The sequence below is a fragment of the Mycobacterium sp. C31M genome, assembly GCF_053345865.1.
In genome coordinates, this window is the sequence record NZ_JBKFAX010000026.1 from 1 (window position 1) to 83,393 (window position 83,393).

The 83,393-nt window shown below is 67.4% G+C and carries 70 protein-coding genes, 1 other RNA gene and 3 pseudogenes; 36 read left to right on the plus strand and 38 right to left on the minus strand.

Annotated elements, in window-relative coordinates:
• Positions 1-95: 95 nt before the first annotated feature.
• From ACLBYA_RS28880 to ACLBYA_RS28890, 3 genes are read right to left on the minus strand one after another with little or no spacing between them, the layout of a single operon-like run.
• A complete protein-coding gene (locus ACLBYA_RS28880) occupies positions 96-1,505 on the minus strand; it encodes a class II 3-deoxy-7-phosphoheptulonate synthase (RefSeq protein WP_447712914.1) in 1,410 nt (469 codons plus the stop codon).
• Between the two features lie 60 nt (positions 1,506-1,565).
• The gene (locus ACLBYA_RS28885; RefSeq protein ID WP_447712915.1) at positions 1,566-2,066 is read right to left on the minus strand and encodes a polyadenylate-specific 3'-exoribonuclease AS; all 501 of its coding nucleotides are present in this window, start codon (positions 2,064-2,066) and stop codon (positions 1,566-1,568) included.
• Position 2,067: 1 nt separating this feature from the next.
• Positions 2,068-2,925 (minus strand): hypothetical protein, encoded by an 858-nt coding sequence (locus ACLBYA_RS28890; RefSeq protein ID WP_447712916.1) that lies wholly within the window; start codon positions 2,923-2,925, stop codon positions 2,068-2,070.
• Positions 2,926-3,008: 83 nt separating this feature from the next.
• Here ACLBYA_RS28890 and ACLBYA_RS28895 point away from each other — a divergent pair, with 83 nt between their 5' ends.
• Entirely contained in the window at positions 3,009-4,259 is a 1,251-nt protein-coding gene (locus ACLBYA_RS28895) for a glycosyltransferase 87 family protein (RefSeq protein WP_447712917.1), read from the plus strand.
• Here the strand turns inward: ACLBYA_RS28895 and ACLBYA_RS28900 are convergent.
• From ACLBYA_RS28900 to ACLBYA_RS28920, 5 genes are all read right to left on the minus strand, one after another.
• Positions 4,256-4,969, minus strand: a complete 714-nt coding sequence (locus ACLBYA_RS28900; protein ID WP_447712918.1) for a lysophospholipid acyltransferase family protein — start codon at positions 4,967-4,969, stop codon at positions 4,256-4,258. The two genes, ACLBYA_RS28895 and ACLBYA_RS28900, sit on opposite strands and share 4 nt — an antisense overlap.
• An 87-nt stretch (positions 4,970-5,056) precedes the next feature.
• Entirely contained in the window at positions 5,057-5,404 is a 348-nt protein-coding gene (locus ACLBYA_RS28905; protein ID WP_447712919.1) for a hypothetical protein, read from the minus strand.
• Positions 5,401-6,672, minus strand: a complete 1,272-nt coding sequence (locus ACLBYA_RS28910; RefSeq protein WP_447712982.1) for an ArsA family ATPase — start codon at positions 6,670-6,672, stop codon at positions 5,401-5,403. The genes ACLBYA_RS28905 and ACLBYA_RS28910 overlap by 4 nt, the downstream gene beginning before the upstream one ends.
• Before the next feature lies 1 nt (position 6,673).
• Complete coding sequence (locus ACLBYA_RS28915) at positions 6,674-7,111, minus strand: SRPBCC family protein (RefSeq protein WP_447712920.1); 438 nt, start codon at positions 7,109-7,111, stop codon at positions 6,674-6,676.
• A 38-nt stretch (positions 7,112-7,149) separates the two neighbouring features.
• Positions 7,150-7,530, minus strand: coding sequence for a polyketide cyclase / dehydrase and lipid transport (locus tag ACLBYA_RS28920; RefSeq protein WP_447712921.1), 381 nt, complete (start codon positions 7,528-7,530; stop codon positions 7,150-7,152).
• Between the two features lie 98 nt (positions 7,531-7,628).
• Between ACLBYA_RS28920 and ACLBYA_RS28925 the strand changes: the two genes are divergently transcribed.
• Positions 7,629-9,425, plus strand: coding sequence for an AMP-dependent synthetase/ligase (locus ACLBYA_RS28925; RefSeq protein ID WP_447712922.1), 1,797 nt, complete (start codon positions 7,629-7,631; stop codon positions 9,423-9,425).
• Here the strand turns inward: ACLBYA_RS28925 and ACLBYA_RS28930 are convergent, their stop codons facing one another.
• The 4 genes from ACLBYA_RS28930 to ACLBYA_RS28945 form a co-directional block, all read right to left on the minus strand.
• Positions 9,426-10,562 carry a glycosyltransferase family 4 protein gene (locus ACLBYA_RS28930; RefSeq protein ID WP_447712923.1) on the minus strand — a complete coding sequence of 379 codons (1,137 nt, stop codon included), beginning with the start codon at positions 10,560-10,562 and terminating at the stop codon, positions 9,426-9,428.
• A 10-nt stretch (positions 10,563-10,572) separates the two neighbouring features.
• The gene (locus tag ACLBYA_RS28935) at positions 10,573-11,340 is read right to left on the minus strand and encodes a peptidase (RefSeq protein WP_447712983.1); all 768 of its coding nucleotides are present in this window, start codon (positions 11,338-11,340) and stop codon (positions 10,573-10,575) included.
• A 19-nt stretch (positions 11,341-11,359) separates the two neighbouring features.
• Positions 11,360-12,499, minus strand: coding sequence for a peptidoglycan hydrolase RipC (gene ripC / locus ACLBYA_RS28940; protein ID WP_447712924.1), 1,140 nt, complete (start codon positions 12,497-12,499; stop codon positions 11,360-11,362).
• 154 nt (positions 12,500-12,653) lie between these two features.
• Positions 12,654-12,920, minus strand: coding sequence for a hypothetical protein (locus ACLBYA_RS28945; protein WP_447712925.1), 267 nt, complete (start codon positions 12,918-12,920; stop codon positions 12,654-12,656).
• Between the two features lie 196 nt (positions 12,921-13,116).
• Between ACLBYA_RS28945 and ACLBYA_RS28950 the strand changes: the two are divergent.
• Positions 13,117-14,811: pseudogene (locus ACLBYA_RS28950) on the plus strand (DEDD exonuclease domain-containing protein); the annotation flags it as partial.
• Between the two features lie 55 nt (positions 14,812-14,866).
• Here ACLBYA_RS28950 and trpD read toward each other — a convergent pair.
• Positions 14,867-15,943, minus strand: a complete 1,077-nt coding sequence (gene trpD, locus ACLBYA_RS28955; RefSeq protein WP_447712926.1) for an anthranilate phosphoribosyltransferase — start codon at positions 15,941-15,943, stop codon at positions 14,867-14,869.
• A 127-nt stretch (positions 15,944-16,070) separates the two neighbouring features.
• On the opposite strand from trpD, the gene ctaE reads away from it, so the two are divergent.
• From ctaE to ACLBYA_RS28980, 5 genes are all read left to right on the plus strand, one after another.
• Entirely contained in the window at positions 16,071-16,682 is a 612-nt protein-coding gene (gene ctaE, locus ACLBYA_RS28960; RefSeq protein ID WP_447712927.1) for an aa3-type cytochrome oxidase subunit III, read from the plus strand.
• Between the two features lie 35 nt (positions 16,683-16,717).
• Positions 16,718-17,533: a cytochrome bc1 complex diheme cytochrome c subunit gene (gene qcrC, locus ACLBYA_RS28965; RefSeq protein WP_447712928.1), complete on the plus strand. Its 816-nt coding sequence runs from the start codon at positions 16,718-16,720 to the stop codon at positions 17,531-17,533.
• A complete protein-coding gene (qcrA, locus tag ACLBYA_RS28970) occupies positions 17,530-18,696 on the plus strand; it encodes a cytochrome bc1 complex Rieske iron-sulfur subunit (RefSeq protein WP_447712929.1) in 1,167 nt (388 codons plus the stop codon). The genes qcrC and qcrA overlap by 4 nt, the downstream gene beginning before the upstream one ends.
• A complete protein-coding gene (qcrB, locus tag ACLBYA_RS28975; RefSeq protein WP_447712930.1) occupies positions 18,693-20,339 on the plus strand; it encodes a cytochrome bc1 complex cytochrome b subunit in 1,647 nt (548 codons plus the stop codon). Before qcrA ends, qcrB begins: the two co-directional genes overlap by 4 nt.
• 127 nt (positions 20,340-20,466) lie before the next feature.
• On the plus strand, positions 20,467-21,084 hold the full coding sequence (locus ACLBYA_RS28980; protein WP_447712931.1) for a mycothiol transferase: 618 nt from the start codon (positions 20,467-20,469) through the stop codon (positions 21,082-21,084).
• On the opposite strand, the gene ACLBYA_RS28985 is transcribed toward ACLBYA_RS28980, so the two are convergent.
• The 4 genes from ACLBYA_RS28985 to ctaC all read right to left on the minus strand — a co-directional run bounded on the left by ACLBYA_RS28985 (position 21,039) and on the right by ctaC (position 24,149).
• Entirely contained in the window at positions 21,039-21,695 is a 657-nt protein-coding gene (locus ACLBYA_RS28985) for a DUF2561 family protein (protein ID WP_447712932.1), read from the minus strand. The genes ACLBYA_RS28980 and ACLBYA_RS28985 overlap by 46 nt on opposite strands.
• Entirely contained in the window at positions 21,695-22,534 is an 840-nt protein-coding gene (locus ACLBYA_RS28990) for an MmpS family transport accessory protein (protein WP_447712933.1), read from the minus strand. The genes ACLBYA_RS28985 and ACLBYA_RS28990 overlap by 1 nt, the downstream gene beginning before the upstream one ends.
• Before the next feature lie 145 nt (positions 22,535-22,679).
• A complete protein-coding gene (locus ACLBYA_RS28995) occupies positions 22,680-23,099 on the minus strand; it encodes a cytochrome c oxidase subunit 4 (protein ID WP_447712934.1) in 420 nt (139 codons plus the stop codon).
• Between the two features lie 9 nt (positions 23,100-23,108).
• Positions 23,109-24,149, minus strand: a complete 1,041-nt coding sequence (gene ctaC, locus ACLBYA_RS29000) for an aa3-type cytochrome oxidase subunit II (protein ID WP_447712935.1) — start codon at positions 24,147-24,149, stop codon at positions 23,109-23,111.
• A gap of 126 nt (positions 24,150-24,275) precedes the next feature.
• Between ctaC and asnB the strand changes: the two genes are divergently transcribed.
• Positions 24,276-26,207, plus strand: a complete 1,932-nt coding sequence (gene asnB, locus ACLBYA_RS29005; protein ID WP_447712936.1) for an asparagine synthase (glutamine-hydrolyzing) — start codon at positions 24,276-24,278, stop codon at positions 26,205-26,207.
• Position 26,208: 1 nt separating this feature from the next.
• On the opposite strand, the gene ACLBYA_RS29010 is transcribed toward asnB, so the two are convergent.
• Positions 26,209-27,180 (minus strand): carbohydrate kinase family protein, encoded by a 972-nt coding sequence (locus tag ACLBYA_RS29010; protein ID WP_447712937.1) that lies wholly within the window; start codon positions 27,178-27,180, stop codon positions 26,209-26,211.
• A gap of 145 nt (positions 27,181-27,325) precedes the next feature.
• On the opposite strand from ACLBYA_RS29010, the gene ACLBYA_RS29015 reads away from it, so the two are divergent.
• The gene (locus tag ACLBYA_RS29015) at positions 27,326-27,943 is read left to right on the plus strand and encodes an Rv0361 family membrane protein (RefSeq protein WP_447712938.1); all 618 of its coding nucleotides are present in this window, start codon (positions 27,326-27,328) and stop codon (positions 27,941-27,943) included.
• Between the two features lie 27 nt (positions 27,944-27,970).
• Here ACLBYA_RS29015 and ACLBYA_RS29020 read toward each other — a convergent pair whose 3' ends face one another.
• Positions 27,971-28,327 carry a HesB/IscA family protein gene (locus tag ACLBYA_RS29020; protein ID WP_447712939.1) on the minus strand — a complete coding sequence of 119 codons (357 nt, stop codon included), beginning with the start codon at positions 28,325-28,327 and terminating at the stop codon, positions 27,971-27,973.
• A 62-nt stretch (positions 28,328-28,389) separates the two neighbouring features.
• A complete protein-coding gene (locus ACLBYA_RS29025; protein WP_447712940.1) occupies positions 28,390-29,451 on the minus strand; it encodes a glycerate kinase family protein in 1,062 nt (353 codons plus the stop codon).
• Between the two features lie 71 nt (positions 29,452-29,522).
• Between ACLBYA_RS29025 and ACLBYA_RS29030 the strand changes: the two genes are divergently transcribed.
• The 6 genes from ACLBYA_RS29030 (at position 29,523) to ACLBYA_RS29055 (ending at position 36,058) form a co-directional block, all read left to right on the plus strand.
• Positions 29,523-30,194, plus strand: coding sequence for a DUF3043 domain-containing protein (locus ACLBYA_RS29030; protein WP_447712941.1), 672 nt, complete (start codon positions 29,523-29,525; stop codon positions 30,192-30,194).
• A gap of 10 nt (positions 30,195-30,204) precedes the next feature.
• Positions 30,205-30,726 carry a bifunctional adenosylcobinamide kinase/adenosylcobinamide-phosphate guanylyltransferase gene (locus ACLBYA_RS29035; protein ID WP_447712942.1) on the plus strand — a complete coding sequence of 174 codons (522 nt, stop codon included), beginning with the start codon at positions 30,205-30,207 and terminating at the stop codon, positions 30,724-30,726.
• Complete coding sequence (gene cobT, locus ACLBYA_RS29040) at positions 30,723-31,766, plus strand: nicotinate-nucleotide--dimethylbenzimidazole phosphoribosyltransferase (protein WP_447712943.1); 1,044 nt, start codon at positions 30,723-30,725, stop codon at positions 31,764-31,766. Before ACLBYA_RS29035 ends, cobT begins: the two co-directional genes overlap by 4 nt.
• Positions 31,763-32,485, plus strand: coding sequence for an adenosylcobinamide-GDP ribazoletransferase (locus tag ACLBYA_RS29045; protein WP_447712944.1), 723 nt, complete (start codon positions 31,763-31,765; stop codon positions 32,483-32,485). Before cobT ends, ACLBYA_RS29045 begins: the two co-directional genes overlap by 4 nt.
• Positions 32,486-32,495: 10 nt before the next feature.
• Positions 32,496-33,896 carry a protein adenylyltransferase SelO gene (locus tag ACLBYA_RS29050; RefSeq protein WP_447712945.1) on the plus strand — a complete coding sequence of 467 codons (1,401 nt, stop codon included), beginning with the start codon at positions 32,496-32,498 and terminating at the stop codon, positions 33,894-33,896.
• 365 nt (positions 33,897-34,261) lie between these two features.
• Positions 34,262-36,058, plus strand: coding sequence for a hypothetical protein (locus ACLBYA_RS29055; RefSeq protein ID WP_447712946.1), 1,797 nt, complete (start codon positions 34,262-34,264; stop codon positions 36,056-36,058).
• Between the two features lie 60 nt (positions 36,059-36,118).
• Here the strand turns inward: ACLBYA_RS29055 and ACLBYA_RS29060 are convergent, their stop codons facing one another.
• Positions 36,119-37,354: an FAD-dependent monooxygenase gene (locus tag ACLBYA_RS29060; RefSeq protein ID WP_447712947.1), complete on the minus strand. Its 1,236-nt coding sequence runs from the start codon at positions 37,352-37,354 to the stop codon at positions 36,119-36,121.
• Positions 37,355-37,445: 91 nt separating this feature from the next.
• Here ACLBYA_RS29060 and ACLBYA_RS29065 point away from each other — a divergent pair, with 91 nt between their 5' ends.
• A complete protein-coding gene (locus tag ACLBYA_RS29065) occupies positions 37,446-38,030 on the plus strand; it encodes a TetR/AcrR family transcriptional regulator (protein WP_447712948.1) in 585 nt (194 codons plus the stop codon).
• On the opposite strand, the gene ACLBYA_RS29070 is transcribed toward ACLBYA_RS29065, so the two are convergent.
• Both ACLBYA_RS29070 and gcvT read right to left on the minus strand, forming a co-directional pair.
• Positions 38,027-39,133: a branched-chain amino acid aminotransferase gene (locus ACLBYA_RS29070; protein ID WP_447712949.1), complete on the minus strand. Its 1,107-nt coding sequence runs from the start codon at positions 39,131-39,133 to the stop codon at positions 38,027-38,029. The genes ACLBYA_RS29065 and ACLBYA_RS29070 overlap by 4 nt on opposite strands.
• 53 nt (positions 39,134-39,186) lie before the next feature.
• Positions 39,187-40,314, minus strand: coding sequence for a glycine cleavage system aminomethyltransferase GcvT (gcvT, locus tag ACLBYA_RS29075; RefSeq protein ID WP_447712950.1), 1,128 nt, complete (start codon positions 40,312-40,314; stop codon positions 39,187-39,189).
• Between the two features lie 13 nt (positions 40,315-40,327).
• On the opposite strand from gcvT, the pseudogene ACLBYA_RS29080 reads away from it, so the two are divergent.
• Both ACLBYA_RS29080 and ACLBYA_RS29085 read left to right on the plus strand, forming a co-directional pair.
• Positions 40,328-41,438 (plus strand): annotated as a pseudogene (locus ACLBYA_RS29080) (adenylate/guanylate cyclase domain-containing protein).
• Between the two features lie 10 nt (positions 41,439-41,448).
• A complete protein-coding gene (locus ACLBYA_RS29085) occupies positions 41,449-42,963 on the plus strand; it encodes a leucyl aminopeptidase (RefSeq protein WP_447712951.1) in 1,515 nt (504 codons plus the stop codon).
• 23 nt (positions 42,964-42,986) lie between these two features.
• Here the strand turns inward: ACLBYA_RS29085 and ACLBYA_RS29090 are convergent, their stop codons facing one another.
• Complete coding sequence (locus tag ACLBYA_RS29090; RefSeq protein ID WP_447712952.1) at positions 42,987-44,756, minus strand: SDR family oxidoreductase; 1,770 nt, start codon at positions 44,754-44,756, stop codon at positions 42,987-42,989.
• A 2-nt stretch (positions 44,757-44,758) separates the two neighbouring features.
• Positions 44,759-45,115, minus strand: coding sequence for an oxidoreductase (locus ACLBYA_RS29095; RefSeq protein WP_447712953.1), 357 nt, complete (start codon positions 45,113-45,115; stop codon positions 44,759-44,761).
• A gap of 144 nt (positions 45,116-45,259) precedes the next feature.
• Here ACLBYA_RS29095 and sucB point away from each other — a divergent pair, with 144 nt between their 5' ends.
• The 6 genes from sucB to ACLBYA_RS29125 are packed head-to-tail and all read left to right on the plus strand — an operon-like array spanning position 45,260 to position 52,130.
• The gene (gene sucB / locus ACLBYA_RS29100) at positions 45,260-46,999 is read left to right on the plus strand and encodes a 2-oxoglutarate dehydrogenase, E2 component, dihydrolipoamide succinyltransferase (RefSeq protein WP_447712954.1); all 1,740 of its coding nucleotides are present in this window, start codon (positions 45,260-45,262) and stop codon (positions 46,997-46,999) included.
• 3 nt (positions 47,000-47,002) lie between these two features.
• Positions 47,003-47,914, plus strand: coding sequence for a TIGR01777 family oxidoreductase (locus ACLBYA_RS29105; RefSeq protein ID WP_447712955.1), 912 nt, complete (start codon positions 47,003-47,005; stop codon positions 47,912-47,914).
• A 10-nt stretch (positions 47,915-47,924) separates the two neighbouring features.
• The gene (gene lipB, locus ACLBYA_RS29110) at positions 47,925-48,596 is read left to right on the plus strand and encodes a lipoyl(octanoyl) transferase LipB (RefSeq protein WP_447712956.1); all 672 of its coding nucleotides are present in this window, start codon (positions 47,925-47,927) and stop codon (positions 48,594-48,596) included.
• Positions 48,593-49,531 (plus strand): lipoyl synthase, encoded by a 939-nt coding sequence (gene lipA / locus ACLBYA_RS29115; protein ID WP_447712957.1) that lies wholly within the window; start codon positions 48,593-48,595, stop codon positions 49,529-49,531. Before lipB ends, lipA begins: the two co-directional genes overlap by 4 nt.
• 9 nt (positions 49,532-49,540) lie before the next feature.
• On the plus strand, positions 49,541-50,293 hold the full coding sequence (locus ACLBYA_RS29120) for a DUF4191 domain-containing protein (RefSeq protein WP_447712958.1): 753 nt from the start codon (positions 49,541-49,543) through the stop codon (positions 50,291-50,293).
• Positions 50,294-50,327: 34 nt separating this feature from the next.
• Positions 50,328-52,130 (plus strand): amidohydrolase, encoded by a 1,803-nt coding sequence (locus ACLBYA_RS29125; RefSeq protein WP_447712959.1) that lies wholly within the window; start codon positions 50,328-50,330, stop codon positions 52,128-52,130.
• A gap of 3 nt (positions 52,131-52,133) precedes the next feature.
• Here the strand turns inward: ACLBYA_RS29125 and ACLBYA_RS29130 are convergent, their stop codons facing one another.
• Complete coding sequence (locus ACLBYA_RS29130) at positions 52,134-52,601, minus strand: RDD family protein (RefSeq protein WP_447712960.1); 468 nt, start codon at positions 52,599-52,601, stop codon at positions 52,134-52,136.
• 117 nt (positions 52,602-52,718) lie between these two features.
• Between ACLBYA_RS29130 and glnA the strand changes: the two genes are divergently transcribed.
• The 3 genes from glnA to ACLBYA_RS29145 all read left to right on the plus strand — a co-directional run bounded on the left by glnA (position 52,719) and on the right by ACLBYA_RS29145 (position 55,141).
• On the plus strand, positions 52,719-54,155 hold the full coding sequence (gene glnA / locus ACLBYA_RS29135) for a type I glutamate--ammonia ligase (protein WP_447712961.1): 1,437 nt from the start codon (positions 52,719-52,721) through the stop codon (positions 54,153-54,155).
• Between the two features lie 109 nt (positions 54,156-54,264).
• The gene (locus tag ACLBYA_RS29140) at positions 54,265-54,690 is read left to right on the plus strand and encodes a DoxX family protein (RefSeq protein WP_447712962.1); all 426 of its coding nucleotides are present in this window, start codon (positions 54,265-54,267) and stop codon (positions 54,688-54,690) included.
• A gap of 34 nt (positions 54,691-54,724) precedes the next feature.
• The gene (locus ACLBYA_RS29145) at positions 54,725-55,141 is read left to right on the plus strand and encodes a DoxX family protein (protein WP_447712963.1); all 417 of its coding nucleotides are present in this window, start codon (positions 54,725-54,727) and stop codon (positions 55,139-55,141) included.
• Here ACLBYA_RS29145 and ACLBYA_RS29150 read toward each other — a convergent pair.
• Positions 55,138-55,764: a PaaI family thioesterase gene (locus ACLBYA_RS29150; RefSeq protein WP_447712964.1), complete on the minus strand. Its 627-nt coding sequence runs from the start codon at positions 55,762-55,764 to the stop codon at positions 55,138-55,140. The genes ACLBYA_RS29145 and ACLBYA_RS29150 overlap by 4 nt on opposite strands.
• Positions 55,765-55,912: 148 nt before the next feature.
• Between ACLBYA_RS29150 and ACLBYA_RS29155 the strand changes: the two genes are divergently transcribed.
• Positions 55,913-60,589 carry a M4 family metallopeptidase gene (locus ACLBYA_RS29155; RefSeq protein WP_447712965.1) on the plus strand — a complete coding sequence of 1,559 codons (4,677 nt, stop codon included), beginning with the start codon at positions 55,913-55,915 and terminating at the stop codon, positions 60,587-60,589.
• Positions 60,590-60,592: 3 nt separating this feature from the next.
• Here ACLBYA_RS29155 and ACLBYA_RS29160 read toward each other — a convergent pair whose 3' ends face one another.
• Both ACLBYA_RS29160 and ACLBYA_RS29165 read right to left on the minus strand, forming a co-directional pair.
• Positions 60,593-63,553: a bifunctional [glutamine synthetase] adenylyltransferase/[glutamine synthetase]-adenylyl-L-tyrosine phosphorylase gene (locus tag ACLBYA_RS29160; protein WP_447712966.1), complete on the minus strand. Its 2,961-nt coding sequence runs from the start codon at positions 63,551-63,553 to the stop codon at positions 60,593-60,595.
• A gap of 9 nt (positions 63,554-63,562) precedes the next feature.
• Positions 63,563-64,900 (minus strand): glutamine synthetase family protein, encoded by a 1,338-nt coding sequence (locus tag ACLBYA_RS29165; protein ID WP_447712967.1) that lies wholly within the window; start codon positions 64,898-64,900, stop codon positions 63,563-63,565.
• 84 nt (positions 64,901-64,984) lie between these two features.
• Here ACLBYA_RS29165 and ACLBYA_RS29170 point away from each other — a divergent pair, with 84 nt between their 5' ends.
• On the plus strand, positions 64,985-66,151 hold the full coding sequence (locus ACLBYA_RS29170; RefSeq protein WP_447712968.1) for an ABC transporter permease: 1,167 nt from the start codon (positions 64,985-64,987) through the stop codon (positions 66,149-66,151).
• 1 nt (position 66,152) lies between these two features.
• On the opposite strand, the gene ACLBYA_RS29175 is transcribed toward ACLBYA_RS29170, so the two are convergent.
• The 3 genes from ACLBYA_RS29175 to ACLBYA_RS29185 all read right to left on the minus strand — a co-directional run bounded on the left by ACLBYA_RS29175 (position 66,153) and on the right by ACLBYA_RS29185 (position 70,721).
• On the minus strand, positions 66,153-67,670 hold the full coding sequence (locus tag ACLBYA_RS29175) for an alpha/beta hydrolase (protein WP_447712969.1): 1,518 nt from the start codon (positions 67,668-67,670) through the stop codon (positions 66,153-66,155).
• A gap of 85 nt (positions 67,671-67,755) precedes the next feature.
• On the minus strand, positions 67,756-69,267 hold the full coding sequence (locus tag ACLBYA_RS29180; protein ID WP_447712970.1) for an alpha/beta hydrolase: 1,512 nt from the start codon (positions 69,265-69,267) through the stop codon (positions 67,756-67,758).
• A gap of 59 nt (positions 69,268-69,326) precedes the next feature.
• On the minus strand, positions 69,327-70,721 hold the full coding sequence (locus tag ACLBYA_RS29185; RefSeq protein WP_447712971.1) for a WS/DGAT/MGAT family O-acyltransferase: 1,395 nt from the start codon (positions 70,719-70,721) through the stop codon (positions 69,327-69,329).
• A 160-nt stretch (positions 70,722-70,881) separates the two neighbouring features.
• On the opposite strand from ACLBYA_RS29185, the gene panB reads away from it, so the two are divergent.
• Positions 70,882-71,712: a 3-methyl-2-oxobutanoate hydroxymethyltransferase gene (gene panB / locus ACLBYA_RS29190; RefSeq protein WP_447712972.1), complete on the plus strand. Its 831-nt coding sequence runs from the start codon at positions 70,882-70,884 to the stop codon at positions 71,710-71,712.
• A gap of 9 nt (positions 71,713-71,721) precedes the next feature.
• On the opposite strand, the gene ACLBYA_RS29195 is transcribed toward panB, so the two are convergent.
• The gene (locus ACLBYA_RS29195) at positions 71,722-72,519 is read right to left on the minus strand and encodes an enoyl-CoA hydratase/isomerase family protein (protein ID WP_447712973.1); all 798 of its coding nucleotides are present in this window, start codon (positions 72,517-72,519) and stop codon (positions 71,722-71,724) included.
• Between the two features lie 142 nt (positions 72,520-72,661).
• On the opposite strand from ACLBYA_RS29195, the gene ACLBYA_RS29200 reads away from it, so the two are divergent.
• From ACLBYA_RS29200 to ACLBYA_RS29210, 3 genes are all read left to right on the plus strand, one after another.
• Positions 72,662-74,122: a CYTH and CHAD domain-containing protein gene (locus ACLBYA_RS29200; protein ID WP_447712974.1), complete on the plus strand. Its 1,461-nt coding sequence runs from the start codon at positions 72,662-72,664 to the stop codon at positions 74,120-74,122.
• Between the two features lie 371 nt (positions 74,123-74,493).
• On the plus strand, positions 74,494-77,598 hold the full coding sequence (locus ACLBYA_RS29205; protein ID WP_447712975.1) for an NACHT domain-containing protein: 3,105 nt from the start codon (positions 74,494-74,496) through the stop codon (positions 77,596-77,598).
• Positions 77,599-77,819: 221 nt separating this feature from the next.
• A complete protein-coding gene (locus ACLBYA_RS29210) occupies positions 77,820-78,422 on the plus strand; it encodes a recombinase family protein (RefSeq protein WP_447712976.1) in 603 nt (200 codons plus the stop codon).
• 46 nt (positions 78,423-78,468) lie between these two features.
• On the opposite strand, the gene ACLBYA_RS29215 is transcribed toward ACLBYA_RS29210, so the two are convergent.
• The 4 genes from ACLBYA_RS29215 to rnpB form a co-directional block, all read right to left on the minus strand.
• Complete coding sequence (locus ACLBYA_RS29215) at positions 78,469-80,031, minus strand: hypothetical protein (protein ID WP_447712977.1); 1,563 nt, start codon at positions 80,029-80,031, stop codon at positions 78,469-78,471.
• A 64-nt stretch (positions 80,032-80,095) separates the two neighbouring features.
• The gene (locus ACLBYA_RS29220; protein ID WP_447712978.1) at positions 80,096-80,281 is read right to left on the minus strand and encodes a helix-turn-helix transcriptional regulator; all 186 of its coding nucleotides are present in this window, start codon (positions 80,279-80,281) and stop codon (positions 80,096-80,098) included.
• A 202-nt stretch (positions 80,282-80,483) separates the two neighbouring features.
• A complete protein-coding gene (locus ACLBYA_RS29225; RefSeq protein ID WP_447712979.1) occupies positions 80,484-81,629 on the minus strand; it encodes a tyrosine-type recombinase/integrase in 1,146 nt (381 codons plus the stop codon).
• A gap of 165 nt (positions 81,630-81,794) precedes the next feature.
• Positions 81,795-82,190: RNase P RNA component class A (rnpB, locus tag ACLBYA_RS29230), an RNA gene on the minus strand.
• A gap of 23 nt (positions 82,191-82,213) precedes the next feature.
• On the opposite strand from rnpB, the gene ACLBYA_RS29235 reads away from it, so the two are divergent.
• Positions 82,214-82,543, plus strand: a complete 330-nt coding sequence (locus tag ACLBYA_RS29235; RefSeq protein ID WP_447712980.1) for a helix-turn-helix domain-containing protein — start codon at positions 82,214-82,216, stop codon at positions 82,541-82,543.
• 10 nt (positions 82,544-82,553) lie between these two features.
• Positions 82,554-82,988: a VOC family protein gene (locus tag ACLBYA_RS29240; RefSeq protein WP_447712981.1), complete on the plus strand. Its 435-nt coding sequence runs from the start codon at positions 82,554-82,556 to the stop codon at positions 82,986-82,988.
• Between the two features lie 57 nt (positions 82,989-83,045).
• On the opposite strand, the pseudogene ACLBYA_RS29245 reads toward ACLBYA_RS29240, so the two are convergent.
• Positions 83,046-83,393: pseudogene (locus ACLBYA_RS29245) on the minus strand (HNH endonuclease); the annotation flags it as partial.

The following is an 83,393-nucleotide window of genomic DNA, read 5'->3' on the forward strand; positions in this document are numbered from 1 at the left end:
CGCTGGCTACACACCTACAATCATCACCGCGGCCACACTGCACTCAAGGGTCAACCACCCGCCAGCCGCGTACCTAACCTCTCAGGTCAGTACAGCTAGTCGCGCAGCATCTCCGCGACCAGGAATGCGAGCTCCAGGCTCTGCTGGGTGTTCAGCCGCGGATCGCATGCCGTCTCGTACCGGCCGGCCAGGTCGGAATCCGAGATGTCCTGTGCCCCACCGAGACATTCGGTGACGTTCTCACCGGTGATCTCGACATGGATGCCACCCGGGTGGGTGCCCAACGCGCGGTGCACCTCGAAGAAGCCCTGCACCTCGTCGACGATGCGGTCGAAGTGCCGGGTCTTGTAACCGGTGGAGGACTCGTGGGTGTTGCCGTGCATCGGGTCGCATTGCCAGATCACCTGATGGCCGGAGGCCTGCACCTTCTCGATGATGGCGGGCAGCACGTCGCGCACCTTGTTGTTGCCCATCCGGCTGATCAGCGTCAGCCGGCCGGGCTCGTTGCGCGGGTCCAACCGCTCGACGTACTCGACGGCGAGTTCCGGCGAGGTGGTCGGGCCGATCTTGATACCGATCGGGTTCGCGATCACCTCGGCCAGCGCGACATGCGCGCCGTCGATCTGACGGGTGCGCTCGCCGATCCACACGTAGTGCGCGGACAGGTCGTAGAGCTTGGGCTCGGCGGGATGGCCGGAATGATCGACTGAATCTCCAATGTCCATCCGCAGCATGGCCCGCTCGTAGTCGAGCACCAGCGCCTCGTGGCTGGCGTAGATCTCGGCGGTGTCCAGGTTGCGATCGTTGACACCACAGGCGCCCATGAAGCGCAGACCGCGGTCGATCTCACCGGCCAGCGCCTCGTACCGGGCACCGGCCGGCGAGGTCCGGACGAACTCACGGTTCCAGTCGTGCACCGCCTGCAGTGAGGCCATCCCCGACGACGTCAGCGCGCGCACCAGGTTCATCGCGGCGCTGGCGTTCGCATACGCCCGGACCAGCCGGGACGGATCGTGCTGGCGGACGGCATCGTCGGGGGCGAACCCGTTGATCATGTCGCCGCGGTAGGACTTCAAGCCCAGTGCATCGGTGTCCGAGGAGCGCGGCTTGGCGTACTGCCCGGCGATGCGGGCCACCTTGACCACCGGCATGCTGGCGCCATAGGTCAGCACGACAGCCATCTGCAGCAGCGTGCGGATATTGGCCCGGATATGCGGTTCGGTGTTGTCGACGAAGGTCTCGGCGCAGTCGCCACCCTGCAGCAGGAACGCCTCCCCGCGGGCGACGGCGGCCAACTGGGTCTTGAGCTTCTCGACCTCGGAAGCCACCGTCACCGGCGGGACGCTCTCCAGCACCGTGCGCATCGCCTTGGCCTGCCCGGCATCCCAGCTCGGCTGCTGCAGAGCCGGCTTGGCCAGCGCGGTATCGAGGCGCTGGCGCAGGTCCTCGGGCAGCGGCGGCAGCGCGGGCAGCTGGTCGATGGGTACGTCGACGGTCCAGTTCACCGCTCCATGGTAACCGCGCCGGAATCTCAGACTGACCGGCCATACCTGCAGATCAGCGGCTCAGCCGCGGGCAGCCCACGCCCCGTCGTCGTTCATCAGCTGGTAGCGGCGCAGGTTGTGCCGGGCGTCGACGAGGGCGTCATGCGTGTCGCGGGGGCGCGGTGGCATCCGCGGCGACCCGCGTTCCTCCCAGTACTGGCGCAGTTCCCTGGTGAAGCGGGGAATCGCCGGTGGCAGGTCGGTCATCGGGCCCCACAGCTGGCACAGCACCACGTGGTCGTAGGCGGCCACCCAGGCCCACAGCTCGATCGGCTCGTCGCCGTCGATATCGAAGAAATCCTCCAGCTCGCTGCGGATCTGTCGACGCGAACGCCACAGTTTCGACGCTGGTGACGGCAGCTTGGGCAGCACGTTCTTGCGCACCCAGCTGCCGGCCCGGTCGGGATCGAATTCCGTTGAGATGGCGTAGTATTCGCGGCCGTCCTCGGCAGCCACCCCGATCGAGATCAGCTCGATGGTGCGACCGTTGTCGATGAACTCCGTGTCGTAGAAGTAGCGCATGTCAAGCGGCCCCCTGGCTCGGTGCTGGCGCGGCGTGGATCTCGCGGTCCAGTTCCTCGTTTACCTTCGCGTCGTCGGGGAAGTGCGGTTCACCGGCCACCACGTGCTGTACCCATAACTTCGCCTGCACCACCGGCCTGCGCAGTCGTCGTTCCCGTTCGAGCGCCGTGTGCATCTTGCGGGGCCTGCTCGTATAGCGCCAACGCGCCCACGGTGCGTGCGGCCGCGACAGCCGGATCGCGCCGATGAACAGCAGTGGCGTGATGAACATGCCGATCAGGCCGGTCCACACCTTGCCCTTGAGCAGCACCACCACCGCCAGCGCCAGCGTCAGCACCGCGACGCCGATCACCGCGGCCCGGGCCGCCAGGGTGTCATCGGTCTGCCAGATGCCGATGTCGAAGAAGGACAGCGGGTTGAAGCCCAGCACCAGCAGCCCGGCCACCGCGATCGCGACGAACACGGCGTCCACCGAGGTGCGGCCGTCCTCGGACCAGTACACATCCTGCAGGTGCAGGATCAGCGCGAACTCGTCGAGCACCAACGCCGCCCCGATGCCGAAAAAGACTGCCGCGACCGTGAACTCCGCCACTCCCCCGTTTACCGCCAGGGTCACCATGGTCACACCGGACACCATGACCATGACGACGCCGATGACCACGTGGTGCAGGTGGACCCCGCCACCCACCGACAGGTTGCGCGGCTGCCACCACTTGCGCGGCGCGTCGGTGCTCGGATGACTCCGGATGTAACGCACGATGAGACGTGTCAGGAAGAACGTCACGATGAACGCGATCAGGCAGCACAACAGCGGCAGCCGGTCGCGGGTGATGAAGTCCAGTTGGACGTTCAGATGCACGGCGCAGAATTTACCGGTCGCCGGCCACCGACGGACCTGTGCCGTCCAGCGCGTCGCGTTGCACCGATAGGCTGGGCGGCGAAATGAGGATTCGGCAGTCGCCCGGCGGGGTGCTCACGTGGCGGCTGTTCCAGCTGCTGACCCTGGCGGCGATGGTCTGGGTCGGCTGGCGGTTGCTCGGCGAATCCATCTATCGCATCGATATCGACGTCTACCGGATGGGTGGACGGGCGTGGCTGGACGGGACCCCGCTGTACGCCGACAGCACCGAGTTCCAGACCCAGGCCGGTATCGACCTGCCGTTCACCTACCCCCCGCTGTCCGCGGTCGCGTTCGCCCCGTTCGCCTGGCTCTCGCTGCCGGCGGCCGGCACGGCCATCACCGTCACGACACTGGTCCTGCTGGTCGTGTCGACGACGATCGTGCTGACCAGACTGCAGGTCGGTGACACCTGGCAGCGCCGCGCCTGGCTGGCCGCCGCGCTGACCGCGCCGGCAGTGGTGTTCTGTGAACCGCTGCGGGCCAACCTGGAGTTCGGCCAGGTCAACGTGGTGTTGATGACGCTGGTGATCGCCGACTGCGTGCCGCGCCGGACGCCGTGGCCGCGCGGTGTGCTGCTCGGCATCGCGATCGCGGTGAAGCTGACACCCGCGGTGTTCCTGCTCTACTTCCTGTTACGCCGCGATATCCGGGCGCTTCTGGTCAGCACGGCCTCGGCGGTGGTGGCGACGCTGCTCGGTTTCGTGCTGGCCTGGCGGGATTCCTGGGTGTACTGGTTCGAGACACTGCGCGACACCGAGCGCATCGGCACCGCGACGCTGAACACCAACCAGAACATCTCGGGCATGCTGGCCAGGCTGGGCGCCGGTGAGGATGCCCGGTTCGTGCTGTGGGTCGTGCTGTGTTTCGCGGTGCTGGGCCTGACGGTGTGGGCGGGGTTGCGTGCGCTGCGCAGCGCCGGGGACGCCGAACCCGTCGCGACACCGGTGCTGGCGCTGATCTGCGTCGCGATGTTCGGCCTGGTGGTCTCGCCGGTGTCCTGGTCGCACCACTGGGTGTGGGTGCTGCCGACGGTCGTGGTGACCGCGGTCATCGGGTACCGCTGCCGCAGTCTGGCCCTGCTCGCGCTGAGTGCCGCGGGTGTGGCGCTGACGGTGTGGACACCCATCACGCTGATGCCGGCGCACGACGAGACCTCGGTATCACTGTGGTTGCGACTGGTCGGCGGCTCCTACCTGTGGTGGGCGCTGGCCGTCATCGCGGTCATCGGGGTCGTCACACCGAAACTGGCCGTGCGGGTTCCCGTCGACGCGCGGGTCGCGACCGGCGGTTAGCCGGCTTTCGCGACCGGCGGTGTCTTGGCCTCGGCTTCGGCCGCGACCTTCACATCGGCGGCGTACAGGTCGACGTACTCCTGACCGCCGAGGCGCATCAGCTCATACATGACCTCGTCGATGACGGCGCGTTCGATGAACCGATTACCGGCCAGGCCCTCGAACCGGCTGAAATCCATCGGCTTGCCGAATCGGACCTCGACCCGGCCGAAGTGCCACATCTTCGATCCGGGCGGGTTCACGACATTGGTTCCGATCATCGCGACCGGAATGACCGGGATACCGCTCTCCAGCGCGACGCGGGCCAACCCGGTCTTGCCCTTGTACAGCCGGCCGTCGGGTGAGCGGGTGCCCTCGGGGTACATGCCCAGCAGCTTGCCCTGGTCGAGGATTCGCTGTGCCGTCGTCAGCGCAGCCTGCGCCGAGTCGGCATCGGTGCGGTCGATCGGTACCTGGCCGGTCGAGGAGTAGAAGAACTTGGTGAGCTTGCCCTTGAGGCCAGTACCGGTGAAGTACTCGGCCTTGGCCAGGAAGGTGATGCGTCGCTTCACCACCAGCGGCAGGTAGAAGCTGTCGGCTACCGCCAGATGGTTACTGGCCAGGATCACCGCGCCGGAATCCGGAACATACTCCAGCCCTTGCACTTTCGGCCGACCCAGCAGGGACAGCAAGGGGCCCATCAAGATGTACTTGTAGAACCAGAACCACATGGACCCCTCCTGGGATGCGCCCCGGCCGCAACTGGCGACCTGACCGGGTCAACTCTACCCAGCGGCAGTGAGTGCGACCACACGGCTTCAGTCTTCGAGGGTGACCGGGATCTGCTCGTAACGTCCGTTCGGCTTGTCCGGATCCGGCGGTGGTGGCGGGGCGGTCGGCGGGACCTGCGGTTCACCCACCATCGCGCGGACGACGGTCAGCAGCGCGACACTGTGCTCGGCGATCACCGACAGCAGCGGGTGCTGTTCACCGTTGATCAGTGCGGCCAAGGCACACACCGGGCACCACACCTGCTGGCACGGACCCGGCCCGGTGCCCTCGGCGGCCGCTCGGGCGGCCGCCAGCCGCACCGCCGGATCCAGCTTGTCCAGGATGGCCTGCGCCAACTGGCGTAGTTCGGGCGGAATCTCGGAGTGGGTGCTCATTTCGGCCACACCTCCGGATTCGGTCGGAAACGCACGGTCAGCACGCCGGCCCGCAGGTTTGCATCGATGACGATGCAGCGTCGCAGCACGGATGCCAGCCGCACCCGCCGCCGCATTCCACCGGAGCCGATGACAAGGTCGTCGTCGACCCGGCCCAATGTCAATGCGCCGGGATCGACCTGCGGCAACTCTAGTCGCATCCGGTACACCGCATCGAGACCGGATCCGGACTCGCGGTCCACCTCCGGGCGCAGCGGCCCCGGCGGCGGTGAGCCGTCGCGCCTTCGGGCGGCGTCGAGTAGTTGGCCGAGCGCCTTGGGCCCGATCGGCTCACCGGCCAGGTGCGGCACCAGCACCAGCGCCACATCGCCGATCGAGGCGTCCAGGTCGTCGAGCACCGTTTGTTGCTCGGCGATGCGCTCGGTGTACCAGTCGAACGCCGGATGTGCGGGCAGGTTGCGGTACTCGTACGAGTCGTCTTGCAGCAGAACCTGATTCACCAAGAGCTCGGCTACCCGCACGCCCATCAGCGCCAACGACCCCAGCGTGCGGGCGGCCTCGGCCGCCACCACCCGCTCGGCGGTGAGCACCAGATGGGCGCTGACCCGGGTGGCGTCGGCCAGCAGGGCGGACAGTCGCTCGGTACCGTCGGCGACCCGCTCGACCAGGGTGACCAGGGCAGCCGAGGCCAGGTCGGCGGGCGGTGCGGCGAGCCTGCGGTGCCGCGGCCAGCTGCGTTCCAGATAGAGATTGAAGGTGGCGGGCAGGGTCAGCATGCGCAGTGCGTCCGCGGTGGACGCGCAGTCGACCACCACCTCGTCCCACTCGCCGGAGTCGGCCAGATCTGCGACCTCGTGCAGCCCGAGCACCTCCTGAATCCCGGGCAGCGCGGAAAGCTCCTCGGGCGCAACACTTCCCAGTTCCGATTCCGGGAACTTGCCGACCAGCACGCGAGAGACCTCACGCCACCGGGTTTCCAGCAGCGCCAAGGTGTCCAGGGCCAGCGCGTCCAGGTAACCGCCGATATCGTCGGCGCCGGTGTCCAGATTGGTCAGCACCCGGGTCGGCTCCCGCCGCCCGGTCGGCAGCACTGTGGCGCCGAGCACGTCACCGGTGGAATGCGCCTGGTCGGTGGACACGATGAGCACCCGCAGACCACTGCGGGCAGCACGAACCGCCGTGGCAGTGGCCAACGTGGACTTGCCTACCCCTCCCTTGCCGACGAACAGGCTGATCCGGGCGGGCTCGGGCGGGAGCTCGGAACTCAGGTCACTGCACCTCGACTCGCTTCTTGAGATCCTTGAGCGCGGTGTCGGTGAGGCGGCGCTCGGCCTTGCGTTTCAGCAACCCGATCATCGGGATGATCAGGTCGACGGACAGTTCATAGGTGACATCGGTGCCAGTCCCGCTGGGCGACAACCGGTATTCCCCTTCCAGTGCGCGCAGCAGCGAGCTCGACACCAGGCTCCAGGTGACCGACTTGCGGTCCGCGGGCCACTGATAGGTCAACACCATGGTGTCCTTGAGCACCGCGGCATCGAGCACCAGCCGGGCCGTCTTCGGGTTGCCCGCGGCGTCGGCCTCGAGCACCTCGGTCTCCTTGTACTCGGCCACCCACTCCGGGTAGGAGCCGATATCGGCGATGACGTCCATCACCGTCGAGGGGTCGGCTTCGATATGGATCGTCTGCGCCGTCTTCTCCGCCACGCCACGAAATGTACCCGCACCCCCTGCGGCCCGGCGCGCTAGGAAGACAGCCGCGACACACCCACCGGGCGGGTGGCCTCCAACCGGGACTTGATCTCGAAGGACATCTTCTTGCCCGCCACCCGGCGGGCATGGTTGAGCTTGGCCAGGTCCAGTTGCGCGGGATCACCGATGGGCTCGGCGTGCAGGAAGTAATGCAGCAGGACGCCGTCCATCATGGGTTCCAACCAGACCTCCATGGTGCCGGTGAGCTTGCCGGCCACCGTCCAGCGCTGCCCCGCCGGCCCGCGGTCCTCGACCACCGTCAACGCCAGGTCCGGCCACCACCGCCGCCACGCGGCGGGATCGGCCACGGCCCGCCCGACATCGACGGGGTCGGCGCACACGAAGGTCTCATCGGCGATCTGGACGCTGTTCATCGTCGTTCAGCATCACATATGGGCTGCCGGGACTGTGACCCAGGCGACTAGGCTTACTCGCCAGTAACCCGTAACCCAGGAACCGAGGGGCCAAGATCGTGCGTGAGTTCTCTGTGCCGGCGTCGTTCGAGATCGCCGAGTATGACACCGTCGTCAGCTCGGTTTACTCCCATGAGCGCAAGGATCCCGATCATGTGATCTTCCAGCGCCAGGTCGACGGTGTCTGGACCGATGTCACCTGCGCCCAGGCCGCCGGCGAGATCCGTTCGGCGGCACTGGGTTTGCTCGCCCACGACATCGGCCCCGGTGACCGGGTCGCGATCCTGAGCGCCACCCGCTACGAGTGGCCGATCATCGATTTCGCCATCCTGTCGATCGGCGCGGTCACGGTGCCGATCTACGAGACCTCGGCACCCGAGCAGATAAAGCATGTGCTCAACGATTCGGGCGCGGTGCTGGTGTTCGCCGAGACCACGGCACACGCCGAACGTGTCGAGCAGCAGGCCGACCAACTGCCCGGTGTGCGCAAGGTGCTGGTGATCGACAGCGCCGAGGCACCGGCGCTGCAGGCGCTGGCCGAGGCGGGCAAAGATGCCGACCCCGCGCTGTTGGAGGCGCGGGTTGCCGCGATCAAGTCCGCCGACCCGGCGACGCTGATCTACACCTCGGGCACCACCGGGCTGCCCAAGGGCTGCCAGCTGACGCACGCCAACCTGCTCTACGAGATCCGCGGCGCCAAGGCCGCGTTCCCGACGCTGCTGCGCTCCGGCGAACGCCTGCTGGTGTTCCTGCCGCTGGCGCACGTGCTGGCCCGGGCGATCACGATCGGCGCGTTCGCCAACAAGGTGACCCTCGGCTTCACCAGCGATATCAAGAACTTGGTGCCGATGCTCGCGGTGTTCAAGCCCACCCTGGTGGTGTCGGTGCCGCGGGTGTTCGAGAAGGTCTACAACACCGCCGAGCAGAACGCCCGCAACGACGGCAAGGGCCGCATCTTCGAGATCGCCGCCAACACCGCCATCGAGTTCAGCCAGGCCCAGGACGGCAACGGCGCGGGCCTGCTGCTCAAGCTCAAACACACGGTGTTCGACAAGCTGGTCTACGGCAAGCTGCGCGCCGCGCTCGGCGGGGACTGCCGCGCCGCGATCTCCGGTGGCGCGCCGCTGGGGGCGCGGCTCGGGCACTTCTACCGCGGTGTCGGGCTGACCATCTACGAGGGCTACGGCCTGACCGAGTCCAGCGCCGCCGTGACCGCCAACCAGGTCGGCGACATGAGGGTCGGCTCTGTCGGAAAACTGTTGCCCGGCAACAGCATGCGCCTGGCCGACGATGACGAGCTGCTGCTGTCCGGTGGGGTGGTGTTCAGCGGCTACTGGCGCAACGAGCAGGCCACCGCGGACGCCTTCACCGACGGCTGGTTCCACACCGGGGACCTGGGCGCCATCGACGCCGACGGCTTCCTGACGATCATCGGCCGCAAAAAGGAGATCATCGTCACCGCCGGCGGCAAGAACGTCGCGCCGGCACCGCTGGAGGACAAGCTGCGGGCGCATCCGCTGATCAGCCAGGCCATGTGTGTCGGCGATCAGCAGCCGTTCATCGCCGCGCTCATCACCATCGACCCCGAGGCGTTCGTCGGTTGGAAGGAACGCAACGGCAAAGATGGCTCAGCTTCGGTGTCCGATCTGGCCGATGATCCAGACCTGGTCGCCGAGATCCAGGCCGCCGTCGACGAGGCCGACAAGTCGGTGTCCAAGGCCGAGGCCATCCGCACCTTCAAGATCCTGCCGGTCGATTTCACCGAGGACACCGGTGAGCTGACGCCGACGCTGAAGGTGAAGCGCAAGGTCGTCGCCGAGAAGTTCGCCGAGCAGATCGCGGCGATCTACACCTGACTAGTCACCGCTGAGGATTCGGTCGAGGCGGGCCCCCTGGGTCCGCCACTGCCATCGGCTCACCACCCAGTCGCGGCCGGCGGCCCCCATCCGGGCGGCGGTCTCCGGGTCGGCCAGCAGGTCGCCGACGGCGGTGGCGATGGCGTCGATATCGGTACCGTCGACAACCCAACCGGTCTCGCCGTCGCGGACGGTCTCGGGCGCCCCGCCGGAACGGCCGGCGACCACCGGCACCCCGCTGGCCGAGGCCTCCAGGTAGACGATGCCCAATCCCTCGACGTCCAGTCCGGCCCCGCGGGTGCGGCACGGCATCGCGAACACATCGGCCATCGCGTGATGCGCGGCCAGTTCGGCGGCCGGCACCCCGCCGGTGAACAGCACATCCTCGGCGACCCCGGTGCGCGCGGCCAGCTTCTCCAGCTCGTCGCGGTACGGACCGCCGCCGACGATCACCAGGGCCGCGCCGGGCACCCGCCGCCTGATCCGGGCGAACGCCCGGATCAGCATGTCCTGCCCCTTGCGCGGCACCAGCCGCGACAAGCACAGCACCACGGGCCGGTCCCCCAACTCATAGCGGGCCCGCAATGCCGCGCGGGACACCGAGTCCGGCGCGAACCGGTCCACGTCGACGCCCGGGGACAACCGTTCCAGCCGGGCATCCGGGCCGAACGCCGAGGCGAACCGGCCGCGGGTGTATCCGCTGACGAAGGTGACGACATCGGCGTCATCGCCGATCCGGCGCAACGCCGAGCGGGCCAGCGGCAGCATCGACCAGCCGACCTCGTGGCCGTGCGTGCTGGCGACGATGCGGGCGGCCCCGGCACGACGGGCCAGCGGGCCCAGCAGGGCCAGGGGGGCCGCGGCGCCGAACCACACCGTCTCGATACCGTGCTCGTCGATCAGCTCGCGCATGCGTCCGGCCACTGTGGGCTCGGGCAGCATCAGCGTGGTCGGGTGCCGTACGACGCGATAGCCGGCCTGCTGGTCATACTCTGTGTCGCCCTTCCACTTCGGCGCGTACACCGTCAGGTCATGTCTGCCGACCTTGCGCACTTCACCGACGAAGGCCTCCAGGTAGGACTGGATACCGCCGCGTCGCGGCGGAAAGTCGTTGGTCAGCAACAGGACCCGGGTCATCAGGCAAACGCTAGCCGGTCAGCCACTGCCGCCATGCCACCACCACCGCATCGAGGTCGGTGTCCAGGGTCTCGCGCACGGCGGTGCCGATGTCGGGATGGCCGGGTCCGCAGGCCCGCAGGTAGAGCGCCTTCAAGGTGTCCGCGCCGTATCGGTCGGCGATGAAGCGACTGAACCACCACGCCCGGTCGTAGGCCAGTGACCGAACCGGACCCGCGGTCTGCAGGTCGGCGTCGGTGGGTAACTGCGCCAAGTCGGCGGGCTGCGTTGGCGGCGGGACGGCCGGGCGCCCGACGTAGTCGGCGACCCCCTCTGTGAGCCACAGCGGTGCGTCGGCGACGGTCTGCCCGCGCGCCGCGTAGTGGAACAGTTCGTGGCGCACCACGATGCGTAGCGCGGTCTCGCTCATCGCGGCGGCCCCCGGTGCGAACACCATGCCGTCGGCGGTTGTGGCGGCCGCGATATCGGGGCCGCCGTGGGCCAGCACCCGGAACTGCTGGGCGGTATCGGTGACGACGACGACGACGTCGCGGGGCCAGTCGGGTCCCCAGAATGCGGTGACCGCATCCACCGCTCCGGGCAGTTCGGCGGCGATCCGGTCGACCAGCGGCCGACTGCGCGGGCCGCCGAGCCCGCGCAGCGCGGCAGTACGCCCGTCGGGCAGTTCGACCGTGTGGGTGTGGGCGGTGCCGGCCTCGATGGTCGACGGTTGCGGTGGCGCGACGGTCGGGTCGGTCTGACAGCCGACCAGCAAAACGGCGACGCTCAGCGCGCCGATGACGCCGCGGCGGGCCGCGCTAGTAGCGACGGACGTTGTAGATCGGCGCGTTGTTGACCGGCGCCACGACGACGGGCTGGCCGAAGGTCGAGGCGTGCACCATCATGCCGTCGCCGATGTAGATGCCGACATGCGAGGCGTCCGAGTAGTAGGACACGACGTCGCCGGGCTGCATCGCATCGGTCGAGACCGGCTGGCCGCCGGCGGCCAGCGCGTAGCTGGAGTGCGGCAGCGAGATACCGGCCTGCCCGAACGCCCATTTCACCAGGCCCGAGCAGTCGAAGGCGCCGGGGCCTTCGGCACCCCACGAGTAGGGCGATCCGATACGGGTCAGCGCGGCCTGCATGGCGACGGTGCCGCCGCTGGAGCCCGGCGCCGGAATGGCCGCCGGCGGTGCGACATCACCGGGCGGGATACCGGCCGGCGGCGCGGCCAGCACGGCCGGGTCGTCTGCCGGCAACGGTGCGGGCGGCGGCAGCTGCACACCGGCGGGGACCGGCGGGATGGCGGCCAGCGTCTCGCGCTGGGCCGGGGTCAGCAGCTCGTACTGCGACTTGACGATGGCGATCTCGACCTGCAGTTTGCTTTGCTTGGATTGCAGGTCGGCGCGGACGGCTGCGGCCTGCTCGGCCGCGGTCTTGGCATCGGCGGCGGACTTCGCCGACGCCGACTCGGCCTGGGCGGCCTGCACGCTGGTGGTGCGGAAGTTCTGCATCTGCGCCGACATCTCGGTGGCCATCACGCGCTGGACGGCCAACTGGTCGATCAGCACCTGCGGCGAGCTGGCCGTCAGCATGGCATCGAGGCCGTCGGTACGGCCGCCCATGTACTGCGCCGAGGCGATCTTGTCGACGGAGGTCTGGAAGGTTGCCAGTGCCGTCTTGGCCGCGGCGGCCGATGCGAGGTCGGCGGCATGCTTGGCCTCAGCAGCCTGCTGTGCGGCCAGCTTCTCATCAAGATCGAGCTGTGCGGCGTGCATGTTCTCGGTGGCGATCTCAGCCTGGTGCGACAGTTCGTCGAGCTTTGCCAGGGCGTCATCGGCCGGGTCGGCCTGCACACCGGCGGCGAGACTGCCGCCGAGGATGGTGAGACTCGCTAACGCACCGACTAGGGCTCGCTGGACGCCGCTCTTACGCCGGTGTGTGCGATCAGGCCTCAAGGTATTGCGTCCTTACAACTGCGCTTCAGCCGCGACGAACTACTGTTAGGTCTCGAACAGGTTACGAAACGGCATCGGGCTTGTCCAACGGGAGACGTGAATTTAACAGGCGACCGGGATGAAATTTTTGCTTCCCGTGGTCGACCGCGTGTCGTCACGCCACACCCGTTTTACCATCCGGACCGTGCCCTCGATGGATCGGAACGAGCCGCAACCGGGGCGCCAACCCGACATCGGCGAGCACCTCCAGCGCCTTTCGTTCGTCATCCAGCAAAGTTTCCGGCACCCCGAGCAGCACACTGACCACGCAGTCCTGGCAGCCTGGTCCACGCACGGCGCAGTCGTCACAATCGATCACCACCGAGCCGGTATCCGGTTCGGGCAGGCCACCTTCCGGGCCGGTGTGAAATGGCTGTGTCATCGGTTCGTCCTTCCGTACTGAGGCGATTCCCCCGCACCGTAACGACGGCCACCGACACGCCCGCCGAGCCGAGACACGCGGCGCCGTGCGGGCTCATGGCTTGCCTGCCGATCGCTCCGGTCCTCGCTCGTACCTCGCTGCGATCCTCACGATCGGTCGTCTGCGCCTGTCACACCCGCCACCTACCCTCACCGGTGTGCCGCAGCTGAGCTTCGCCGATCTGGATCCGTCCGCGGACGTGACGCTGGCCGACACCACCTTCGTGGTGGTCGACCTGGAGACCACCGGCGGCAGCCGTGATCGTGATGCCATCACCGAGATCGGCGCTGTGAAGGTGCGCGGCGGCACCGTGCTCGGTGAGCTCGCCACCCTGGTCGATCCCGGCCGCGCCATCCCGCCGCAGATCGTGGCACTCACCGGCATCACCACGGCGATGGTGCATGACGCCCCGAAGATCGATTCCGTCCTGCCGGCCTTCCTGGAGTTCTCCCGCGGCGCGGTGCTGGTGGCACACAACGCCGGATTCGATATCGGTTTCCTGCGGGCGGCCACCGAGCGGCTCGGCCTGTCCTGGCCGCGACCACAGGTGCTGTGCACCGTGAAACTGGCCCGCCGGGTGCTCACCCGCGACGAGGCCCCCAGCGTCAAGCTGTCCGCACTGGCCCAGCTTTTCGGCGCCACCACCACCCCGACCCACCGCGCGCTCGACGACGCCCGCGCGACCGTCGACGTGTTGCACGGCCTGATCGCACGGGTCGGCAATCAAGGTGTGCGCAGTTATGCCGAACTGCGCAGCTACCTACCCGACAAAGCGGCGCCGCAACGCCGCAAGCGGCACCTGGCCGATGCGGTGCCGACGACGCCCGGGGTGTACCTGTTCCGCGGCCCGGCCGACGAGGTGCTCTACATCGGCACCGCGGTCAATCTGCGTCGCCGCGTCGGCCAGTACTTCACCGGCGCCGACCCGCGCACCCGGATGAAGGAGATGGTCGCCCTGGCCACCCGGGTCGACCACGTCGAATGCGCCCACGAACTGGAGGCCGGCGTCCGCGAACTGCGACTGCTGGCCGCACATGCCCCGCCGTACAACCGACGGTCCAAGTTCCCCCGCAAATGGTGGTGGATCACCCTGACCGACGAGGCGTTCCCGCGCTTCTCGGTGGTGCGGGCGCCGCGTGGCCCGCGGGCGGTGGGGCCGTTCTCGGCCCGTGTGGACGCTGTCGACACCGCCGAGGTCCTGGCCCGCGGCACACTGGTGCGGACCTGTACCGCCCGACTGGGCCGCTCTGCCCGGCATGCCTGCGCCGAACGCGAGCTGTCGGACTGCCCGGCACCCCGCGATACCGACATGGCGCAGTACGCCGCGGCGCCGCGGCGGGCGGCCGATCTGCTCGACGGCGCCGACCATTCCGCGTTCGCCGTGGTGCTCGGCCAGATCGAGGCGCTGGCAGGGCTGCACCGCTACGAGAGCGCCGCCCGGTTACGCGATCACGCCGCCGCCGCGGTGGAGTCGGTGGCACGCGGACAACGGCTGCGGGCGCTGGCCGAGGTGCCCGAACTCGTCGCCGCGCGTTCCGACGGCCAGGGCGGCTGGCATCTGGCCGTCATCCGGCACGGTCAGCTGGCCTCGGCCGGCTGCGCCCGCCGCGGTGTACCGCCGATGCCCGTCGTCGAGGCGATAACCGTTGCGGCACAAACGGTCCTGCCAAAACCCGCACCTCTGGGCGGGGCACTGGTCGAGGAGACCGCGCTGATCGCCCGCTGGCTGACCACGCCAGGAGTGCGCATCGTCTCCGCCGAGGTCGGTTACGCCAGCCCCATCGGGTCGGCCGCGCACTGGTCGACGTGGGCCGCCGCAGCACGATCGGCGCGGGTCGCCGCCGGACGACTGGACACCGACCTGCTCGACGACCGGTACGGACTGAACCCGCCCCGGACGGGCAGCGCTAGCTTGCGACCTTCTGGGTGAACCGCACCCAGTTGGCCAACAGGCGTTCGGCCGCACCGGAATCGATGGATTCGGCGGCCCGCGCCAGCGCCGACTCCCAGGACGGCGTCCACTGCGCATCACTGGTCAGCCCGGCGTGCGCGACCATCGCGCCCGCGGCGTTGAGCACCACGGCGTCACGCACCGGGCCCGCGGCACCGCCGAGCACCGCGCGCACCGAGGCCGCGTTGGACTCCGCGTCGCCACCGACGAGTTCACTGAGATCGGCCCGACGGAAACCGAACGCCGCCGGATCCAGCGTCAGCCGGTCCACGGTGCCCGCCTGCACCCGCCAGATGGTGCTCGTCGTGGTGGTGGTCAGTTCATCGAGCCCGTCGTCACCGTGCACCACCAGCGCGCTGGCCCCGCGTGCGGCGAACACCCCGGCCATCACCTCGGCCAGATCGCCCCACGCGCAGCCGAACAGACCGGCCCGCGGCTGCGCCGGGTTGGTCAGCGGCCCGAGCAGGTTGAAGACCGTCGGGACCCCGATCTCGCGGCGTACCACCGAGGCGTGCCTATAGGAAGGATGGAACTGCGGCGCGAATGCGAAGGCGATGCCGACCTCGGCGACACAGCGGGCCACCTCATCGGGTCCCAGATCGATGCGCACGCCGAGCGCCTCCAGGGTGTCGGCACCGCCGGACAATGAGGACGCCGCCCGGTTGCCGTGTTTGACCACCGGCACACCGGCGGCCGCGGTGACGATCGAGGCCATCGTCGACAGGTTCACCGTGTTGGCGCCGTCGCCGCCGGTGCCCACGATGTCGACAGCGTCTCCGCCGATCGCACCGGCCGGGATACGCCGCGCGTGCTTGAGCATGGTGTCGGCCAGTTCGTTGACCTCGGCCGAGGTCGGCCGCTTCATCCGCATCGCCACCGCGAATCCGGAGATCTGGGCGGGCGTGGCCGAGCCGGTCATGATCTGGTCCATCGCCCACCCCGACTGGCCACGAAGGAGGTCCTGGTGGGTGGTGAGCCGGCCCAGGATCTGCGGCCAGGTCAGGGACGGCGATGCGCTATCTGCGGAAGACACGCCGTGATGTTATCGGCCCGTACAGGAGCCGTTCAGCAGCCGCCACCAGTGGTGCACCGCGACAGGTTTCGACGCAATTACGAACCCGGGTGGTGTTCATCAACTACAAAGCGTCATACTTGCACCTGTGACGAGCGCTGTTGGGACCTCTGGGACCGCGATCACCACTCGCGTACATTCGCTGAACAGGCCAAATATGGTCAGTGTCGGCACCATCGTGTGGCTTTCCAGTGAGCTGATGTTCTTCGCTGGTCTGTTCGCGATGTACTTCACTGCGCGAGCTCAGGCACAGGGTGCATGGCCCCCCGAGCCGACCGAGCTGAATCTGTGGTTGGCCGTGCCGGTCACCGCGGTTCTGGTCGCGTCCTCGTTCACCTGTCAGATGGGCGTGTTCGCCGCCGAGCGCGGTGACGTGTTCGGCCTGCGCCGCTGGTATGTGATCACCCTGCTGATGGGCACCTTCTTCGTACTCGGCCAGGGCTACGAGTACATCCACCTGGTGGAGAACGGCACCACCATCCCGGGCAGCGCCTACGGTTCGGTGTTCTATCTGGCCACCGGCTTCCACGGCCTGCACGTCATCGGCGGCCTCGTCGCCTTCGTCTTCCTGCTGATCCGCACCCGGATGAGCAAGTTCACGCCCGCACAGGCCACCGCCGCGATCGTCGTGTCGTACTACTGGCACTTCGTCGACATCGTGTGGATCGCCCTGTTCGCAGTCATCTACTTCGTCCGATGATCGGTTCACCGATGCGTCCGCTGAGAAGGGGTTCGATGTCGTCCACCAAGTCACGCCGCCGGTTCCGCCGCCGGGTATCCGCGGCGCTGCTGCTGCTGCTCGGGCTGTCCGCCGCCGGCGTGGTCGCCGCGACGCTGACGCCGACGCCCCAGGTGGCGGTGGCCGACGAGTCGCAGTCGGCGCTGCTGCGCACCGGCGAGCAGCTCTTCGACACCTCGTGCATCAGCTGCCACGGCGCCAACCTGCAGGGTGTGGCCGACCGTGGCCCCAGCCTGATCGGCACCGGCGAGGCCGCGGTGTACTTCCAGGTCTCCACCGGCCGCATGCCGGCCATGCGCGGTGAGGCCCAGGCCCCGCGTAAGGACCCGATCTTCGACGAGCACCAGATCGACGCGCTCGGCGCCTACGTGCAGGCCAACGGCGGCGGCCCGGTCGTCCCCCGGGATGCCAACGGGCACATCGCCAATGAGGCCATGCTGGCCGGTGACGTCGCCCGCGGTGGCGACCTCTTCCGGCTGAACTGCGCCTCCTGCCACAACTTCACCGGTAAGGGCGGCGCGCTGTCCTCCGGTAAGTACGCACCCGATCTCGGTGAGGCCGCCAAGGTACCCGCGCAGGTCTACACGGCCATGCTCACCGGCCCGCAGAACATGCCGAAGTTCTCCGACCGCCAGCTGTCCCCGCAGGAGAAGAACGACATCGTCAGCTATGTCGTGCAGGCGGCCAACACCCCGGACCCGGGCGGTTACGGCCTGGGCGGCTTCGGCCCCACCACCGAAGGTATGGCCATCTGGATCATCGGGATCGTGGCCGCCGTCGGCATCACGATGTGGATCGGAGCGCGCGCATGACGTCCAAGACCCCGGACACTCCGACCGACGCCGAACTGGCGGAGATGTCCCGTGAGGAACTGCTCGCCCTGGGCGGCAAGCTCGACGGTGTCGAGATCGTCTACAAGGAACCGCGCTGGCCGGTCGAGGGCACCAAGGCCGAGAAGCGGGCGTCGCGCACCGTCGCGTACTGGCTGCTGCTGGGCGGTATCTCGGGCCTGGCACTGCTGCTGGTCTTCCTGTTCTGGCCGTGGGAGTACGTCCCCTACGGCGGCGAGGGTGAGCGGCTCTACACGCTGGCCACTCCGCTCTACGGCCTGACCTTCGGTCTGTCGATCCTGGCGATCGGTATCGGCGCGGTGCTCTTCCAGAAGAAGTTCATCCCCGAAGAGATCACCATCCAGGACCGCCACGACGGCGCCTCCTCAGAGCTCCACCGCAAGACCATCGTCGCGAACCTGAGCGACGCCCTCGAAGGTTCGACCATCAAGCGGCGCAAGCTGATCGGCCTGTCGATGGGTATCGGCATGGGCGCGTTCGGCCTGGGCACCCTGGTGGCCTTCATGGGCGGCCTGATCAAGAACCCGTGGAAGCCCGTCGTCGCGACGGCCGAGGGCAAGAAGGCCGTGCTGTGGACCTCCGGGTGGACCCCGCGGTTCCACGGCGAGACCATCTTCGTGGCCCGCGCGACCGGCCTGCCCGGCGAGTCGGCCTTCGTCAAGATGCGGCCCGAGGACATTGACGCCGGCGGTATGGAGACCGTGTTCCCGTGGCGTGAGTCCGACGGCGACGGCACCACCGTCGAGTCCAGCCACCACCTGTTCGAGATCGCCATGGGCGTACGCAACCCGGTCATGCTGATCCGCATCAAGACCCAGGACATGCCCAAGGTCGTCAAGCGCCAGGGGCAGGAGAGCTTCAACTTCGGTGAGCTGTTCGCCTACACCAAGGTGTGCTCGCACCTGGGATGCCCCTCGTCGCTGTACGAGCAGCAGACCTACCGCATCCTGTGCCCCTGCCACCAGTCGCAGTTCGACGCGCTGCACTTCGCGCGCCCGATCTTCGGCCCGGCCGCCCGCGCACTGGCACAGCTGCCCATCACCATCGACAAGGATGGCTACCTGGTCGCCAACGGCGACTTCATCGAACCCGTCGGACCGGCATTCTGGGAGCGCAAATCATGAGTCCCAAGCTTGCAGACATCGCAGCCAAACAGGGCGACGCGATCGATTCCCGGTACCACCCCTCGGAGGCGGTCCGGCGCGGAGTCCTGAACAAGGTCTTCCCCACCCACTGGTCCTTCCTGCTGGGTGAGATCGCGCTGTACAGCTTCATCATCCTGTTGATCACCGGTGTCTGGCTGACGCTGTTCTTCGATCCGTCGATGGCCCACGTCACGTATGAGGGTGTGTACCAACCACTTCGGGGCATCCAGATGTCGCGGGCCTACGAATCGGCCCTGGAGATCAGCTTCGAGGTACGCGGCGGCCTGTTCGTCCGCCAGGTCCACCACTGGGCGGCCCTGTTGTTCGCCGCGTCGATCATGGTGCACCTGGCGCGCATCTTCTTCACCGGTGCGTTCCGCCGCCCACGTGAGGCCAACTGGGTCATCGGCTCGCTGCTGCTGATCCTGGCGATGTTCGAGGGTTACTTCGGCTACTCGCTGCCCGACGATCTGCTGTCCGGCACCGGCCTGCGCGCCGCGTTCTCCTCGATCACCCTGGGCATGCCGGTCATCGGAACCTGGCTGCACTGGGCGCTGTTCGGCGGCGACTTCCCCGGCGAGATCATCATCCCGCGCCTGTACGCCCTGCACATCCTGCTGATCCCGGGCATCATGCTCGCGCTCATCGGCGTGCACATGGCACTGGTGTGGTTCCAGAAGCACACCCAGTTCCCCGGCCCCGGCCGCACCGAGAAGAACGTCGTCGGCGTGCGCGTCATGCCGGTCTTCGCGGTCAAGTCCGGTGCGTTCTTCGCGATGATCACCGGCCTGCTGGGCCTGATGGGCGGTCTGCTGCAGATCAACCCGATCTGGGTGCTCGGCCCGTACAAGCCCTCGCAGATCTCGGCCGGTAGCCAGCCCGACTTCTACATGATGTGGACCGACGGTCTGGCCCGTACCTGGCCGGCCTGGGAGTTCTACATTGGCAACTACACCATTCCCCAGTCGGTGTGGGTGGCGGTCGGTATGGGCCTGGTCTTCATGCTGCTGATGGCCTACCCGTTCATCGAGCGCAAGCTCACCGGCGACGATGCCCACCACAACCTGTTGCAGCGTCCGCGTGACGCTCCGACCCGGACCGCGGTGGGCGCGGCGGCGATCTCGTTCTACCTGCTGCTGACCTTCATGTGCATGAACGACATCATCGCGCTGAAGTTCCACATCTCGCTGAACGCTACGACGTGGATCGGTCGCATCGGCATGGTGGTGCTGCCGATGATCGTGTACTACATCACCTACCGATGGGCGATCAGCCTGCAGCGCAGCGACCGCGCGGTGCTCGAGCACGGTATCGAGACGGGCATCATCACCCGACTGCCGCACGGTGCCTACATCGAGCTGCATCAGCCGCTCGGCCCGGTCGACGATCACGGACACCCGATTCCGCTGGAGTACCAGGGCGCGGCTCTGCCCAAGCGGATGAACAAGTTGGGATCCGGCGGTTCGCCCGGCACCGGCAGCTTCCTGACCCCCGATCCGATCGAGGAGCACGAAGCACTCACCGAGGCCGCCCACAGTGCGCATCACAAGGCGCTCGCGGTCCTCGCCGAGAGCCAGGGCACCAACGGCAACGGCTCGAACGGGTCCAACGGACACCACTAGAGGTTCACGAGAAGGCCCCCGCAACCACACCAGGCTGCGGGGGCTTTTCGTTCCGCGAGCGACCGTGTCTGTACGCCGACACGCCGCCACCGGCGACATTTTGCGGTCGTTCGCGCGAGGATGAGGCATGACCGTCGATCCGCCGTGGGAGCCGCCGCTGGCCGGCACCGAGGAACAGCATCTGCTCGGCGCGCTGGACCGGCTGCGCTACACGTTCCGCTGGAAGGCCGACGGTCTGGACGCCACCGCCCTGGACACCCGTATCGGCGCGTCCACACTCACCCTCGGCGGTCTGCTCAAGCATCTCGCCCGTGCCGAGGCGCAGCGGTTCGGCCCCGGCCTCGACCATTCGCCCATGGGTGAGCCGTGGGACAGCGTTTATCAGGACGAAGCCGACTGGGACGCCGACCCGGACTGGGACTTCACCTCCGCCGCCGACGACTCCCCCGCGCAGCTCTACACGCTATGGGATGACACGGTGGCGCGGTCCCGCGCCCGGCTGGCCGCAGCCCTGGCTGACGGGGGCCTGGATCAGTTGGTGGGCATCGCCTGGCCGGACGGCAGCCGGGCGAGTCTGCGCCGCAGCGTGTGCGATCTGATCGAGGAGTACGGCCGCCACACCGGGCATGCCGACCTGTTACGGGAGGCGATCGACGGGCGCGTCGGCGAGGACCCGCCGTTCGAATGGCGCCCCTCGGTTCAGCCGGCGTCCAATCCGAGGACACCGCGCAGTTCACGCAGGTAGAACCAGGGCACCGCCGCCATACCGACGGTCACGATGCCCGCGATGATGTACAGCGCGATCGCACCGGTGCTGTTGCCGCCGGCCATCAGGTAGGTCGCGACCGCGACCGCGAGCGTGCCGGCCCCGACCGCGGCCAGGACCGCAGCGCCGCAGCGCAGATAGACCTGCTCGACGACGGCCGGCAGCGCACCACCGCGCACCGGGTTCTCGGCGACGGCCGACGCGCTATCGGCGGCCCGGCGACGAGCCTCCCGGGTCGGCAGCACCGCACTGTCGCCGGACACCGTGAGGCCTGTGCCGCTGCGCAGCGGACGATCGGTGCTCTGCTGCCGGGCCCGGATCAACAGCGGGATCGCCACCGCGATCACCATCGCCGACACCCCGATGACGGTGTAGAGCGCCCACGGCGTGTCCGACCCGGAGGCCTCGGCGATTTCGGCGCGGACGGTGCCGCGCCCACTGCCCAGGTCGACCAGGCGCACCGTGGCGGCGACCGCCACACCGAGGGCCGCCAACCAGACTGCGGCACACACCCCCAGCAGGATGCGGTCCAGGTTCGGGGGCCCGGACAGCGTGTTCCTCGACTTGGGATGAGAGGTGGTGTCCAACATCAGCAGCTCGTCTGTGCGGCGTTACCGGTGTTGGAGGACAACACCGTTCCGTCGCTGGTCGTGATGGAGCAGTTCAGCCGGCTGACCAGGAACAGGCTGGAGGCCTGCACCGATCCCACCTCTGACTGCGATATCGGGGTGACCGTCAGGGACCACGGGATGTAGACGTTGCGCTGGGTGCGGCTGCGGCCCGACGCATCGACGTAGGTGACGGTGATGATGTCGCCAGGCGCCTTGGTACCGGTCACCGAGTAGGTGACCTGGCGCGGCCCGGCCGGCCGCGTCGTGGTGGGCGGCGGCGGGGGCGGCGCCTCGGTGGTCGCCGGGGGTGGCGCCGGTTCCTCGGCCGGCGGCGGAGGTGGCGGGGGCGGCGGCTCCTGGGTGACCGTGACGGTCTCCGGCGGCGGGGGCGGCGGCTGCTCGGTGGGCGGCGGAGGCGGCGGCTCGGTCGGCGGCGGTGGAGGCTGTGTCGTGGTGATCTCGTCCTGCACCGGCGGCGCCGACGTGGTCGACGTCTGCGGGTTGGCCAGACTGTCGCTGTCGGGATCGCTACGGGTCACCAGCAGCGCGACGGAGGCGACCAGCGAGATGGCGGCCACGATCGCGACGACGCCGACGACCCAGGGCCACCGGGGTGGCTTCTCGTCATCAGGGTGGACGCCGGGACTGTAGTTGTCGTAGTCATACAGCGCCGGGTCCGGCGGCACATAGGGCGCGCTGGTGAACTGTTCGGATTCCGGGGCGGAATATGCCCGGGAATGGATGTCGGTCTCGTCGGCGCGGCGAACCGGATCCTTATCCGCACCACCCGAAGAGTCCGGTCCTGACGGCCCGCTCATCTGCAACTAAACCTCGGCCTATCCTTCTCGACTGCTGCCTCGGCAAGATTACCCAACCGGGCGGCGGTGCGGACCGGGCCGACACGGCGCGCCAGCGAACTGACGCACGGTTGTGACCTGGCCGAAGGACCGGCCCAGGATGGGCTCAGTGCTTCTCGGGTCCGGTGTAGTACTCGAAGACCAGGCCGGCGGCGGATGCCAGCACGAAGCAGATACCGGCGACGATCAGCCACGGTAGCCACATCGCGGCACCGACGGCGGCGATCGAGAAGGACAGCGCGATCAGGATCGGCCACCAGCTGTGCGGGCTGTAGAAGCCCAGTTCGCCGGCGCCATCGCTGATCTCGGCGTCTTCATAGTCCTCGGGTCGGGTATCCAGGCGCCGGGCCACAAAACGGAAGAACGTTCCGGTGATCAGGGTCAGACCGGTGGTCAGCACCAGCGCGGTGGTACCCGCCCACTCGATGCCGCCATTGGCGAACATCGCCGTCAGCACGCCGTACACGATGGCCGACAGCAGGAAGAACGCCGTCAGGAACTCGAACAACCTGGCTTCGATATGCATGCCTGATCCCTACTTGCTCGCCTGCGGGGGGACACCGACCTGCTCACCGCGGCGGGTGTCGAACGGGGCTGTGGTGGTGGACAACGGATCCTGGCCGATGGCTTCCAGCGCCTCGGCGTTGGTCGCGGTCGGGCGGTCCTCGCGGTACTCCAGGTAGGCCTTGAAGTCATTGGGCTCGACGACGCGGACCTCGAAGTTCATCATCGCGTGGTAGGTGCCGCACATCTCGGTGCAGCGCCCGACGAACGCGCCGGTCTGCTCGATCTCGGTGACCTGGAAGATGTTGTCGGAGTTGTTCTCCTTGGGGTTGGGCAGCACGTCCCGCTTGAACAGGAACTCGGGAACCCAGAACCCGTGGATCACGTCGGCCGACGCGATCTGGAACTCGATGCGCTTGCCCTTCGGCAGCACCAGGATCGGGATCTCGGTGCTGGTGCCGATGGTCTCGATCTTGTTGAAGTTCAGGTAGGTGCGGTCCTCACCGTTCTTACCGGCGATGGGTCCGACCTGCTCGATGCCATGCTCGTCGACACCCTCGGGCACCGAGGCCATAGCCTGCTTGCGCTCGTTGTCGACACCGTCGTAGGACAGTGTGCCGTCGGCGAATTCGATCTTCTGGTAACCGAACTTCCAGTTCCACTGGAACGCGGTGACGTCGATGACGACCTCAGGGTTCGGATCCTTGTGCAGCATGCGCTCCTGCACCACCACGGTGAAGTAGAACAGCACCGAGATGATCAGGAACGGCACCACCGTCAGTACCAGTTCCAGCGGCATGTTGTAGCCGAACTGACGCGGCAGCTCGGTGTCGGTGTCCTTCTTGCGGTGGAAGATGCTGGTCCAGAAGATCAGCAGCAGAACAATGCCACCCACCACGAACGACGCGATGACCGACCAGACCCACAGGTCACGGTTGAGTCGTGCCTCCGGGGTGATGCCGGACGGCCAGCCCAGGCCGAAGATCTCCTGGTAGCTGCAACCGCTCAGCAGGATGGTCATGCCACCCAATACCAGTGACAACGCCACCAAACGGTACCCGCGAGCGGTCACGTCGGCGCCTCCTAGATGAAGTCGGTGAACCGCAGGGCGGTCGGTGAATCTTGGCGAATACTACGCAGCGTAGACCACGCCCGCCGGGTCGAGCGAAGCGACCGACCGATTCGGCATACTGGCGCGGTGTGCGGACTGCTGGCCTATCTGACCGACCCGTCCGTGGAGACCACCGAAGTGCTGGTCGAAGCGGTTTCCGGGGCCTCGCATCTGATGCGTCACCGCGGTCCCGACGAGCCCGGTACCTGGTCGGACACCGACGTCGTGTTGGGCTTCAACCGGCTCTCGATCATCGATATCGCGCACAGTCATCAGCCGCTGCGCTGGGGCCCGGTCGACGCGCCCGATCGTTACGCGCTCGTCTTCAACGGTGAGATCTACAACTACCTGGAGTTGCGGGAGGCTCTGCGCGCGGAGTTCGGCGCGGTCTTCCACACCGACGGCGACGGTGAGGCGATCGTTGCCGGGTTCCACTTCTGGGGCACCGAGGTACTGAACCGGCTGCGCGGCATGTTCGCCTTCGCACTGTGGGACACCCACTCCGCCGAGCTGCTGTGCGCGCGGGACCCGTTCGGCATCAAACCGCTCTACATGGCGACCGGACCCGGCGGGACCGTCGTCGGCAGCGAGAAGAAATGCCTCATCGACCTCGCCGCCACCGCCGGACTGGACCTGAGCATCGACGAACGCGCCGTGCAGCACTACACGGTGCTGCAGTACGTACCCGAACCCGAGACGCTGCAGCGCGGCATCCGCCGACTGGAGTCCGGCAGCTACGCCGTCCTGCGGCCCGGCCGGGCGCCGGTGGTGACCCGCTATTTCCAGCCGAAATTCGAGCCGGTCCCGTTTGTGACAGGCAACGAGCAGGCCCGTTATGACGAGATCACCGCGGTGCTGGAGGACTCGGTCGCCAAGCACATGCGGGCAGATGTGACCGTCGGCGCCTTCCTGTCCGGCGGGATCGATTCGACGGCGATCGCGGCGCTGGCGATGCGGCACAATCCGCGGCTGATCACGTTCACCACCGGGTTCGAGCGCGAGGGCTTCTCCGAGGTCGACGTCGCGGTCGAGTCAGCCAAGGCGATCGGAGCCCGGCACGTGACCAAGGTGGTCAGCGCCGAGGAGTTCGTCGGCGCGCTGCCCGAGATCGTCTGGTACCTCGACGAACCGGTCGCCGACCCGGCGCTGGTGCCGCTGTTCTTCATCGCCCGCGAGGCCCGCAAACACGTCAAGGTGGTACTCAGCGGCGAGGGCGCCGACGAGCTGTTCGGCGGATACACCATCTATCGGGAGCCGTTGTCGCTCAAGGCCTTCGACTACATCCCGCGGCCGCTGCGCCGCTCGCTGGGCAAGGCATCCAAGCCGCTGCCCGAGGGGATGCGCGGCAAGAGCCTGCTGCACCGCGGGTCGCTGACCCTGGAACAGCGGTACTACGGCAACGCGCGCAGCTTCTCCGACGATCAGCTGCGCGCCGTCCTGCCCGGGTTCCACCCGGAATGGACACACACCGACGTCACCGCACCGCTGTACGCGGCGTCGGCCGGCTGGGATCCGGTGGCCCGTATGCAGCACGTCGACCTGTTCACCTGGTTGCGCGGCGACATCCTGGTCAAGGCCGACAAGATGACGATGGCGAACTCCCTGGAGCTGCGGGTGCCGTTCCTGGACCCCGAGGTGTTCGCGGTGGCCTCCCGGCTGCCGTACGAGGAGAAGATCACCCGCACCACCACCAAGTACGCGCTGCGCCGGGCATTGGAACCGATCGTGCCCGCACATGTGCTCAACCGCCCCAAGCTGGGCTTCCCGGTGCCGATCCGGCACTGGCTCAAGGCCGGCCCGCTGCTGGACTGGGCGCAGCACACCATCGACACCTCGCAGGCCGGGCATCTGGTCGACCTGAACGCGGTGCGCACCATGCTCACCGAGCACCGCAACGGCGACAGCGACCACAGCCGGCGGTTGTGGACGGTGCTGATCTTCATGCTGTGGCACGCCATCTTCGTCGAGGGCACCGTCACACCACAGATCAGCGAACCGACCTACCCCGTGCAGCTGTAGATCAGATGGCTGCGCCGATCTCGGCGCCGGCCTCGGCACCGTAGGCATCGGTCAGCCGCTTGACGGCGGCGTCGCGGTCCCAGGTCCACTCCTGCGGGCCGGATGCCTCCAGCACCAGCGTCGCCACCATCGAGGCCAGCTGTGCCGAGCGTTCCAGGCTCAGCCCGGCGGACCGACCGGTCAGGAATCCGGCCCGGAAGGCGTCGCCGATACCGGTCGGGTCGGCCTGCCGGGTCTCCGGGACGATGCCGACGTGCACGAAGGTGCCGTCGCTGCCGACGATATCGACACCCTTGTCCCCCAGCGTGGTGACCCGCAGCTTGATCTGGCTCATCACCTGGGCCTCGGACAGCCCGGACTTCTGCAGCAGCAGGTCCCACTCGTAATCGTTGGTGAACAGGTAGGTGGCTCCGTCGATGAGCCGGCGGATCTGCTCGCCGTCCAGGCGCGCCAGCTGCTGGGACGGGTCGGCGGCGAACGGCAGGCCCAGCGCCCGGCATTCGTCGGTGTGCCGAAACATCGCATCCGGGTCGTTGGCGCCGACGATCACCAGTTCCGGTGCGCCACTGCGCTTCACGACGTCGGCGAGATCGATGTTGCGGGCCTCGGACATCGCACCCGGATAGAACGACGCCAGCTGGGCCATCACCTCGTCGGTGGTGCAGACGAACCGGGCGGTGTAGGCCGTCTCGGAGACCAGCACATTCGAGGTGTCGACACCGTGCTCGCCGAGCCACTGCCGGTAGTCACCGAAATCCCGCCCGACCGCGCCGACCAGCGCCGCCTTGCCGCCGAGCACACCGATGGCGAAGGCCATGTTGCCCGCGACCCCGCCCCGGTGGATCACCAGGTCATCGACCAGGAAGCTCAGCGACACCTTCTGCAGGTGGTCGGGCAGCAGTTGTTCGGAGAACTTGCCCGGGAACTTCATCAGGTGGTCGGTCGCAATGGATCCGGTCACGGCAATGGTCACGAAAACTCGCCCTTCAAATCGTTAACGTAGCTAGGCGAACACTACAGAGGCTGTGGTGAGCGCGCTGCGGTCCACCGGGGCGCCGACGCCGGTGCGCTAGCCTGCAGATGAGTCCGTTTTCGAACCCAGACGTGGAAAGCACCCGATGTCCGGTCCCGTGCCGTATCCCGAATCCCCTCCCCCGCAAAGTTTTTCGCAGGGAAACCAGCCCCCGCCACTGCCCGGCCAGTTCACCGGCGCCTATCCCGGCCAACTGCCGCCGCCGGTGCCATATCCGAAGAACAACCGGCGCCGCTACCTGATCGCGGGAATTACCGCGGTGGTGGTCGCCACCGCGGTGGCCGGCACCGCGGTGGCGCTGACCGGCGGCGAGGACACGCCGGCGCCGATGACGGCGCAGAATGTGCAACCGGCGATCCAGGGATTCCTCGACGCGCTGGCCGACGGTGATGTGGAGGCGATCGCCCGGCACACACTGTGCGGGCTGTATGACGAGGTCGACGACCGCAAGTCCGATCTGGCGCTGGCCGAACTGAACGCCGACGGGTTCGCCAAACAGTACGGCAGGGTCGAGGTGGCCTCCGTCGACAAGGTAGTGCCCTGGTCGACCAGTCAGGCCCAGGCCCTGTTCACGCTGCGGGTGGCCGAGCCCGGTACCGGCCGCGGCGCCGCCGAGGCAGGTACCGAAATGCAAGCCGTCGCCCAGCTGCTACAGCTGGACGACGAGGTGCTGGTCTGTTCCTACGTACAACGGACCGGCTGAATCATCAGCCGGCCCGTCGGGTCGAGATCAGTTGAACGAGTCGCCGCAGGCGCAGGACCCGGTCGCATTCGGGTTGTCGATGGTGAAGCCCTGCTTCTCGATGGTGTCGACGAAGTCGATGGTCGCGCCCTGGATGTACGGCGCACTCATCCGGTCCACCGTCAGCGCCACGCCACCGAAATCGGTGGTCAGGTCGCCGTCGAGGGTGCGGTCGTCGAAGAACAGGTTGTAGCGCAGGCCGGCGCAGCCACCGGGCTGCACGGCGATGCGCAGCGCCAGGTCGTCACGGCCCTCCTGGTCCAGCAGCGCCTTGGCCTTGCTGGCGGCGGCGTCGGTCAGCACCGCACCGTGGGTTTCGGTGGTGGTGTCGTCCTGAAGAGTCATTGCATCTCCTGAAGAAGTGCTCGTGCATATCGCGATGTGTTCAACGGTACCTTGTTCGGCCACTATTCCCGAGCGGTGCCGCCATCCCAGTCCGCGGCGGTGCGCGTGGCCAGCCCGGTCAGCTGATTGGCGGCATCGTCCATGGCCAGCTGGACCGACCCGGCGAAATCGGTCACCGAGTAGGCCGCACTGATCCCGGCGTCGGCCAGGGCGGCGGGCTCCAGGGTGACCTGGCCGGCCAGCACCACGACCCGGGTGCCGCGGGTGCGGGCCCCGCCGGCCAGCGCGCTGACCACCTTGCCGTGCAGCGACTGGTCGTCGAAACGGCCCTCACCGGTGATGATCAGGTCGGCGGCGGCGACATCGTCGGTCAGCCGGGTGTGTTCGGCGATGACGGCGGCGCCGGGCTCACGACGGCCACCGAGTGCCAGCAGGGCCGCACCCAGACCACCGGCCGCACCGGCGCCCTCCCGTTCGGCGATCCCCGGGCCCAGCTCGGCCGCCCATTCGGTCAGGCGCTGTTCCAGCAGTGCCACGGTCGCCGGGTCGGCCCCCTTCTGCGGGCCGAACACCGCGGCCGCCCCCATCGGCCCGAGCAGCGGATGCTCGACATCGCTGGCAGCGATCAACTCGACATCGGCCAGCGTCGCCCGCGCGGATTCCAATCCACCCAGCGCATCGATGAGCCCGCGGCCACCGTCGGTGGTGGCGCTGCCACCCAGCCCGACCACGATGTGGCGGGCGCCCGCGGCAACCGCCGCGGCGATCAGTTCCCCGACCCCACGGGTGTCGGCGGTGACCGCGGTCTCGGGGTCCGGCGCGCGTCCCAGCAGGGTCAGTCCGCAGGCCTGCGCGCATTCGATATAGGCGGTGTCACCGTGGCGCACCCAGTGCGCGTCGACCCATGATCCCAGCGGCCCGTGCACGGTCACGGCCTGCAGTCCGCCGAGCCGGCTGGCGAGCACCTCGACGAAACCGGGACCGCCGTCGGACTGCGGTGCCAGCGTGACGCTGTCACCGCCGCGGACGGCCTTCCAACCCGCTGCGATCGCCTCGGCCGCCTGCACCGCGGTCAGCGTGTCGCCGAAGCAGTCCGGCGCTATCAGTACCGCCAGCCCAGTCATCCCAGCAGCGTAGAGCCTCACTTTCGGAGGTGCATGCCGGAGCTGCGAGCCCCGGCAAGTAGCCTGGAGGCGTGAAGCTGCTCGGCCGCAACAAGGGCAATCCCGAACCGGAGGATGCCGAATCCGCCGGCACATCGGTGACGCCGGACGACACCGGCGAGTCCAAGCTGACCGCGCCGAAGGGCCGTCCCACCCCGAAACGCAGCGAGGGTGCCCGCAAGCGCGGTCCCGTGGCGCCCGCACCGATGACCACCTCCGAGGCGCGTAAGCGCCGCAAGGCCGTCGCCGGGCCCAAGTTGTCCAAGGAGGAGCGCCGCGCCCAGAAGGTGACCCGGCGCGCCGATATGGCCGACCGTCGCGAGAAGATGATGGCCGGCGAGGACGCCTACCTGCTGCCGCGCGACAAGGGTCCGGTCCGGCGGTACGTCCGCGATCTGGTCGACGCCCGCCGCAACCTGCTGGGCCTGTTCATGCCGATCGCGCTCGGCCTGATCCTGGTGACGCTGTCGGTCCCGGCACCGGCGGTGCAGCAGCCGCTGTCGTTCGCCATGCCGGTCCTGCTCGTCGTGATGGCCATCGACGGCGTGCTGGTGGGCCGCTACGTCAACCGCAAGGTCGACGAGAAGTTCCCGGACAACACCGAAATCGGTTGGCGGCTGGGCTTCTACGCCGCCAGCCGTGCGTCACAGCTGCGTCGCATGCGCGCACCCCGGCCGCAGGTCAACCGCGGCGACGACGTCTGAGCCCTGCACGGTGCGCACGCTGATCCTCGGCGGTATCCGTTCGGGCAAATCGCAGTATGCGGAGGCACTGCTCGCCGACGCCCCCGCGGTGCGCTACCTGGCCACCGGCCCGGTCCCCGAGGGGCAGGACAGCTGGACAGCCCGCGTCGACGCGCACCGCAGCCGCCGAGCTTCGCATTGGGCCACGGTCGAATCCGCCGATGCCGCAACACAATTGCGCACCGATCGAGTAACCGCGACGCTGGTCGACGATATCGGCGGCTGGCTCACGGCGGCCATGGACCGCCGTGGCGCCTGGGCCGGCGCGCCGGTGGGTCCCGATGCCGACGAGCTGTGCGCCGCGGTCGGTGAATACACCGGGCCGCTGGTGCTGGTCAGCCCGGAGGTCGGGCTGACGGTGGTGTCGGCGACCCCGGCCGGGCGGCTGTTCACCGACGAACTGGGCACCCTGAACCAGCGGCTCGCGGCATTGTGCGACCGGGTCGTCCTCGTCATCGCCGGGCAACCCCTGGTCGTCAAGGAGTGCCAATGACCGTTGCTTTCCCCGAGATCACCGCGCCCGACGCGGATACCGCCCAGGCCGCCCGCAACCGGCAACGCACCCTCACCAAACCGCCCGGCTCCCTGGGCCGGTTGGAGGAACTGTCGGTCTGGGTCGCCGCGTGTCAGGGCGTCTGCCCGCCGCGCCAGTTCGACCGGGCGCGGGTCGTGGTGTTCGCCGGCGACCACGGCGTCACCGCCGCGGGGGTGTCGGCATTCCCGTCCGAGGTGACCGCGCAGATGGTCGCCAATTTCGCGGCCGGCGGCGCGGCCATCAATGTGCTGGCCGAACTGGCCGGGGCCGGGGTGCGGGTGGCCGATATCGCGGTCGATAACGACACGGCCGACGACACCGTCGGCAGGCACAAGATCCGCCGCTCCAGCGGCAACATCGCCGTCGAGGATGCGTTGACCGCCGAGCAGGCCACCGCCGCGGTGGCCGCCGGCCGCGCGATCGCCGACGAGGAGGTCGACGCCGGCGCCGATCTGTTGATCGCCGGCGATATGGGCATCGGGAACACCACGCCCGCAACAACTTTGATTGCCGCGCTGACCCGTTCCGAACCGGTCGCGGTCATCGGCCGCGGCACCGGCATCGACGACATCGGCTGGGCCCGCAAGGCCTCGGCGATCCGCGACGCGCTGTACCGCGCCCGGGCCGTGGTCACCGACCCGCTCGGCCTGCTGCGGGTGTGCGGCGGCGCCGACCTGGCCGCGATGGCGGGCTTTCTGGCCCAGGCCGCGGTGCGGCGCACCCCGGTGCTGCTCGACGGTGTGGTGGTGACCGCCGCCGCACTGGTCGCCGACGAACTGGCACCGGGAGCCAAGGCGTGGTGGCGGGCCGGGCACCGGTCCACCGAACCGGCGCACACCGTCGCCCTGCAACGGCTGGAGCTGGAGCCGATCGTCGATCTCGGGATGCACCTGGGCGAGGGCAGCGGTGCCGCGGTGGCACTTCCGATCCTGCGCGCCGCAGTGGCCACCCTGGGGTTGATGGCCACCTTCGACGAAGCAGGCATCTCGGACTCATGATCGGTGCGCTGGCGTCGGCCTTCGCGTTCGGCACGGTGTTGCCCATCCGGTCGGATCATCCGTTCGGCGGGGGGGCCTTGACCGCGCTGCCGGTGGTCGGTGCCGGATTGGGTGCGCTGGCCGCCGCGGTGGTCTGGGGCGCGAGCGAGCTGTTCGGTGCCGGCGCGCTGCCGGGGGCGCTCGCCGTGACGGTGCTGCTGCTGTGCACCCGCGGCCTGCACATCGACGGGCTGTCCGACACGGTGGACGGACTGGGTTGTTACGGCGCGCCCGAGCGCGCCCTGGCCGTGATGCGCGACGGCACCGCCGGACCGTTCGGGGTGGCCGCGGTGGTCATCGTGATCGTGACCCAAGGCCTGGCCTTCGGGATCATCGAACCGGTCGCGGTGATCGTGGCGGTGGCCGCGGGTCGGGTGGCCGTGGTGTTGACCTGCCGGCGCGCGGTGCCGGCCGCGCCGGGCAGCACGTTGGGCGCGCTGGTCGCCGGCAGCCAGCCACCCTGGGTGGTGGTGGCCTGGACGCTGGTGCTGGCCGGTGCGGCGACGGTCACCACCGACCGGATCTGGCAGGGACCGCTGGTGGTGCTCGTCGCGCTCGGGCTGTGTGCGCTGCTGGTCGGCCACTGTGTGCGCCGCTTCGGCGGCGTGACCGGTGACGTGCTGGGTGCCGCTGTCGAGGTCACGACGACGCTGACGGCGCTCGGGCTGGCCATCAACTAGCGTCGGGAAGATGACCGCGTCGACGATCGTGCTGGACGACCGTTTCGCCCGCGAACTGCCCGAGTTGGCGATCAGCTGGCAGGCACAGCAGCCACCGGCCCCGGTGTTGACGGTGCTCAACGAGCCGCTGGCCCGCGAGCTGAGCTTGGACCCGGACTGGTTGCGCACCCCGGACGGGATCGGGCTGCTGACCGGGGCGCTGCCGCCCGCCGGCGCCGCACCCGTCGCGCAGGTGTACGCCGGGCATCAGTTCGGCGGCCTGCAACCGCGCCTCGGCGATGGCCGCGCCCTGCTGCTCGGCGAGTTCACCGACGGCCGCGACCTGCACCTCAAGGGTTCCGGTCGGACCCCGCTGTCCCGCGGTGGCGACGGCCTGGCCGCGCTGGGCCCGATGCTGCGCGAATACATCGTCAGCGAGGCCATGTACGCCCTGGGCGTGCCGACCACCCGGTCGTTGGCGGTGGTGGCCACCGGCGCGCCGGTGCACCGCGAGACGGTGCTGCCGGGCGCGGTCCTGGCCCGGGTGGCGGCCAGCCACATCCGGGTCGGCAGCTTCGTCTACGCCGCGTCCACCGGCGACCTGGGTCTGCTGCGGCGACTGGCCGATCACGCCATCAACCGGCATCACCCGGCCTGCGCCGATGCCTCGAACCCGTACCTGGCGCTGTTCGACGCGGTGCTCGCCGCGCAGGCGCAGTTGGTGGCGCGCTGGATGCTGATCGGATTCATCCACGGCGTGATGAACACCGACAACGTCACCATCGCCGGCGAGACCATCGACTACGGCCCGTGCGCATTCCTGGAGACCTTCGACCCGGCGACGGTGTACAGCTCGATCGACAGCTGGGGCCGCTACGCCTACGGCAATCAGCCCGCCATCACCGGCTGGAATCTGGCCCGGTTCGCCGAGACGCTGCTGCCCTTGATCGCCGACGACACCGATACCGCAATCGAACTCGCCACGGCATCGCTCAACGATTTCGCCGGCGCCTACCAGTCCGCCTGGCGATCCGGCATGCACACCAAAATCGGCCTGCCCCATGGCTTTACCGATGACGGCCTGATCGACGAGCTGACCAAGCTGCTCGAGGAACACCGCGTCGAGTACACCTCGTTCTTCCGCGGGCTGGCCCGCGGCGACGTGCCGCTGGGCTTCATGGGCTGGGTGACGCGCTGGCGCGCCCACAACCCGGACACCGCGGCCATGAACCGCGTCAACCCCATCTACATCCCGCGCAACCACCTCGTGGAGGAGTCGTTGGCGGCGGCCACCGCCGGCGATCTGGAACCGATGCGCCGACTGCTCGACGCCGTCACCGACCCGTTCACCGAGCGCCCCGGCCTGCAGCGCTACGCGGCACCGGCGTCCGAGGATTTCACCGCGAGCTACCGGACCTTCTGCGGGACCTGAGTCACCCCCGGAGCATTAGCCGAGTAGTTGCTTTCTGAAGTACTTGGCCACCGCCGGTCATGGATCCACCGACGCGCCTACCGGCGCATATTGACGGCCCCGTCCACTTGCAGCAATAGATTCTAGGTTTGCTAGATACTGATCTATCTGCAACTTTGATGACTCTTCCAGTTGCAGACGACTGACAGCACAGATTGTTCCGACATCCACATTCCGCGTCGGGCGCCGTGGCAAACGAACAAATATTGACGGAAGTGATAATTTTCAGGCAAGTTGCTGTGCACCGTTGCCGGAGACCTTATCGTGCCCTGGACCGGAGCAGGATCCAGCAGGGATTCCTGCCGGCCTGGAAAGGACGTTGAATCGTGGATCGACACCACCGGCGGCGCTGCCGCAAACGCACCGAACCGCCGGGCCGCCCGGTCGAGCCGATGGCCGCATCCATCACCCGCCGGTTGACAGCATGGCTGGCCGCCGGCGCGCTGGCCGTCGGACTCGGCGCGGCGGTGGTGTCCGGTGCCGCTGTCGCCGCGGCCGAAACCGATTCCGCAGGTTCGGATTCCAGCTCAAGCAGCGCGTCGAGCTCGAACTCCGGGCCGAGCAGCTCACCCGCCTCGAACTCCGCACCCGGCAGCGACCGTGACAGTGCCGGCGACACCGACACGAAGTCGGGCGCATCGGCCGAGTCCGGGGACAGCGCGAGTGCATCCGAACCGTCGACGAAGGCCGAGAAGGCCGCGCAGAAGCGTGCCGAGCGGCGCGCCGCCCTCGCCGAGAAGCGCCGAGCAGCGCGGCAGGCCACGCAGCCTGTTGCCGTCCTCGACACCATGACCGATGCGGTCGACAGCACCGCCGAGGTCACCTCGACACCAGAACCGACCACACCGGAATCGTCGATACCGGAATCGTCGACGGCACCGGTCACGGCTCCCGAACCCGACGCGAGCCAGGTCATCCCCGAACCGGAGACCGTCGCGCCCACCGAGGAAGTCGCGGCCCCGGAGACCGAGGTCTCGACCGCCACCCCGCGCGCCGGGCCGCTGGAGCAGCAGCAGGCAACCGCACGCCCATCGGGATCGAACTCGCCGTGGGACAACCTCGTCCGGCAGTTCAAGTACATCTTCGACAACGTCTCGCCGACCTTGCAGAACGGCACCGCCGAGCAGGTCCCCGGCACCGGTGTCGTCGGCACTGTCACCGGTCAGAGCAACAACGGTTTTGCGCTCACCTACCGCGTCCGGCAGCAGGCGGACTACGGCACCGTCACCGTCGACCCGGTCACCGGTCAGTACACCTACACCGCCAAACCGAAGTTCCGGGCGCCCGGCACGGTCGACTACTTCGTCATCGAGGCCAGCAACGGCACCGCGGCCCGACTGCCGGGACTGGCCGGACTGGCCCAGCAGATGCTGCATTCGTTGGCTGTCGCCTTCGGACTGGCCCGCCCCGACACAACCCGACTGCAGGTCCTCGTCGAGTTCGACGGCAACGGTAAGTACGGCACCCCGGCGATCAATCGCGACTATTACGTGCACCAGAACGACGACGACTGCGCGGTCATGGCGGTCGCATCGGTGTGGGGTCAGCTCACCGGGACGTTGCCGACCGGCACGACCGAGAGTGAGTTCCTCGACCTCGTCAAGAGGACACCCAGCGTGTCCCATCCGGGCATGATGTGGGTCGACGAGGGCACCAACGGGCTGACCACGGCGGACACCGCGCAGCTGCTGCGGGTTCTGGGCTTCGATGTCGAGACCTACCGCATGGACGAGTATGGCGACGAGGCCGGCTACGGCATCGGGCAGGACGCGCTGGGCCAGCTCAAGGAATCACTGCTGGACGGCAAGGGCACCATCACCATGATCAGCGCCGGCAGCATGTGGAGCGCACTGGGCTACGGTGACGGCTCGACGATGGTGAACCCGAATCACGCCATCTCGGTGATCGGCATCGATCTCAAGGCCCCCAGCCCGCTGGACCCCCGTGACTACGTGGCCGTCGTGTACGTGAACGACAGCGGGCTCGGTGAGCCCAGCGGTCAGGGTATGGCCGTGCCGCTGGCCACCTTCATGTGGGCATGGGCCGCAAGTGGTTACGAATTGATCGTCGCCGATAACCCGGTGCCGGCCCAGCAGCAGGTCAGCTGGGATCTCGCCGCCTGACAACGGCGTCAGGGGCAGCGCGGGCGTGTCGGCGACAGCCGGCACGCCCGTTTGCGTTGCCTACATCGCCGCGGCGATGTCGACGTTGCGGACAGCGAAGGACGGCGCGCGGTGCAGCGCCGCATTCAGCAACGGTGCGGTGAGCCGCCACCCGCGCGCCGCCACCATGAGTCGGCGCATCGCGATCCGGAATCGGGTGGGCGGGGTGAAACCGAAAGCCGCCTTGGCCCCGGCCTTTTGGTATTTCTCGGTATAGGGACGCAGTCGGCGTTCCCACTCGGCCAGTGCGATCTCGAGGTTGTCCGGCCGCTCATCGAGCACTGTTCCCAGCAGGTCGGCGCCTGCCATCGCCGTCGACGAACCCATGCCCGAGTACAGCGTCGGACACCATGCCGAATCGCCCACCAGCACGACCCGGCCACGGTGCCAGCTGTCGAGACAGGGCTGCTCGACCGAGGCGAACGTCACCGTTTGTGCCGCACCGAAAGCCTCGATGACCTCGGCGAGCATCGAGCCGTGGGGCACGGGTCCGTAGACCTTGCGCAGTCGCTCGACGGGCGGCTCCGCGAACTCGGCGTCGATATCGTCGCTGCGGTATGAGAACAGCGCGGTCGGCAGGTGGTCGGCGAACGGGTAGACGATCAGGGACCGGCCCGGCTCGAACAGCATCGCACCCTCGCCCGCGCCGAGACCCGCGGGTGGTTCGGCCAATTCACACGCCGCGATCACATGGTCGAGCCGGCGCAGGATCCGGTCGTGCGGACCGAAGACCAGTGACCGCACCGTGGAGCGCAGCCCGTCGGCGCCGACCACCAGATCGAACCGTTCCGTGGATTCCGAACCTGCTGCCAGGTCCTGCAGCGTGACATCCACCCCGTCCAAATCCTGGACGATGGCGACCGGGATCGTTGAGAACCGCAGCTCAACATCGGCGGGCAGCGCCTCGAACAGTGCGCACTCGACATCGCCGCGCAGCATCAGCATCGGCTTGGGCGAAATCGGTAGATCGAATATGCCCCTTGTCGGGCGACGCCGACCCGACCGGTCGATGTCGTACATCGCGCTTCCCGGCGGTGGCGTCCGATCCGGCAGGACATCGCGTATGCCGAGGCGGGTTGCGGCGGCCTGACCCGTGCCCATGGTGGCGATGAAATAGCCGCCGGTGCGGCGGCCCGCCGCACGCTCGACCATCACCGGCTGCCACCCCGATCGATGGAGCCGGATCGCCGTGGCCAGCCCGGCAATTCCCATTCCCACCACCAGTGCCCGACCAGGTTGTCCGCCCGGACCGCTCATATCAACTCCCCAAATAAGATGTGTTTTCACTTCTTAAAGCGAGGCTACGTCGATGCATTAAGATGCGCAAGCACATCTAATAGGAGGTCGCATGACGGAGCGACGTCGCGGATCGGCGCTGGAACAGGAGCTCTTGGACGCCGCGTACGCGGAACTGACCGAGCGGGGCTACGCGAAGTTCACCCTGGAGGGCGTCGCGACCCGGGCGGGCACCAGCACCCCGGTGCTTTACCGCCGCTGGTCGGACAAGCACGATCTACTTCGGGCCTCCATCGGTCACGCCGCACAACTGCAGAAGGTGCACTGCCCCGACACGGGCAATCTGCGCGACGACGTGCTGACCCTCATGCGTCAGGCCAATGACGCCGGCCTCGAACTCGTCGCCACCATCAGCGTCCACCTCGGCGGCTACTTCCAGGAGACCGGCACCAGTCCCGCCGATCTACGCGACCACTTGAGTCCCGCACTGCCTGCTGTCGCGATACTCGCGACGATCTACGAACGCGCCGCCGCGCGCGGCGAGGTCGACGCCGAACGCCTCACCGCGCGCATGCGGACGCTGCCGTTCGATCTACTACGCGCCGAGTTGCTGATGAACCTGCGGCCGCTGCCCGACGCCGACCTGATCGAGATCGTCGATACGATCTACCTTCCGGTCGTGCAACCGGGTATCTAGTTGAGCTTGGCCATCCAGCCGTGCGTGTCGGCGAAAGTGCCGCGCTGGATCCCGGTCAGGGTGTCGCGCAGCGCCATGGTGATCTCGCCGGGCTGACCGTCGGCGATGGTGAACTCACCGTCGTGATGCTTGACGTGGGACACCGGCGTGATGACGGCCGCGGTGCCGCAGGCGAACACCTCGGTGATCTCCCCCGCGAGCGCCTTCTTCTGCCACTCGTCGACGTCGATCTTGCGTTCCTCGATGGCGAAGCCCGCGTCGGTTGCCAACTGCAGCAACGAATCCCGGGTGATACCGGGCAGCAGCGAACCGGACAGTTCAGGGGTGACCAGCCGCGCCGAGCCACCGCTGCCGAACACGAAGAACAGGTTCATGCCACCCATCTCTTCGACGTAGCGGCGTTCGATCGCGTCCAGCCAGACCACCTGATCGCAGCCCTGCTCGGCGGCCTGGGCCTGGGCCAGCAGTGAGGCGGCGTAGTTACCGCCGAACTTGGCCGCACCGGTGCCGCCCGGGGAAGCCCGCACGTATTCGTGCGACAGCCACACGCTGACCGGCTTGATGCCGCCCTTGAAGTAGGCACCGGCCGGTGAACCGATCACCAGGTAGCGGTATTCGTCGGCAGGCCGCACACCCAGACCCGGCTCGGTGGCGATCACAAACGGCCGCAGATAGAGCGACGCCTCGCCGCCGGCGGCCGGCACCCACTTCTCGTCGACCGCGATCAGCTGGCGCAGCGACTCCAGGAACACCTCGGTGGGCAGCTCCGGGATGGCGAGCCGGTGCGCGGAGGACTGCAGGCGTGCCGCGTTGGCCTCGGGCCGGAAGGACACGATGGAGCCATCGGCCCAGCGGTAGGCCTTCAGTCCCTCGAAGATCTCCTGCCCGTAGTGCAGAACCACCGCCGACGGGTCCAGCTCGATGGGGCCGTACGGCAGCACCTGCGCGTCGTGCCAACCGTCGGCACGCGTGTAGGTCAGCGACACCATGTGGTCGGTGTGGAAACGGCCGAATCCCGGGTCGGCCAGGATGCCGTCCCTTACCTCGTCGCTTGCCGGTGCGGTGTTGCGGGCAAGCGTGAATTCGAGGGGACCGTCAGTCATGGATCGATTGTATAACCCGTTGGCTAGCGCTTTTGCCGCACGCGGAGCGGGCGCTATCGGGTCCGCACTGTCACGAACGGCGGCTTGACGACCTCGCATTCCAGCGCCCGGCCGCGCACGTCGACGGTCACGGTCTGGCCGTCCTCGATGCCCGCCGCGGTGTCGATCAGCGCCAGCGCGATGCCCACCTTCAGCGACGGCGAGAACGTTCCGGAGGTGGTGACACCCACCGGCGCCGCAGGTTCATTTCCCGTCGCTGCGCCCGCCCGGGTGTCGAGAACAGTGAGGTCCGCGCGCAGCACCCCGCGCCCCAGGGCCTTGAGCCCCCTAAGCGTGCGGGCCGGCCCGGCCTGCTTCTCGGAAAGCAGCGCGTCGCGTCCCCAGAACGTGTCCTTCTTCCAGCCCACAGCCCAGCCGGTGCGGGCCTGCACCGGGGAGATGTCCAGCGACAACTCGTGCCCGTGCAGCGGGTAGCCCATCTCGGTGCGTAGGGTGTCCCGCGCGCCGAGTCCGGCCGGTTCCCCACCGGCCGCGCGCACCGCGGCCACCAGTGCGTCGAAGACGACACCGGCGCGGTCCCACTCGGGCAGCAGCTCGAATCCGTGCTCACCGGTGTAACCGGTGCGGCACACCCGCACCGGCACGCCGGAGTATTCGGCGTCGGCATAACCCATGTAGTCCATCTCGGTGGGCAACCCCAGACCGGCGACGATGTCGGCCGAGCGGGGCCCCTGCACCGCCAGCACCGCGTAGGACCGGTGCTCGTCGGTGATGGTCAGTCCGTCCGGGGCGTGCTTGTTCAGCTCGGCGACCACTGCGGCGGTATTGGCCGCGTTGGGCACCAGGAAGATCTCGTCGTCGGCCACGTAGTAGGCGATCAGATCGTCGATCACTCCCCCGGTTTCGGTGCAGCACAACGTGTATTGCGCCTTGCCCGGACCGATCCGCATCAGGTCGTTGGTGAGTGCGGTGTTGACGTAGGCGGCCGCACCGGGACCCTTGACGAGCGCCTTGCCGAGGTGGCTGACGTCGAACAGGCCGACGGTCTCGCGGGTGGCGTTGTGTTCGGCGACGGTGCCCGCATATGACACCGGCATCAACCAGCCGCCGAATTCGGCGAAGCTCGCGCCCAGCGCGCGGTGCTGTTCTTCCAACGGTCCGTGCAGCAAGGAGTCACTCACGAAACTCACCCTAATGGCGCGGCTGTCACGGCACACTTGTCCGGTGGTGGATTTCGACGCGCTGACCGCGGGCGGGATCACCGATGCGCGCGACCGTGCCCCGCTGATCGAGTATCTGGCCGGGCTCGGCTTCACCGCCGAGGAGATGATCGACGCCGAACGCCGTGGCCGGCTGTTCGGTCTGGCCGGTGACGCGCTGCAGTTGTCGGGGCCACCGGTGCACAGCCTGCGCACCGGCCGCCACACTCGGCCTGCCGGTGGCCGATGTCGAACACGCCTGGGCCGCGCTGGGGCTCACCGTCGCCGGACCCGAGGACATCGTGCTCAGCCATCCCGATGTGGACGGGTTGGCGCTGTGGGCCGATATGCGGCTGACCGTCGGCGACGAGGCGGCCACCGGGTTGCTGCGGGTGGTCGGGTCGTCGATGGCGCGACTGTCGGAGGCGGTGGCCTCGATGATCCGGCATGCCAATCCGGGCATCCAGATCGAGCAGTCCCATGACGAACTGGTGACTGCCCGGACCTACCGCGACGCGGCACGGCTGGTGCCCCGTCTGGGTGCTCTGCTCGACGCGGTACACCGGCACCATCTGCAGCACACCCGCCGCTATCTGGAGCAGGTGGCCCGCGAGGATTCCTCGACGGTCGTCTGCGGCATCGGTTTCGCCGATCTGTCCGGTTTCACCGCCCTGACCCAAACCCTGGACGCCCTCGAGCTGGCCGCGCTGCTCAGCGAATTCAGTGGCGCCGCAGCCGATGTCATCCACGCGGCCGGTGGCCGGTTGGTGAAGTTCATCGGCGACGAGGTGATGTGGGTGGCGTCCACCCCACACCAGCTGGCACAGGTGGCGTGCGATCTGGTCGGTCATCCGAAGGCCGCCGAGGCCGGGCTGCCGATCCGCGCCGGGCTGGATTACGGGACGGTGCTGTCCATCGCCGGGGACTACTTCGGCTCCCCGGTGAACCGCGCGGCCCGCTTGGTGGCCGCCGCCGGACCGGGCCAGATCCTGGCATCGGCGGTGGTCCACGAAGCGTTGCCCGGGATGGCGACCGGGCCCATGACGGCACTGACGCTGAAAGGTTTCGCGGAGCCGGTCACCGCGTACCCGCTGCTCACGCTTTAGGGTTGAACGGGTGAGCAGCGCACCCGGCTACCAGGCCCCCACCGTCACCGTCAGCTCGTCCCTGCCCGGCAGGGGCATCTCCGAGGCCGTACTGGTGCTCGGTGTCGTCGCCGGCGATGCCGGCCCGACCCTGATCGGCGCCGAATCCGTACTGGACGAGGCGACGGCGGCGACCCTGGAGGCCGATCTCAAGGCGCTCGGCGGAACGGGCGCTGAAGGCCAGCTGCACCGACTGGTGGTGCCGGAGCTGCCGGTGGCCAGTGTGCTGACCGTCGGCCTGGGTGACGACCGCGAGGAGTGGCCCGCCGACACCATCCGACGGGCGGCCGGTGCCGCGGCCCGGTCGCTGGACAAGATCGGTACCGTCGTCACGACGTTGACGGTGCTGGACATCGAGGCAGCCGTCGAGGGCCTGATCCTCGGTGCCTACCGGTTCACCGCGTTCCGCAGCGACAAGACCGCACCCAAGGACAAGGGCCTCGGCAAGATCGTCGCGCTGGCAGCCGACGCGAAGGCGGCCACCAAGGCCCGCGCGCAGAAGGCCGTCGATGTGGCCACCGCCGTGGCGACCGCCCGCGATTTCGTGAACACCCCGCCGAGCCACCTGTACCCCGCTGAATTCGCCAAGCAGGCAACGGCTTTGGGTGAGGGCGTCGGCCTGTCGGTCGAGGTTCTCGACGACAAGGCGTTGGTCAAGGGCGGTTACGGCGGCATCGTCGGCGTCGGCAAGGGCTCTTCCCGGCTGCCGCGCCTGGTGCGGCTGGCCCACAAGGGCGCGGGCCGCAAGGGCAAGAAGGTGGCGCTGGTCGGCAAGGGCATCACCTTCGACACCGGCGGCATCTCCATCAAGCCGGCCGCCAACATGCACCACATGACCTCGGACATGGGAGGTGCGGCCGCCGTCATCGCCACCGTGGTGCTGGCCGCCAAGCAGAAGCTGCCCATCGACGTGATCGCCTATGTGCCGATGGCCGAGAACATGCCGTCGGCCACCGCGCAGCGCCCCGGTGACGTGCTGACCCAGTACGGCGGGATCACCGTCGAGGTGCTCAACACCGATGCCGAGGGTCGCCTGGTGCTGGCCGATGCGATCGTGCGGGCCTGCGAGGACGACCCGGACTACCTGATCGAGACCTCCACGCTGACCGGTGCCCAGACGGTGGCCCTCGGTGCACGCACCCCGGGCGTGATGGGCAGTGAGGATTTCCGCGACCGGGTCGCCGAGCTGTCCCAGTCGGTCGGCGAGAACGGCTGGGCCATGCCGCTGCCCGAGGAGCTCAAGGACGACCTGAAATCCTCGGTCGCCGATCTGGCCAATGTCAGCGCGTCGCGCTACGCCGGGATGCTGGTGGCCGGGGTGTACCTGCGCGAGTTCGTCGCCGACGGGGTCGAGTGGGCCCATATCGACATCGCCGCACCGGCCTACAACACCGGCGGCCCGTGGGGTTACACCCCCAAGGGCGGCACCGGTGTGCCGACCCGGACCATGTTCGCGGTCCTGGAGGACATCGCGGACCGGGGCTGAATGGCCGGCTCCGCCGGCGGCGGTCAGCTACGCAGCGTGGCCCGCGCCGTACTGCGCATCACCGGCGGCAGCGCGTGGGCCACGCCGTAGACCAGATACGCCTCCGGGGTGACCGGCCGGATCGGCTTCTTCTTGCGCACCGCCGACACGATCGCCTTCGCCACCTTCTCCGGTCCGTAGCGGCGCGCCTTGAATCCCTTGACGATCTGCGCGCGCATCGACTCCACCGTCGCCTCGCTGGCGCCGGGCATGTCGAACCGGGTGGTGTTGACGATGTTGGTGTCGATGACGCCGGGACACACCGTGGTCAGTCCGATGCCGGCCGGGTCGAGTTCGGCGCGCAGGCAGTCGGAGAACATGAACACCGCCGCCTTGCTGGTCGCGTAGGCGTTCATCGCCTGGGTCGGTGAGTAGGCCGCCATCGAGGCGACGTTGACGACGTGACCGCCGGCCCCGCGTGCCACCATCGCCGGGGCGAACGCCCGGCAGCAGTTGACGACACCGCCGAAGTTGACGTCCATCACGCGGTCATAGTGTTCGGCCGGGGTGTCCAGGAATGTGCCGCCGTGCCCGATGCCGGCGTTGTTGACCAGGATGTCGGGCACGCCATGGCGGGCGCAGATCTGTTCGGCGAACCGGTTGACGGCCTCGGCATCGGCGACATCGAGCCCGTAGGCGTGGGCGGTGCCGCCGGCGGCGACGATCTGCGCAACAGTGGCCGCCGCCGCGGACTCGCTGATATCGCTGACCACGATCTCGGCGCCCAGCGCCGCGAACTCGTGCGCGGTCGCGCGCCCGATCCCGCTACCGGCCCCGGTGACCGACACCAGCTGATCGCCGAACGGTCCGCGGGGCACACCGACGCGGGCACGGGACAGTTCGCGGTTTGGCGGCGCGCCGTCGAGGTGGTCGACGAGCTGATCGACGGCCGCGGCCAGTTGCGCCGGGTGCGACATCGGTGCCCAGTGCCCGGCGTTGAGGTCACGCCGCCACAGCTGCGGCACCCAGTTCGTGATCTCGTCGTACGCGTACGGCCGGACGAACGGGTCGCGGGTGTTCACGATCAGCTGAACCGGCACCGCGACATGGTGGTCACCGCGCGGCTGCCCGAGCCCGCGAAAGTAGTTGGCGCGGTACACCTTCATGCTGTGGGCCGCGTCGGCGGCGAACGCCGCGGAGTGGTGGATCGACTCGGGCGCGATACCGTCGCGCAGCAGTCGGCGCCGCATCGCACCACGGGCGAAGGCCCGCCGGATGACCGCGGGCGCCAGCACCGGTGTCGAGAACACGCCCATGTAGGAGAGCCGGCCCAGTTGCGCGAGCCCGCGGGCGAACCGGCGCGGCCGGTACGGCGTGCGCAGGCCGTCCTTGATGTAGCGGTTCAGATGCGCGGTGCTGGGTCCGGATACCGAGGTGAACGAGGCGACAACTTTCGTCGCCTCCGGCCGGCCCAGGTACTCCCACACCCCGACCGAGCCCCAGTCGTGCGCCAGCACGTGCACCGGTGCGTCCGGGCTGACCGCCGCGGCGACGGCGGCGACATCGTCGGCGAACCGGGCCATCGTGTAGGCCGTGAAATCCTTGGGCACATCGGATCTGCCGACCCCGCGGTTGTCGTGGCGGATCACCCGGAAGCGTTGTTCCAGCAGCGGGGTCACCGCGTCCCACAGCACATGCGAGTCCGGCCAGCCGTGCACCAGCAGCACGGTCGGCCCGTCCGGGTTTCCGCTCTCGTAGACCGCGATCCGGGTGCCGTCACCGCTGGTGACGAACCGTTCGGTGACTGCTGGCATGGCTACCCCTCTAGTTCGCGACGGCGTTCCCGGTCCCGTTCGATCCGGCGTCGCGCATCGTAGTCGCGCATGCGCTGCGGGTAGCCGACCTTCTGCACGTCGTACACCGGGATGTCGAGTTGCTTGCTCAGCCGCCGCGCCCCGGCGTCCCCGCCGGTACGCCGCCGTGTCCACTCACCGTCGACGGCGACCAGCACGACGGTGACCTCGGTGACGGTGGTCTGTGGTTCCACGAACGCCTCGACACCGGTGTGGGTGGCGACCCACTGGCGCAGGTAGTCGAGATCGGACGAAGCCTGTTTACGGGTCTGAGTGCGCGCGCCGCCGCGCCCGCGGCGCCATCTGTCGAACAGTCCCAACTGGGGTTACTCCTCTCGCACGCCTGCTTCGATGGTGCCAGAGCAACCGGCGGGCAGTCCGTGACGACCGCGCGCGACGGACATGACAGGATAGAAGGGCACCCCATTCGACACGTGACGATGACTTTCGAGGAGTCAAAACCCATGGCAATCTCAGTCCAGATGCCCGCACTCGGTGAGAGCGTCACAGAGGGGACCGTCACCCGATGGCTGAAGCAGGAGGGCGACACCGTCGCCGTCGACGAACCCCTGCTTGAGGTCAGCACCGACAAGGTCGACACCGAGATCCCGTCACCCGCCGCCGGTGTGCTCACCAAGATCATCGCGGCCGAGGATGACGTCGTCGAGGTCGGTGGCGATCTCGCGCTGATCGGCGAGGAAGGCGAGTCCGCACCGTCGGGCGATTCCGCACCCGCCGAGGAGGCCGAACCGGAGCCTGAGCCCGCCGCCGAGGAGGCCACGCCCGAGCCCGAACCGGAGCCCGAGCCCTCGAAGCCGGCTTCGTCGTCGGGCGGTGGCGGCGAGTCCACCTCGGTGAAGATGCCGGAGCTGGGTGAGTCCGTGACCGAGGGCACCGTCACCCGCTGGCTCAAGAAGGTCGGCGACGAGGTCGCCGTCGACGAGCCGCTCGTCGAGGTATCCACCGACAAGGTCGACACCGAGATCCCGTCACCGGTGGCCGGCACCCTGCTGTCGATCAGCGCCGAAGAGGACGATGTCGTCGCCGTCGGTGGCGAGCTGGCCAAGATCGGCGAGGCCGGCGCCGCACCTGCCGCCGAGCCCGAGCCCGCTCCCAAGGAGGAGCCGAAGCCCGAGCCGAAGCCGGAACCCAAGGCCGAGACCAAGCCCGAACCCAAGCCCGAACCCAAGCCCGAACCCAAGCCCGAGCCGGCCCCCGCGCCCAAGGCCGCACCCGCCCCGGCCGCTGCCGGCAGCGAGTCCGACGCCAACCCGTACGTCACCCCGTTGGTGCGCAAGCTCGCCTCGGAGAACGGTGTCGACCTCGCCTCGGTGAAGGGCACCGGCGTCGGTGGCCGCATCCGCAAACAGGATGTGCTGGCCGCCGCGGAAGCCGCCAAGGCGCCCGCCCCGGCTGCCCCCGCTGCTGCTCCGGCCGCGGCACCGGCCGCCAAGGCCGCCCCGGCACCAGCGCTGGCACACCTGCGTGGCAGCACCCAGAAGGCCAACCGGATCAGGCAGATCACCGCGAAGAAGACCCGCGAGTCCCTGCAGACCACCGCGCAGCTGACCCAGGTGCACGAGGTAGACCTGACCAAGATCGTCGCGCTGCGGGCGAAGGCCAAGAAGAGCTTCGCCGAGCGGGAGGGCGTCAACCTGACGTTCCTGCCGTTCTTCGCCGTCGCCGTCGTCGACGCGCTCAAGGCGCACCCGAACGTCAACGCCAGCTACAACGAGGACAGCAAGGAGATCACCTACTACGACGCCGAGCACCTCGGCTTCGCGGTGGACACCGAACAGGGCCTGCTGTCGCCGGTCGTGCACAACGCCGGCGATCTGTCCCTCGGCGGCCTGGCCCGCGCCATCGCCGATATCGCGGCCCGCGCCCGCTCCGGGAACCTCAAGCCCGACGAGCTGTCCGGTGGCACCTTCACCATCACCAACATCGGCAGCCAGGGCGCGCTGTTCGACACCCCGATCCTGGTCCCGCCGCAGGCGGCGATGCTGGGCACCGGGGCGATCGTCAAGCGTCCCCGCGTGATCGCCGACGAGTACGGCAACGAGTCGATCGGTGTGCGCTCGGTGGCCTACCTGCCGCTCACCTACGATCACCGCCTCATCGACGGTGCCGACGCAGGCCGCTTCCTGACCACGATCAAGCGGCGGCTTGAAGAGGGCGCGTTCGAGGCCGATCTGGGGCTGTAGCCGATGACCGGCACGGTCATCGCCATCGCCGGGTCGTCAGGGCTGATCGGATCGGCCCTGACGACCACGCTGCGCGCCGCCGACCATCGTGTGCTGCGACTGGTCCGGCGCGCGCCGGCGAGCACCGACGAGGTGTTCTGGAATCCGGACACCGGTCAGCTCGACACCGATGCGCTCGCTCACGTCGACGCAGTGGTGAACCTGTGTGGTGTCGGGGTCGGGTCCAAACGGTGGTCCGGTGCGTTCAAGCAGAGCCTGCGCGACAGCCGCATCGGGCCGACCGAAGTGCTCTCGGCCGCCGTCGCCGAGGTGGGCATACCGCTGTTGATCAATGCCAGCGCGGTCGGCTTCTACGGTGACACCCGCGACCGCGTGGTCGACGAGACCGCCCCGCGCGGTGCGGGTTTCCTGGCTCAGCTGTGCGCCGACTGGGAGTCCGCGACGGTCGTCGCGTCCGACGCCGGGGCCCGGGTGGTGCTGTTGCGCACCGGCCTGGTGCTCTCCCCCGCCGGCGGCATGCTGAGCCGGCTGAAGCCCATCTTCGGGTTGGGCCTGGGCGCCCGACTGGGCAACGGGCGCCAGTACTTTCCGTGGATCAGCCTGGAGGATCAGATCCGCGCGATCCGGTTCCTGCTCACCGATCCCGCACCGGCGGGTCCGGTGAATCTGACCGGCCCGGCACCGGTCACCAACGCCGAGTTCACCACCGCGCTGGGCCGCGTGCTGCACCGGCCGACGCCGATGGTGCTGCCCGGCTTCGCCGTGCGCGCCGCGTTGGGTGAGTTCGCCGACGAGGGGCTGCTCGGTGGGCAGCGCGCCATCCCGGCCGCACTGGAGCAGGCCGGTTTCGTGTTCCTGCACAACACCGTCGGGGAGGCTCTGACGTATGTCACCACCGGCGCCCCACCGGCGTAGCGTCGAGTACGTGACTTCCATCCGCACCTCGGACGAACCCCTGCAGGTACGCGAGCTGGGCAGCCTGGACTACCGGCAGGCGTGGCAACTGCAACGCGAGATCGCCGACGGGCGGGTCGCGGGCGGCCCGGACACCCTGCTGCTGCTGGAGCATCCGCCGGTGTACACCGCTGGCAAGCGCACCGAGGATCACGAACGCCCGGTGGACGGCATCCCCGTCGTGGACACCGATCGCGGCGGCAAGATCACCTGGCACGGTCCCGGCCAACTGGTCGGCTATCCGATCGTCGGGCTGACCGAACCGCTGGATGTGGTGAATTTTGTTCGGCGCCTTGAGGAAGCCCTCATCACGGTGTGCGCCGGGCTGGGTCTGCAGACCGGCCGCGTCGGGGGACGCTCCGGGGTATGGGTGCCCGCTGACGAGAAAGGTCCGGCCCGCAAGGTCGGGGCGATCGGTATCCGGGTGGCGCGCGGGGTGACCCTGCACGGGTTCGCGCTCAACTGCGACTGCGACCTCGGCGCGTTCGGCGGCATCATCCCGTGCGGTATCGCCGACGCCGGGGTGACCTCGCTGACCGCGGAGCTCGGGCGCCATATCGGGGTGAAAGATGTCACTGACGCGGTGGCCGAGGCCGTCGCGGACGCTCTCGACGGGCGGCTGCGAGTAGCATCTACACAGTGAGTGTCGTACCGGAAGGCCGTAAGCTACTGCGCCTCGAGGTGCGCAACGCCGAGACTCCCATCGAGCGCAAGCCGCCGTGGATCAAGACCAAGCTGCGCACCGGCCCGGAGTACACCGAACTCAAGGCCCTGGTCCGCCGTGAGGGACTGCACACCGTCTGCGAAGAGGCCGGCTGCCCCAACATCTATGAATGCTGGGAGGACCGCGAGGCCACCTTCCTCATCGGCGGCGAACAGTGCACCCGCCGCTGCGACTTCTGCCAGATCGACACCGGCAAGCCCGCCGAACTCGACCGTGACGAACCCCGCCGGGTCGCCGAGAGCGTGCAGGCCATGGGCCTGCGGTACTCGACGGTCACCGGGGTGGCCCGTGACGATCTGCCCGACGGCGGCGCCTGGCTCTACGCCGAGACCGTCCGCCAGATCCACGCACTCAACCCGAACACCGGCGTCGAACTGCTGGCCCCGGACTTCAACGCGATCCCCGAACAACTTGCCGAGGTCTTCGAATCCCGGCCCGAGGTGTTCGCCCACAACGTCGAGACCGTGCCGCGCATCTTCAAGCGCATCCGGCCCGCGTTCCGCTACCAACGCAGCCTCGACGTCATCACCGCCGCCCGCGACTTCGGCCTGGTGACCAAGAGCAACCTCATCCTCGGCATGGGCGAAACCCCCGAGGAGGTCCGCACCGCACTCGACGATCTACACGCCGCGGGCTGCGACATCGTCACCATCACCCAGTACCTGCGCCCGTCCCCGCGCCATCACCCCGTCGAGCGCTGGGTCCGCCCCGAGGAATTCGTCGAGCATTCCGACTACGCAACCAGCATCGGCTTCCCCGGGGTGCTGGCCGGACCGCTGGTCCGCTCCTCGTACCGGGCAGGCAAGTTGTACGCCGAGGCTGCGCGGGTCAGAGCAGCCACCGGCGCATCGTAAACTTGTCAAATGGCGAAATCGCGTACCCCCGCCCAGAACAAGGAAGCCAAGGCCGCCGCAAAGGCCGCCCGTAAGGCTGCGTCCAAGCAGCGCCGCAGTCAGCTGTGGCAGGCCTTCCAGATTCAGCGCAAAGAGGACAAGCGGCTGCTGCCGTACATGATCGGCGCGTTCGTGCTGATCGTCGGGGCCTCGGTCGCCCTCGGCGTGCTGGCCGGCGGTTTCACCATGTACATGCTGATCCCGCTCGGCATCATCCTCGGTGCGCTGGTCGCCTTCATCATCTTCGGCCGGCGCGCGCAGAAGTCGGTGTACCGCAAGGCCGAGGGCCAGACCGGTGCGGCCGCCTGGGCGCTGGACAATCTGCGCGGTAAGTGGCGGGTCACTCCCGGCGTCGCGGCCACCGGACACTTCGACGCGGTGCACCGTGTCGTCGGCCGTCCCGGCGTGATCCTGGTCGGCGAGGGTTCGGCCACCCGGGTCAAACCGCTGCTGGCGCAGGAGAAGAAGAAGACGGCCCGCCTGGTCGGCGATGTGCCGATCTACGACTTCGTCGTCGGCAACGGCGAGGGCGAGGTGCCGCTGGCCAAGCTGGAGCGCCATCTGGGCAAGCTGCCTGCCAACATCACCGTCAAGCAGATGGACTCGCTGGAGTCCAAGCTGGTGGCGCTGGGCTCCAAGATGGGCCCCGCCGCCATGCCGAAGGGGCCGCTGCCCAACCAGGCCAAGATGCGCGGTGTCGGCCGCACCGTGCGCCGCAAATAGTCGCAAACGCAAATTTTTGCCCTAGATTCTTCGCATGTGCACCGCATGCGACTGGGCACCACATTTCGCCAAACTGACGTCGACCCGGCGCACCGTGTTGCGCGCCGCAACCCTGACGGTCGCCGTCGCGGCCGCCGGGACGATGTTGACGGCCTGCGCCGACGCAACGTCCCCGGCGCCGGCCGCCGGGCCCACCCCGAGTTTCGTGTTCCACAACGGGCGCATCTACACCGTCGCCGGACCCACACCCTGGGCTCAGTCGCTCGCCGTCACCGGCGACACCATCTCCTATGTCGGCGACGACGCCGGAGGGCTGGCGCTGGCCGGTCCGGACACCCGGGTGATCGATCTGGACGGCCGACTGCTGATGCCCGGTTTCGTCGAGGGCCACATCCATCCCTTCCTCGGCGCGTTCCTCAGCCATGGCGTCGACCTGCAGGTGCCGACCAAGGCGGACGCCCTGGCCGCCATCGCCGCCTACGCGAAGGAACACCCGGACGGGCCGGTACGCGGATTCGGTTGGCGGGTGGACATGTTCGGCCCCGAAGGACCCACCCGTGCCGACCTCGACCAGGTGCTGCCGGACCGGCCCGGTTTCTTCTTCGCGATCGACGCGCACAGCATGTGGGCCAACTCCAAAGCACTGGAGGTGGCCGGGGTCAGCCGCGACTCCCCCGACCCGGTGCCCGGCTTCAGCTACTACGCACGCGACGCGGGCGGTGACCCCACCGGTTACGTGCTCGAGGTGGACGCGGTGCTCAGCCTGGTCAACGCCATCGACCCGATCTCGCCCGAGGGCATGCAGCAGATGCTGGAGGAGTGGCTGCCCAGCGCATCGGCCGCGGGCATCACCTCCGTGTTCGACGCCGGCGTGCCGCCGGTGGGTGGCGATCAGGCGGCCATCATCGGGCTGTACTGCGATGTCGAGAACAAGGGCGCGCTGCCGTTCCGCGTCGTCGCGTCCTACAGCATCAAGTCACCGCCCTTCGACGATGCCGTCGAGCAGTTCACCGCGATCCGCCGGCAGGTCGGCACCGATCTGGTGGACGTCGGCTTCGTCAAGATCGTCGGCGACGGCACCCAGGGCGGTTACACCGCCTGGCTGCTGGAACCCTATGCGGACAAACCGGATTCGATCGGCGGATCACCGTTCACCGAGGATCAGTGGCATCAGATGATCGGCACCCTGGACGCCGCCGGAATCGATGTGCACGTGCACGCCTGCGGTGAGCGCACCGCCCGGGTGGCACTGGACGCCCTGGAACAGGCGATCGCCACCAACCCGGCGCGCGACCGGCGCAACACCGTCGCCCACCTGATCCTTCTCGAAGGCGACGACAGCGCCCGGTTCGGTCGCAGCGGCACCGTCGCCGAGTTCTCTGCCAACTGGTTCTCCGCCGACCCGGACACCGTGGTGAACATGGCCGCGCGGTACGGGGCGCCACGCAAGGACAACTTCTACCGCATCCAGGATGTGCTGCGGTCCGGCGGCCGGGTGTCGCTGGGCACCGACTGGCCGGCGGCGGGCTACTTCTCCACCTACAAGCCGTTGGACTCCATCCAGATCGGCGTCACGCGGCAGCTGATCGGCGATCCGGAGGCCGAGGTGCTCGCGCCGGCTGATCAACGCCTGACCGTCGAGCAGGCAGTACACGCCAATACCCTGGGCGCAGCCCATCAGATCCGCCTCGACGACCGGGTCGGTTCGTTGGAGGAGGGCAAGCTCGCCGATCTGATCGTGCTGGACCACAACATCCTGGAGATCGACCCGCACGATATCCATGCGGCCAAGGTCACCATGACGATGATGAACGGCCAGATCCGGCACCAGGCGTGACGTTTACCGCCGCACGACGGCGGTCTTGGTGGCCAGGTCGTGCAGGCTGCGCTGGTCCGAGTCGGTGAACAGCGCCGGGATCACCAGGACAATCAATAGATTGCGCATCATGGCACGACCCAGTCCTACATGCTCGCGATTGTCGACCGACACCACCGTCAAACCGAGTGCAAACTGACCGGGCGTGAACCCGAAAAGCCGCACAGCTGCCACCCCAAGCACGAACCACATCACAAACTGAGTTGTCTGCAGATCCCTGATGGGCCCCAAGCCGATCGCTACCAGGAGGGCGGCCAATCCGACCGCGATGAGCCAGTCGACCAATATCGCGCCCAGGCGACGGCCGAACCTAGCGATCGAACCTGGACCATTCTCGGGTAGCCCCAGGCGATGCCCCGGATATTCGTCGTTGGGGGCTCCTGAGTTCGAGGGTTCCGGTCCGGACAACCAGGACGAGATCTCACGGGCCATGACCTCAAGCATAGGGTCACCCCTATTGCGTAACGTCGGCGCAACATACGGTTGACGACAGTGCAACATGACCTCCATAGCGTCAACGCGCGGGTCACCAGAAAAGGAGAATTTGCAGTGGCAGAAAAGACCTCCGATGACATCTTCAAGCTGATCAAGGACGAGAAGGTCGAGTACGTCGACATTCGCTTCTGCGATCTGCCCGGTGTCGTGCAGCACTTCTCGATCCCGGCAGCGGCCTTCGACGAGAGCGTTTTCGAAGACGGCCTCGCCTTCGACGGCTCGTCGGTGCGCGGCTTCCAGTCGATCCACGAGTCCGACATGATGCTGCTGCCTGATCCCAACACGGCACGCATCGACCCGTTCCGGGCCGCCAAGACACTGAACCTCAGCTTCTTCGTGCATGATCCGTTCACCCGCGAGGCCTACTCGCGCGATCCGCGCAACGTGGCCCGCAAGGCGGAGAACTACCTCATCAGCACCGGTATCGCCGACACCTGCTACTTCGGTGCCGAGGCCGAGTTCTACATCTTCGATTCGGTGAGCTTCGACTCGAAGATGAACGGCACCTTCTACGAGGTGGATTCCGAGTCCGGCTGGTGGAACAGCGGCGAGCCCTTCGAGGCCGACGGCTCCCCCAACCGCGGCTACAAGGTCCGCCCCAAGGGTGGCTACTTCCCGGTCGCGCCGTACGACCACTACGTCGACCTGCGCGACGAGATGGCCACCAACCTGCAGAACGCCGGGTTCGTCCTGGAGCGCGGCCACCACGAGGTCGGCACCGCAGGCCAGGCCGAGATCAACTACAAGTTCGACACCCTGCTGGCCGCAGCCGACGATGTGCTGCTGTTCAAGTACATCATCAAGAACACCGCGTGGCAGAACGGCAAGACCGTCACCTTCATGCCCAAGCCGCTGTTCGGTGACAACGGTTCGGGTATGCACGCGCACCAGTCGCTGTGGAAGGACGGCAAGCCGCTGTTCCACGACGAGTCCGGTTACGCCGGTCTGTCGGACATGGCGCGCCACTACATCGGCGGCATCCTGCACCACGCCCCGTCGCTGCTGGCGTTCACCAACCCGACGGTGAACTCCTACAAGCGTCTGGTGCCGGGTTACGAGGCCCCGATCAACCTGGTGTACAGCCAGCGCAACCGGTCGGCCTGTGTCCGTATCCCGATCACCGGCAACAACCCGAAGGCCAAGCGCCTCGAGTTCCGTTGCCCGGACAGCTCGGGTAACCCGTACCTGGCGTTCGCGGCCATGCTGATGGCCGGTATCGACGGCATCAAGAAGAAGATCGAGCCGCTCGCCCCGGTCGACAAGGACCTCTACGAGCTGCCGCCGGACGAGGCCGCCAACATCCCGCAGGCCCCGACGTCGCTGGCCGCGGTGATCGACAAGCTCGAAGAGGATCACGAGTACCTCACCGAGGGTGGGGTGTTCACCGAGGATCTGATCGAGACCTGGATCTCCTACAAGCGTGAGAACGAGATCATGCCCGTGCAGATCCGCCCTCACCCGTACGAGTTCAGCCTGTACTACGACGTTTAGTCGGCACCGCCGACGCGACGTGTAAGTCGTTCACGTCCTAGCGCGAGCCTTCAACGGCCCCCGGATTTCCGGGGGCCGTTGTCGTGTGTCCTCGGTAGGGTCCCCAACCATGATCAATCTGACTGCTCGCCTCGACGCGCTTGCCCCGGCGGTGCTGAGTCTCGTCCGGATCGTGTTCGGTTTCCTGTTCACCTTGTTCGGCACCTCGAAGGTGTTCGGCTGGCCGATCGCCATGGCGCAGCCCCTGGGCGCCTGGCCGGTCTGGTACGCGGGCCTCATCGAATTGGTGGCCGGCCTGCTCATCCTCGTCGGCCTGTTCACCCGGCCCGCGGCATTCCTCGCCTCCGGCACCATGGCGGTCGCCTACTTCTGGCAGCACCAACCGCTGGGGCTGTGGCCGATCGTGCCGGTGGAGTACGGCGGCAACGGCGGCCTGGACCCGATCCTGTTCTGTTTCGTGTTCTTCCTTCTCGTGTTCACCGGCGCCGGTCCGTATTCCCTGGACCGGGTGAGAAGTCGCACAACAACGGACTAGATACTAAGCGGACCGCAGTCCTATTATCTGATCCATGACCTCACCCGGTATCGACACCAAGCTCTCGCAGTTCGCGCCCGTCGTGCTCTCGGCATTCCGGATCGTCTTCGGCCTGCTGTTCACCGTGCACGGCACCCAGAAGCTCTTCGGATTCCCCACCGCCATGGAAGGCGGGACGGTTCCGGTCGGCACCTGGCCCTACTGGTACGCCGGCGTCATCGAACTGGTCCTCGGCCTGCTCATCCTGACCGGTCTGTTCACCCGGATCGCGGCGTTCGTCGCCTCCGGCGAGATGGCCTACGCCTACTTCACCGCGCATCAGCCGACTGCGCTGTGGCCCATCGACAACGGCGGCGAACTCACCGTGCTCTACTGCTTTGCGTTCTTCCTGCTGGTGTTCGTCGGCGGCGGGTCGATCGCGCTGGATGGCGTGTTGCGACGCAAACGCTAAACCGCCGGGCGCGCCCAGGCGGGCATGATGAAGATGCCCTCGGCCTCCACCGTCACGCCCTCGGCATCCAGGATCTGGCCGCGCGCAAAGGCTTTGATGCCCTCGGTGCGGTCCACCCAGGCCTCGGCGCGCAGCGAGCCGAGCGGGGTGCCGCGCAGATACTTCAGGGTCAGCGTGCCGGTGAAGCGCGGCTTGACCAGCCCCTCACTGGCCACCTCGCCCAGAATGTGGTCGAGCACCAGCGCGCAGATACCACCGTGCACCCGCCCCGGTGGACCCTCGTAGGGAGCGCCCAAGGTGAACTCGGTCCAGCACCGACCGCTGTCGGTGTGCTCGATGACCAGCGGTGGCGCGATCGCGTTGCGCAGCCCGATCGCGGGATCCGCCCAGGTGACCGGCTTACCGGTATCGGCATGCCGCATGGTCCGCGGGCCGTCGTAGCGCTGCTGCTCCAGCGTCTCGGTGACCGCCTCGATCGCGGCCTGGGCCGCGCGGATGGTGTCAGCGTCGGCCCCGGTCCGGATGCTCGCGTCGACGAGTTTGCGGACCGCCGCCGCCAGCGGCCCGTACAGGGCCTGCTGCCGGTCGTGCTCGTCGGCACTGATCTCGGTGAAGGGCTGCATGCCACCTCCTGGTCAGAACTACTTCTCTCCTGGTTGTATCAGCCGCCCCGCCGGGCCGCGGATTCGGGGCATGGGCCTGCCAGGACGGTCTGCTTGTGATTAACTCCTGAGCGGTTGACGGCTGCGTCAGTAACGAGGGGGATCACGGGTGAAACGGGCACCGGCTTACGCACGCCACATCGGCCGGGTCGGCGCCCTCGCGGTGGCACTCGGTATCGGGGCGGCCTGCCCGGTGGCGTGGGCCGAACCGGATGCCGACACCGGCCCCGCGGCGACCGACGCCACATCCTCGGCACCGGAGTCCTCGGCCCAGGAGTCCGCGACCACCCCCGATGCCCCGACGACCGACGCCGAGCAGTCCGCACCCACCTCAGAGACCGCGACCGAGAGCGACACCGGGGAGCGGTCCGCAACCGCGGAACCCACCCCGAAGAAGAAAAAGAAATCCGCGCGGACCACCGTCGAGCGCACCGTGCGCACCGCCACCGCACCCCGGCCCCAGACCGCCACCGCGCGCACGGCCACCGTCGAACCCCCGCCGGCGCCTGCACCGGCACCTGAACCGGTGGTCACCGCGCCCGATCCGGTGCTGCCACCACCGGTGCCGAAACCGGAGGCAGCGGCGGCAGGCGCGGCCGTCGCCACCGTCGAAGCGGTATCGGCCGCACCCACCGCCGGCGGCGGCACCGATGCACCGGTGGCCACCGCGGGGCTGTGGACGCTGCTGGCCGCGGCCCGTCGCGAGCTGGGTGCGACGGCTGCCGAGACCGGCACCGCCGCCGCGATCACCACCGCGGCCGCACCGATCCCCGGACAGCCCGTCGTCCTGGAACCCGAGATCGGCGAACCGGATCCGGGCACCGGAGCGGTGACCGGCCGCATCGTCGCCACCGACGACAACCGGCTCACCTATGCCGTGGTCACCCCGCCCGCGCAGGGCACGCTGACCTTCAGCAGCAGCACCGGCGCGTTCACCTACACCCCGACCGCGGCCCAACGCATCCGTGCCGGCCTGGGCACCGAGCCCGATGCCACGTTCACGGTGACGGTGTCCGACGGCCGCACCCCGAAGGTCAGCACAGACGTCACCATCGCGATCGACCCGACACCGGTGCATCAGCTCGGGCCCGTGACCACCGGGCACCAGGTGACGGCGGTGGCCGCCACCAACAACCGCGCGTACCTGACGAATTCGGCCAACGGCACACTCACCGTCGTCGACACCATCAACGGCACCGTGCTGACCACCATCACCGTCGGGACCAACCCGATCGCGGTGGCCGTAAAACCCGACGGCCGCGCCGTCTACGTCGCCAACGCCGGAAGCAACACCCTCTCGGTGATCGACACCGCCACCAACACCGTACGGCGCACCATCGCACTGAAATTCACACCCACCGCGCTGGCGATATCGACCGGCGGCGGCACGCTATACATCGGCAACGCCACCGGCAAGATGGCGAAGTTCGGCACCTCCAGCAACCGCGTCCTGGCCTGGGTCGGCAACACCGCCGGAGCCTCCTCGATCGCCGTCAGCCCCGACGGCAAACGGGTGTACACCGCAACGCCGGCCGGTGTCACCGTGTACTCCACCTCCTCGTGGTGGAACCACACCGCCCGCACCATCGCCGATACCGCCGACACCTCGGCACTCGCCGTCAGCCGGGACTCCCGGTCGATCTACGCCGTCACCGGGACGACGGTCAAGGTCGTGGAAAGCAGCCGGCACACCGTGGCCGGTGAATTCGCCACCGGCACAACGACAAACCACGCCACCGTCAGCCGGGACGGGTCGCTGCTGATGCTGGCCGGAACCGATGGCACCCTCGCGGTCTACAGCACCGCCACCCGCACCGCGCTGACCGCCCTGGACACCGGGGGTGCTGCGGGCGGGATCGCCACCAGCCCCGACGGTATGCAGATCTACCTGACCGACGGCAGCGCACTGCGCGTGGTGTCCCTCGTCCCGCCCAACCAACGACCCGAGGTCGGTACCGCCGCCGGTACCGGCAATGCCACCACCGGTGTGGTGACCGGCACGACCGGTGTCACCGACGGTGACGGTGACCGCCTGAAGATCACCGTGACGTCGGCACCGACCAAGGGCACCATCACCTTCGGCGCCGACGGCACCTTCACCTACACCCCGACCGCTGCGAACCGACACAAGGCGGCCGCCGACATCGCACCGCTGACCGACCGCATCGACACCGTCACCATCACCGTGGACGACGGTCGCCGCGGCATCGTCACCCAGACCATCAGCCTGGCCGTGCTGCCCGGCAACACCACGCCGACCTACCGAGTCACTGTGGGACAACCGAACTCGGCCACCGGGGTGATCACCGGAACGGTCACCGCCGGCGATGCCGACCGTGACCGCATCACCTTCGACGGCACCGCGGCCACCATGAAGGGCACCCTGGTCGTCGGCGCCGACGGCAGGTTCACCTACACCCCGACCGTCACCGCCCGCCACGCCGCCGCAACCAGCGACCCGGCGGCCAAGACCGAGAACGTCACCATCATCGTCGACGACGGTCACGGTGGCGTCGTCGCGGTGCCCCTCACCCTGACCATCGCACCACGCAACACCGCGCCGGGTATCGCGTCGATCACCGGGCTGCAGACGCACACCGGCACCGGCCGGGTCACCGGCACCATCACGGTCACCGACGCCGATCTCGATCCGCTGACGTTCACGGTGCCGGTCGGCCCGACCCGCGGTGCGGTGACGCTGGCGGCAGACGGCACCTTCGGCTACACCCCGACCGCGGCCGCCCGCGCCGCCGGGGCCGGCACCGACTCCTTCACCGTCACCGTCGATGACGGTCACGGCGCCGTCCAGACCGTCACGGTCACCGTCGGCATCGCGGCATCCACCCCCGGCAATACGCTGCCCACGCTCGGCACCATCGCCTACACCTCCTCGGTGAACAGCATCACCGGGGTGGTCACCGGCCAGATCCATGTCAGCGATTCCTCGCCGCTGAGCTATCTGCTGACCTCGGCCGCGCCGACCACCGGCACGCTCACCATCAACCCCAACACCGGCGCCTTCGTCTTCGCCCCCACCGTCGTCACCCGCTACCGCGCCTGGTTCACGCCGGAAGACGATGCGCTGACGTTCACGGTGTCCGCCCTCGACGGACAGGACGGTGTGCCCGTCGATGTCACCATCGGCATCTCGGCGGTCCACCCCGATGTCGACGGCACCCTCACCCTGGCCGAGCTGAAGAACCTGGCCTCGACCGGGTATCTCGACGTCGGCCGCAACGCTGCGGGCAAGGTGCGCAACATCGACGGCACCTTCACCGTCGACAGCGTGACCGACGCCACCTCCGCGGCGGCCATCCTCAATCGCATCTCGCTGCTGCTGGGGGTGCCCACCGGATTCGCCAATGCCGCGGATATCACGGTGTCCACCAACGATTTCGGATCGGTGTTCTACCGGCTGCGGCCGACGGTCAACGGGGTTCGGGTGCTGGGCAGCGAGGTGGTGCTCACCACCGACGCCACCGGCCGCGTCACCGGTCTGGTCAGCAACTACGACCCCGCCGTCACCGGGGTGAACACCCACCCCGCCGCGCTGGTCAACACCGCGGCCAAGGCCATCGACCTGGTGAAGACCGACCTGCTGGCCGATCTGGGCGGCAACCCCAGCCAGGCCACCAGGGACGCGTTCTTCGCGACGCTGACGTTCACCCCCGAACTGGTGATCTACGCCGAGGATCTGAACAACGCACCCCGGCTGGCCTGGGCGGTGCACGTCGGATCGGCACCGGACAGCGTGTATCCCTCGGTCGGTGTGCGCTACCTGATCTCGGCCAACGGCTCTGCTCCCGGCACCATCTTCTCGGAGTTCTCCAAGGCCAAACATGCGCTGGCGCCGGTGCGTAGCTCGGGCACCGACCAATTGGGCAAGGTGCGCACCGTCACCGCCGCCAACACCGGCACCTCGATCGTGTTGACCGACGTGACGCGCAACATCACCACGTACGCCACCCGCTATGTGCAGGCCGGCTGGGTGGGACAGCCCAACATCCCGGGCACCGTGGTCGGTTACACCACCCGGTGGTTGGCGGCAGCGGTGTCGGCGCAGGCCAACATGGTCCGGACCTACGACTACTACGCCTCGATCCTGGGCCGGGATTCGTTCGACGACAACGGCGCCGCGGTGATGATGGCCATCGACTACAACCCCAGCGGATCGGCGGCGGCCGGCTGGCGCAACGCCGCCTGGACGGGGTCGGTACTGGTCTTCGGCGATTCCGGAAATACCCAGGCCGCACTGGATCTGGTCGCCCACGAATACACCCATGCGGTCATCGACCACATCAACGGCCTGGCCTACCTCGGCGAGTCCGGCGCCATGAACGAGTCCTACGCCGACATCATGGGCGCGCTGATCGAGAACAAGACCGGCTCGGCCCGTTGGCTTTTCGCCGAGGACGCGGCCGGCAATCCGTATCGCAACATGGAGGATCCCTCGGACTACCGGCAGCCCGAGAACTACGCCAACCGGTACGTGGACCCGTGCGGCTGCAACGACAACGACGACTTCGACTACGTGCACAGCAACAGCGGCATCTTCAACTTCGCGGCGTACAAGATGATGGACGCCACCAGGGAGCAGATCTCCGGTGAGCAGTGGGCGCGGGTGTTCTACGACTCGCTGTACCGGCTGCCGTCGACGGCGAAGTTCATCGATGCCCGGTACGCCGTCGTCAGTTCGGCCCGCGCCCAGGGCTTCAACGACAGCCAGATCGGTGCCATCAAGTCCGCCTTCGACTCGGTGGGTATCGTGGCCGACCGGCTGACCTGAGCGTCAGCCGCCGAAGACGTTGCGCACCACGGACTTCGCCCGCCGGGTCACCCGCAGGTAGTTGTCCAGGAACTCCCCGCCGTCGCCGTTCGGCCAGCCGGCCGCGGCGGCAACCGCGTTGAGCTGCCGCCCGGGTCCGGGCAGCTGATCGGTGGGCTTACCGCGCACCAGCACCAGCGCATTGCGGGCCCGGGTCGCGGTCAGCCACGCCTCGCGCAGCTGGGCGATATCACCTTCGGCGAGCAACTCGGCCGCCCCGATCGCATCGAGGGTGTCCAGTGTCGAGGTGTTGTGCAGGGCCGGGATCTTGTCGGCGTAGCGCAGCTGCAGCAGCTGCACCGTCCACTCGATATCGGCCAGACCGCCACGGCCGAGTTTGGTGTGGGTGTTCGGATCGGCACCGCGTGGCAACCGTTCGGCGTCGACGCGGGCCTTCACCCGACGGATCTCCTGCACCGCCTCGGCGGACACCCCGCCGGCCGGATAACGCGTCTTGTCGGCCAGCAGCAGGAAACGCTCACCGAGCTCCAGATCGCCGGCCACCCGGTGCGCGCGCAGCAGCGCCTGGATCTCCCAGGGCTGCGCCCACTGCGAGTAATACGCCTCGTACGACGCCAGAGTGCGTACCAGCGGGCCGTTACGACCCTCCGGCCGCAGGCCGATGTCCACCTCCAAAGGCGGGTCGGCACTGGGTGTTCCGAGCAGTGCGCGTACCTGTTCGGCCACCGACACCGCCCACTTGACCGCCACTGTCTCCTCGGCGCCGTCGGCCGGTTCACAGACGAACATGACATCGGCATCGGAGCCGTAGCCCAACTCACCGCCGCCCAGGCGGCCCATCCCGATGACCGCGATCTTGGCGGGTGCGCCGCCGGCCGGGGCCTTGTCGCGGATCACCACCTCCAGGGCGGCCTGCAGCACCGCCACCCAGATGGACGTCAGCGCCCGGCACACATCGGTCACCTCGAGCATGCCCAGCAGGTCGGCCGACGCGACACGGGCCAGCTCGGCGCGGCGCAGCGACCGGGCCGCCGCGATCGCCCGGGACGGATCGGTATGGCGCCCGGCCGAGGCCACCAGCGCCCGGCCCACGGTCTCCGGATCGACATCGAGCAGTTTCGGGCCGTGCGGGCCGTCGGCGTAGAGCTGGATGACCTCCGGTGCCCGCATCAACAGATCGGGCACATAGGCCGAGGTGCCCAGCACCCGCATCAACCGTTTGGCGACAGCACCCTCGTCGCGCAGCGTGGACAGATACCAGCGCAGGTCACCGAGTTCCTCGCTGATCCGACGGTAGGCCAGCAGGCCACCGTCCGGGTCCGGAGTGTCCGACAGCCATTCCAGCAGGGTGGGCAGCAGCACCTGCTGCACCCGGCCGCGCCGGCCACCCTCACTGGCCAGTGCGGCCAGATGGGTCAGCGCGCTCTGCGGCCCCTCGTACCCGAGCGCGGCCAGCTGACGCTCCGCGGACTCGGTCGACATGACATCCGAGAAGCCCTGCTTGCCAACCGATTCCAGCAGCGGCTGATAGAACAGCTTGGCATGCAGCCGGGACACCCGGTGGCTCTGTCGCTTGAGCTCACCGCGCAGCACCCCGAGCGCGTCATGCTGCCCGTCGGGGCGGACGTGGGCGGCCCGGGCCAGCCAGCGCATGGCCTCCTCGTCATCGGCCTCGGGCAGCATGTGGGTGCGCTTGAGGCGCTGCAGCTGCAGCCGGTGCTCCAGCAGCCGCAGGAACTCATACGACGCCGTGAGGTTGGCGGCGTCGTCGCGCCCGACATAACCGCCGGCGCCCAGCGCCGCCAATGCGTCCACCGTCGACGCGACATGGAGCGAGTCATCACTGCGGCCGTGCACCAACTGCAGCAACTGGACCGCGAATTCGACATCGCGCAGCCCACCGGTGCCCAGCTTCAGCTCGCGTTCCCGGACCCCGGCCGGTACCAGCTCGACCACGCGGCGCCGCATTGCCTGCACATCGGCGACGAAATCCTCACGCTCGCAGGCAGTCCACACCATCGGCATCAGGGCCTCGATATAGCGCGCGCCCAGCTCGGCGTCACCGGCGGCCGGCCGGGCCTTGAGCAGCGCCTGGAACTCCCAGGTCTTGGCCCAGCGTTCGTAGTAGGCGATATGCGAGTCCAGGGTGCGCACCAGCTGGCCCTGCTTACCCTCGGGCCGCAGCGCCGCGTCCACCTCGAAGAAGGTGTCACCGGCAAACCGCATCATCTCCCCGGCCACCCTGGTGGTGATGCCGTCGGCATCGTCGACGACGAAGATGACATCGACATCGCTGACGTAGTTCAGTTCGCGGGCACCGCATTTGCCCATCGCGATCACCGAGATCGTCGGCCCCGGGGTGTCGTCCCCGCACACCGTGCGCACCGCGACCGCCAGCGCCGATTCCAACGCGGCATCGGCCAGATCCGAAAGGTGTTCGCCCACCGTGCTGAACTGCAGCACCGGTTCGTTCTCCACGGTCGGCGCCAGGTCCAGGGCCGCCAGCACCAGCACGTGATCGCGGTACAGGTTCTTCAGCGTCAGGCTCGCGTACCGCAGGTCGGTGATCGCGGCGACCTCGGCCAGGAAGGCCTCACGCAACTGCGGACCGGACGGCAAGGTCACCCTGCCGGCGAGCAGCCGCCAGGCCTGCGGACGGGCCACCAGGTGGTCACCGAGAGCCAGCGAGCCACCCAGTACCGCGAACAGCCGCCCGCGCAGGGACTTGTCCTTCAGCAGCGACCGGTTCAGCTCATCCCAATCGCCCTCGAGCGCGTCGGCCAGTCGCACCATGGTGCGCAGCGCGGCATCGGCGTCGGGCGCGCGCGACAGCGACCACAGCAGTTCCACATAGTCGTCGGTGATCCAGCCGAGCCGGTTGAGGTCCTCACGGGCGGTCAGCTCGACGAGGCCCAGCCGTCCGACGCCGGGCAGCGTGGGGCGCTGCGTCGCAGGTTTGGGCACCCCTCGAACTTACAGCGACAGGTAGTTCTTCAACTCGAACGGGGTGACCGTGCTGCGGTAGTTCTCCCATTCCGTGCGCTTGTTGCGCAGGAAGTAGTCGAACACGTGCTCCCCCAACGCTTCCGCGACCAGCTCGGAGTTCTCCATCTCGGTGAGCGCCACGCCGAGGCTGCCAGGCAGCTCCTTGTAACCCATGGCGCGGCGTTCCTCCGGCGTCAGGCTCCAGACGTTGTCCTCGGCCTGCGGGCCCAGTACGTAGTTCTTCTCGACACCACGCAGCCCGGCGGCCAGCAGCACCGCGTAGGTCAGGTAGGGGTTGCAGGCCGAGTCCGGGCTGCGCACCTCGATGCGGCGCGAGGACGCCTTGTGCGGGGTGTACATCGGCACCCGGACCAGCGCGGACCGGTTGGCTGCACCCCAGGACGCCGCCGTGGGCGCCTCGCCGCCGTGCACCAGACGCTTGTAGGAGTTCACCCACTGGTTGGTGACTGCACTGATCTCGCTGGCGTGCTCCAGGATGCCGGCGATGAACGACTTGGCGACATCGGAGAGCTGCAGCGGGTCGTCGGCGCTGTGGAAGGCGTTGTTGTCGCCCTCGAACAGGCTCATGTGGGTGTGCATGGCCGAGCCCGGGTATTCGCCGAACGGCTTGGGCATGAACGACGCCCGCACCCCGTCACCGAGGGCGACCTCCTTGACCAGGTAACGGAAGGTCATCACGTTGTCGGCCATCGACAGCGCATCGGCGTAACGCAGGTCGATCTCCTGCTGGCCGGGCGCACCCTCGTGGTGACTGAACTCGACGGAGATACCCATCTGCTCCAGCGCGTCGATGGCATGCCGACGGAAATTCGGAGCCGAATCGTGCACGGCCTGGTCGAAGTAACCACCATTGTCGGCGGGCACCGGGGGCTCGTCATCGGCGCCCGGCTTGAGCAGGAAGAACTCGATCTCCGGGTGTATGTAGCAGGAAAAACCCAGGTCACTGGCCTTGGCCAGCTGCCGACGCAGCACATGCCGGGAGTCCGCCCAGGAGGGTGAGCCATCGGGCATGGTGATATCGCAGAACATCCGCGCCGAGTGGTGCTGGCCGGCGCTGGTGGTCCACGGCAGCACCTGGAAGGTGGACGGATCGGGCCGCGCGACCATGTCCGCCTCCGAGACGCGCGCGAAACCCTCGATGGAGGAACCGTCGAATCCGATGCCCTCTTCGAAGGCACCTTCGAGTTCGGCGGGCGCGATCGCCACCGACTTCAGGTACCCGAGCACATCGGTGAACCACAACCGGACGAAACGGATATCGCGTTCCTCCAGCGTGCGCAGCACAAATTCCTTCTGGCGGTCCATGCCAGAAGCCTAGGTACCGGCTGTTAAATCCGTGTTACGCGGCCGAGTCCGGATTCGTGCATCTTCACGTGGTTCAGTGGTGCCGTGATCGACGACCCCGGGCCGGGCAGCGCATCGCCGGCCGCTGTGCAAGAACTGCGGGCCCTGGCCGACGTGCTGCGGATGGCCGAATCCGCCGCGGCTGCCGCCGAGTGGGGCGACGATACCGCGCTCGCCGCGGCCGCCCGCACGGCGCGTGTCGAGGTCGCCCGGTCGCAGGATTCGATCGGCGCCGACATCGGCGCGTCGGGCGCGTCACCGCAGTGGTTGGCACGCGCCGCCGACCATGCCCGGGGCGTGGCAGCCACCAGCGGGGAGCAGCCGGCCGCTGCCGATGTCGTCGTCGCGGTCGGACTGGCCCGGGCCGCGGTGGCCGAGGCCGTGCTGACCGTCGCGCGGGCCCGCGAGATCGTCCCGGAGCCGACGCGCGCCGCCGTGCTGCGCCGCGCCCGCCCGGCGCTGCCCGGCCTGGCCCGCCGGGCGGCAGCCGAGCTTCGGCACATCGTGTTCGACTCACCGCGAGCGATACTGGCCCGCACGGCCATCACCCTGGGCATCGCGTTGAGCATCGTGGCCTTCTATCACTTCGCCGGGCTGGTCCGCTACGACGCCGGCCGGCTGACGCTCTACCTGTTCTCGGCCGTCATCGGCAGCGTCATCTGCACCAACGCACTGTGCTTCGAGGCCGAGCGGGTGCGCCGCGCCCTGTCGGCGGGCGAACGGATCTGGCAGGTACTGGTCACCAAGAACCTGGCGATGGCCACACTGGTGATCGGCGCCGGTCTGCCGGTGATCCTGGCCCTGACGGCAACCGGGGACGGCAATCCGGTGGCGATGATCGACCAGCTGGTCACCATGGTGTTCATCTGGCTGGGCGTGGGCAATGTCCTTTCGGTCGTGTATCCCCTTCGCCACGAACCGTTTTCGGCCCGCATCGCCGACGGCACCTGGAAGCCGTTCCTGTTCTCCTTCGCGCTGTCCTACGGTGTCGGGCTGACGGTGAACCTGATGATCTACTGGCGGCTGTGGTCGCGCCAGACCGCCTCGCGCGAACTGGTGGGCGGTGACTGGGCAGCGTTTGCCCTGGTGCTGGCCAGCGCCCTGACAAGTTGGGTGCTGCTGACGGTGTTCGCGGTGGCCTGCAGCCGCGAACCGCGCGTCCGCGCGCTGCTGTCCCGTGAGATGGTCCCGTTCCGGAAACCGGCGGGCTGACTCAGCACCGCAGATCGGCCGGCGGTGACACCTGCTCGGTGAGGTAGGCCAGCACCGCGGTGTCCACGCAGGCGTCCCCGTTGAACACCACGGTGTGCTGGCTGCCGTCGAACGTGATCAGCGGGGCCTGCAGTTGCTGGGCGAGGCTCACCCCGGCCTGATACGGCGTGGCCGGATCCCGGGTCGTCGACACCACGACGACCCTGCCGGGTCCCGGCGATACCGCGGGTCGCGTGCTGCCCGAGGCGGGCACCGGCCACAGCGCGCAGATATCGCGGGGCGCGATACCGGTGAAGGTGCCGTACTCCAGGAAGGGTGCGGCGATCCGGGTGCGCCGGTCGGCCTCGGCCCATACCGCCGGATCGGGTGGGTACTGGGCGTCCACGCAGCGGATCGCCGTGAAACTGTCCTGCTGATTGGTGTAGCGGCCCGCCGCGTCACGGCCCAGGTAATCGTCGGCCAGCATCAGCAGATCGCCGGCGTCGGTGCCGCGCCGCAGGCCCAGTAGCCCGCTGGTCAGGTACGGCCAATACCGCTTGGAATACAACGCATTCGCGGTTCCGGTGATGGCGTCGGCGTAGCTCAGGCCGCGGGGATCGGAGGTCAGGCCGGGCCGCTGCACCAACGGATCGATGAGTTCGTGATAGCGGGTGACGAACTGGGCGGGATCGGTGCCCAGCGGGCAATCCGGTGAGCGCGCGCAGTTGGTGGCGTACTCGGTGAAGGCGCCCTGGAATCCGGTCAGCTGAGCGATGTTCTCGTCGATCGGGTCGGCCGCGGGGTCCATCGCACCGTCGAGCACCATGGTCCGGACCCGGTCCGGGAACTGCTCGGCATACGCGGTGCCCAGCTCGGTGCCATAGGAGAAGCCCAGATAGTTGACCTGCTCGTCGCCGAGCGCCGCGCGGACGGTGTCCATATCGCGGGCGGCGGTGGCGGTGCCGATACTGGCCAGGAAGTCCGGGCCCATCCGATTCAGGCAGGACTGCGCGAACCAGCGGTGGACGTTCTCGATGTGCGCCACCCCGGCCGGACTGTAATCGGCCATCGGTTCGCGCCGGTAGGCATCGAACTCGGCATCGCTGCGGCAGCGCAACTGCGGGGTGGAGTAGCCGATTCCGCGCGGATCGAAGCCCACCAGGTCGAAGCGCCTGCCGATCTCGGTCTCGGCCAGCGCGGTGCCCATATCGGCGACGGTGTCGACGGCCGAGGCGCCGGGCCCGCCCGGATTCACCATCAGGTTGCCGATCCGCTGCCCGGAGGCCGGTATCCGGATGACGGCCAGCTGAGCCTGCGCGCCGCCGGGGCTCGTCCAGTCCACCGGCACCGGCACTGTGCCGCATTGCGCCGTGCTGATGACAGGCCGCTCGCCCAGGAACTGCGCACAACTGCCCCACACCACCGGCTGGCCGAAGACTGCCTCGGGTTCGGCGTGCGCGGGTGCGCACAGCATGCCGGCCACGGCGAGGGAGGCCAGCAGCATCGCGAAAAGCCTGCCCGCCAGCCACATGTCGGCCATGGTTGCATGCGGCGGGCCCGGCACCCGGCCACGAACCGGTGCGTTGATCAGACGGTGACGGCTTCGTGACCTGTCCGCCGACGAGCTAGCAGCGGGTGTCCTCCGGCGGGACCACGACGTCGATCAGGTACTCGGCCGAGATGTCGTCAACGCAGGCGTTGCCCTGGAAGACGACGGTGTGCTGGGTGCCCTCGTAGGTCAGCAGCGTGCCGCCGATCTGACGGGCCAGGTCGACACCGGCCTGGTACGGCGTCGCCGGATCATTGGTGGTCGACACCACCAGCGTCGGCGGCATGTTCTCGACCTTGAGTTCGTGCGGTTCCGAGGTCGGCGGCACCGGCCAGAACGAACACGTGCCCATCGGGGCGTTGCCGGTGAACTCGCCGTAGCTCATGAACGGGGCGACCTCACGGGCCTTGCGGTCCTGCTCGATGACGGCCTCGCGGTCGGTGACCGGGGGCTCGTCGACACAGTTCACCGCGATCCGGACATCGGTCGAATTGTTGTAGTGGCCGTTGACATCCCGGCCCATGTACAGGTCGGCCAGCGCCAGCATGGTGTCACCGCGGCCGGCGCGGAGTTCTTTCAGCCCATCGGTCAGGTGGCGCCACAGGTTCGGCGAATACAGCGGCAGGATCGTCCCCACCAGTGCGTCGCTGTAGCTCAACCCGCGCGGATCGCCGGTCGGTGCCTGGTCCTCGACCAGCGGGTCGACCAGCGATTTGTACACCTCGGTGGACTTGGCCGGGTCGGTGCCCAGCGGGCAGTCGGGTTCCTTGGCGCAGTCCGCGGAGTAGTCGTCGAAGGCGGTCTGGAAGGCCTGCGCCTGGCGCAGGTCGGCCTCCAACGGGTCGGCATTGGGATCCACCGCGCCGTCCAGGATCATCGCGCGCACCTTGTCCCCGCCGAACAGTTCGGCGTAGGTGGCGCCGATCCGGGTGCCGTACGAGTAACCCAGGTAGGTCAGCTTCTCGTCACCGACGGCCTCCCGCATCGCATCGAGATCCTTTGCCACACTCTCGGTTCCGATATTGGCCAGGAAATCCTCGCCCATCTTCTCGACACAGCGGTCGACGAATTCCTGGGTTTCGGCCTCGATGTGGGCGACCCCGGCGTCGTCGTATTCGACCATCGGGTCGGCGCGCAGCCGGTCGTTGTCCTCGTCGGAGTTGCACCACAGTGCCGGTTTGGACCCGGCGACCCCGCGCGGGTCGAACCCGACCAGGTCGAAGCGTTCCCGCACCGACGGCGGCAGGCTGCCGACCAACGAGGCCGCGGCCGACACCCCGGATTCACCGGGCCCACCCGGATTGATGAACAGGCTGCCGATCTTGGTGCCGGTGGCCTTGATCCGCATCATCGCGATCTGGGCGACGTCGCCGTCGGGGTTGGCGTAGTCGACCGGCACGGACAGCAGACCGCACTCGGCACCGGTCGGGATCTGCGACTGGCCCGCCCCGCCCTCGCACGGCCCCCACTGCACGGGGGTGCCCGGCCGCGGCGCGGAAAGCACGGCACGGCCGTCGATGGCATTGCTGCATCCGGAGACCAGGAGCAGTGTCATCGAGGCCGCGAGAATCCCGCGCGTGAGCTTCATGGCTGACCATGCTGCCATGCGCTGATATCGCGGCAGGTGAGGCAGCGTCTTGACCCGCCCTACGAGCCGGCCGCTGCAACTAGCTCAGCGATCTCGACGGCGAAGTCGTCGGCCATCTCCCACAGATCGGGCAGCAACTCCGGGCAGGAGATGATGCCGACGTCGAGCTTGCCGCGCAGCGACATGACGGTGATGTTCAGCCCGGAGCCGTGGAAGATCGGGCCCAGTGGGTACATCGCCTTGACCTCGCAGCCCAACAGGTACAGCGGCACCTGCGGGCCCGGCACATTCGACACCACCAGGTTGTGCACCGGCGCGGCCGCGGACAGCTTGCTGCTCGCGTAAACCCGCATCGCGACGCCGAACACGGCCGGCGCGGCGAACTGTGTCCAGTCCTGCAGCAGGGTGGCCCCGATCGCCGAGCTGTGTTGTTTGGCCACCGAATTGGCCTCCGCGATCGCCAGCAGCCGCTCCCCCGGGTCGGCGATATTGGTGTGCAGCTCGGAGAACATGCCCGACACCTGGTTGCGGCCGGGCCGGTCGGATTTATCGTGCACCGACACCGGGATCATGGCCACCAACGAGGATTCCGGGAGCTCGTCACGGTCGAGCAGGTACCGGCGCAGCACACCGGAGACCAGTGCCATCACCACATCGTTGACCTTCACCCCGAAGCGGTCCTTGACCGACCTGATATCGGCGAGGTCCAGCTCGGCGAACGAGATGTTGCGGTGCCCAGTGACATTCGCGTTGAACGCGGTCTTGGGAGCCGCGAACGGGGCCGCCATCGTCAGGCCCTTGGTGGCGCGGCGGGCGGTGTCCACGACGGTGGACACCGTCGCAGGCAGCACATTGGCCAGCTTCAGCGGCCGGGTGACGAAACGAAAAGCGCCGTTGATCGCGATCTCCAGTTCGGATGCGCCACCCACGCCTGCGACCGGATCCGGCGGCGGCGCATCGGGTTCGGTGGTGCACAGCGTCGACATCAGGTTCGCACCGGTGACGCCGTCGACGGCGGCGTGGTGCACCTTGGTCAGCAGCGCGAGCCGGCCACCGGAGTGCGCATCGGTGCCGGCGACGTTCTCGATGACCCACATCTCCCACAGCGGGCGGCTGCGGTCCAACGGCAACGAGGCGATGTGACCGCAGATCTCGGACAGTTCGGCGCGTCCGCCCGGATGCGGCAGACCGATGCGGTGCAGGTGCCGCTGGACGTCGAAATCCTCGTCCTCGACCCAGACCGGATGGTCGAGATTGAGCCTGCTGTCGGCGAGTTTCTCCCGGAATTCCGGCATCGCCTTGATCCGCATTGTCAGTTCGTCGCGCAGCCGGTCGAAGGTGTATCCGCCGGGCATCGTCGAGGTATCCAGCTCCAGGATCGAGCAGACATGCAGCGGCTGGGCGGCCGTCTCGAGGTAGAGGAAGCTGGCATCGAGACCACTCAGTCGTTGCATGCAGCCGATGGTAGGGCGGACCGGTGATGGTGTGAGCAAATCCACTTAACCAGGCGTTCACCTCGGCATGCCTGCGGTGGCACACTTGAGCGCGTCAGACGACCCGGGGACCCGGATGGGCCTCGAGGAACGACCCGACAACACACATCGAAGGACAAAGATGTCTGAGCAGTCTGTTTATGGTGCCGCGAACACGCCCGTGAAGGTGCGTACCCACCACCTCCAGAAGTGGAAGGCCGAAGGCCACAAGTGGTCGATGCTGACCGCCTACGACTTCTCCACCGCCCGCATCTTCGACGACGCCGGTATCCCGGTGCTGCTGGTCGGGGACTCCGCCGCCAACGTCGTGTACGGCTACGACACCACGGTGCGCGTCACCATCGACGAGCTGATCCCGCTGGTCAGTGCCGTGGTGCGCGGTGCGCAGCACGCGCTCGTGGTCGCCGACCTGCCGTTCGGCAGCTACGAGCGCAATGCCGATCAGGCGCTGGAGACCGCCACCCGGTTCATGAAGGAGACCGGTGCTCACGCGGTCAAGCTGGAGGGCGGCGAGCGGGTGGCCCCGCAGATCGCGGCGCTGACCCAGGCCGGTATCCCGGTGATCGCGCATATCGGTTTCACCCCGCAGAGCGTCAACGGCCTGGGCGGGTTCCGCGTCCAGGGCCGCGGCGACGCCGGCGATCAGACCATCCACGACGCGATCGCGGTGGCCGAGGCCGGTGCGGTGGCCGTCGTACTGGAGATGGTGCCCGCCGAGTTGGCCACCCAGATCACCGGCAAGCTGACCATCCCGACCATCGGTATCGGGGCCGGACCGAACTGCGATGCGCAGGTGCTGGTGTGGCAGGACATGGCCGGGCTGAACTCGGGCAAGACCGCGAAGTTCGTCAAGCGGTTCGCCGAGATCGGCACCGAGTTGCGCCGCGCCGCGGTCCAGTACGCCGATGAGGTCGCCGGCGGGGTGTTCCCCGCCGACGAGCACTCCTACTAGATCAGCCGCTCAGGCTTTTTGTTCGGCTCCGCCGAACTCCGCAGCGCGCTTACCCAGGAACGCCGCCACGCCCTCTTTACCGTCGGCGCTGGCGGCGTTTCCGGCGATATGGCGCGCCTCGTGCTCCAACTGCTCCTCGTACCCTGCCGCGTAGCTGGTCACCAGCAGCTGTTTGACCGCGGAGTTGGAGCCACGCGCACCGGCGGCCACCTGCCCGGCCAGCTCGGCGAGCCGGTCGGGCAACTCGGCGTCCGGAACCACCGCCGTCACCAGGCCCCAGTCGAGGGCTTCGGGGGCCTTGACGACGCGGTTGGTGATCATCAGATCCTGGGTGCGGCGCAGGCCGACCAGCCGGGGCAGCACGTAGCTCGCGCCGCCGTCCGGGCTCAGGCCGGCCTTGGTGTAGGCCATGGTGAACGAGGCCGATTCGGCGGCCAGCACCAGATCGCCGGAAACCCCGAGCGAGAAGCCTGCCCCGGCGGCGACACCGTTGACCGCGGTGATCAGGACGGCGTCCATCCGGGCGAAGGTCGACATGGCCCGGTGCAGATCGTTGGCGATGCCCTTGACGAAGGCACCCGGGTCCTCGGCAGCGGCCATCGCCTTCAGATCGCCGCCCGCGCAGAAGAACCGGCCGGCGCCGGTCAGGGTGACCACCTTGGTCTGGGCGGTGTCACACAGCGACGCGGCCACGGCCAGATCGTGCGTCATGGCGGCGTTCATGCCGTTGGCGGCATCGGGGCGGTCCAGCACGATGTTGACGATCGAACCGTCGCGGGTGAACTTCAGCGTCTCGAATGCGGTCATGGCGCACACCGTATTACGCCGGGCGCGTGATGCGTGACACGTGCCCGGTGAAACCCCGTCCTCAGCACGGCGGAGGTTGTTCACCTGGATGTGGCACGCTGTTCACAACTTCGACCGAGCGTCCCATCGAACAAGGGTGAAAATGCCTGCTGACAAGCCAAAAACGTCGCGCCACACCGAGGTTGAGCGCAAGTTCGACGTCGTCGAGACGACGGTCTCGCCGTCGTTCGACGGGCTCGCGGTGGTGTCGAGGGTTCAGCATGCACCCACCCAGGTGCTGGAGGCGGTGTATTACGACACACCCGACCAGGACCTGTCCGCACACAAGATCACCCTGCGTCGGCGCACCGGGGGCACCGATGCGGGCTGGCATGTGAAGCTGCCGGCCGGCCCGGATTCCCGGACCGAGGTGCGCGCGCCGCTGGAGGATTCGGTGCCCGACGAGGTGCGCGATGTGGTGGCGGCCATCGTTCGGGACCGGCCGCTGGCGGCCGTCGCCAGGATCACCACGCACCGGACGGTGTCCCTGTTGTTCGGCGCCGACGAGACCCCGGTCGCCGAGTTCTGCGACGACCAGGTGACCGCCGCCGCGCTGCGCCCGGACAGCGAGCCGCAGGTGTGGCGGGAGTGGGAGCTGGAACTGGTCGGCAAGGGCGGTGTGCCCGATTTGTTGGACCGGTTGTCGAACCGACTGCTCGACGCCGGCGCGGCACCCGCCGGGCATGGGTCGAAGCTGGCCCGGGTGCTCGACACCGGCGAGTCCAAGCCCGTCAAGGTGGAGGAATCCGATCCCGTCCGCCGCGCGGTGGCCGACAACGTCGCCGAGCTGCTGGTGTGGGACCGCGCCGTCCGCGCCGACATCTGGGATTCGGTGCACCAGATGCGGGTCACCACCCGCAAGATCCGCAGCCTGCTCGCCGACGAATCGTTCGGGCTGGCCAAGGACGCCTGGATTCTGGACGAGCTGAAGCTGCTCGCCGGAATCCTCGGGGTGGCGCGTGATGCCGAGGTGCTGGCAGAGAAATACGAGAAGGCACTCGACGGGCTGGCACCGGAGCTGGTGCGTGGCCCGGTGCGGGAACGGTTGGTCGACGGCGCCAAGGCGCGGTATGCCAACGGCTGGCGCCGGTCGCTGCTGGCGATGCGCTCCGAGCGTTATTTCCGTCTGCTCGACGCGCTCGAGGAGCTGGTGGCCGCGCCGTCGGAGACCTCCGAGAAGTCCGAGGACGAGTCGGCCGCGTCCAGTGTGGCGGCGGCCTACAAGAAGGTCCGCAAGGCCGCCGACGCCGCCGAGGAGGACGGCACCGACGAGTCGCTGCACAAGATCCGTAAGCGCGCGAAGCGCCTGCGCTACACGGCGGCGGCGACCGGCGACAGCAAGGTGGCCGAGAGCGCGAAGACCATCCAGAGTCTGCTCGGCGACCATCAGGACAGTGTGGTCAGCCGCGTGCACCTGCTGGAGGAGTCCGATACCGCGCATGCCGCCGGCGAGGACACCTTCACCTATGGGCTGCTGTACCAGCAGGAGGCGGAGGTGGCGACCGAAGCCGAGGACGGTATCGACGCCGCGCTGAAGGCGCTGAAGAAGGCCGTCAAGAAATAGAGGGCGGACGAGCTGGCCTGTAAGCCGGAAATCGGCCGTTGCCATTATCCCAGTTCGCGGCAACTTGGTGCGGTTGGTGGCAAGTCGCAAACGCGGACAGAACTGCGCAGCTCACATCCGCTTTTTCGGGCTGTCCTCAAACTGCCACCAGTGGGCGCAGAGTGGTGCTGTGCGTAGCGCCTGCGTAGCGAGTTCGACTGCGGCTGTCGTCGATAGAACGGCTCAGAGTAAGCGCTACGCCTGCCGACGTCTCTGATCCCGCCGATAGGCCACGGTTGCGTCCAGCGCCGAGAAAGGTCGTAACAAGTTCAAACGAGATGCCCATGCGTTTCGTTCGCGTCGCGTGCGAATCTAGACGTTAGCCTGACGTCGTGGTTCTTCCCTCTACTCTTACAGCCGGAACTGTTGCAAAGGCGGCGATGCCCCTAGTCTTCGCCGCCGCGAAAGCAGCGTCGTCGGCCGCGTGGAAGCTCTATAAATCGACGTACCGGGTCGAACTACCATCCCAAAAGGACCTTCAGCCGGTTACCGTCTGGCTAGCAGAGCAGATCGAAGCGACTCTTGCAATGCAAGATGAAGTTATAGACTCTCGACTCAAGAGCTACCTAGAGTCACCCGACTTTAGTGTGCTCATGCAGCACATCTTCGTATTTCTCTTCGCCGGGAGAGACCCGGTTAACTCTGAGCCCCTACGTTCCGAAATCCTTCGAGGACTCAGCAATAGAGGACTAACCTCCGCAAAAGAAGCCGACGCGCTCCTGCGAATTCTTTGTTCTACCGCCGCAAAGATTACCGAACAAGCCAGCGTTTACGATGACGAACTGTCTTCAGAAGTCAATTCAGAAGCACACACGATCATGTCTACGCTGTATCTAGAGTCCATCGATAATCAGTTGAGAGAACTGCTGTCGCTGCCGACGCTCGATCTGTCGAGAATCGAGGAGATCACGGCAACATTCTCCGCCGCAGTCATTAGAAAATTCGGTAGAATACAACCGCAATCTTTTGATGGTGTTGACCCTGTACCTATAGACAGCCTATTTGTATCGCCCGAGGTAAGGCGTAAAGACCGCTCAGGTTCCGGCGAATACGAAGAAGCTTTGCAGCTTGAGAATATTACCGCCATTCCCCGCGCCGTAATTCTAGGAAATCCGGGGGGCGGCAAAACAACGCTGACCCGCAAAATTGCAAGCGCAATCGCGCTAGGCGAGGTGCGTTTGCATGGCGTAGATCGCCAGATCGTTCCATTCGTTATTATCATTCGCGACTTTGGTAACTACCTCCAAAATGAGGCCGGTTCGATAGCCGACTACATTCTCGAACAGTCGAACTCTGTCTACCAGATCGTAATGGATCGATCTACTCTAGACTACCTGTTAATGACTGGCCGAATATACATAATATTTGATGGCTTAGACGAACTCTTAGATACAAACTATCGGAAAGAAATCGCTGAAATAATCGACACCTTCGCGTGGGCTCATCCAACCGCTAATATGCTCATCACGTCGCGAAAAGTAGGCTACTCGCATAACTCGATGGACCCCAATGTGTTCAGCGAGCTCAGCTTGGGAGGATTTACCGAAAATCAAGTGCAAAGTTACGTAAAGAAGTGGTTCGATCTATCGCCCGATCTTAGCCTATCGCAACGAGATGAAATCTCTTCCAACTTCATGTCCGAGTCTGCTCACGCTTCGGATATTCGCTCGAACCCACTTATGCTCGGATTGATGTGCACAATTTACAAGACTGAATCTTATATACCGCGCAATCGTCCCGAGGTGTATAAAAAGTGTTCTGAAATGTTGTTCAAGACATGGGACAGAAGCCGGGGGCTCTTTACGCCGCTTCCTTTTGAAGCACACCTCGAAGGCGTCTTAGCCTCCGTGGCATACAAGATATACAGCTCCCCAAACTTGCAGGCTGGAATTACAGATAATCAGCTGAGCGGCCTCGCCGCAGACTACCTACTTCAATGGGCATACGAGCAGCGGGCGGAAGCCGAAGCTGCCGCCCGAGACTTCTTCTCGTTTTGCAAAGGCCGAGCCTGGGTCCTTACAGAGGTCGGACTCGATCCAGCTGGAGAAGGGCTTTATCAATTCAGTCATCGTACTTTCCTAGAGTATTTCGCCGGTATGCATCTGGCCCGGAAGCACACCGATTCATCCTCGCTGTGTTCGGAACTGCTCCCAGGAATAGTATCTGGCGACTTAGATGTGGTCGCCGAGCTAGCAATTCAGATGAATGCAGTAAGAGTCGAAGGCGGTCCAGATAGGGCTGTATCGGCCCTACTGTCTGCTGCAGAAGACCTTACAGACTGGGAAAGCAAGGCCGCCCTCGTCATTTTCACTGCTCGTTCACTTTCCTATTTGGTTCCCTCGCCTCCCGTTGTCAGGCGGGTTGTTGCCTTGGTTGTCTCGTCCCTGTTTCCATATCCAATCGATGGCGCTGACACCCACGCCGAAAATGAGCGCGAGGACCTCGATCCCGAATCGCAACGTAAAGATCTTGAGTGGCTGTACCTAGATGCAGTCACTCATTTCAGGTCTGCGGCACGCGAATCTCGGGCGCAATTGGTGCGCGATTATGCAGACAGCGTTGCTCGTTTACTGTCAGACGTAGTTGATGGGACAGACACCAGCATACCGCTCCAGGAAATCACCGCGATGGCGTGGTCTTCGCCTCAGGGTATAGGCTTTAACCCTTTTGACGACACCGAAAAGACGGCAGAGATCACCCAACTTCGTGAGTCAGCTCTTGCCGTAATGAGGCAGCATAAAGACGAGTGGGATTGGGCGAAAATGGCGTTGTACTACGTCGACGAAATTCCAATTGATGATCTCCTATCTAAGTCACCAGAGATCGCGTTACATAGCCTGTCTAGTGTTCCTAGAGCACGGTTTGACTACGTGCCAGCCAGCATGGAATCCATTCGGTCGTTCTTCACCCGCGCGTTGAGAGATGATGCCGACACTGAATTTGACCGAGGCTATAAGGGCGTGCACAGAATTGCCGAATATCTCCGGAGTAGGCCGGAACCGACTATTCATGTGTTTGGAACTTTCAATATTGTGAACAACGCACTTATGGGTGCGCTTACTGTCGCGAAGGCGGGTAAACCTTCTGGGCCCGAGTTGACCCAGTCGGAGCTTGATGATATTGCAGTGCTCATCGCATACTTGACTCCGCCCGAGCACTTCAAGCGAACAAGATCCTCGCTGAGGGAAGTGAGCCAGCACTTAGAAGGCCCGCTAAAGGACCTGTGCGGGTGGTTTAGCTTGATGATGATTGGCCAGTCGCCGACAGTTGCCATGCCCTCAGAGGACCCGCTAGTGCAAATGTGGGCAAAGGCGACTTCCGACGCCGTCACGGACGAAAGCGAGCTGAGGCCACGGAAGTTGGCTGAACCAACCAAACCACGCCACCGAAAGAAGGGCTCCCGCTCGACCAAGCCAACCGATCTCCCCCAGTCGTAGAGTCATAGGACGCGAATCACTGGCGCTGTCAAGAGTTCCGACTTCAAGTTGTTCAAGTCGCCCCTTCGCCCCCCACACACCATTCTCAAATCTAATGAACTGAGACAGTCCCATCGCATGGCCCAGTGCACCAAAGACTCCCAGGTCGCCATGTCGCAGAAGTTGTATCAGAAAAAATGTCTCATATTGACATGTTCTGAGAGTTTTGCGACGATTGGCGCATGGCCGCAACCACCGCTCCCGCCGTCACCGGAACTGTCTTGGGTTATGCCCGCGTGAGCACCGGCCATCAGTCACTGGACCAGCAGGTCGATGCGCTCGTCGATGCCGGGGTCGATGAGGCGCGGGTCTACAGCGACAAACTGTCGGGAACCTCCACCCGCGAGCAGCGTCCCGGCCTGGCCGCTCTGCTTGACTACGCCCGCGAAGGTGACGTGATCGTGGTGGTCGGCATCGACCGCCTTGGCCGTAACGCCGCAGAGGTGATGACAACCATCAGGGAACTTGGGCAGCGCGGGATCGTCTTGCGTTCCCTTCGGGAGGGTATCGACACCTCTAACGCTGCTGGTCGGATGATCGCCGGCGTGTTGGCAAGCCTGGCGGAGCTGGAACTCGAACTAGGACGTGAGCGCCGTACCGCAGCGCGTGAGGCACGTAAGGCTCGCGGGCAGTCCATCGGGCGACCGAAAGCGCTGGACGCGCAGAAGACTGCACTGGCGCAGCGAATGCACGCGGCAGGGGAACCGGCCACCACCATCGCCTCAACCCTGGGCGTCAGCCGGGCGACCGTCTACCGCGTCCTGGCACAGGACAACGAGTCCTGATCTCAACCCCCTGGGGGGTGCCCCCATCGGCACCCCCGCGGTGGCCTCATACCGCCAGCGACTCCTCTCTCTCCGCAGATTTGAAACCAGCCACGGACCAAGCGGCCCCCTTGAGACCCCTAGCGTTGGCTGCTACATACAGCTGATTCAGGTTGTACCCCGCAGCGATACCTGCCTCACGCACAGCAGATGCCGCCACGGTGTCGCGGCCCTGCTCGCACAGCTCGGTGAGGTACGCATCAAACCACCGCTGGCAGGAGACCTTCGACGTAGCCGACTTCTGCGACCTGTGCGAATCCATGCTTACAACGGGACCCGACCGTTCATCCTGAACACCCCGTTCATCCCCGCCGACCTGCGACGGAACCCCCTGAACGGGCCGTTCACCCTGAACAGGCACCACCAGCCGGTAGCGAGTCCCGCCGGCAACCGGAACCTTCACCACCTGCCCCTCTTCAATCAGCTCAGCCAAGGCAAGTGGCAACAACTTCCGCCGGTGCGCCTTCCCCAACGACTCCCTCAAGTCGCTCCATGAAGCAGCCCCGCCCCGCTTGGTCAGCGTGGTAACGATGCTGGCCTTCACCGAGACGATTTGATCGCGTTGATAGTCCTCACGCCCCTCTGAACGCATTGCATCAGCCCGACCACGCTCACGAATCGCAGCTGCCCGAATGTCCGCCTCCTGCTGTAGCAATGAGGCACGAGTCTGGTCGGACACCTCCATGATCGTCCCTGACATGATCCAGTCCCGTTCGATCACCGCAGTCCGCCCATGCATGATCGCCATCAGCGCGGCGACCTTGCAGCGGGTCAGCAGCGCGTGCCCATCAAGGGCATCAACCTCGCCGCGATTACGTGCGGTGTTAGCGGCCTTGATCGCAGCAGCGATCTCGGGAATCGCGTAGACGATCTCGAACACACCATCAGCATCTGGGGCCCATTCCGGCATGTCGGTATCCAACGGTTCAGGATCGTCGAACTCGCCATCGGCGATGTTCGGATCAGTCACCGACACCCAAAGGAACCGCTGCGGAGTGCCACCAGACGTATCGCTGAACAACACCCCGGTGTGCCCCGGCTGCGCACCCACCGACATGCACGCCCGATAGGAATGAGCCGGAACGTTTCGGCTAGCGCCCTTGGTCGCATTGGCCTGCCCGAGCTGCTCGCCCATCGCCATGCTCTTGATCGTCGGCAGCACGATGCTGCCCTGAGTCCTCGTCAATCCCGTCAACGTGTCGATCTCGGACACATCGAAGATGACCGGCACAATCTCATCTGACTCCGATCGCTTGGTAAACGCTTCCGCAATCCCCTGACCCGAACCCAGCGGCAACACCAGAAGATCCTCGGGCCACGCCAAAGCAGCCACCGCCGCACTGGCACCCTTGCCGGTGCCTGAGCGACCTACGAACGCACACAACAGATTCAAGCTGGCCCGACCGCCAATCACCCCCGGCAGCTGCACAAAATGCGGAACGCTCGCCGAGACTCTCAGCAACACCCCAAACAGCACCGCCCACGGTGACACATGGCGAGCTTGAGCCCACTCATAGATCTTCCGCAGCTGATCGCTACCGGACTCTAGAAAGAACTGTTCATTAGTCAATTGATTGCCCTAAATTGATGGCACTGCAACAGAAGTGCAGTTGATCCGCTCATTGGAGAAGGCGCTACGCCGCATCGAACATGGCTTCAAAATGTGCCACGATCTCGTGCCGCTTCCACACGCGACGACGCCCCTGCTTAGCGGACTTGGGGAGCTGACCCAACCGCTCCCAGTACCGCACCGTGTCGATGCTCCGGCCGCAGTAATCCGCGATACCGGCAGCGTCGATGAACAAAGCGACTTCGGACATGTCCAACCTCAAAATCTCGGCAGCACGATGGACCCCTGCCGTTCAGGCTTGCGCAGTTGCGCACTGGACGCCGTGGGGTTTCGTGTCAGGTTGGCTGTCGTTGCTACATGCTGTGGGCGTCCACTGGTGGCGACAGTACACGAACACCTGTTCGACACAAGGCGGCACGCCGGGCGTGTCGCGACCGACCGTCGAGCGGCCTCTACCTCAGCACTGAGTCAATCGCATCGCGCGTCCGATCGTCCGAATCCGGCCACAGGTGCGAATAGGTGTCCAGTGTCTCCGCAGCAGACGCATGTCCCAAACGGGCCTGAACTGTCTTCACGGACTCCCCGTACCGGATCAGCAAGCTGGCGTAATAGTGCCTCAGCGAGTGCAGGCCGCTACGTGGCCCCAGCTTTGCGGCCTTCGCCGCCGCGTTCCAGTGGTATCCGAACGACGACCTGGGAATGGCCTTCCCGTTCCAGGTGAACACCAGCCCCTCGGGACTGGGCGGAAACTGTCTCATGTGTTCTTTGAGCGCCTCGACCACCACATCCGGCAAAGGAATCGTCCGATAGCTCGCCTGCGTTTTCGGCGGTCCAAACGTGACGGGATTCGCCCGGAGGAGTTGCTGGTCGACCTTCACTGTGCCGCTGCGGTCGCCGGGCTCGTCCGGCAGGTGCAGCCGATCTACGAGGAGGCCGAAGCACTCCCCCTTTCGCATACCGGTGCCAGCGGCGAACGTCGCCAGACCTTGCAGCTCGCTTGGCAACTTGCTCCGCACGATCTCGAATTGCTCAGTCGTCGGCGGCACGACCTTCGTGGGCACCTTTTTCGGTAGTTTGGTGCCCTCGCACGGATTAGACGAAATGCACCTGTCACGCACCGCATCTCTGAAGATGCCGAACACGACTCCGTGAACAACCCCCACCGTCGATGGTGCCAACTCGATCCCGGCTACCCACGCCTGTATCTCACTCGGGAGGATCGCAGCTATCGGCCGGTCACCCAGAACCGGGTACGTGTGAAGCCGCAGCCGGCTCTCCACGTGCTCGGCAGAGCTGTCCCGATGCACCTGCCGCTGACGCCACGCCTCCGCGTAGTCACGGAACGTGACTTGACCCGCAGCAGGGTCGATGTAGCTGCCGGTATGCAAGTCGGAATCAACCTGCCGCTTGTGCGCGTCTGCGTCGGCGCGCTTCTCCCACGACTTTGTGAGTTCCTTACCGGTTGGATCGACCCACCGAACGCGCCACCTCCTGCCCCTGCCGTGCAGCTTGGTGCACACCATCGTGCCGGGCGTTTTGAAATGTGTTCGGTCGGTACACCACAGCGGCCCGTCCACATTGTCGGCGGGATAGAACACCTGCTCACCCCTACGGGGGTCACGGTGCCATTGATCCTCCACGCCCGCCCGTACAGAACGTTTCATAGCCGGTGTGCTCACAGCGCGGATCGTACGCCGCCCTGCGTAGCCACTGCGTAGCGGATCGGTTCTCTGCTCACATATACGCTGCTAAAGCGCGGGAGGCGGACGAGCTGGCCTGTAAGCCGGATTCTGTTCCCGCCCGGAGTATCCGGGCGGGCGGCGACCATCCATCTGGACACACCGTCGCCGGGTGCCTCAAGCGGCCTACCCGCAGGCTCGGGCGAGCAGCCCTCGAACGCCTGCGCGACCACAACCGAGGTCGTGGCCTTCTTGGCCTTGCTCCGGGTGGGGTTTGCCTAGCCATCCCGGTCACCCGGGATGCTGGTGCGCTCTTACCGCACCGTTTCACCCTTACCTCCCTTACGGGTGGCGGTCTGTTTTCTGTGGCACTTTCCCGCGAGTCGCCTCGGATTGCCGTTAGCAATCACCCTGCTCTGTGAAGTCCGGACTTTCCTCGAACACCGGTTGCCCGGTGCCCGCGGCCGCCCGGCCAACTCGTCCGCGCGCGCTACCGTAGCACCATGTTGCCTGCCGCCCGCTATCTTCAGCGAGCAAAGGACCTGGCCGACGCCCGGTATGCCGAGCCGATCACCGTCGAGGATCTGGCCGCGGCCGCCGGGCTGCTGCGGTACACCGACCGCTCGGTGGCCGATATCTGCGCCATGGTCGGGTTGACCAGTGTCGGGTCGTTCACCACGACCTTCGCGCGGGTATACGGCCGCCCGCCCGCGGCCTACCGCGCGGCGCTACCGCCGGCCGCGGTTCATGCACGGATTCCCAGTTGCATCCTGGCCCGCGATACCCGCAAGACAGCACATCCGGAGAAGACGGGCGGCGTGCCGCGGTCGTAGCGTTGCCGCCATGATCAAGATCGCAAGTGCCCACCTGTGGGTTCATGACCAGCAAGTCGCGTTGGAGTACTGGACCGGGAAGGTCGGATTCGAAGTACACCAGGATGTTTCGCTACCCGATGTGGACGGGATCTTCCGGTGGCTGACCGTCGGCCCGCGCGGGCAGGACGATGTGTCGATCGTGCTGATGGCGGTGCCCGGGCCGCCGGTGATGGATGCGGCCACCCAGGAGCAGGTTCGCGAGCTGACCGCCAAGGGTTTCGCCGGGACCATCTTCCTGACCACCGACGACTGCCGCGCGTCGTTCGAGGAATTGCGTTCGCGCGGTGTCGAGTTCACCGAGGAGCCGCATGAGATGCCCTATGGCATCGACTGCGGGTTCCGCGACCCGTCGGGCAACAGTGTGCGGCTGACGCAACTGGCGGACGTGTCCAGCCTCGGCTGACCGGACGCTGCTCACCGCCCTTCGTCTCGGCCAGGCGACTGCGACTCAACACCCTCCTCAGTAGGGCGGTGGGTCGCTGTTGCTTTCGGCCTTTTGACGGGCGCGTTGTTCGCGGTTGCGGGTGCGTTCGGCGGTGATGCGTTGGGTTCGGGTTTGTGCTCGGGTGCGGCGCCGTGTGGGCAGCATGGTGCCACGGCACTCGTTGTCGAGCGGTGTGATGTTCCGTTTTCGTGGGACCGGAACGTCAAAGCGTCTGTCGGGGAACAGTATTGCCGCACCGGGTGCCGTGCGATACACATGGCCCGTCGGCGCCGTCCAACAGATCGTGCCGTCGGGTTCCATGACCGGTGTCCACCCATAGTGGGTCTTCAGCACGTGGTGTTCACGGCACATCGGGTGCAGGTT

Bases quoted from the DNA above. Each gene is read 5' to 3' on its own strand.
- ACLBYA_RS29090 (WP_447712952.1), bottom strand. From the start codon at position 44,756: ATGCCAGCAGTCACCGAACGGTTCGTCACCAGCGGTGACGGCACCCGG.
- ACLBYA_RS29105 (WP_447712955.1), top strand. From the start codon at position 47,003: ATGACCGGCACGGTCATCGCCATCGCCGGGTCGTCAGGGCTGATCGGA.
- ACLBYA_RS29045 (WP_447712944.1), top strand. From the start codon at position 31,763: ATGATCGGTGCGCTGGCGTCGGCCTTCGCGTTCGGCACGGTGTTGCCC.
- ACLBYA_RS29120 (WP_447712958.1), top strand. From the start codon at position 49,541: ATGGCGAAATCGCGTACCCCCGCCCAGAACAAGGAAGCCAAGGCCGCC.
- ACLBYA_RS29220 (WP_447712978.1), bottom strand. From the start codon at position 80,281: ATGTCCGAAGTCGCTTTGTTCATCGACGCTGCCGGTATCGCGGATTAC.
- ACLBYA_RS29070 (WP_447712949.1), bottom strand. From the start codon at position 39,133: ATGACTGACGGTCCCCTCGAATTCACGCTTGCCCGCAACACCGCACCG.
- ACLBYA_RS29200 (WP_447712974.1), top strand. From the start codon at position 72,662: ATGCCTGCTGACAAGCCAAAAACGTCGCGCCACACCGAGGTTGAGCGC.
- ACLBYA_RS28990 (WP_447712933.1), bottom strand. From the start codon at position 22,534: ATGAGCGGGCCGTCAGGACCGGACTCTTCGGGTGGTGCGGATAAGGAT.
- ACLBYA_RS29125 (WP_447712959.1), top strand. From the start codon at position 50,328: ATGTGCACCGCATGCGACTGGGCACCACATTTCGCCAAACTGACGTCG.
- ACLBYA_RS29180 (WP_447712970.1), bottom strand. From the start codon at position 69,267: ATGAAGCTCACGCGCGGGATTCTCGCGGCCTCGATGACACTGCTCCTG.
- ACLBYA_RS29050 (WP_447712945.1), top strand. From the start codon at position 32,496: ATGACCGCGTCGACGATCGTGCTGGACGACCGTTTCGCCCGCGAACTG.
- ACLBYA_RS28905 (WP_447712919.1), bottom strand. From the start codon at position 5,404: ATGAGCACCCACTCCGAGATTCCGCCCGAACTACGCCAGTTGGCGCAG.
- ACLBYA_RS29060 (WP_447712947.1), bottom strand. From the start codon at position 37,354: ATGAGCGGTCCGGGCGGACAACCTGGTCGGGCACTGGTGGTGGGAATG.
- sucB (WP_447712954.1), top strand. From the start codon at position 45,260: ATGGCAATCTCAGTCCAGATGCCCGCACTCGGTGAGAGCGTCACAGAG.
- ACLBYA_RS28945 (WP_447712925.1), bottom strand. From the start codon at position 12,920: ATGACACAGCCATTTCACACCGGCCCGGAAGGTGGCCTGCCCGAACCG.
- ACLBYA_RS29025 (WP_447712940.1), bottom strand. From the start codon at position 29,451: ATGACTGGGCTGGCGGTACTGATAGCGCCGGACTGCTTCGGCGACACG.
- ACLBYA_RS29015 (WP_447712938.1), top strand. From the start codon at position 27,326: ATGTCCGGTCCCGTGCCGTATCCCGAATCCCCTCCCCCGCAAAGTTTT.
- ACLBYA_RS29020 (WP_447712939.1), bottom strand. From the start codon at position 28,327: ATGACTCTTCAGGACGACACCACCACCGAAACCCACGGTGCGGTGCTG.
- cobT (WP_447712943.1), top strand. From the start codon at position 30,723: ATGACCGTTGCTTTCCCCGAGATCACCGCGCCCGACGCGGATACCGCC.
- ACLBYA_RS28895 (WP_447712917.1), top strand. From the start codon at position 3,009: ATGAGGATTCGGCAGTCGCCCGGCGGGGTGCTCACGTGGCGGCTGTTC.
- ACLBYA_RS29165 (WP_447712967.1), bottom strand. From the start codon at position 64,900: ATGGACCGCCAGAAGGAATTTGTGCTGCGCACGCTGGAGGAACGCGAT.
- qcrB (WP_447712930.1), top strand. From the start codon at position 18,693: ATGAGTCCCAAGCTTGCAGACATCGCAGCCAAACAGGGCGACGCGATC.
- ACLBYA_RS29150 (WP_447712964.1), bottom strand. From the start codon at position 55,764: ATGCAGCCCTTCACCGAGATCAGTGCCGACGAGCACGACCGGCAGCAG.
- ACLBYA_RS28980 (WP_447712931.1), top strand. From the start codon at position 20,467: ATGACCGTCGATCCGCCGTGGGAGCCGCCGCTGGCCGGCACCGAGGAA.
- ACLBYA_RS29185 (WP_447712971.1), bottom strand. From the start codon at position 70,721: ATGCAACGACTGAGTGGTCTCGATGCCAGCTTCCTCTACCTCGAGACG.
- ACLBYA_RS29240 (WP_447712981.1), top strand. From the start codon at position 82,554: ATGATCAAGATCGCAAGTGCCCACCTGTGGGTTCATGACCAGCAAGTC.
- ACLBYA_RS29195 (WP_447712973.1), bottom strand. From the start codon at position 72,519: ATGACCGCATTCGAGACGCTGAAGTTCACCCGCGACGGTTCGATCGTC.
- qcrA (WP_447712929.1), top strand. From the start codon at position 17,530: ATGACGTCCAAGACCCCGGACACTCCGACCGACGCCGAACTGGCGGAG.
- qcrC (WP_447712928.1), top strand. From the start codon at position 16,718: ATGTCGTCCACCAAGTCACGCCGCCGGTTCCGCCGCCGGGTATCCGCG.
- ACLBYA_RS29145 (WP_447712963.1), top strand. From the start codon at position 54,725: ATGACCTCACCCGGTATCGACACCAAGCTCTCGCAGTTCGCGCCCGTC.
- ACLBYA_RS29210 (WP_447712976.1), top strand. From the start codon at position 77,820: ATGGCCGCAACCACCGCTCCCGCCGTCACCGGAACTGTCTTGGGTTAT.
- ACLBYA_RS28995 (WP_447712934.1), bottom strand. From the start codon at position 23,099: ATGCATATCGAAGCCAGGTTGTTCGAGTTCCTGACGGCGTTCTTCCTG.
- ACLBYA_RS29175 (WP_447712969.1), bottom strand. From the start codon at position 67,670: ATGGCCGACATGTGGCTGGCGGGCAGGCTTTTCGCGATGCTGCTGGCC.
- ACLBYA_RS29235 (WP_447712980.1), top strand. From the start codon at position 82,214: ATGTTGCCTGCCGCCCGCTATCTTCAGCGAGCAAAGGACCTGGCCGAC.
- ACLBYA_RS29065 (WP_447712948.1), top strand. From the start codon at position 37,446: ATGACGGAGCGACGTCGCGGATCGGCGCTGGAACAGGAGCTCTTGGAC.
- ACLBYA_RS29140 (WP_447712962.1), top strand. From the start codon at position 54,265: ATGATCAATCTGACTGCTCGCCTCGACGCGCTTGCCCCGGCGGTGCTG.
- ACLBYA_RS28985 (WP_447712932.1), bottom strand. From the start codon at position 21,695: ATGTTGGACACCACCTCTCATCCCAAGTCGAGGAACACGCTGTCCGGG.
- panB (WP_447712972.1), top strand. From the start codon at position 70,882: ATGTCTGAGCAGTCTGTTTATGGTGCCGCGAACACGCCCGTGAAGGTG.
- ACLBYA_RS28930 (WP_447712923.1), bottom strand. From the start codon at position 10,562: ATGACCCGGGTCCTGTTGCTGACCAACGACTTTCCGCCGCGACGCGGC.
- ACLBYA_RS28900 (WP_447712918.1), bottom strand. From the start codon at position 4,969: ATGTGGTTCTGGTTCTACAAGTACATCTTGATGGGCCCCTTGCTGTCC.
- ACLBYA_RS29130 (WP_447712960.1), bottom strand. From the start codon at position 52,601: ATGGCCCGTGAGATCTCGTCCTGGTTGTCCGGACCGGAACCCTCGAAC.
- ACLBYA_RS28885 (WP_447712915.1), bottom strand. From the start codon at position 2,066: ATGCGCTACTTCTACGACACGGAGTTCATCGACAACGGTCGCACCATC.
- ACLBYA_RS28920 (WP_447712921.1), bottom strand. From the start codon at position 7,530: ATGAACAGCGTCCAGATCGCCGATGAGACCTTCGTGTGCGCCGACCCC.